103 protein-coding genes and 2 tRNA genes (2 of these 105 only partly in view) are annotated in these 112,560 nt (G+C 69.7%); 44 read left to right on the top strand and 61 right to left on the bottom strand.

The genetic code is table 11. From position 1 onward, the window contains the following. The 3 genes in view from K8625_RS35870 to K8625_RS35860 are tightly spaced (at most 4 nt apart) and all read right to left on the bottom strand, a layout consistent with a single transcriptional unit that may run on beyond the window. On the bottom strand, positions 1–1,068 hold the 5' portion of the coding sequence (locus K8625_RS35870; RefSeq protein ID WP_141324529.1) for a class I SAM-dependent rRNA methyltransferase. 129 nt of this gene lie to the left of the window's left edge; only the first 1,068 of its 1,197 coding nucleotides appear in the window; its start codon is at positions 1,066–1,068; the stop codon falls past the left edge of the window. Between the two features lie 4 nt (positions 1,069–1,072). Further along, positions 1,073–1,897 carry an HAD-IIB family hydrolase gene (locus tag K8625_RS35865; protein ID WP_143097187.1) on the bottom strand — a complete coding sequence of 275 codons (825 nt, stop codon included), beginning with the start codon at positions 1,895–1,897 and terminating at the stop codon, positions 1,073–1,075. Continuing rightward, positions 1,897–3,054 (bottom strand): hypothetical protein, encoded by a 1,158-nt coding sequence (locus K8625_RS35860; RefSeq protein ID WP_141324527.1) that lies wholly within the window; start codon positions 3,052–3,054, stop codon positions 1,897–1,899. Before K8625_RS35860 ends, K8625_RS35865 begins: the two co-directional genes overlap by 1 nt. Positions 3,055–3,134: 80 nt before the next feature. Between K8625_RS35860 and corA the strand changes: the two genes are divergently transcribed. Next, entirely contained in the window at positions 3,135–4,076 is a 942-nt protein-coding gene (corA, locus tag K8625_RS35855; protein WP_223747721.1) for a magnesium/cobalt transporter CorA, read from the top strand. A 20-nt stretch (positions 4,077–4,096) separates the two neighbouring features. Continuing rightward, positions 4,097–4,879: an alpha/beta fold hydrolase gene (locus K8625_RS35850; protein ID WP_223785206.1), complete on the top strand. Its 783-nt coding sequence runs from the start codon at positions 4,097–4,099 to the stop codon at positions 4,877–4,879. A gap of 5 nt (positions 4,880–4,884) precedes the next feature. On the opposite strand, the gene K8625_RS35845 is transcribed toward K8625_RS35850, so the two are convergent. The 9 genes from K8625_RS35845 to K8625_RS35805 all read right to left on the bottom strand — a co-directional run bounded on the left by K8625_RS35845 (position 4,885) and on the right by K8625_RS35805 (position 12,930). After that, positions 4,885–6,060: a hypothetical protein gene (locus tag K8625_RS35845; RefSeq protein ID WP_223785205.1), complete on the bottom strand. Its 1,176-nt coding sequence runs from the start codon at positions 6,058–6,060 to the stop codon at positions 4,885–4,887. Further along, complete coding sequence (locus K8625_RS35840; protein WP_223747718.1) at positions 6,057–7,520, bottom strand: hypothetical protein; 1,464 nt, start codon at positions 7,518–7,520, stop codon at positions 6,057–6,059. Before K8625_RS35840 ends, K8625_RS35845 begins: the two co-directional genes overlap by 4 nt. 173 nt (positions 7,521–7,693) lie before the next feature. Beyond that, entirely contained in the window at positions 7,694–8,077 is a 384-nt protein-coding gene (locus K8625_RS35835; protein ID WP_141324522.1) for a hypothetical protein, read from the bottom strand. A gap of 36 nt (positions 8,078–8,113) precedes the next feature. Then, positions 8,114–9,118 carry a dipeptidase gene (locus K8625_RS35830; RefSeq protein WP_223747717.1) on the bottom strand — a complete coding sequence of 335 codons (1,005 nt, stop codon included), beginning with the start codon at positions 9,116–9,118 and terminating at the stop codon, positions 8,114–8,116. Positions 9,119–9,179: 61 nt separating this feature from the next. Continuing rightward, positions 9,180–10,313 carry a serine/threonine-protein kinase gene (locus K8625_RS35825; RefSeq protein WP_223785204.1) on the bottom strand — a complete coding sequence of 378 codons (1,134 nt, stop codon included), beginning with the start codon at positions 10,311–10,313 and terminating at the stop codon, positions 9,180–9,182. Positions 10,314–10,520: 207 nt separating this feature from the next. Continuing rightward, positions 10,521–11,111: a hypothetical protein gene (locus K8625_RS35820; RefSeq protein ID WP_223747715.1), complete on the bottom strand. Its 591-nt coding sequence runs from the start codon at positions 11,109–11,111 to the stop codon at positions 10,521–10,523. Between the two features lie 254 nt (positions 11,112–11,365). Then, the gene (locus K8625_RS35815; RefSeq protein ID WP_223747714.1) at positions 11,366–11,944 is read right to left on the bottom strand and encodes a hypothetical protein; all 579 of its coding nucleotides are present in this window, start codon (positions 11,942–11,944) and stop codon (positions 11,366–11,368) included. 54 nt (positions 11,945–11,998) lie between these two features. Further along, positions 11,999–12,529, bottom strand: a complete 531-nt coding sequence (locus tag K8625_RS35810; protein ID WP_223785203.1) for a hypothetical protein — start codon at positions 12,527–12,529, stop codon at positions 11,999–12,001. An 11-nt stretch (positions 12,530–12,540) separates the two neighbouring features. Beyond that, the gene (locus K8625_RS35805; RefSeq protein WP_223747712.1) at positions 12,541–12,930 is read right to left on the bottom strand and encodes a hypothetical protein; all 390 of its coding nucleotides are present in this window, start codon (positions 12,928–12,930) and stop codon (positions 12,541–12,543) included. 119 nt (positions 12,931–13,049) lie between these two features. On the opposite strand from K8625_RS35805, the gene thiS reads away from it, so the two are divergent. The 6 genes from thiS to K8625_RS35775 all read left to right on the top strand — a co-directional run bounded on the left by thiS (position 13,050) and on the right by K8625_RS35775 (position 18,065). Further along, a complete protein-coding gene (gene thiS / locus K8625_RS35800; protein WP_141324516.1) occupies positions 13,050–13,250 on the top strand; it encodes a sulfur carrier protein ThiS in 201 nt (66 codons plus the stop codon). 7 nt (positions 13,251–13,257) lie between these two features. Next, positions 13,258–14,046 (top strand): thiazole synthase, encoded by a 789-nt coding sequence (locus K8625_RS35795; protein WP_342742212.1) that lies wholly within the window; start codon positions 13,258–13,260, stop codon positions 14,044–14,046. A 29-nt stretch (positions 14,047–14,075) separates the two neighbouring features. Next, the gene (locus K8625_RS35790; protein ID WP_223747711.1) at positions 14,076–14,711 is read left to right on the top strand and encodes a thiamine phosphate synthase; all 636 of its coding nucleotides are present in this window, start codon (positions 14,076–14,078) and stop codon (positions 14,709–14,711) included. Continuing rightward, entirely contained in the window at positions 14,708–15,742 is a 1,035-nt protein-coding gene (locus K8625_RS35785) for a hypothetical protein (RefSeq protein WP_223747710.1), read from the top strand. The genes K8625_RS35790 and K8625_RS35785 overlap by 4 nt, the downstream gene beginning before the upstream one ends. Positions 15,743–15,754: 12 nt before the next feature. Continuing rightward, positions 15,755–16,660 (top strand): DUF4129 domain-containing protein, encoded by a 906-nt coding sequence (locus tag K8625_RS35780; protein WP_370642013.1) that lies wholly within the window; start codon positions 15,755–15,757, stop codon positions 16,658–16,660. A gap of 220 nt (positions 16,661–16,880) precedes the next feature. Next, entirely contained in the window at positions 16,881–18,065 is a 1,185-nt protein-coding gene (locus K8625_RS35775; RefSeq protein WP_223785202.1) for a DUF4350 domain-containing protein, read from the top strand. 57 nt (positions 18,066–18,122) lie between these two features. On the opposite strand, the gene exoP is transcribed toward K8625_RS35775, so the two are convergent. From exoP to exoL, 5 genes are all read right to left on the bottom strand, one after another. After that, positions 18,123–19,325 (bottom strand): spore coat polysaccharide biosynthesis glycosyltransferase ExoP, encoded by a 1,203-nt coding sequence (exoP, locus tag K8625_RS35770; protein ID WP_141324511.1) that lies wholly within the window; start codon positions 19,323–19,325, stop codon positions 18,123–18,125. A gap of 63 nt (positions 19,326–19,388) precedes the next feature. Then, entirely contained in the window at positions 19,389–20,450 is a 1,062-nt protein-coding gene (locus K8625_RS35765; RefSeq protein WP_223747708.1) for a glycosyltransferase family 4 protein, read from the bottom strand. A gap of 8 nt (positions 20,451–20,458) precedes the next feature. After that, positions 20,459–20,977, bottom strand: a complete 519-nt coding sequence (locus K8625_RS35760; protein ID WP_046714337.1) for a serine O-acetyltransferase — start codon at positions 20,975–20,977, stop codon at positions 20,459–20,461. Positions 20,978–21,071: 94 nt separating this feature from the next. Continuing rightward, positions 21,072–22,592, bottom strand: coding sequence for a spore coat polysaccharide flippase ExoM (gene exoM, locus K8625_RS35755; RefSeq protein ID WP_223747707.1), 1,521 nt, complete (start codon positions 22,590–22,592; stop codon positions 21,072–21,074). After that, positions 22,589–23,689, bottom strand: coding sequence for a spore coat polysaccharide deacetylase ExoL (gene exoL / locus K8625_RS35750; RefSeq protein ID WP_370640349.1), 1,101 nt, complete (start codon positions 23,687–23,689; stop codon positions 22,589–22,591). Before exoL ends, exoM begins: the two co-directional genes overlap by 4 nt. 400 nt (positions 23,690–24,089) lie before the next feature. Here exoL and ccmA point away from each other — a divergent pair, with 400 nt between their 5' ends. From ccmA to K8625_RS35705, 9 genes are all read left to right on the top strand, one after another. Further along, positions 24,090–24,749: a heme ABC exporter ATP-binding protein CcmA gene (gene ccmA / locus K8625_RS35745; RefSeq protein ID WP_223747706.1), complete on the top strand. Its 660-nt coding sequence runs from the start codon at positions 24,090–24,092 to the stop codon at positions 24,747–24,749. A gap of 41 nt (positions 24,750–24,790) precedes the next feature. Continuing rightward, positions 24,791–25,459 (top strand): heme exporter protein CcmB, encoded by a 669-nt coding sequence (locus K8625_RS35740; protein ID WP_141331437.1) that lies wholly within the window; start codon positions 24,791–24,793, stop codon positions 25,457–25,459. Positions 25,460–25,462: 3 nt separating this feature from the next. After that, positions 25,463–26,179 carry a cytochrome c biogenesis protein CcsA gene (gene ccsA / locus K8625_RS35735; protein WP_223785201.1) on the top strand — a complete coding sequence of 239 codons (717 nt, stop codon included), beginning with the start codon at positions 25,463–25,465 and terminating at the stop codon, positions 26,177–26,179. Between the two features lie 2 nt (positions 26,180–26,181). Further along, positions 26,182–26,364 carry a heme exporter protein CcmD gene (locus tag K8625_RS35730; RefSeq protein ID WP_141331425.1) on the top strand — a complete coding sequence of 61 codons (183 nt, stop codon included), beginning with the start codon at positions 26,182–26,184 and terminating at the stop codon, positions 26,362–26,364. Between the two features lie 6 nt (positions 26,365–26,370). After that, positions 26,371–26,868, top strand: a complete 498-nt coding sequence (locus K8625_RS35725; protein ID WP_223747704.1) for a cytochrome c maturation protein CcmE — start codon at positions 26,371–26,373, stop codon at positions 26,866–26,868. Beyond that, the gene (locus tag K8625_RS35720; RefSeq protein ID WP_223785200.1) at positions 26,865–28,880 is read left to right on the top strand and encodes a heme lyase CcmF/NrfE family subunit; all 2,016 of its coding nucleotides are present in this window, start codon (positions 26,865–26,867) and stop codon (positions 28,878–28,880) included. Before K8625_RS35725 ends, K8625_RS35720 begins: the two co-directional genes overlap by 4 nt. Beyond that, positions 28,877–29,431 (top strand): TlpA disulfide reductase family protein, encoded by a 555-nt coding sequence (locus tag K8625_RS35715; protein ID WP_223747702.1) that lies wholly within the window; start codon positions 28,877–28,879, stop codon positions 29,429–29,431. Before K8625_RS35720 ends, K8625_RS35715 begins: the two co-directional genes overlap by 4 nt. A gap of 123 nt (positions 29,432–29,554) precedes the next feature. Next, the gene (locus K8625_RS35710) at positions 29,555–30,865 is read left to right on the top strand and encodes a zinc ribbon domain-containing protein (protein WP_223785199.1); all 1,311 of its coding nucleotides are present in this window, start codon (positions 29,555–29,557) and stop codon (positions 30,863–30,865) included. A 14-nt stretch (positions 30,866–30,879) separates the two neighbouring features. Continuing rightward, positions 30,880–31,788 carry a hypothetical protein gene (locus tag K8625_RS35705; RefSeq protein ID WP_223785198.1) on the top strand — a complete coding sequence of 303 codons (909 nt, stop codon included), beginning with the start codon at positions 30,880–30,882 and terminating at the stop codon, positions 31,786–31,788. Positions 31,789–31,910: 122 nt separating this feature from the next. Here the strand turns inward: K8625_RS35705 and K8625_RS35700 are convergent, their stop codons facing one another. Continuing rightward, positions 31,911–33,392 carry a serine hydrolase gene (locus K8625_RS35700; protein WP_223785197.1) on the bottom strand — a complete coding sequence of 494 codons (1,482 nt, stop codon included), beginning with the start codon at positions 33,390–33,392 and terminating at the stop codon, positions 31,911–31,913. 248 nt (positions 33,393–33,640) lie between these two features. Between K8625_RS35700 and K8625_RS35695 the strand changes: the two genes are divergently transcribed. The 3 genes from K8625_RS35695 (at position 33,641) to K8625_RS35685 (ending at position 35,516) form a co-directional block, all read left to right on the top strand. Further along, positions 33,641–34,153 carry a cytochrome c-type biogenesis protein gene (locus K8625_RS35695; protein ID WP_223747698.1) on the top strand — a complete coding sequence of 171 codons (513 nt, stop codon included), beginning with the start codon at positions 33,641–33,643 and terminating at the stop codon, positions 34,151–34,153. A 3-nt stretch (positions 34,154–34,156) separates the two neighbouring features. After that, positions 34,157–35,134: a tetratricopeptide repeat protein gene (locus K8625_RS35690; RefSeq protein ID WP_223747697.1), complete on the top strand. Its 978-nt coding sequence runs from the start codon at positions 34,157–34,159 to the stop codon at positions 35,132–35,134. A gap of 103 nt (positions 35,135–35,237) precedes the next feature. Next, positions 35,238–35,516: a hypothetical protein gene (locus K8625_RS35685; RefSeq protein WP_223747696.1), complete on the top strand. Its 279-nt coding sequence runs from the start codon at positions 35,238–35,240 to the stop codon at positions 35,514–35,516. Between the two features lie 52 nt (positions 35,517–35,568). On the opposite strand, the gene K8625_RS35680 is transcribed toward K8625_RS35685, so the two are convergent. The 9 genes from K8625_RS35680 to K8625_RS35640 all read right to left on the bottom strand — a co-directional run bounded on the left by K8625_RS35680 (position 35,569) and on the right by K8625_RS35640 (position 45,816). Beyond that, positions 35,569–36,771: a GNAT family N-acetyltransferase gene (locus K8625_RS35680; protein ID WP_223785196.1), complete on the bottom strand. Its 1,203-nt coding sequence runs from the start codon at positions 36,769–36,771 to the stop codon at positions 35,569–35,571. Between the two features lie 52 nt (positions 36,772–36,823). Further along, on the bottom strand, positions 36,824–37,993 hold the full coding sequence (locus K8625_RS35675) for a DegT/DnrJ/EryC1/StrS family aminotransferase (protein ID WP_223747742.1): 1,170 nt from the start codon (positions 37,991–37,993) through the stop codon (positions 36,824–36,826). After that, the gene (locus K8625_RS35670) at positions 37,990–39,108 is read right to left on the bottom strand and encodes a GNAT family N-acetyltransferase (RefSeq protein ID WP_046714354.1); all 1,119 of its coding nucleotides are present in this window, start codon (positions 39,106–39,108) and stop codon (positions 37,990–37,992) included. The genes K8625_RS35675 and K8625_RS35670 overlap by 4 nt, the downstream gene beginning before the upstream one ends. A gap of 35 nt (positions 39,109–39,143) precedes the next feature. Continuing rightward, entirely contained in the window at positions 39,144–40,235 is a 1,092-nt protein-coding gene (gene yvcK / locus K8625_RS35665) for a gluconeogenesis factor YvcK family protein (protein ID WP_141332910.1), read from the bottom strand. A 97-nt stretch (positions 40,236–40,332) separates the two neighbouring features. Next, positions 40,333–41,700, bottom strand: a complete 1,368-nt coding sequence (exoE, locus tag K8625_RS35660) for a polyisoprenyl-phosphate hexose-1-phosphate transferase ExoE (RefSeq protein WP_141333477.1) — start codon at positions 41,698–41,700, stop codon at positions 40,333–40,335. A 106-nt stretch (positions 41,701–41,806) separates the two neighbouring features. Continuing rightward, positions 41,807–42,547 (bottom strand): CpsD/CapB family tyrosine-protein kinase, encoded by a 741-nt coding sequence (locus tag K8625_RS35655; RefSeq protein WP_141326040.1) that lies wholly within the window; start codon positions 42,545–42,547, stop codon positions 41,807–41,809. A gap of 27 nt (positions 42,548–42,574) precedes the next feature. Beyond that, positions 42,575–43,984 (bottom strand): Wzz/FepE/Etk N-terminal domain-containing protein, encoded by a 1,410-nt coding sequence (locus tag K8625_RS35650; RefSeq protein ID WP_223747693.1) that lies wholly within the window; start codon positions 43,982–43,984, stop codon positions 42,575–42,577. Between the two features lie 33 nt (positions 43,985–44,017). Further along, positions 44,018–45,172: a hypothetical protein gene (locus K8625_RS35645; RefSeq protein ID WP_223747692.1), complete on the bottom strand. Its 1,155-nt coding sequence runs from the start codon at positions 45,170–45,172 to the stop codon at positions 44,018–44,020. 71 nt (positions 45,173–45,243) lie between these two features. Then, the gene (locus K8625_RS35640) at positions 45,244–45,816 is read right to left on the bottom strand and encodes a polysaccharide biosynthesis/export family protein (protein ID WP_141326037.1); all 573 of its coding nucleotides are present in this window, start codon (positions 45,814–45,816) and stop codon (positions 45,244–45,246) included. 377 nt (positions 45,817–46,193) lie between these two features. Between K8625_RS35640 and K8625_RS35635 the strand changes: the two genes are divergently transcribed. Then, entirely contained in the window at positions 46,194–46,391 is a 198-nt protein-coding gene (locus K8625_RS35635) for a hypothetical protein (protein ID WP_046714359.1), read from the top strand. 112 nt (positions 46,392–46,503) lie between these two features. Here K8625_RS35635 and K8625_RS35630 read toward each other — a convergent pair whose 3' ends face one another. Then, on the bottom strand, positions 46,504–47,298 hold the full coding sequence (locus K8625_RS35630; protein ID WP_223747691.1) for an SDR family NAD(P)-dependent oxidoreductase: 795 nt from the start codon (positions 47,296–47,298) through the stop codon (positions 46,504–46,506). A gap of 221 nt (positions 47,299–47,519) precedes the next feature. Between K8625_RS35630 and K8625_RS35625 the strand changes: the two genes are divergently transcribed. The 4 genes from K8625_RS35625 (at position 47,520) to K8625_RS35610 (ending at position 50,595) form a co-directional block, all read left to right on the top strand. After that, positions 47,520–48,008, top strand: a complete 489-nt coding sequence (locus K8625_RS35625; RefSeq protein ID WP_223747690.1) for a MarR family winged helix-turn-helix transcriptional regulator — start codon at positions 47,520–47,522, stop codon at positions 48,006–48,008. A 185-nt stretch (positions 48,009–48,193) separates the two neighbouring features. Further along, positions 48,194–49,534, top strand: coding sequence for a POTRA domain-containing protein (locus tag K8625_RS35620; RefSeq protein ID WP_223785195.1), 1,341 nt, complete (start codon positions 48,194–48,196; stop codon positions 49,532–49,534). 31 nt (positions 49,535–49,565) lie between these two features. Beyond that, entirely contained in the window at positions 49,566–50,120 is a 555-nt protein-coding gene (locus tag K8625_RS35615; protein ID WP_223747688.1) for a TetR/AcrR family transcriptional regulator, read from the top strand. A gap of 46 nt (positions 50,121–50,166) precedes the next feature. Further along, the gene (locus K8625_RS35610; protein WP_223747687.1) at positions 50,167–50,595 is read left to right on the top strand and encodes an EVE domain-containing protein; all 429 of its coding nucleotides are present in this window, start codon (positions 50,167–50,169) and stop codon (positions 50,593–50,595) included. Here the strand turns inward: K8625_RS35610 and K8625_RS35605 are convergent. From K8625_RS35605 to K8625_RS35590, 4 genes are all read right to left on the bottom strand, one after another. Continuing rightward, positions 50,558–52,039 carry an amino acid permease gene (locus K8625_RS35605; protein ID WP_223747686.1) on the bottom strand — a complete coding sequence of 494 codons (1,482 nt, stop codon included), beginning with the start codon at positions 52,037–52,039 and terminating at the stop codon, positions 50,558–50,560. The genes K8625_RS35610 and K8625_RS35605 overlap by 38 nt on opposite strands. A 75-nt stretch (positions 52,040–52,114) precedes the next feature. Beyond that, positions 52,115–52,696 (bottom strand): periplasmic heavy metal sensor, encoded by a 582-nt coding sequence (locus tag K8625_RS35600; protein ID WP_223785194.1) that lies wholly within the window; start codon positions 52,694–52,696, stop codon positions 52,115–52,117. Then, positions 52,693–53,292, bottom strand: a complete 600-nt coding sequence (locus K8625_RS35595; protein WP_223785193.1) for a hypothetical protein — start codon at positions 53,290–53,292, stop codon at positions 52,693–52,695. The genes K8625_RS35600 and K8625_RS35595 overlap by 4 nt, the downstream gene beginning before the upstream one ends. Further along, the gene (locus K8625_RS35590; protein WP_223785192.1) at positions 53,289–53,843 is read right to left on the bottom strand and encodes a sigma-70 family RNA polymerase sigma factor; all 555 of its coding nucleotides are present in this window, start codon (positions 53,841–53,843) and stop codon (positions 53,289–53,291) included. Before K8625_RS35590 ends, K8625_RS35595 begins: the two co-directional genes overlap by 4 nt. Before the next feature lie 72 nt (positions 53,844–53,915). Here K8625_RS35590 and K8625_RS35585 point away from each other — a divergent pair, with 72 nt between their 5' ends. Genes K8625_RS35585 through pheA form a run of 3 tightly spaced genes read left to right on the top strand, consistent with a single transcriptional unit; the run spans position 53,916 to position 56,336 of the window. Continuing rightward, entirely contained in the window at positions 53,916–54,377 is a 462-nt protein-coding gene (locus K8625_RS35585) for a GNAT family N-acetyltransferase (RefSeq protein WP_223785191.1), read from the top strand. Beyond that, entirely contained in the window at positions 54,374–55,513 is a 1,140-nt protein-coding gene (locus tag K8625_RS35580; protein WP_223785190.1) for a bifunctional chorismate mutase/prephenate dehydratase, read from the top strand. Before K8625_RS35585 ends, K8625_RS35580 begins: the two co-directional genes overlap by 4 nt. After that, on the top strand, positions 55,506–56,336 hold the full coding sequence (gene pheA, locus K8625_RS35575; protein WP_223785189.1) for a prephenate dehydratase: 831 nt from the start codon (positions 55,506–55,508) through the stop codon (positions 56,334–56,336). Before K8625_RS35580 ends, pheA begins: the two co-directional genes overlap by 8 nt. A gap of 168 nt (positions 56,337–56,504) precedes the next feature. Here the strand turns inward: pheA and K8625_RS35570 are convergent, their stop codons facing one another. The 8 genes from K8625_RS35570 to K8625_RS35535 all read right to left on the bottom strand — a co-directional run bounded on the left by K8625_RS35570 (position 56,505) and on the right by K8625_RS35535 (position 66,172). Beyond that, positions 56,505–57,614, bottom strand: a complete 1,110-nt coding sequence (locus tag K8625_RS35570; protein WP_141326024.1) for a 3-deoxy-7-phosphoheptulonate synthase — start codon at positions 57,612–57,614, stop codon at positions 56,505–56,507. A 168-nt stretch (positions 57,615–57,782) separates the two neighbouring features. After that, a complete protein-coding gene (locus tag K8625_RS35565) occupies positions 57,783–58,349 on the bottom strand; it encodes a tetratricopeptide repeat protein (protein ID WP_223747679.1) in 567 nt (188 codons plus the stop codon). Between the two features lie 184 nt (positions 58,350–58,533). After that, on the bottom strand, positions 58,534–60,780 hold the full coding sequence (locus K8625_RS35560) for a caspase family protein (protein ID WP_223785188.1): 2,247 nt from the start codon (positions 60,778–60,780) through the stop codon (positions 58,534–58,536). Continuing rightward, complete coding sequence (locus K8625_RS35555) at positions 60,780–61,589, bottom strand: ActD protein (RefSeq protein WP_223785217.1); 810 nt, start codon at positions 61,587–61,589, stop codon at positions 60,780–60,782. The genes K8625_RS35560 and K8625_RS35555 overlap by 1 nt, the downstream gene beginning before the upstream one ends. A 168-nt stretch (positions 61,590–61,757) precedes the next feature. Continuing rightward, on the bottom strand, positions 61,758–63,071 hold the full coding sequence (locus K8625_RS35550) for a GNAT family N-acetyltransferase (protein ID WP_223785187.1): 1,314 nt from the start codon (positions 63,069–63,071) through the stop codon (positions 61,758–61,760). 51 nt (positions 63,072–63,122) lie between these two features. Then, positions 63,123–64,775 carry a sigma-54 dependent transcriptional regulator gene (locus K8625_RS35545; protein WP_223747676.1) on the bottom strand — a complete coding sequence of 551 codons (1,653 nt, stop codon included), beginning with the start codon at positions 64,773–64,775 and terminating at the stop codon, positions 63,123–63,125. A 44-nt stretch (positions 64,776–64,819) separates the two neighbouring features. Next, entirely contained in the window at positions 64,820–65,773 is a 954-nt protein-coding gene (locus tag K8625_RS35540; RefSeq protein WP_223747675.1) for a GGDEF domain-containing protein, read from the bottom strand. Between the two features lie 120 nt (positions 65,774–65,893). Next, complete coding sequence (locus K8625_RS35535) at positions 65,894–66,172, bottom strand: glutaredoxin family protein (protein ID WP_141326019.1); 279 nt, start codon at positions 66,170–66,172, stop codon at positions 65,894–65,896. Positions 66,173–66,193: 21 nt separating this feature from the next. Between K8625_RS35535 and K8625_RS35530 the strand changes: the two genes are divergently transcribed. Next, entirely contained in the window at positions 66,194–67,351 is a 1,158-nt protein-coding gene (locus K8625_RS35530) for a DUF4388 domain-containing protein (protein WP_223785186.1), read from the top strand. A gap of 21 nt (positions 67,352–67,372) precedes the next feature. Here the strand turns inward: K8625_RS35530 and K8625_RS35525 are convergent, their stop codons facing one another. After that, entirely contained in the window at positions 67,373–68,845 is a 1,473-nt protein-coding gene (locus K8625_RS35525) for a penicillin-binding transpeptidase domain-containing protein (RefSeq protein ID WP_223785185.1), read from the bottom strand. Between the two features lie 153 nt (positions 68,846–68,998). Here K8625_RS35525 and K8625_RS35520 point away from each other — a divergent pair, with 153 nt between their 5' ends. Together K8625_RS35520 and K8625_RS35515 are read left to right on the top strand one after the other, a co-directional pair. Further along, positions 68,999–69,913, top strand: a complete 915-nt coding sequence (locus tag K8625_RS35520; protein ID WP_223747672.1) for an ABC transporter permease — start codon at positions 68,999–69,001, stop codon at positions 69,911–69,913. Then, positions 69,910–70,818, top strand: coding sequence for an ABC transporter ATP-binding protein (locus tag K8625_RS35515; protein ID WP_223785184.1), 909 nt, complete (start codon positions 69,910–69,912; stop codon positions 70,816–70,818). Before K8625_RS35520 ends, K8625_RS35515 begins: the two co-directional genes overlap by 4 nt. A gap of 10 nt (positions 70,819–70,828) precedes the next feature. Here K8625_RS35515 and K8625_RS35510 read toward each other — a convergent pair whose 3' ends face one another. After that, positions 70,829–71,077: a sulfurtransferase TusA family protein gene (locus K8625_RS35510; RefSeq protein ID WP_223747670.1), complete on the bottom strand. Its 249-nt coding sequence runs from the start codon at positions 71,075–71,077 to the stop codon at positions 70,829–70,831. A gap of 205 nt (positions 71,078–71,282) precedes the next feature. Here K8625_RS35510 and K8625_RS35505 point away from each other — a divergent pair, with 205 nt between their 5' ends. Then, positions 71,283–73,241, top strand: a complete 1,959-nt coding sequence (locus K8625_RS35505) for a DsbA family protein (RefSeq protein WP_223785183.1) — start codon at positions 71,283–71,285, stop codon at positions 73,239–73,241. 88 nt (positions 73,242–73,329) lie between these two features. On the opposite strand, the gene K8625_RS35500 is transcribed toward K8625_RS35505, so the two are convergent. Then, a complete protein-coding gene (locus tag K8625_RS35500; protein WP_255653080.1) occupies positions 73,330–73,716 on the bottom strand; it encodes a RidA family protein in 387 nt (128 codons plus the stop codon). 78 nt (positions 73,717–73,794) lie between these two features. Then, a complete protein-coding gene (locus K8625_RS35495; RefSeq protein WP_223747667.1) occupies positions 73,795–76,008 on the bottom strand; it encodes a bifunctional (p)ppGpp synthetase/guanosine-3',5'-bis(diphosphate) 3'-pyrophosphohydrolase in 2,214 nt (737 codons plus the stop codon). Positions 76,009–76,156: 148 nt separating this feature from the next. Here K8625_RS35495 and K8625_RS35490 point away from each other — a divergent pair, with 148 nt between their 5' ends. After that, the gene (locus K8625_RS35490) at positions 76,157–77,329 is read left to right on the top strand and encodes an FHA domain-containing protein (protein ID WP_223785182.1); all 1,173 of its coding nucleotides are present in this window, start codon (positions 76,157–76,159) and stop codon (positions 77,327–77,329) included. A gap of 391 nt (positions 77,330–77,720) precedes the next feature. On the opposite strand, the gene K8625_RS35485 is transcribed toward K8625_RS35490, so the two are convergent. Next, positions 77,721–79,415, bottom strand: coding sequence for a serine/threonine-protein kinase (locus K8625_RS35485; RefSeq protein ID WP_223785181.1), 1,695 nt, complete (start codon positions 79,413–79,415; stop codon positions 77,721–77,723). Positions 79,416–79,529: 114 nt separating this feature from the next. On the opposite strand from K8625_RS35485, the gene K8625_RS35480 reads away from it, so the two are divergent. Next, positions 79,530–80,297 carry an FHA domain-containing protein gene (locus tag K8625_RS35480; protein ID WP_174816797.1) on the top strand — a complete coding sequence of 256 codons (768 nt, stop codon included), beginning with the start codon at positions 79,530–79,532 and terminating at the stop codon, positions 80,295–80,297. Between the two features lie 77 nt (positions 80,298–80,374). On the opposite strand, the gene K8625_RS35475 is transcribed toward K8625_RS35480, so the two are convergent. Then, complete coding sequence (locus K8625_RS35475) at positions 80,375–80,737, bottom strand: TraR/DksA C4-type zinc finger protein (protein ID WP_141327975.1); 363 nt, start codon at positions 80,735–80,737, stop codon at positions 80,375–80,377. Positions 80,738–80,864: 127 nt separating this feature from the next. Here K8625_RS35475 and K8625_RS35470 point away from each other — a divergent pair, with 127 nt between their 5' ends. After that, complete coding sequence (locus tag K8625_RS35470; protein ID WP_141327973.1) at positions 80,865–81,746, top strand: diadenylate cyclase; 882 nt, start codon at positions 80,865–80,867, stop codon at positions 81,744–81,746. Positions 81,747–81,750: 4 nt separating this feature from the next. On the opposite strand, the gene K8625_RS35465 is transcribed toward K8625_RS35470, so the two are convergent. From K8625_RS35465 to dnaK, 6 genes are all read right to left on the bottom strand, one after another. Next, positions 81,751–82,308: a hypothetical protein gene (locus K8625_RS35465; protein ID WP_223785180.1), complete on the bottom strand. Its 558-nt coding sequence runs from the start codon at positions 82,306–82,308 to the stop codon at positions 81,751–81,753. Between the two features lie 14 nt (positions 82,309–82,322). Then, positions 82,323–84,599, bottom strand: a complete 2,277-nt coding sequence (locus K8625_RS35460; protein ID WP_223785179.1) for a vWA domain-containing protein — start codon at positions 84,597–84,599, stop codon at positions 82,323–82,325. A gap of 40 nt (positions 84,600–84,639) precedes the next feature. After that, the gene (locus tag K8625_RS35455) at positions 84,640–87,171 is read right to left on the bottom strand and encodes an AAA family ATPase (RefSeq protein WP_223785178.1); all 2,532 of its coding nucleotides are present in this window, start codon (positions 87,169–87,171) and stop codon (positions 84,640–84,642) included. A gap of 51 nt (positions 87,172–87,222) precedes the next feature. After that, entirely contained in the window at positions 87,223–87,627 is a 405-nt protein-coding gene (locus K8625_RS35450) for a thiol-disulfide oxidoreductase DCC family protein (RefSeq protein WP_223747662.1), read from the bottom strand. A 27-nt stretch (positions 87,628–87,654) separates the two neighbouring features. Next, positions 87,655–88,524, bottom strand: coding sequence for a hypothetical protein (locus K8625_RS35445; protein WP_223785177.1), 870 nt, complete (start codon positions 88,522–88,524; stop codon positions 87,655–87,657). Positions 88,525–88,753: 229 nt separating this feature from the next. Continuing rightward, positions 88,754–90,652 carry a molecular chaperone DnaK gene (gene dnaK / locus K8625_RS35440; RefSeq protein WP_223747660.1) on the bottom strand — a complete coding sequence of 633 codons (1,899 nt, stop codon included), beginning with the start codon at positions 90,650–90,652 and terminating at the stop codon, positions 88,754–88,756. 398 nt (positions 90,653–91,050) lie between these two features. On the opposite strand from dnaK, the gene K8625_RS35435 reads away from it, so the two are divergent. Continuing rightward, positions 91,051–92,145, top strand: a complete 1,095-nt coding sequence (locus K8625_RS35435) for a diacylglycerol kinase family protein (RefSeq protein WP_223747659.1) — start codon at positions 91,051–91,053, stop codon at positions 92,143–92,145. Between the two features lie 166 nt (positions 92,146–92,311). Here K8625_RS35435 and K8625_RS35430 read toward each other — a convergent pair whose 3' ends face one another. From K8625_RS35430 to greB, 5 genes are all read right to left on the bottom strand, one after another. Next, positions 92,312–93,073 carry a cyclopropane-fatty-acyl-phospholipid synthase family protein gene (locus K8625_RS35430; protein WP_223747658.1) on the bottom strand — a complete coding sequence of 254 codons (762 nt, stop codon included), beginning with the start codon at positions 93,071–93,073 and terminating at the stop codon, positions 92,312–92,314. 75 nt (positions 93,074–93,148) lie between these two features. After that, entirely contained in the window at positions 93,149–93,454 is a 306-nt protein-coding gene (locus K8625_RS35425) for a YbeD family protein (protein ID WP_141327958.1), read from the bottom strand. 33 nt (positions 93,455–93,487) lie between these two features. Then, entirely contained in the window at positions 93,488–94,807 is a 1,320-nt protein-coding gene (locus K8625_RS35420) for a PhoH family protein (RefSeq protein ID WP_046714397.1), read from the bottom strand. Positions 94,808–95,031: 224 nt separating this feature from the next. After that, positions 95,032–95,979: a deacetylase gene (locus K8625_RS35415; protein WP_223747657.1), complete on the bottom strand. Its 948-nt coding sequence runs from the start codon at positions 95,977–95,979 to the stop codon at positions 95,032–95,034. A gap of 14 nt (positions 95,980–95,993) precedes the next feature. Further along, entirely contained in the window at positions 95,994–96,533 is a 540-nt protein-coding gene (greB, locus tag K8625_RS35410) for a transcription elongation factor GreB (protein WP_141327954.1), read from the bottom strand. A 193-nt stretch (positions 96,534–96,726) separates the two neighbouring features. Between greB and K8625_RS35405 the strand changes: the two genes are divergently transcribed. Further along, a tRNA-Lys gene (locus K8625_RS35405) sits at positions 96,727–96,799 on the top strand. Positions 96,800–96,811: 12 nt separating this feature from the next. Beyond that, positions 96,812–96,884: transfer RNA gene (locus K8625_RS35400), tRNA-Glu, on the top strand. A gap of 197 nt (positions 96,885–97,081) precedes the next feature. On the opposite strand, the gene K8625_RS35395 is transcribed toward K8625_RS35400, so the two are convergent. Beyond that, the gene (locus K8625_RS35395) at positions 97,082–97,438 is read right to left on the bottom strand and encodes a DUF2019 domain-containing protein (RefSeq protein ID WP_141332889.1); all 357 of its coding nucleotides are present in this window, start codon (positions 97,436–97,438) and stop codon (positions 97,082–97,084) included. A gap of 378 nt (positions 97,439–97,816) precedes the next feature. Continuing rightward, positions 97,817–99,298 (bottom strand): hypothetical protein, encoded by a 1,482-nt coding sequence (locus K8625_RS35385; protein ID WP_223785176.1) that lies wholly within the window; start codon positions 99,296–99,298, stop codon positions 97,817–97,819. Positions 99,299–99,505: 207 nt separating this feature from the next. Between K8625_RS35385 and hsdR the strand changes: the two genes are divergently transcribed. From hsdR to K8625_RS35360, 5 genes are read left to right on the top strand one after another with little or no spacing between them, the layout of a single operon-like run. Beyond that, a complete protein-coding gene (gene hsdR / locus K8625_RS35380) occupies positions 99,506–102,892 on the top strand; it encodes a type I restriction-modification system endonuclease (protein ID WP_223785175.1) in 3,387 nt (1,128 codons plus the stop codon). Then, positions 102,889–104,337 (top strand): N-6 DNA methylase, encoded by a 1,449-nt coding sequence (locus K8625_RS35375; protein WP_223785174.1) that lies wholly within the window; start codon positions 102,889–102,891, stop codon positions 104,335–104,337. Before hsdR ends, K8625_RS35375 begins: the two co-directional genes overlap by 4 nt. Further along, the gene (locus K8625_RS35370; RefSeq protein WP_223785173.1) at positions 104,334–105,863 is read left to right on the top strand and encodes a restriction endonuclease subunit S; all 1,530 of its coding nucleotides are present in this window, start codon (positions 104,334–104,336) and stop codon (positions 105,861–105,863) included. Before K8625_RS35375 ends, K8625_RS35370 begins: the two co-directional genes overlap by 4 nt. A gap of 2 nt (positions 105,864–105,865) precedes the next feature. Next, positions 105,866–106,783 carry a restriction endonuclease gene (locus K8625_RS35365; RefSeq protein WP_223785172.1) on the top strand — a complete coding sequence of 306 codons (918 nt, stop codon included), beginning with the start codon at positions 105,866–105,868 and terminating at the stop codon, positions 106,781–106,783. Between the two features lie 11 nt (positions 106,784–106,794). Further along, positions 106,795–107,661, top strand: a complete 867-nt coding sequence (locus K8625_RS35360; RefSeq protein WP_223785171.1) for an ATP-grasp domain-containing protein — start codon at positions 106,795–106,797, stop codon at positions 107,659–107,661. Between the two features lie 9 nt (positions 107,662–107,670). Here the strand turns inward: K8625_RS35360 and K8625_RS35355 are convergent, their stop codons facing one another. After that, positions 107,671–108,552: an NAD(P)-dependent oxidoreductase gene (locus K8625_RS35355; RefSeq protein ID WP_223785170.1), complete on the bottom strand. Its 882-nt coding sequence runs from the start codon at positions 108,550–108,552 to the stop codon at positions 107,671–107,673. A gap of 99 nt (positions 108,553–108,651) precedes the next feature. Continuing rightward, on the bottom strand, positions 108,652–109,869 hold the full coding sequence (locus K8625_RS35350) for a glycosyltransferase family 4 protein (protein WP_223785169.1): 1,218 nt from the start codon (positions 109,867–109,869) through the stop codon (positions 108,652–108,654). Positions 109,870–110,253: 384 nt separating this feature from the next. Between K8625_RS35350 and K8625_RS35345 the strand changes: the two genes are divergently transcribed. Then, positions 110,254–112,560 carry the 5' portion of a bifunctional serine/threonine-protein kinase/formylglycine-generating enzyme family protein gene (locus K8625_RS35345; RefSeq protein WP_223785168.1) on the top strand. The gene runs 1,029 nt beyond the window's last position, so the window shows 2,307 of its 3,336 coding nt (coding positions 1–2,307); its start codon is at positions 110,254–110,256; its stop codon lies off the right edge, out of view.

Raw genomic sequence — 112,560 nt, 5'->3', positions numbered from 1 at the left:
GCGCACCGCGCCCATGAACTCATCCGGGCTCACGCGCGCCGAGCACGACGCCGTGGCCAGCAGCCCACCGGGCCGCAGGATTCCCAGCGCCTGACGGTTGAGCGACGCGTACCCGTCGATGGCGGCCTGCACCGCGCGCTGACTCTTGGCGAAGGCGGGCGGATCCAGGATGAGCAAATCAAACGTGCGGCCCTCGTCCTTGAAGGACTGGATGACCTTGAACACGTCCGCCGCGAGGAAGTCGTGCTTCTCCGCGGGCAGCCCGTTGCGCGTGAAGTTCTCGCGCGCCAGGGCGATGGCCTCCGGGTCCAGGTCCACCGAGAACACGCTGTTGGCCCCGCCCAGCGCCGCGTTGACGGAGAAGCCGCCGCTGAAGCTGAAGCAGTTGAGCACGTCGCGGCCCTTGGCCAGTCGACGGATGAGGTGACGGTTCTCCCGCTGGTCCAGGAAGAAGCCCGTCTTCTGTCCTCGCCACACGTCCACCATGAAGGTGACGCCGCGCTCGCGGATGGCGATCTGCTCGGGCGCCTCCGGGCCGTACAGCATGCGCCCGGTGCCTCGGCCCTCGTCCTCCTCCACGTCGTCGCGCGCCACCTCGTCGCGGCCGACGATGCCCTTGAGCCCCGGCACCCCGGCCTTCAAGGCCTCGATGATGAGCGGCCGGTACGGCGTCAGGCCGGCCGAGTACAGCTTCATCACCGCCCAGCCCGCGTAGAGGTCCACCACCACGCCCGGCAGGCCGTCGCCCTCGCCGTGGATCAGGCGGTAGCTGTCCGTGTCCGTCAGGTCGATGAGCGACTGGCGCTCGGCCAGCGCCTGGCGCACGCGCCGGGTGATGAAGCCCGCGTCCACCGTGTCCCGCGAGTCGCGCGTCAGCACCCGCACGGCGATGGCCGAGTGCGGATCGTAATACCCGCGCGCGACGAACTTCCCGTTCTCCGTCAGGTCCACCACGCTGCCGGCGGGGATGCGCGGCACGTGCTCCAGCGCCTTGCGGAACACCCACGGGTGCCCCGCGCGCAGGTGCCGTCCCAGTCCGCGCGCCAGCTCCAACTTCACGACATTCACGGTGTCACTCCTCACGAGCCCTTCGGCTCCGCCGGGCCAGCAGCGTCCGGGCCAGCTCCTCGAAGCCCTTGCCCTCCGCCGCCCGGGTGATGAAGGCCGGCGGCGCGTCGATGCGGTCCAGCACCGCGCGCACGTTGGCCACGCCCACTCCCAGCTCGAAAGCCTGGAACATCGGGGCGTCGTTGAAAGAATCCCCCACGTACACGTAGCGGCCGTCCCGGGGCTCCAACTTCTCCCCCCACGCCACCCGCGCGAATCTCCGCGTCGCGCTCAGCTTGTCGAAGCGGCCGAGCCAGCAATTCACATGCACCGACGAGCGCACCGCCGTCACGCCGCGCGCGTGCAGCAGCGACTCGATGCGAGCAGCACCCTCCTCACCGAGGCGGGCCTCCTCGTTGTAGTCCACGGCCAGGTCCACTTCCGTGTACGCGCTGTCCACCGACAGCCGCGCGCCGGGCACCTGCTTCAACACCCGGGCGACCTCGGCCTGGAGCCTGCGCCGGTTCGCCACGCGCTCGGCGGGCGCCTCCAGGTACACCTTGCGCAGCCCTCGCTTGCCGCGCAGGAAGAACAGGCCGCCGTTCTCCACGATGACGCCGTCCACCGGGAGCTGTCGGGCCCACGCCTCACCCCACCCCGCCGGACGACCGCTCACCAGCACCACGCGCAGCCCGGAGTCGGACAGCCGCTCCAGCGCTCGCACGGTGTCCGAGCGCAGCTTGTGGCCCGTCGTCAGCGTGCCATCCACGTCCGTGAAGACGCCCTCGACACGGGACAGGTCCGCCTCGCGCAGCGGGCGCGGCGTCACGACCTTGCTGGAGGCCGGCATCACATCACGTCCAGTTGGGCGAGCAGTCCCTGGAAGATCTCGATGGTCGCCCCCAGCTCAGGGCCCGTGAGCTGGGCCAGCGGCTGCTTGCGCGCCTTGCGCAGGAACGCGTCCATGTCCGACGCGCGCCCGTAGAGCGCCTGGGCCGCCTGGGCCGCCTCGGCGAGCAGCCGCGCGGACACCGGCGCGTCCTCGTCCACCAGCGACAGGGCCCGCTCCAGCTTCACGCCGCAGGAGGCCCACACCTCGCGGTCGTGGATGATGAGGATCTGCCGCTGGTTCACCGCGGACAGGCCGCGCACGAAGGTGTCCAGCTCGCTGACGACCTTCAGCAGCTCCTCGCGCGAGGGGTTGGCGAGGATGGCCAGCCGCCCCACCTCCGCGCGCATCTCCACGATGTGGCGCTTGTCCTGCGCGCGCAGGTTCCGGTACGCGGCCGTGCGGCCGAACGCGTCCATCTCCGTCTGGAGCTGCTGCGCGTTCCACTGCACGTCCTGCGCCTCCGCCTCGCGCACCTTGTTGAGCCGCGCCGTCAGGATGCGGCCCAGGTCCGCGGAGATGGCGCGCACCGTCACCGCGGCCTTCACCTCCGCCTCGTGGCCGGGCACCACCTGCGCCCGCGTCACCTCGCCCAGCGTGCTCGCCGTCTCGAACACGAGGTTGCTGACGCGCTCACGGAAGCTCGAGCGGAAGCGCTGGATCTCCGCCAGCAGCGTCCACCGGTCGCTCACCACGGACGGGTTGCGCATGGCCTCGCCCAGCTGCGTGATGCCCTGGGCCAGCTGCGTCATCGCGTCATGCATCAGCATGCCCGGGTCCTTGGTGCCGCTCAGGACCAGGTCGGCCAGGTTTCCACCGGGCTGCGCGGGGAACTGCACGCGGATGACGTTGAGGAGCGCGTTGACGTCCATCACCGTGTCACGGATGACGGGCGCCATCTCCTCCCAGAGGGAGAGGTCCGGGCTGGAATCCACCACGGGCGTCTCGTACTTCACCAGGTCCATGTCGCTCAGCCGGGCGATGGCCTGGGCGGCGGCGGCGTACACCTTGCGCAGCCGGCCGGCGAAGGCGCCGTCGGGGTGGGCCTGGAGGATTTCTTCGAGCCTCGGAGTCAGGGAGGCCTGCGGGTTCTCGGCGTCTGCGGACACGGGGGGCACACTCTAGCGCTCGACTTCCGCGCGGGGGAGTTCTAGCACTCGGACCGGGGCCGCGCCGCAAGGCCCGGGAGCGCTACGGGATGATTCAGGTCTGTCTGCTGAAGGACGGAGCCCTCTTCACCGGGGGTGAGGAGCTGCTCGCCGAGGAGGGGCGCAAGTGGATCGACGTCCTCCAGCCCGACGAGGCGCAGATGGCCCGGCTCGCCGAGCGCTTCGGCCTGCACAAGCTGGCCGTCGAGGACTGCCTCCACCTGGACCAGCGCCCCAAGCTGGAGGAGTACCCCAACCACGTCTTCGTCGTGCTCCAGGGCTTCAGCGCGGGCAAGGACGTCTGCCAGCTCACCCTCCATGAGCACCACTTCTTCCTCGCCAAGGAGTGGATCATCAGCGTGCACGAGCTGCCCTTCAACGGGCTGGAGTCCGTGAGACAGCGCGTGCGCGCGGACCCTGCCACCACCCTGGGGCGCGGCACGGACTTCATCCTCTACCTGCTGGCGGACGGGCTGGTGGATGCCCAGTTTCCCATCCTCGACACGTTCAGCGACGAGCTGGAGGACCTGGAGGTGGCCATCTTCGAGCAGGTGGAGAAGGCCCAGTTGCAGCGCATCTTCGAGCTGAAGCGGATGCTGGTGCAGCTGCGCCGGGTGCTCTCCCCCCAGCGCGACGTGGTGGGGCTGATGGCGCGACGAGGCATCCCCCACGTCGACGAGCGCTCCACGCTCTACTTCCGCGACGTGTACGACCACCTGGTGCGGCTGTACGAGCAGATCGACGCGGGCCGCGACATCCTGGGCAACGTGATGGACGGCTACCTGTCGATGGTGGCCAACAAGACGAACGACATCACCAAGCAGCTCACCATCTTCGCCACCATCTTCCTGCCGCTCTCGTTCATCGTCGGATTCTTCGGACAGAACTTCGATGCGCTGTCGGGACGGGGCTCGTACATCGCCATGTGGGTCTCGATTGTCGCCCTGCCCGTGTCCCTCTTCTTCTGGTTCAAACGCAAGCAGTGGCTGTGAGGCCGCTCGCTGGAGGATGCATGCCGACCGTCACCGTGAATGGCCTCTCCCTGCACTACCGCGACGTGGGCCAGGGCCCGGCGGTGGTGCTGCTGCACGCCTTTCCCCTCAACGGGGAGTCCTTCGATGCGCAGGTGAATGCCCTGTCGGGCCGCTACCGCTTCATCCTCCCGGACACGCGGGGCTTCGGCGGGAGCGGGCTCGGCGAGGGCCCCACCCTCATGTCCCTCATCGCCCAGGACACCCTGGCGCTGCTGGATGCGCTCGGCATCGACCGGGCCGTGGTGGGTGGAGTGTCCATGGGTGGCTACGCGGCCATGGCGCTGCTGCGCGAGGACGCGGGGCGGGTTGCGGGCCTCGTGTTGATGGACACGCAGTGCACCGCGGATGACGACGCGGGCAAGGCGCGCCGCGAGGCCTCCGCGAAGGAGGCGCTCGAAAAAGGCGTGGAGCCCGTCATCCAGGCCCTGCTGTCCAAGCTGGTCGGCTCGGGAGCGGATTCACCCGTGGGTCGCGCGGTGGAGGCGCAGATGCGCGCGGCCTCGCCCCAGGCCATCGCCGCCGCCCAGCGTGGCATGGCGCTGCGTCCCGACAGCAAGGACATCCTGGCGCGCTACGCGGGGCCCGCGTTGATGGTGGTGGGAGAGCACGACGCCATCACCCCGCCCGAGAAGGCGAAGCAGATGGCGGACCTGGTGACGGGAGCCCGGCTGGAGGTCATCCCCGGCGCCGCGCACCTGGCCAACCAGGAGCAGCCCGAGCGCGTCAACGCGGTGCTGGACTCATTCCTCGCGTCACTCTGAGGAACTCAGCGCCCACGGGTCGCCAGTCGGCGGGCCTCCTCGAGGACATGTGCCTTGAGGAGATAACCGAAGCCCGCGTTCTGGATGCGGGTGACGAGCTCCTGACGGGTGGAGCCCATGTGCTCGGCGACCTCGTCCAGGTTCCACTGGGATTGGGCGAGCCGTTGCAGCAGGTAGGCGCGACGCGTCTGCGCCGCGGAGAGGCGGTACGTCTTCAGGTATTGAAGCGTGCCGTCCTTGTCCACGATGGCCTCGCCCAGGTGGTTCTCCGCCGACGGGACCAGGCTCGTGTGGAAGCGCTGCAGGAGATACGGGCCGGCCTCGTACACCTTCTGTGACGACACCTCGACGCCGAAGAGGCCTCCGGCCATGAAGCCGTGGAAGGCGCCCCAGTCCTCGCGCATGCGCGTCACCTCCGCGCGCAGGTCACCGAGGCTCGACACCCGCTTCGCGTCCAGTGGCGTCCACAGCTCGACGACCTCCTGGAGATAGCCGTACTGGAGCAGCAGCTCGCCGTAGAAGTCCTCGAGCAGCGTGCGGTGCAGGACGCGGTAGTCGTCGGGATGCGAGACGACGAAGGCGGACAGCAGCTCATCCGCGTTGAAGAGCAGCAGGCCCACCTGCTTCTCGTGGACCTCGAAGGTGCGCAGCGCCCCGTCCAACACCGAGCTGAGCCACCCGGGGACGGAGGACTCCATGCGGGGATTGAGCCCGTAGGTCAGCGCGTCGCGTGAGTACTCCGACCAGGCGATCTCCGGCCCGCCGAAGTGCTGCGCCAGGAAGCCCTCCATCGCCAGATGCAGGGGCAACATGCGCAGCTGGTTCTTGTCCTCGCGGTGCACCATGCGGTGCAACAGGCGCACCGGGACGGGGCCGGCCATCACCTTCTTGCCGTCACGCGCGTTCAGCCGCGTGCCGTAGACGGCGTCCGCCTGGCGCTGGCCCCAGCTCACCACCATGCCGTGCGGGACGTAGGAGATGTACTTGAGGCCGCGGCCCTCGAGCTCACCCTCCAGGGACACCACCGCCGCCCACTCCGAGTACTCGCGGCGCGCGAAGCGCAGGTCGTCCCGCACCTCGTCGCGGAGCACCGGCACCAGCCGCATGCGGTTCCACGCCTGCGCGGGCGCGAAGCGCAGCCCGTGCGCCTCCAGTCGCCGGATGAGTCGCGTGTCGCTCATGCCTCCACCTCGTCCGCGCCTTCATGCACCTGGGGCTTCAGCCACGAATCCACGCGTCCGGACAGGTAGCGCTCCAGCTCCGCCAGCGACGCCGTGCCCTCCGCGAAGCGCGCGAACCCGAGCACCGTCGGGACGTCCTCGGCGTCTCGCACGCCCACCGTGGCCACCGCTCCGCCGAACGAGCGCGGCGCGTACTCCTCCGCGTCGAAGACGGGATTGACGTGCACCAGCGCGGTGCGCCGGTCCCGGTCCAGGCGCTCACGGAACACCCGCGTCAGCTCCGCCACCGCGCCCGGCGGGTCATTGTCGTAGCCATCCGAGACGATGACCACCAGCTCCGCGCCCCACTCCAGCGCATCCAACAGCGGCGTGGCCAGGTCCGTCTGCCCGCGCGCCGACACCGTCAACGGGTCCTCCACGGGCTCGCCCGTCCAGAAGGCCCGGTACTCCCGCGCCGCGGAGGACAGCAGGTAGTGCGTCGCCAGCGCCACGGCCAGCGGACGCCGCCGCTTCTGCAGCGAGCCGGACGTCGAATAGCTCCGGTCCAACACCGCCGCCACCTTCCCCAACGCGGGCTTCGCGCGCGCCAGCACCCGCGCCGCCGAGCCCTCCAGCGCCGTGTGCAACTCCTCGCGGCGAGAGGCCCGCGCCTCCGCCTTCAATGACAACACATACAGCGCGAGCTTCGTCAGCGGCGCGCGGGACAGGTCCACCGCCGGCTCCACGCCCCCCTCGCGCGCGGCGGACTCCTGGAGTCGCAGGCGCTCCGCCTGGGTGAGGCGCGGCTCGATGCGCTGGAGGAACACGTCGCGCGGGACGCCGTGCTTCTGCGCCAGTCCCTCCGCCACCGTGTAGGGCAGCTCGTAGAGCGCTTCTTGCGCGAAGTGCGCCCGACGAAAGGATTCGAACAGCGGCTGGGTGAAGACCCGCTTCTTCCAGCCCTTGAAGAGGAACGGCCCCAGCTCGCCCTCCAGCTTCACGTGCCCGTGCACCACCGCCGCGCGCAGCTTGGAGCGGTACTTCACCGCGTCGAAGGAGAGGTTCGAGCGCCCGGCCAGGTACTCCCGGACGATGGCGCGGCTGCGGCGGTTGTTGACGTGCCGCGAGCGCAGCGACTCCAACACCCGGAACGCGCGCTGCGTGGGCAGCCGGCGCAGCGCCGCGGCGATGAGGGCCCCCTCCTCCGCTCGCCCGGCCGGGTCCACGGGACTGCCGGCGGCGAGCAGGTTGAGGATGATCTGCGCCTGGTTGAAGTGGTTGATGCCCGCCGCGAGCGTGCGGCGGTAGAGGCGCCGGTAGTTGCCCAGGATGTACTGGTGCAGGAACTCGATGGAGACCGACTGCCCGCGCGCGTCACCGTAGAACTCCCGCTGGCCCGTGCAGGAGAAGCACGCGTTGACGAACATCACCAGGTCCTCTCGGGCGACCTGTTCGATACGGACTTCTGCGGGCAAGGCCATCGCGCGCACTGCCTCCGGGAAGACGAGAGGAGCGCCGCTCGGGGAAGAGTGAAACGACCAGCGTGTCAGGCTCCAAAGGCTTGAATCGGAAGTCGCATCGGAGTCCCGCGAGCGGCGCGCCGAGGCTACCACACGTCGCGCGCCGGGGACTCCTGACGTCCGCCTTCACCGCCTCACGGCTGGCACGACACCTCGGTGTCCTCCACCACGCAGGAGGTGCACGAGGCCGTCTCCACCAGGATGCCCTCGCGGCACTCCAGGATGGCCTTCCCGTCCTGACGGCACAGGCCCCGCCCCTCGGCGCTGGCCGCGCACGCATCCCCCGGGCCGTTGCCGGAGGTGTCACAGCGCACCGCCTCGTCAGACTCGCGGCACCCCAGCGGGCCCCGGCACGGCAGCTGCCGCCACTTGCCGGAACGACACTCCAGGGCCAGGACGGCCTCCTGACAGATGAAGCTCCCCGGTTCGTCGCAGTCGTCCCCCGAGCCGGGGCCACCGCAGGCGGTGAGGAGGAGGGAGCCAACAGCGGACACGAGTGCGAGGAAGGAGCGGTTCATGGGCTGAACCCAATATTTCGAGCGTCCCGCTCCCGGTCAACCACCCAGTGTCGACTGGAAGAAACGCCGGAAGTTTCCGCCCATCACACGTTCCACCCAGGACTCCGGATGGCGGCGCAGCAGTGCCGTGGTGAGCAGGCGCAGGTCCGTGACGTCCTTCATGCCCTTGGGCAAGGGCACCATGCCGTCGTAGTCCGAGCCCAGGCCCACGCCCTCCTCGCCCATGACGTCCACCGCGTGCTCGATGTGGCGAACCACGTCGTCCACCGAGTCTCCGCCCAGGTACACGGGGGCGAAGATGATTCCCACCACCCCACCCCGGTCCGCGATGAAGCGCAGCGAGGCGTCGCTCAGGTTGCGCCACCCGCCCCCCGCCGCGCGCACCCCCGTGTGCGAACAGAAGTAGCGCACCGAGGGATGGGAGAAGAGGTTCTCCAGGGTGCGCTCGGAGGCGTGCGCCACGTCCACGCTCAATCCCAGCCGGGCCATCTCCTCCATCACCTCGTGGCCCAGCGTCGTCAGCCCCCGGTTGCCCATCATCGGGAACGAGGAGCCGCCCAGGTCATTGTTCGACAGGTGCGTGAGCCCCATGAAGCGCACGCCCCGGCGGTGCAGCTCCGCCAGCCGCTCCACCTTCCCCTCGATGGCGTGCCCGCCCTCCACGCCCAGCACCGCGGACAGCCGCCCCTGGGCCAGGTTGTCGTCCAACACCTGACGCGAGTCGGCCACGCGCACCGTGTCCCCGGAGCGCTGGCAGAACTCCGCCATGCGCTCGAGCTGCCACAGCGCCCGCGTCCACTCGCTGGCGCGCGCCTCCCGAGGCCAGCCGCGCCACGCGGCGAACACCGGGAAGCCGCCGATGAAGGGGAAGCCCCGGGTGACGATGGTGAAGCACTGCAGCTTCACCCCCGCCTCCCGCAGGCGGGGGAAGTCCACGTGCCCCTCGTCGGAGCGGACACACAAATCCCGGTTCCACATGAGGGAGTCCGCGTGTCCGTCCGCGATGCACCAGCGCTGGTGGAGCTCGTTCACGTCACCCATAGGTGCCTGAGTCTGCCCATCCCACGGCCCCAGACAAGCACCCTCCGACCCACGCCGGGCCTCATGTCCCGGTGGCGATGACGCCACGGGGGAAGGCGAGCCCGGCCAGCGCGTCCTCCGGGGACAGCACGTCCGCGGCCTGCCCCCGGGAGCGCGCCTCCTGGCGCACTTGCAGGGCCTCCCGCGCGGCCTCCGGCGGGCCATACGTGTACCCCCGCCCCGCCAGCACCCCACGCAGCGCGTCCCGCAGCTCCAGCGCCGTCTGGAAGCGCTCCTCCGGCTCCCGGCGCAGCAGCCGCGCCAGGATGGAGCGCAGCGGCGAGCACAGGGACCGCGTCGCATGCTCCACGTGCTCCGGCGCGAAGCAGGCCACGCGCGCCGCCATCAACGGCAGGGGCAGCCAGCTGGGCGACTCCGCCTGGAGCACCTCCGCGTCCGCGTGCGGGCCGGCCGCGAGCGCCGCGCGCTCCACCGGCTCCAGGTCCAGCAGGTGCAACCCGGTGGCGAGCTCCAGCAGCACCACGCCCAGGGAGAACAGGTCCGAGCGCCCGTCGACCGGGCGGCGCAGCAACACCTCCGGAGACGCATACGCCAGGTCTCCGCGGACCACGTGGCCTTCGGTGGCCACGCGCCCCGGCAGCCGCGCCCACGCCAGCGCGAAGTCCGCCAGCTTCACGTGGCCGCGCGCGTCCAGCCGCAGCGTGCGCGGGCTGACGTCCCGGTGCACGAGCCCCAGGGGCCTGCCCCGGTCATCCTCCAGCGAGTGCGCGTGGTGGAGCGCGTCCGCCAGCTGCTCCCCCACGTAGGCGGTGAAGGCCTCCGAGAGCGGCCGGCGCCGCAGCGCCGCGAAGCTGATGAGCGTCTCCAGGCTCTGGCCCTCCACGTACTCCATGACGAGGTGGGGCGAGCCGTCGTGCACGCGCACCAGGAACACCCGCGCGATGGACGGGTGCGACAGCCGCATCAGCAGCTTGACCTCCTCGCGCAGCCGCGCCCGACCGAGTTCGTCCTCCGCGTCCATCAGGCGCTTGATGAGCACCAGGTCGCCGGGCGAGTCCGCGTAGTGCCTGCGGGCGAGCAGCAGCTCCCCCGAGCCACGCGAGCCCAGGTAGCGGATCAACTCATAGGACGTGGCGCCCGCGGAGAAGAGGATGAAGGGTTTGAGGGAAGGCTGGTCCGGGTGGTGGGTGCCCATGCGAAGGACGGCTCCTGGTGCGAAGGACCTCCCCAGGGTTGGGAAGGCGTGAGGAAACCTCACGCATCCTCCCTACCATCCAGGTCCGACACGCACTTCCGACCCTTCAGAATGGATTCAGGGAAAAAAGGAAACGGCCCCCACCGGAGTGGGAGCCGTCCCTGGGCCGCCCGTGAGGAGACGAGCCGCCCGACCGCGCCCCGTGGGTTACTTGGTGGGCGTCACGTTCTGCGTGACGTTCAGCTCGCGGACCACCATGTCCTTGCCATCCATGACGTACGACGCGCGGACCTGGTCACCCTCCTTCAGATCACCCAGCTTCACCTCCTGGTTGTTCTGGAGGATGCGGCTCTGGTCGTTCGTCTTCAGCTTGAGCTGACGGTTGTTGGAGGTGTCCACCACCGTCAGCGAGCTGCCGCTGGTGGAGAGCACGCGACCGGACACGTTGGTGGTCGCCGCCATGGCGCCCGCCGTGCCGGAGCCGCCCTGGGCCAGCTCCTCGTTGCGATCACGCTGCGCCTCGGCGAGGTCCGCCTGCTCATCGCGGACGTCCTCCTGGGCGCTGGCGATCTCCTCGTTCGCCTCACGCTGGGACTCGGCAATGTCCTCCTGCGCGTTGCGCTGGGTGTTCGCGATGTCCTGCTGCTCGTCCTGGCGAATCTCCGCCACCTCCTGGCGGGCTTCGCTCTGCGCCTCGGCGACGTCCTGGCGCTGCTCCGCCACGTTGTCCCGCTTGCTGCAACCGGTCACCATCGCCATCGCCGCGACCGCACCGACCGCCATCATGAGCTTGCGCATGTTCGTCCTGCCCCTTTCGGTAGGCTGTCCGGAGTGAGTGTTCCCCGGTGTTGGACAGAAAGTGAGCGCTCCCCTCGAACTTGCACAGGGGTTGCGCACACGCGCGGGAGGACACAGGGGGCCCTCGGCGTGCGCCCGGGCCTTGCTCGCCCGGCCGCTCTGCGTGGGAACATTCCCCGACACGGCCCATCGGAGAGAAACGGATTGCCTCCTGAGAGGCGCCGGCTTCTCCCCGTGCTCCAGGCGCTGATGGACTACGGCCCCGCGTCGCCGCCAGCGTCCGGAGAACCGCCATCCGGCGCGCCGCCGCCCGCGTCGGCGTCATCGCAGAACGGAGCGCCGCCCTCCACCCAGCGGGCGACGAGGGCACGCTGCTCCGCCGTGGGCAACGGGACGGTGGTCGGCGAGGGCGGCATGTCCTGGAACACCGAAGTGCGCGCGCGGATTCTCTCCGCCTTCGCGAAAGCGCCCGGCAGTCCACCACCGTCCGCGCCGCCATCCGGCGCCACGTAGTAGTCCAGCCGGAACGAGGACTGGCCGCTGCCGCTGGTGTCCGCGCCGTGGCAGGTGCTCACGCAGCTGGCGGCGAGGATGGGCTGCACGTCGTCGCAGTACGTGGGCACCGGCCCCGCGTCGGTGGGGCCCGCGTCGGACCCGGGCAGGCCGAGCACCTCGCACGTGCGCCCCTGCCCCTGCCTCACCGCGACACAGACGTGCGTGTCGGGACAGTCGCCGGCCGTCTCGCACGTCTTGCCGGTGAAGTCCGCCACGTCGATGGTGCAGGCCACGAGGAGGGCGGCCGCGCCGGTGGCGCCCGCGAGGAGTTTCTTCATGTTGGGCTCGGGAGAAACCGGGGACGAAGGAAGCGAGGGGGAACGGCCGCGACGTCAGGGCCCGGCATCGGGGCTGTCACAGAAGGGAGCACCACCGGCCACCCAGCGCGCCACCAGGGCCCGCTCCTCGGCGGTGGGCTGGGTGACGCCGCTGCCCGAGGGAGGCATGTCCTTCAGGTCCGACGTGCGCACCCGGATGCGCAGCGCCTTGGCGCGCGCGCCCGGCGCGCCGTTGCCCGTGGGCTCGTAGTAGTCCAGCCGGAACGAGGACTGGCCGCTGCCGCTGGTGTCCGCGCCGTGGCAGGTGCTCACGCAGCTGGCGGCGAGGATGGGCGCCACGTCCTTGCAGTACGTGGGCACCGGCCCCGCGTCCGTGCCGCCGTCGGCCTCGGCGTAGCTGGGGGGATAGATGACCTCGCACGTGCGCTGGCCGTCGGCGGCCACGGCGGTGCAGGCATACGCGGAGGGGCACTCGGTGTCGTCCGTGCAGGCGCGCCCGGCGAGGTCGTCCACGTTGATGGAGCAGGCCACGGCCACCAGCACGGCACCGCAGGCCAGGAGGGGGACAGGAGAGCGGAGGGCCACGGGGGGCTCGGTCAGAAGTGGTAGGTGAGGCTGGCGGTGTCGGCGGCCTCGTCCGGGAGCAGCTCCAGCACCAGCCCGTACAGCACGGCGGCGCCCGCGGCGGCGTACATCAGGTTGGCCGCGGTGGACGCCGAGCGGGCGCGGTCCAGCGTGCTCCTCGCCTCCCGGGCGGACGACAGGCTCTGCGCGCGCTTGGCCTCTCCCTGCGCGAAGAAGCCCAGGCCCAGCCCCCCCACGGCCAGCACGCCGCCCGCGACGAAGGCATACCGGTGACCGTGCAGCAGGGGCTGGGGCGCGCGGACAGGGGCATCCAGGGTCGCGACGGGGTCCGCGGCGGCGGCGGTGACGGGCAGCCCGAGCGCGACGACGAGCGCGGTGGAGACAAGCCTGCTGGGAGCCATGAGCATGGCGCCGAGTATAGCGGTGACGCTGGCGGACGTACTGCCGGAGTGTGCGTTGACAGCACGAGAGGGCCCCTGTAGTGCGTGCCCGGGTCCCCATCGCAAGGAGCCGTGACGCCGTGCAGGTCTGGGTCAACGGAGAAACGCGCGAGGTGCCGGAGGCCATCACCCTCTCGGCGCTGCTGGAGTCGCTTCGGGTCGGCGGCCCGGGCGTGGCCGTGGAGGTGAACGCCGAGGTGGTGCGCCGCGCCCGCCACCCCGAGCACCGCCTCCAGCCGGGGGACCGCGTGGAGATCGTCACCTTCGTCGGCGGCGGGTAGCGAGGAGATGGCCATGAGCATCCAGGACAAGCCCTTCACCATCGCGGGGGTGACGTTCTCCTCCCGCCTCATCCTGGGGACCGGCAAGTACCCCAGTCACGCCATCATGAAGCAGTGCCACGAGTCCTCGGGCACGGAGATGGTCACGGTGGCCGTGCGCCGGCTGGACCTGAAGGCCACGGGCGAGGCGTCGCTCATGAGCTTCATCGACCGGCAGAAGCTGCGCCTGCTGCCCAACACGGCCCTCTGCTACACGGCCGACGACGCGGTGCGCACCTGCCGGCTCGCCGAGGAGCTGGGCATGAGCAAGTGGGTGAAGCTGGAGGTCCTCGGCGACGAGAAGACGCTCTACCCGGACGTCGAGGAGACGGTGAAGGCGGCGCGCATCCTGGTGAAGGAGGGCTTCACCGTGCTGCCCTACACCAGCGATGACCCCATCACCGCGCGCAAGCTGGAGGACGCGGGCTGCGCGGCGGTGATGCCGCTGGGCGCGCCCATCGGCAGCGGCCTGGGCATCCGCAACCCGCACAACCTGCGCCTCATCCTGGAGACGGTGAAGGTGCCCGTCATCGTCGACGCAGGCGTGGGCACCGCGTCCGACGCGGCCATCGCCATGGAGCTGGGCGTGGACGGCGTGCTGATGAACACCGCCATCGCCGGCGCGCAGGACCCGGTGCGCATGGCCGTGGCCATGAAGAAGGCCGTGGAGGCGGGCCGCGACGCGTACCTCGCCGGCCGCATCCCCCGGAAGGCCTACGGCTCCGCGTCCAGCCCCATCGACGGCATCGTCCAGTAGCCTTCTCCGCGGACGGACAGGACGCTCCCGTGGCGCCCACCCTCCCCCGGCTCGTCGTCATCACCGACTGGCGCCTTCCTCGGGGGCGCCTGCTGGAGGCGTTGTCCCGCGCGCTGGACGCGGGACCGGACGTCGCCGTGCAGCACCGCCATCCGGAGGCCACCTCGCGCGGGTTCCTCGAGGAGGCCCGGGTGCTCGCCGCGCTCTGCCATGCCCGGGGCAATCCGCTGTTCATCAACGGGCGGCTGGACGTGGCGCTGCTGGTGGACGCCCATCTGCACCTGCCCGCCCACGGGCTGCTGCCCGCGCAGGTCCGCCCTCGCCTGCCCGCGGGCCGACTCCTCAGCGTGGCCGTGCACGACGAGGCCGAGGCCCTGGATGCGAGCGGCGCCGACCTGGCCCTGGTGAGCCCCGTCCACGCGCCCGGCTCCAAGCCCGGGGATGCGCGGCGACCGCTCGGTCCCGAGGGGTTCCGTGCCCTGGCGGGCAGGCTCGGGTGCCCGGCGCTCGCGCTCGGGGGCATCACGAGCGAGCGGGCCCTTGCGCTGGAGGGCGCGGCGGGGGTGGCCGTCATCTCGGCGGTGCTGGAGGCGGAGGACCCGGCGCGCGCGGCGCGCACGCTGCTCGCGGCCTGCCCGCCCCGGGCTATGCTGCCGGTCCCGTGACTTCACCTGCCTCCGCATCCGCGCTGCGTCCCCTGGCCCTGGGGGAGCTCATCGACCGCTCCGTCACCTTCTGGCGCGGCCACCTCAAGCCCCTCTTCGTGCTCAGCCTGGGCTACTCGCTGGTCAACTACATCGCGACCAAGGGCGTGCTCCAGCTCACGCGGGTGCTGACGCCCATGCTGTACTCCCCCGACCAGCAGGTGCTGGCCCAGCAGAAGCCGTTCGAGATGCTGGGGCAGTCCGCCCTCGCCATGGTGCTGTGGGGCGGGATGTTCTCGTTCCTCATCTGGAGCTACTGGCTGGCGATGGTCGCCACCTCCCGCTTCGTGGTGTCCACGCAGCTCGGCACGCCGGTGAGCCCCGCGGACAGCCTGCGCCGCAGCCTCTCCATGGTGGGGCCGGTGACGGGGGCGTTCGTGTTGTCTTTGGGCTGGTCGCTGCTGGTGATGCTGGTGGCGTGTGTCCCCGGCATCATCGTGCTCGTCGTGGGCGGAGTCGTGTCGGCGATGGGCTCGCAGGCGCTGGGCGCGGTGGTGCTCATCCTGGGTGCGCTGGTGCTGGGCCTGGGCATGGTGGGTGCCATGCTCTGGTACTTCCTGCGCTTCCTGCTCTTGCCGCCGGTGCTGGCGATGGAGGACCTGGGCGCGTGGGCCGCCTTCCAGCGCTCGGGGACGCTGCTGTCGGGGCGCGTGGAGCCGGGCTTCATGGGGCGCGTGGTGGTGCGGGGGATGATTCTCTTCACCGTCGTCAGCCTCATCCTGTTCTCGGTGCACCTGCTGTTCGGCATCCCCTCCTGGCTGGTGATGCTGCCCTACGGCAACCCGTTCTCCGCGGACACCATCGCCCGCACGCCCCAGTGGCTGCTGGTGCCCGTCGAGCTGCTCCAGGTCATGGCCCAGTCCTTCTTCTCCCCCGTGAACTTCGTCGTCTGCGCGTTCTTCTACCTGGACCTGCGCGTGCGCCGGGAAGCCCTGGACCTGGAGCAGCGGCTGGGCGGTGATACCTCACCGACGTCGCCGCTCGCCGCCTGACCTCGCGCGCCCGTGTCCGTGTCCTTCCTGCCCTTGATGCTCCTGCTGACCGCGCTTCCCTGCGAGGAGCGGGAGGACACGGCGCGCTCGCTCGAGGAGGCGCTGCGCGCGGGCCCCTCCGAGGTGTCCGCGTCACTGGAGCGACTGGAGCGGAGGCTCGGGGGAATCCCGCTGCCTCCTGCACCCGAGGACGCGACGGATGCTCAGCGCGTCGAGCAGGTGACGGCGTTCCTCGAGCGCGCGTGTGGCTTGCGTGAACAGGAGGCCCGCTCCGGCGAGCCGGTGACGGAGTTGCCCGGGAGCGAGCAGCAGCGACTGAAGTCCGTGTTGGACCGGCCGGAGTTCGCTCGCGCGCGGCAGCGGCACGGAGATCTGGTGAAGCAGTGGCTGCGCAAGCTGGAGGCGTGGCTGGAGGGACTGTTCGAGTCGCGCGAGGCCCAGGGCTTCGCGGTGGCGACTCGCACGGTGATGCTGGGACTGGCGATGGCGCTCGTGCTGTGGGGCGTGCTGAAGGTTCGCGCCATGCGTCGGGGGCGCGCTCCGGGGCGAGCACAGGACGGTGTCGGGCCCGCGGCGCCGCTCGTGCTGGACGCGCCACCGGAGCACCTGCGACGCGCGCGCACGGCCCTGGCGAACGATTCACGCGAGGCGATTCGCGAGGCACTGCTGGCCATGCTGTCCGCGCTGGAGGAGCGCCGGCTGGCGCGCCCCGATCGCGTGAAGACGAACCGGGAGCTGGCTTCGGAGCTGCCGTCGCGAGGAGCTCCCGCCTCGCTCACCCAGGAGGTGGAGCGTCTGGTGGAGTGGTACGACCACGCCTTCTACTCCCTGTCCCCCGTCCCCGTGGACGAGGCCACGCGGTTCCTCGAAGCGGTGGAGCGGCTCCTCGGCACGCTCGGCGCGGAGGCGGCGGCATGAGATGGCCGACGACACGCAAGCTCGTTCCGGCGGCTGAAGCCGGACCTCTTTCGTCGCTGCGACCGCGTGACCTCGGCGGGTCGACGACACGCGACAGCCTCGCCGCTGAAGTCGGGAGCCTGTTTCATCCCGCGCGAAGTGCGCGTCCTCATTCCCCCTCTGCACGGCCCGGTGCCCGCTCCATCGCGGGCACCGCGCCTGGGGAGCAGGAGGTCACGCCGTGAAGAACGCACGGACGCTCATCGTCTTCGGGGTCCTCATCGCGATCGCGCTGGCGATGGGCCTGTCCACGCGCGCGGATGCGCCCGACTCGCCCGTTCCCTCCGTGGAGAACACGGGCCCCCAAGGCGCCCGCGCGCTCTACCTGTTCCTCCAAGAAGGAGGACGCGCGGTCAGCACGCACCTCGCCTCCCTGGAGTCACTCGCCGCCGACACCCGGACGCTCGTGCTGGCCTCCCCCATCGGCAGCCCCGTGACGGACGAGGAGGTACGCAAGGTCGAGCACTTCGTCGAGCAGGGCGGCACGCTCGTGTACCTGTCGACGCGCGAGCTCGGCATGCACCAGGCCGCGCTGGAGAAGTGGCTCCGTCTGGAGCCCGGTCCCCTGCTGCCCGCGAGCGAGCGCGGGCTCTCCACGGACCTCGCGGACGCGGGTGGAACCACGGTGGACGTGTGGCTGGGCGCGGGTCCCCTTCGCGGACTCAGCACGCTGCGCGTCTCCCAGGACCGCGGCATCCTCATGGAGCACCCGGACGCGATTCCGCTCGCGGGGCTCGGCGGCGCGGTGACGGTGTGGCGACGTGCGCTCGGACAGGGCGAGATCTACGTGCTCGCCGGAGCGGACCTCCTGGAGAACCGCCGCATCGAGCTGCTCGACAACGCGCGCTTCTGGAACGCGCTCGCGGCCCGGGGCCCGCTCGTCATCGACGAGCACCACCACCAGCTCGCGCCCCCGCCTCCGCTGTCGCGTGGCATCTGGGTCTTCGTCGCGCAGGTCCTGGTCGTCAGCGGCCTCTATGCGTTCTCACGCGGCACGCGCTTCGGCGCGCCGAGGCCGGAGCGGGAGGAGAAACACCGCTCCGCGCTGGAGTACGTGCGCAGCATGGGCTGGCTCATGCGACGCGCGAAGGTGGAGAAGTCCCTGCTCCCCGAGCTGGACACCTCCCTGCGTCAGCAGTTGCAGGAGCGCCTGGGCATCTCCCCCACCCTCGCCGACGCGGAGGCCGCGCGGCTCCTCGAACAGGACGGCGGCATCCCCGCGTCGCACTACCTGGACGCCAAGGCGGAGCTGAACCGACTGCTCGGACAAGCCACCGTCAAGCCCTCGGACTACGCGCGAGTGGCCCGCCTCTATGCGCACCTGGAGCGCACCGTGGCGGGCCGACAATCGCTCAGCCGCTCCTGAGTCCCGTCCTCACGTGGACACCGGGCGCGAGACCACCGCGCCCGGCAGCCCCGACACTCAGAGCGACTTGCCCGCGGCCACCATCGCCGTGCCCACGTGGTGACGAATCTCGTCCACGCGCGCGTCCCAGCTCTCGTTGAAGATCTTCTCCGCGCGCTCGCGGCTGGGGCCCGGGCCCTCCGCGAGGCACTCGTCCACCTTGGCCACGAAGTCCTCGGTGGACTTGGCGATCTTGCACAGGCCCACCTTGCGGACCTCCGGCAGGTCCGTGGACACCACCGGCAGACCCGAGGCCAGGTACTCGCGCACCTTCAGCGGGTTGGCGTTCAGCGTCAGCTCGCTGATCTTGAACGGCATCAGCGCCACGTCGAACGCGCGGCTGTAACCCGGCAGGTCCGCGTACGCCTTGCGGCCGAGCATGTGGATGTTCGGCTCCGCCCTCAGCCGGGAGTCATCGCAGTCCGGCGTCGTCTTGCCGATGATGACCACCGAGCCCTCGGGATGCGCGCGCGCCGTGGCGATGATGGCGTCCTGGTCCACCCAGTCCGCCACCAGCCCGAAGAAGCCGATGACCGGCTTGGGCAGGTTCGCGATGTCCGCGGGGATGACCGTCGTCGGATCACACGCCTTCACGAAGTGGCGGAAGTCCGTGCCGTGACGCACCAGCACCGTGCGCGGGTTGACGCGGGACTTGTTGTCCCTCAGGCGCTCGGCGGACGTGATGCACAGGTCCGCGCGACGCAGGAGCCGGTCCTCCAGCTCCGCGATGTGCCGGCCGTTGGTGTCGCTGAAGGCGGAGAACTCGTCCACGCAGTGGTAGACGACGAACTCCTCCCCCAGCGTGCCCGACACCGGCGCCGACGCGGGCAGGAAGCTCCAGGAGATGGGCCGCTGGAAGTTCAGCTGCTTCATCGCCCGGCGCACCTGCAGCCGGAGCAGCTCGCGGTTCGCCCCGCGCACCATCTCCGAGCCGTAGAACGGGATGGCCAGCGGCGACAGGACGTGGAGGTTGGGCTCCACCTCGCGCAGGCCCTGCGTGAAGCGCTCCAGCTTGGAGAAGATGCGCTTCACGTCGTGCGCGTTCGCCTTCGGCGCGCGGTTGCCGATGCTGTTCACCCAGAGGATGCGGTTGTCCCTGGAGAGGATCCGCATGATGTGGACCTTCGACAGCGGGTCGCCGTCCCAGTCGTTGGAGAACACCACCAGGTCGCGCCCTCGGAGCGCCCGGCGCGTCAAATCCAGGTCATCACTGCGACGCATCTCTCATCTCCCCTGTGTCTGAAGTCCTCGCGGGAGTCCCGCGAATCTCGTGTGAAGAACCGCTCATGCCGCGGGCGCCGCCTGCACGGGCGCGGACCGACGAGGCGCCAGCGCCTCGTACAGCTCCAGCAACACCGGCCCCACGTCGGGCGAGGCCACCTTCGCCGGCCCCGCCGCCACCGCCTCGCCGATGCTCGTCGCGAGCGACGCCGCGTCCCCCGCCCGGAACAGCCGCGTCCCCTCCGGCCGCGCGCAGACGTCGCTCGCCACGCAGGGCACGCCCAGGGCCAGCGACTCGCGCACGGAGATGGAGTCCCCGTCATGCGTCGTGGGCCGCAGGAAGACATCGCCGCGCGCGATGAGCCCCAACGCCGCGGGGTGGTCCAGCTCGCCCAGCACCTCGAGCTGCCCCGCCACGCCCAGCTCGCGCGCGTCGCGGATGAACTCCTCGGAGTCCGTCCCGGGGCCGAACAGCGCCAGCCCCACGTCCGGATGGGACTCCATCAACTTCCGCAGCGCCCGGAAGGCCACCTTGCGCCCGTACACGGGCGAGGGGTGGTGCGCCATCGTCAGCAACGGACGCCGCCGGGCCCGCGCGGCCTCCACCTTCACGGGCACCTCGCCCGCCTGCACCTGCGAGGCGCAGAAGGCGGGCTGCACCAGGACCTTCTCCGCCGGCACGCCGCACGACAGCAGCGCCTCACGCACCGCCAGCGAGACGGCGATGATGCGCGTGTAGCCCGCGAGCGCCACCCGGGCGAACGCGCGCCGCGCCGCGGACGCCGCCAGGTAGTCCGGCAAGAGCCCCGAGTGCAGCGTGATGAAGCGGGGCGCCCGACCCGCGGGCACCCCGGCCACCATGGCCGCGAGCAGCCAGGCCTTGGGGTTGTTCCCGCTGGTGTGGACATGCACCGTCCACCCCGAGGCGAGAAACCCGGTCAGCCTGAGGCCGAAGTGAGCGGGGCTTCGCACCGGGAGCACGTCCGGAACCGGCCGGCCGCCCTTCCCGATGTCCAGCACCTTCGCTTCGACCCCACGGCTGCGCAGGAACCGATGAAGTTGTTGAACGTGAATCGCCACGCCCCCGAACGGAGGCGGATGGTCTCCCACCAGGAGCACGCGCATGGCAGGCCCTAGCTCGGCACCGACGCCGAAGGAGGCACCGCCGACAGCGGCGAGCGACGCGGCAAGAGCCCCATCTCCCGCTGATACGTGGTCAGCGGATCCGGATCCTGCCGGATGACCCGCGCGGGGATGCCCGCCACCACCGAGCCCGGCGCCACGTCCTTGAGCACCACGGCGTTGGCGCCGATGACCGCGAAGTCACCGATGTGGATGTTGCCGAGAATCTTGGCGCCCGCGCCCACCCGCACGTAGTCGCCGATGATGGGCGCGCCCTCGATGCCCGAGCGTCCACCAATCGTCACCTGCTGCGAGATGAGGCAGTGGCGGCCGATCTTCGCCGCCTTGTGGATGACGACGCCGATTCCGCCGTAGCCCAGCTGCGTCCCCTCGCCGATGTCGGCCTCGTCCGGGACGTAGGAGCTGTGCAGGTAGTAGATGGCCTTGCGCAAGAGCGCGGGCAGCAACGGAACCTTCTTCAGCCGCAAACCGCGAGCCATCCGGTACAACGTCATCGCATCGACACCCATCCACGCCTCCCCTGACCCAACCTCGCGACGGGGAGCAACCTAGGTACCGTTCCCCCGAGAGGGAAGTAGGCCCCAGGCGCATCCCGACTTTTCCTCAGGCCGTCCTCCGGGGACGCAGGCCCGCGAGCACCGCCAGCGGCCGCACCCCCGCGACGTACAGCATCACCACGTAGCCCACCGAGAAGAGCACCCCGGCCACCGCCAGCGGCAGCACGCGCCAGAAGAAGCCCTGGGGCAGGTGCCCCCACGCCCCCTGCGCCGCCGCCCGGAGCACGAACACGGCCAGCCCCGCCGCCCCCGCCGCCAGCGACGCGCGCCCCAGCTCCCGCCACGGGATGACGTCCACCAGACGCAAGGAGCGTCGGGGCGTGGACAGCGCCGCCGGAATCCGGGTGAGCAGCAGCACCTTGCCCACCACCTCCGCCACCGCCCACGAGCCGATGCCGCCCAGCATCCCCAGGTGCTTCACGCCGAAGTACACCAGCGGCACCGTCACCGCCGCCTTCACCGCGTACGACACGAAGATGGCCCGCGTCAGCCCGCGCGCCCTGAGCGTCCCGTCCATGGGCAGGATGGAGAGCACCACCCCGAGCACGCTGATGCGGAACACGGGCACGGCCGGCAGGAACTTCTCGCCGAACAGCGCGCCGATGAACTCCGGCGCCGCCGCGAAGAGGAACGCCGCGAAGGGCAGGAACACGTACGCCAGCTTCCCCGCCGCCTCGCGGAACGCGTCCACGCCCTCCTCCAGGCGCCCTTCCCGCTCCAGCTCCCCCAGGCGCACCATCAGCACCTCGCTGGTGGGCGTGTAGAGCAGGTCCACCACCGGCAGCTGGAAGCAGCCCACGCGGTACAGCGCGTACATCGCCGGCGCCACCGCGCCCGCCACCATGTACAGGTGCGCGTTCTGCTGCGGAATCGCCAGGAACATCGCCGCGCCGAACGGCGCCGCGTACGCCAGCTGCGCGCGCAGCAGCGGCCCGCTCACCAGGGGCCCCGTGACACCGCGCAGACAGACGACCCACGTCGCCACGAAGCGCAGCGCCGTGAAGCCGCACACCGCCACCATCAGCCCATGCAACGAGAAGCCCAGCAGCGGCGGCAGCACCATCACCGAGGCCCGCACCGCGTCCGACACCAGGTACACCACGGCCGAGGCCTTGGTGCGCCCCTGCGCCGTGAGCGACACCTCCAGCGGGAAGCTGCCCAGCAGGAACGCCGTGTAGGCCGCCAGCTCCCAGCGGTAGTCGAGCAGCCGCGGGTTGGAGAACCACCCCGCAACCGGGCCCATCAACGCGAAGACGAGCAGCGCGCCCACCACGCCCGCGCCCGACATGAACAGCAGCGTCTGTCCCAGGTACGGCCGCTTCTCGCCGGTGCGCGGCAGGAAGTAGTACAGGCTCTGCACCACGCCGAACGGCAGCACGTAGTAGAGCGTCGTGGCGATGAGGAACAGCTGGTAGTACGTGCCGTACTCGTCCAGGTTCAGCACCCGGGCGAGCACGAGCGGAATGGACAGCGTCAGCCCGGCGGTGAACAGCCGGGCCAACACCAGGGGACCGGCGCGGCCGAGGAACGAGCCCCCCGCCGCCGCCGGTGATGCCGCTCCGCTCACGGAGCCTCCTTCAGGGCCGCTCCGTCGGGCGTCGCCAGCACGTTGCCCATCAGGCTGCCGCGGAAGGAGTGCGTCCTGCGCCCCGGCACCGGGCGGCTCACGCCGAGCAACCCGAAGCAGTCATCCAGCTGGCAGCCGGTGAGCGGCGACGAGTAGTCCCCGAGCATCCCCAGGCTGAAGTTCTCCCACAGCACCTTGCGCTTGAGGGTGAACGGGTCCCCGCCGATGCGGTTGGGCAGGTCCTCCGTCGTCACGCCCGAGCGGAAGCCGTTCGCGGCGAGCACGCGGATGACCTCGTCCGAGTACCACCCGTTGCAGTACGCGAAGTCGCGCACCTGGATGCCCACCTCCGCCTCGATGGTCCGCTTGGACTCGAGGATCTCCTGCTCCACCACCGCCTGCGGCTCCAGCGTCAACACCGTGTGCCCCAGCGTGTGCGCGCCGAACTCGAACCCGTCGCGCGCCATGCGGCGCACCTCGTCCCAGTTCATGACGTCGCCCTGCTCGGGCACCAGGTCCTGGCCACCGCCGAGCTGCTGCTCCAGCGCGTCGATGATGGCCGTCAGCACCCGCGTGGGGTGCTCCCCGATGAAGTCATCCAGCGCCGCGGACACCGTCTTCTGTCCGGAGAGGATGGGGCCCAGCAGCTCCATCGACGCCTCCGGCAGCGCCGCGTACACCGGGTGGTAGTGCCGCTCCTGCGCGCGCCTGAGCAGGTGGAAGAGGCGGTCATGGTTGAACCGCCGCTTCGTGCCGATGAACGCTGTTGGCAGATAGGTGATGGCCGGCACGCCCATCTGCTTCAGGATGGGGTACGCGTACCGGTACACGTCCCGGTACCCGTCGTCGAAGGTGATGACGCACAGGTCCTTCTTCGCCACCCTCCGGCCCGACATCACGTCCACCGCGTCGCCAATCGACGCCAGCTCGAAGCCGGCCGCCGAGGCCTCCTCGAGATGACGCCGGAACGTCTCCTGGCTGATGAGCAACCCCGGGATGGAGCGCTGGAGCTCCCCGGTGAAGTCGCTCACCACGCGGTGATAACTCACGATGAGGATGCGCCTGCCACCCGACTGCACCCTCCGATAGGCCGCCATCGCCCGACGCATGCCGCTGTAGTGCAGCACGCCAGCGGTCGCCGCCTTGACCGCCCTCCGCAAGACCCTCGCCGTTGCCATCACGCCCTCCGCGGAAAAGGAACCCCTGGCCCACGTTCCCCTCAGGGAACTTCCAACTCGCGCGGGAGCCATTGCAGGGGTGATGCCATAGCCGATTCAGGCGCCTGACGTCCGCGCTCGGGGGGACGCCCGGCGGGACGAGAGGGATGACGACGGCTGGACACGTTGCACCAGGGAAACACGGCGGACCACGCGGGCACACCGTGCCCCACCCATTGGAAAAACTTTCCTGTCTTCAGGGTCGCCCCACCCCTGGCCGGCCAGCCGCCCGGGTTTCACTGGATGACAGTTGCGATTCCGGATACGAACGAGCATCCCGATGACTCCCCACTCCGCCGCTGCCGCGCTCGCGTTGCATGACGTCAGCAAGCGCTATGGACGTCGCTGGGCGCTGGCGCGGCTGACGTACGCGCTCCCCGCCGGACGCTCATTGCTGCTCACCGGCCACAACGGCTCCGGAAAGACGACACTGTTGCGCATGCTCGCCACCGCGCTGAGCCCCACCGCGGGCCGCGTGGAGGTGCTGGGCAAGGACGCCGTCGTGCACCGCGACGAGCTGCGCCGCGACGTGGCGCTCCTGTCCCACGCCAGCTTCCTCTACGAGGACCTCACCGCGCACCAGAACCTCACCGTGCTGGCGCGGCTGCTGGGACACCCCTCGCCGAAGGACGCGGCGGAGGGCCTGCTCGCACGGGTGGGCCTGGGCAAGCGCTCGGACAACCCGGTGCGCGGCTTCAGCGCCGGCATGCGAAAGCGCCTGGCCATCGCCCGGCTGCTGATGAAGGCCCCGACGATCGCGCTGCTGGACGAGCCCTTCGGCGAGCTGGACCCGGAGGGCATCCGGGAGATGGAGGGCATCATCGCCCAGCTCAAGTCGGGCGGCGTCACGGTGGTGTTGGCGACGCACCTCATCGACCAGGGGCTGTCCCTGTGCGAGGAGCGCCTGCACCTGCAGGACGGACGGGCGGTGTCGGCGTGAATCTGCCAACAAGCCCCCAGCGCCCCCGGCCCCTCGGACTCATGGGCGCCACGCTGGCCCTCTTGCGCAAGGACCTGCTCATCGAGTGGCGCACCCGCGCGCGCCTCAACGCCATCGTCTTCTTCGCGCTGGCCACCCTGCTGATGTTCTCCTTCGCGCTGGGCCCGGACACGCGCCTGTTGGAGAAGAACGCCGGCGGCTACTTCTGGCTGGCCATCCTCTTCGCCAGCGTGCTCGCCCTGGGCGAGTCCTTCCGCGTCGAGTCCGAGAACGCCTGCATGGACGGCGTGCGGCTGGCCCCCGCGGACCCCCGCGCCATCTACCTGTCCAAGGCCCTGGGCAACGCGCTGCTCCTCGTCGCGCTGGGCATCCTGCTGTTGCCCGTCATGGTCGCCCTGTACGGCGTGCGGGTGGTCATGGGCGCGGTGGACCTGGGCAGTGTCCTGCTGCTCGGCAGCCTGGCCCTCAGCGCACCGGGGACGGTGTACGCCGCGATTTCCAGCAATGCCCGGGCAAGGGATGTGCTCCTGCCTCTGCTATTGTTCCCGCTGGTCATCCCTGCCCTGCTGTCCGCGGCCAAGGCGACCACCCTCGTATTGCAGGGAGACCCCATGAATCAGTTGGGCTCATGGCTGGGGCTTTTGCTCGGTTTCAATCTGATTTACTGGGGCGTGGGCTTCATGCTCTTCCCTCGCATCATCGAGGACTGACGGATGAACAAGCTCATCAAGTGGGGCCTCCCGGTGGTGGGCCTGGGCGTGCTCGCGGCGGGCTGGTGGTTGGGCCTGGCGTGGGCACCTCCGGACCGGGAGATGGGTGACGTGCAGCGCATCATGTACGTGCACGTGCCACTCCAGTGGGTGGCCATGCTGGCCATGTTCCTGAACTTCGTGATGGCGGTGGCGCACCTGCTCAAGTCGAAGCCGGGCTGGAAGCTGGACTCCCTGGCGGAGTCCTCGGCCGAGGTGGGGCTGGTGCTGGGCGCGCTGGGCATGGTGACCGGGGCCATCTGGGGCCGCCCGACGTGGGGCGTCTACTGGTCGTGGGACCCTCGCCTGACGTCGGAGGCCATCATGCTGGTGACGTACACCGGCTATCTGGTGCTGCGGCGCTTCGTGGAGGACCCCGACAAGCGCGCGACGTGGAGCGCGGTGGTGGCGATTCTTGGCGCCATCAACCTGCCCATCGTCTGGTTCTCGGTGCGCTGGTGGCGAAGCCTGCACCAGGTGCAGTCGAGCCCGAAGACGGTGGATCCGCAGATGGTGCTGCCCCTGCGCGTGGCGGCCATCGGCATGCTGATGGTCACCATCGCCCTGCTCATCCAGCGCTACCGCATCGCCCTGGCCGAGCGCCGGGCGGAGGTGGCCCTGCCGGACGCGCTGCCCGGTGCGGGCGCGCCGGATGTCCACAACACCCCGAAGGTGGCCTGACCATGACGACGCTGACGACGCTGGGAGTCCTCGCCCAGGCCGCGGGCCAGGTGGGAAGTGGCCGCATCCAGGGGGGCTGGGGCTATGTCTGGGCCTGCTACGGCATCACCGTGGCAGCGCTCGTGCTTTACTCGCTGTCCCTCTGGCTGCGCCGGCCCCAGGCCTCGCAGGACGCGAAGGAGTAAGTGGTCATGACGCCTGTCGCCCGTAATCGGATCTTCGCCCTGGGAGCGCTGCTGGTGGCCGCCGCTGGCCTGGGCTTCGTCGCCTTCGGCAACATCGGTGAGAACCTCGTCTACTACTGGAGCCCGTCGGAGATGCTGGCCCAGGGGGACAAGGCCTACACGGCCACCATCCGCCTGGGCGGCGTGGTGCAGCCGGGCAGCATCCAGTGGAACGCCGAGCACACCACCCTGCACTTCCGCGTCGCCAACGACGTGACGGAGGGCGCCGCCAGCGTGCTGGTGCGCTCCACGGAGACGCCGCCGCAGATGTTCCGCGACAAGATTGGCGTCGTGGTGGAGGGCACGTACGACGCCTCCGGCGTGTTCAGCTCCAACCGGCTGATGGTGAACCACTCGAACGAGTACCGCGCCCCCAAGGAGGGCGAGGACCCGAACAAGTGGCGTGAGACGCTGTCGGACAGCTCGACGACGGCGAGCGCGACGCCCGGAGCGGAGGCGCGGTGAACGGCTCGCTTGGATACGGACTGGTGCTCGGAGGGCTCGCGTTCGCGACCTTCGGCGCGCTGGTCGGCCTGGTCACGGGGCTGCGCCGCAGCGAGGCGGGCTTCCCGTGGGTGATGCGCGCGGTGTGGGGCTTCGCCGGCTGCATGATCGCCGCGAACCTGGTGATGGTGTACGCGCTCGTCTCGCACGACTTCAGCGTGAAGTACGTGGCGCAGGTGGGCAGCCGGGACACGCCGCTGCTCTACACGGTGGTGTCGCTGTGGAGCGCGCTGGAGGGGTCCATCCTCTTCTGGGGCTTCATCATGGGCGCGTACGTGGCGGCCTTCGCGTGGCTGCACCGCCGCGAGCACGCGCGCTACATGTCGCTGGCGCTGGGCACGATGCTGGCGGTGGGCGTGTTCTTCACGTTCCTCATCGCCGGCCCCGCCAACCCCTGGGGCGCCGTGTCGCCGGTGCCGCCGGACGGCCCGGGGCCCAATCCCCTGCTGCAGAACCACATCCTGATGGTCATCCACCCGCCCTTCCTCTACCTGGGCTACGTGGGCATGACGGTGCCGTTCGGCGTGGCGGTGGCGGGGCTTTTGCGCGGGGAGATTGGCGAGGCGTGGATGGCGCCCCTGCGGCGCTGGACGCTGGTCGCCTGGCTGTTCCTGTCCATCGGCATCATCCTCGGCGCGTGGTGGGCCTACGCGGTGCTCGGCTGGGGCGGCTACTGGGCGTGGGACCCGGTGGAGAACGCCAGCTTCCTGCCGTGGCTGACGGCCACCGCGTTCATGCACTCGACGATGGTGCAGGAGCGCAAGCGGATGCTGAAGCTGTGGACGCTGTCGCTCGCGCTGGCGTCCTTCGTGCTGACGATCCTGGGCACGTTCATGACGCGCTCGGGCATCTTCAACTCGGTGCACTCCTTCACCCAGTCGGACATCGGCCCCACGTTCCTGGTGTTCCTGGGCGTGCTGCTGGTGCTGTGCATCGGCCTGCTGGCGGTGCGCGGGCCGCTGCTGGTGCCGGAGGGCCGGATGAACTCGCTGGTGTCACGCGAGGCGAGCATCCTGGTCAACAACCTGGTGTTCGTGGCCATTACCTTCACCGTGTTGCTGGGCACGCTCTATCCGCTGGTGTCCGAGGCGGTGCGCGGCGTGCGCGTCAGCGTGGGTGAGCCGTACTTCAACAAGATGGCGGTGCCGGGCGGCATCGCGGTGCTGTTCCTGATGGGCGTGGGCCCGGTGCTGCCGTGGGGCACGCCGGACAAGGCCACGCTGCGTCGGCAGTTCATCATCCCCGCCGTGGTGGGGCTCATCGTCACCGCGGTGTGCTTCGCGGTGGGGCTGCGCGGCGTCTACCCGCTGCTCACCTTCGGGCTCGCGGGCTTCGTCACCGTCATCACGGTGCGCGAGCTGGTGGCGCCGGTGCGCGTGCGCATGTCGGAGCGCAAGGAGGGCCTGCTCACCGCGCTCGTCACCAGCGCCACCAAGGCGCAGCGCCGCTTCGGCGGCTACGTGGTGCACCTGGGCATCGTCCTCATCATCGTCGCGGTGGCCGCGTCGTCCGCGTACGTCAAGCACACGTCCGGCACGCTGAAGAAGGGCCAGACGATGCAGCTCGACGGCTACCAGCTGAAGTACCTGGGGCTGATGAGCGGCGAGGAGCCGCACCGCACCTTCGTCGCCGCGCGCGTGGAGGTGACGACGCCGGGTGGCGCCGTCACGGAGATGAAGCCCCGGCTCAACTACTACGAGCGGAGCACGGACCCCATCGGCACGCCCGCGGTGCGCGAGACGGCCGGCGAGGACTTCTACGTCTCGCTGATGGCGTTCTCCGAGCAGGCCGGCAACGCGAGCTTCAACGTCTGGGTCTTCCCGCTCGTGGGGTGGATCTGGTGGAGCATCCCGCTGCTGGTGCTGGGCACGCTCATCGCCATCTGGCCGCGGCGCAAGGCGGCGGTGGCGCTGTCGAGCGCGGAGGTGGGCGCGAGCCTCGCCGGGGGTGACGCGGAACGGGGGGCGGCATGAAGCGCTGGCGCTACACGCTGGGCTTCGTCGTCCTCTCCGTGGCGCTGCTCACGGTGCTCTACAAGGGCTTCGGGCGAAACCCGCACGAGGTGCCCTTCATGCTGACGGGCAAGCCCGCGCCGGACTTCGTGCTGCGCTCGTTGGACACCGGCGAGAAGGTGAGCCTGGCGGACCTGAAGGGCCGCCCGGTGGTCATCAACTTCTGGGCGTCGTGGTGCGGGCCGTGCCAGTACGAGCACCCGGTGCTCGAGTGGGGCCAGCGCGAGTACGGCTCGCAGGCGGTGTTCCTGGGCGTGGTGTTCGAGGACTCCGAGGACAACGCCCGCGCCTTCCTGCGGCGCCAGGGGTACAGCTTCCCGCAGCTCATCGACCCGCGCTCGCGCATGGCGGTGAGCTACGGCGTGGCGGGGGTGCCGGAGACGTACTTCATCGACCCGGCGGGCACCATCCGTGGCAAGCACGTGGGGCCCATCGACCCGGAGTCGCTCACCCGGCGCATCCGCGAGCTGACCACGGCGAGCCCGTCCGCCGCCGAGGCCCAGCGTCCGTAGGAGCTGCAACCGTCACCCGCGCTTCACCTGGGGCCTCTCGCTTCCGGTGAAAACCTCGTGTTATTCCACGACTTGCGTTGACCGTGAGGGCTCCCCCCGCCCTCCGCACAGCAAGGTGGGTTCATGCGGTGCCCGGAGTGCGGTGAGTCCTCGAACGCGCGGCTGAAGTACTGCGAGAACTGCGGCGGCAAGATGCCGGAGAGCCCCCAGGGGCTGACGGGCTCGCGCCCCGCGCTGCGGACGAACTCCACGCGACGGGCCATGGAGGAGCCGTCCTACGCGGCGGAGATCCTCGACGAGGCGGAGGCCCACAGCCAGGGCGCCGCCTACGTGCCCGCGGGCAGCCGCGACACCGCGGAGGACACGGACCCGGGCCAGTCGCGCCCCGGCTACGACGGCCCCAGGTGGCTGGCGAGCGTGCCGGCGCACTCGCAGAGCATCGTGGGGCTCGCGGTGCTGTCGTTCGCGCTGGCGCTCTCCATCCTCCCCTCCTTCGATGGCGTGGGCGTGGTGGGCGCGCTGCTCGCGGTGGTGGGCGCGGTGCTGACGCTGGCGCGGGAGCTGAGGCTCGCGGGCGAGGCCCAGGGCGTCACGAAGCTCCTGCCGGAGGTGCTCTACCGCCCGGAGATTCCCGCGGCCTTCTGCGCGCTGCTGGCGGCGCTGAGCTTCCGCATGCTCGGGATGGGCGTGATGCCCGTGCTGTGGCTGCTGGCCTCCGGGCTCATCATCCATGACCAGTGGCGGAAGGTGATTGCCGGCCCCGACGGCGTGCTCGCGCGCTGGTTCGACCTGCGCCAGTTGCTGGTGATGCCGTCGGTGCTCACGCTCGGCGGCGTGGGACTGGCCTTGCTGACGCTGTTCGCGCCGTGGGCCACGCTGAGCACGCTGCCGGAGGTGCCGGACGCGCCCGTGCCCTCGGGTCCGCCGGAGCTGCGGGTCATCGGCGCGCAGCGGGCCGCGGATGACGTCCTGTACTCCGCGAACGCGGGCACCATCACCCTGACGGGCTGGGATCTGTCCGGCGCGGTGCTGGTGGAGCTCTTGCTCTTGTCGGTGCTGGCGCTGCTCGCGCTGAGGCCCGAGGTGTCCCGCCCCGCGTGGACGCGCTTCGCGCCAGTGGGCGTGCTGGGCGTGGGGCTCTTGTGGGCGCTGTTGCACCTGAAGCTGTCACCCGGGCCGCTCATCTTCGTCGTGGGCCTGGCGGCCATGGGCGTCCAGGTGGTCCGTCAGCTGCGGGAGTCGCGGGATGCGCTGGCCCCCGCGCCCGCGTATGACGACGGCCTCGACGAGACGGAGCGTGTCGAGGACCCGAACCCCGATGACATGTATCCGGATGACGAGGGAAACCCGGACGACATGGGCCCGGACGACGAGGGAAACCCGGATGACATGGGCCCGGACGACGAGGAGGAGCCCAAGCCTCGCGGCCGTTGAGGTAGAGCGGAGGCATGTCGTCCTCTCCTCCCCTCCCCCCTGGCGCGGTCGCCTTCGTGGACCGCTGGCGTGAGCTGTTCGATGCGCGGGACTGGGCCGCCCTGCGGGCCCACGAGCATCCCGACTTCCCGGGGTCAGGCCCGCCCAAGCAGAACGACAGCTTCATCCGCGGGCTCGGCACGAGCGGCTACCGGGTCGCGAGCGCGAAGCTGAAGCCCTTCGTACAGCCGAAGTGGTCCATCTTCCGCACCACGCGCCTGCACCCGCAACCCACGTACTGGTGTGACCTGGTGTTGAAGAGCGACAAGGGCCACCAGACGGAGGCGTTCATCGCGCTGGCGCCGTGGGAGGGCACCGAGGGCGCCTTCCGCGCGTCGTACTACGTCGAGCTTCCGCCGAAGAAGAAGGTCGCCCCGCTGGACCTGGGCAAGGAGCAGGCGCGCGTCTCGAGGTTCCTGGCCAAGGCGGTGAAGGACTTCGCGCGGAGCCACAAGGACCCGCGGCCCGTCCAGCGGCTGGCGCTCCGGTACTCCACCGACAACGGGTCGCTGAACATGGGCTTCGACCTGAACCCGGAGTCCGAGCCGGGCGAAGGCATGACCCATGACGACTTCGCGGAGCTGCTCGTCCCCCGCTGGCCGGACGTGAAGGAGCACAAGCCGGCGCTGGTGGGCCTCGACGGCGTGAAGCTCGCGGCCCGCGAGGATGGGACGTGGGGCACCCCCGAGGCGCATGCGCGACTGGAGGAGCACCTCGGGAAGATGCTCGTCGCGATGCTGCTCGAGCTGCGCGACAGCGGCCAGCTCGAGGCCCTGCGCGCATCGGATACCGCGGAGCTCGGAGTCGAGGAGTCCGAGGGCCACTTCGGCTGGCCCGACTACGAGGAGCGCGGACGCGAGAACCGGCTGGTGGCGAAGCGCTGAGCTTGTCAGCCCCCGCGCGCCACGCGAAGTCCGACCATCCTGGCGTGTCCGCCCTGGAGCCAGACACGTCAAAGGCTCGCGTGACGTGTCATCACGCGAGCCCGATGAAGCTGCCGCGCGACTCAGGGGGCCTTCTTCGCCTCGGGCGCGTCCATCTCCTTGAGCACCTTCTCCGCGTTCGTGTTGGACGGATCCAACTCCAGCGAGCGGCGATAGCTCGCCTTCGCCAGGGCCTTGTTCCCCTGGGCCAGGTACGCCTCGCCCAGGCTGTCGTGGACATTCCCGTCCTCGGGGAACTGCTCCACGTTGGCCTTGAAGACTTCAATCGCCTCCGGCACGCGGCCCCCGCGCAACAGGTCATACCCGACGCGGTTGAGCTCGCCCGCGCCGAAGAAGTACTCGGCGCCCGCCTTGCTGCCCTTGAGCTGCTGGTACGTGGCGAGCGCCTGCTGCGCGGTGCCCGTGGCCAGGATGCGAGAGACCTCGTCGGCGATGGACTTGAGCGGCTGCTTCGGCGCGACGCCGTTCAGGATGCTCAGCACGCCGGCGGACAGCGGCCGGGGGCTGGCGCCGCGTCCCACGTTGGAGAGCGCGACGACGACCTGCTTCTTCTCCGGGACCCGCACGAAGAAGGCGCTGAACCCGTTGATGCCACCCCCATGGTAGACGGCCGTCAGCTTCGTCTTGCCGTCATCCAGCCTGAACGGCTCCAGCGACACCCCGAAGCCGTACTGGTCCAGGCCCGGCGTCGTCATCTTCTTCTTCAGCTCCTCCGACAACAGGGAGGTGCCCTGCAGCGCCTTGTCCCACAGGTACAGGTCCTCCACCGTCGAGTAGATGGAGCCCGCCGCGTACGGCAGCCCCATGTCCAGGTAGTCCGCGTTGACGTACTGACCCGACTTGAAGTCGTACCCCGACGCGCGCTTGGGCAGCACCGTCGCGGACACGTCGTAGCCCGTGTTCTTCATGCCCGCCGGCTTGAAGATGCGCTCCTCCAGCACCTGCGCGTACGTCTTGCCCGTCACCTTCTCGATGATGGCGCCCAGGAGGAAGTAGCCCGAGTTGTTGTACGCGTACTTCGTCCCCGGCTCGAACTGGAGGTCCCCCGAGCAGTGCTCCTTCACGAACGCGTCGACGGTGAAGGGGTCTCTGGCCACGTCGCCGAACTTCGGGTTCGACGTGTAGCTGGGGATGCCGGAGGTGTGGTTCAACAGGTGCGTCACCGTGACGCGTGAGCCCGTGTCCTGACGGTAGTCCGTCAGGTGCTTCGTCACCGGGTCCTCCAGGCCCACCTTGCCCTCACCCACGAGCTGCAGGATGAGCGTGGCGGTGAACTGCTTGGTGATGGAGCCGATGCGGAACTTCGTGTCGGGCCCCGCGGGAATCCCCCACTCCATGTTCGCCTGGCCGTAGCCCTTCTTGAGGACGATGCCCGTCTCGTCCGCGACCAGCAGGCTCCCGTTGAACTGGTTGAGCGCGTGGTACCTCGCCGCCAGCCGCTCCATCGCCTCCTTGTCCTTGCGGCTCGCCGCGTCCGCCGGGGAGACCGCCAACAAGAACCCCAGGCCCACCGCGACACCCGCATCCATCCAAGCCAGCTTCATTCCGCTCTCCAAGGAAGTTGAATCGCCCCGCTCCATCCGAGCCGGCCCGGCGGCGTCCCATGCTCCACCGGGAACGAACCGGGCGACCAACCATTGCGTCGCGGCCGTGCCTCGCCCGGGCCCGCCGCCGGCCCGGCCGTGACGGATGCCCACCTACAGTCCGGGAAGCGGGGCAGGCGCCCGGCGCTCAGGTTTCGCTGTCCAACACCGGGCGGTAGCGCTAGTTAAGACGGCTTCCGGGAGTTCCGATGACCGCCGCCCTGCTGTCCCTGACCCTCGCCTTCGGCCTCGTCACCGGCCAGTTCGCGCCCCAGCAGGCCGCGAGCGAGCCTCTCGCCCCGGCCCTGGAGGAGCGCGTCCAGAAGCTCGGCAAGACGCTGCGTTGCGCGGTGTGCCAGGGCCTCTCCATCTCCGACAGCCCGTCCTCCATGGCCCGCGCGCAGTTGGACATGGTCCGGGAGCTCGTCTCCGAGGGGAAGAGCGACCAGGAGGTGGTCGAGTTCTTCGTGTCGCGCTACGGCGAGTGGGTCCTCCTGGAGCCCAAGGCCGAGGGCTTCAACTGGTTCGTCTGGCTGGGCCCCGTCGCGCTGCTCGTCGTGGGCGGCTTCGTCATCTGGAGACAGCTGCAGCAGGGCCCCGCCCTGGAGCCCACCGCCCAGGCCACCTCGCCTTCCGCCCCCGCCGCGCCGGGCGGCCCCCCTTCCGCGGCGGATGACGCCGACCCCTACCTCCAGGCCGTGCGCCGGGAGCTGGAGCGCTAAGCCATGCAGCCTCAGCCTACGAACTGGTTGCCCGGAATCATCGTCCTCTCCGTGGCCTTCGTCGCCGCCGCCGCGTGGCTGCTCTACATGCGCAGCCGGGGCGCCATCGCCGCCACCCCGCCCGAGCCGTCCAAGGACGGCGTGCTCGACGACTTGAGCCAGCGCGCCCAGTCCCTCATCGACCAGCTCCGCGCGCTGGAGGCCGACAAGCACAACCTGGCCCCCGAGCAGTACGCCACGGAGAAGTCCCGCCTGGAGCGCGAGGCCGCCGGCGCCCTGCGCGCCAAGGACGAGCACCTCAAGCGCAAGGCCACCTCCAGCGGCGACGGCCGCCCCCGCGCCCGCGAGCTGCCCGCGCCCACCGGTTGGTCCGCGCGCAACCCCCAGCTGTCCGGCGCGCTGTGGGGCGCCGGCATCGTCCTGTTCTTCGGCGGCCTGGGCTACCTGCTCGTCTCCGAGCAGCAGACCCGCGTCGACGGCCAGGAGGCCACCGGCCGCATGCCCCCAGGCGCCGCGGCCGGTCAGCAGGCGCAGCAGGGCGGCATGGGAGAGTCACAGGACCCGGAGCTCGCCCAGGCCCGCGCGCGGCTGGAGTCCAACCCCGGCGACCTGGACGCCGCGTCCATGCTCAGCCACGAGCTCATCCGCCGCCAGCAGTTCGAGGAGGCCGCGCAGGTGACGGCCAAGGGGCTCGCGGTGGACCCGTTCCACGTCGAGCTGCGAGTGCACCGCGGCGTGCTGCGCGCCACCCAGGGCGACCTCCAGGGCGCCGAGGCCGAGCTGACCGAGCTGGTCAACACCTGGCCCGACGCGCAGGAGGCCCTCATCTTCCTGGGCAGCCTGGCCCTGCGCCGCGACGACAAGCAGAAGGCCCTGGAGCACTTCGAGCGCTTCTCCGTCGAGGTGCCGCGCAACATGCAGCCGCCCCAGCTGGGGCCCGCCATCGCCCAGCTCCGGGCCGACATCGCCAACGTGCCCTGAGACACGGCTCACGCAACCCAGTCACTACAGTTTATCCGGGTCTGATGTCATCTCCATGGTAGACATGTCTCGCCGTCCCCCCGTCGTTGGTAGGGAGCTCGACATGTTCAAGTACTCCGCGAAGCTGGCCTGTGTCGTCGCGTTGGTCCTGAGTGGTTGTGGTGGCGCCCCGGAGCAGCAGCCGCCGTCCGAGACGGAGACGCTCGAGTCGAGCGAGCAGGGCCTCATCTGGGCCTGCGACGGGCGTCGCTCCTTCAACCGCTACTGGACGGTGAACGGCGTCGAGGTGGGTCGCGAGTACTGTGACTGCGACGGCACGCTGACCGAGTTCGGCACCCTGTCGGGCCGCTACTCGCAGACGCTCAACTTCTACTGCAACTAGTCGCCCCCCTCGGCGCCCCGCTTCACTCCGGGGCGCCGACCCGACGCTGTCTTCAGTGCACCGCCGCGCGGCGCCGACGCAGCCGGCGGACCTTCTCCACACACGTGCCCGGCAGCACCTGCTTGGCGGCGTTGCGCGCCTTGCGCGCCAGCTCCTCCGCGCGCGAGTACCACTGCCCCGCCTTCGTGCCCGAGTGCACGCGCACCGACACCGTGCGCCGCTGCTTCGACACCCAGTCGGACTTGTACGTCTCCGTGCCGCGCAGGAAGTCGTACTCGGTGAGCCCCGCCGCCAGCGCGTCCTTGAAGCTCTCCCCCACCAGCACCAGGCCCACGCTGCGGTTGCGCCACGCGGGGTCGTAGCCCGACTGGAAGTACACGAAGCGGTGGCCGTGGACGATGCCGTACACGGACGCCACGGCCTTGCCGCCCACCTTCATCGTGTAGAGCCACAGCCGGCCGCGCTCCGCCAGCCACTGCGTGGCGTCACGGTGGAAGGCCTCCACGCCCGTGCCCTTGATGCCCTGGGAGCCGCCGTCCTCCGCCCACCGGGCCGAGTGCAGCCGGAAGAAGTCCGTCATCGGCCCGGCCAGCTCGCCCGGCGCCTCCGTGCGCTCGATGCGATAGCCCTCCTGCTTCTCCAGCCACTTGCGCCGGCGCAGGTAGTTGTCGCGCCGGCCCGTGCGCTTGAGGAACGCGTCGAACGGCTCGCGCGGGTCCAACACGTCGTAGGGACACACGTACCGCTCCGACAGCCGCACGTCGTGCCCGCGGAACACCTCGCGCAGCACGTCCACCGTGACGGAGTCCTCTCGCAGGTCCGTCAGGTCCAGCACATCCCACTCCTCGCGCAGCGCCACCAGCATCCGCGCGAAGGACTCCGCCACGTCGCGCTCCAGCCCGCGCCGCGCCACCACGTCCAGGTAGTCGCTGCCCACGTGCGTCTCGCCCAGGAAGCCCAGGCGGCGCACCGGCACGCCCGCCACGCGGCGCGTCTCCAGGCCCAGCGGCAACAGTCCCACCAGCGTGCCCGCCGCGTCGCGCGCGGTGAGCACCAGCGGGCGCCGCTGGGGCGCGATGCGCCGACACCACGGATACAGCCACTCCCACGCATTGAAGGGGCCCGCGTCACTGGCATCCAGCAGCGCGTCCCACTCGGCCCTCATCCCCGCCAGCGCGGACAGACTGCCCACGGCGCTCACGTCCAGCCGCCGCGCGGCCTTGGGCCCCTGCCTCAGCTCGTCCTCGCGAATCACCGCCCCGCCTCCTCGGAGGGGGCTTCACGCCCCTCCCAACCCACCGTCCGGCTCAACCCGCGCGCTTCTTCGACCGATTCTCCGACCGCACCGCGTCGCGCACCACCGACGCCACGTCCGCCATCACCTCCGGCGACAGGTCCTGGTGGCACGGAATCTCCACGATGCTGCGCCGCAGCTGCGCCACCTCCGGGAAGGCCCCCGCGTCACACGCAGGATGGAAGCGCTTCCAGAAGTCGATGGCGTCGATGCCCTTCGCCCTCAGCCGCGCCAGCACCTCCGCCTTCTCCTGCACCACCATCGGGTAGAACAGCGGGCAGGTCCCCGCCGGCAGCTGGTTGAACAGCGGCGTCGATACGTCGCGCAGCCGGCCCAGCAGGTAGAAGTAGTTGCGACGGCGCTTCTCGACGATGGACTCCAGGTCCTGCGCCAATGCAATGCGCTTGGTCAGCGGGCTCATGCCCAGGTCCACGTGCTTGCGGTCGAAGTGCTGCGTGCCCGTGGCCACCCGCTCGATGCTCGCCGCCTTCACCGTGCCGTGCCCCACCGTGCGCACCAGCCCGCGCAGGCCGCGGCCCACCGCGCCGCCGCGCAGCTCCAGGTTCTGCAACAGCGCGGACACCGTGTGGCTGAACGTCGACGCGGACGGCGGCGCCGGAGGCTCCGGCAGGCTGTACGAGCGCGGCCCGTTCACCACCAGCGCGCCCCCGTTGGGCACCGGCAGCGTCTTGTACAGACAGAAGATGCCCACGTCGCCCGTCGTCCCCAGCGGCACCGCGCCGTCGGACGAGAGCAAGGACAGCGCGCAGTCCTCGATGAGCACCAGCCCGTGCTGGTCGGCCAGCTTGCGCATCTCAGCGGCCGGGCCCGGGAAGCCCGCGTAGTGCGTCAGGTACAGCGCCTTCGTCTTCGGGGTGATGCGCCGGGCCACGTCCTCCAGGTCCACGTCCCAGCGGCTGCCCACGCGGTAGAAGCGCGGCGTCGCGCCCGCGTCCACCAGCGCCTCCACCTCCACGCCGTGGTGGTAGGAGGGCATCAGCACCTCGCCGTTGTCCAACCCCAGCATCTTCACCGTCAACCACACCGCGTTGCGGGCGAAGTAGAAGTAGCGGACGTTGGGCGAGGAGAACGGCGGAAGCGAGCCGGGCCTCGGCTTGGACACCAGCATGTGGGGCCACAGCGTGGGCAGCGACGGAACGAACAGCCGGCCCGAGGGAGTCATCGCTTCCATTTCGCCACCACCTCTTTCACCGCGGGGGTCCACCGGAACTTCGCCGCGCACAGCGCCCGGCCGAAGGCGGAGTCATTGAAGATGTAGAGCCACGTGTGGCGCCGGACCTGGTCCGTCCAGTCGCGCTTCCACACCATGTCCGGCCCCAGGAAGTCGAACTCGCCGAGCTTCCGGTCGATGCACGTCCCCACCACCTCCTCCATCAGGAGCTGGCCGGGGCTGCACTCGCGCAATTGCTCGTCGTAGCCGGGCTTGAGCAGGAAGTAGCGCCCGCCGTGCTCCAGGCCGTAGTGGAAGGCCACCGGCCGGCCGTCCAGCCGCAGGAAGTACAGCGCCAGCTTCCCCCGGTACGCCGCGTCGCGCGCCAGCTCCGTGTAGAAGCCCCGCGTCGCGGTGTCCTGCGCCATGGCCGTGCCGCGCTCGCCCTTCCAGCCGCTCTGCTCCAGCAGGAAGCCCTCCTCCAGCGTGCCCTCCAGGCCCGGGCCACCGTCCACCCGCTCGAAGGTGACCTTCCCCTTCTCCTCGAGCTTGCGGCGACGCCGCCTGCAGTTCGCCTTGAACTTGGACTGGAGCGACGCCTGGAACTTCTCGCGCGTGCCCGGCAGCGGGATGTACGGCGACTGGAGCGACTCCCACGCCCCCACCGGCATGCGGGCCGCCTGCGCCGCCGCATGCAGCCGCCACGCCGCGCCGCCATCCGGCACGTCCGTCAACCGCAGCACGTCCCACCCACCCTGCTGACGCAGGTGGGACAGGAACATCGCCGCGGCCGCGTCCGGCTCGCGGGCCAGCAGGTCGAACCGGCAGGAGTGCGTGTTCGCCGCCGCGGAGAGCTGGCGCACCGGCACGCCGTACAGGTTGGTGCGCTCCTCCCACAGGGGCAGCGCGGCGGAGAGCTGGCCTTCGCTGTTTCGCAGCGTCAGCACGCGCAGCCGCGCCCCCGGCGCGAAGTTGTCCAGCCAGATGCGGATGAACTCGTGGCGGTAGAACAGCTCGTCCGTCGTGGCCTCGACGAGCGCGTTCCACTCCGACTCCAGGGCCATGAAGGCCGCGCGGTCATCGACTTCGACGACACGCGGCCCGGGACTGCTCAGGGTTGCTTCCATGTTCGGGCGCCCAAGGTGGTGATGGGGTTGCTCGGCTACAAGCCGCTGCGCGCCATCTTCAGCAGGCAGGCGGCGACCTTGCGGCTGTCGTGTCGGATCCTGGACCCCTCCTTCAGGAGGTCCGCCCGCACCGGCACCACGCCCGCGGCGATGAGCTCGCGCGTGTCCACGTTCACCGTGAACGAGCCGCGCCGCCCGTAGCGCCGCATGGCCTCCGGAGAGGGCTCCGTGCCATTGACGAGCACCGCGTCCAGCACCGGCCCCACGTGCTCGCGCACCGCCTGCACGTGGTCCAGACAGGACATGCCGTCCGTCTCACCCGGCTGCGTCATCAGGTTGGCCACCATGACCTTCAGCGCGCGCGTCTCCTTCAGCGCCTGGGCCACGCCGTCCACCAAGAGGTTGGGCAGCAGGCTCGAGTACAGCGAGCCCGGGCCGATCACCACCAGGTCCGCGGCATAGATGGCCTCCAGGAGGCCGTCCACCGGCGGCGGAGAGCGCGGGCTCAGGGACACCTTGCGCACCCGGCCCTGGGCCCGGCAGATGTTGCGCTCGCCGACCACTTCCGTGTCGTCGTGCATCTGCGCCACCAGCTGCACCGAGGCCAGCGTGCACGGCAGCACGTTGCCCCGCGCGCCGAGCAGCTCCCCGGACATGCGCACCGCCTCCAGGAAGTCGCCCTTCAGCTCCGCGAGCGCGGCGATGAGCAGGTTGCCCACCGCGTGCCCGGCCAGGCCCCGCGCCCCGCCGAAGCGGAACTGGAACACGTCCTTGAGCGCGCTCTTGCCGCCGGCGAGCGCCACCAGGCAGTTGCGGATGTCACCGGGCGGCAGCGCGCCGTGCAGCCGGCGCAGGCGCCCGGAGCTGCCACCGTCGTCGCTCATGGCCACCACCGCGGTGATGTCCACGCCCGGATCTCCCGCCTTCGGCGTCGCGCGCCGCGCCAGGCCCCGGAGCACCATGGGCAGCCCCGTGCCGCCGCCGATGGCGACGATGCGCGTGGGCCGGTCCACCTGGGACTGCAACAGCTCGTTGCGCTCCGTCTCCCGCTCCCGCTCGCGCTCCCGACGGGCACGCGCTTCCTCCCACGACTCCGGGAGCGGCGAATCCATGTCCATCCCCACCATGTCCCAACCCCCATCCACGACGCCCGACCCGCCACCCCTGGCGGGTCCCCTAGGGCCCCCTCCCCTTCACGAGGAGGAGGGCCCGCGGGAGGTGTACCTACCGAGCTCCACGACCGAGAAGAACATGTCTCACGGTGTGGAAGATGATTCCCACATCGAGGAACAAACTGCCGTTCTTCACGTAGTACAGGTCGAACTCCAGCTTGTTGCGCGCGTCCTCCACCGAAGCCCCGTAGGGGTAGCGAATCTGGGCCCAGCCCGTCAGGCCCGGCTTCACCGCCTCGCGCAGCCCGTAGAAGGGAATCTGCTGCTTGAGCTGCTCGACGAACACGGGCCGCTCAGGCCGCGGACCCACGAAGCTCATCTCCCCCATCAGCACGTTGAACACCTGCGGAATCTCGTCGATTCGCGTGCGGCGGATGAACTTGCCCACCCGCGTGACACGGTCATCGTTCGCCCGCGCCCACACCGCGCCGTTCTTCTCCGCGTCCGTCCGCATGCTGCGGAACTTCCACAAGTAGTACGTCGCGCCGCCCAGGCCCGTGCGCTCCTGCCGGTAGAACACCGGGCCCTTCGAGTCCAGCTTGATGGCCACCGCCACCAGAAGCAGGAACGGTGCCGACAGCGTGAGCAGCAGCGACGCCACCGCCAGGTCGAAGGCCCGCTTGAAGGCCCGGCGCAGCGGCGACACGGTGAGCTCGTCCGCGAAGGCGAAGTCGCTCGCCCGGAGGAACTGCACGGGAATCCGCCGCAGCACGCGCTCGCAGAACCCCGTCGCGTCGTACACGCGACGTCCCTGCAGTCGGCAGATGAGCAGTGAGTCCACCCAGTTGGCCCCGCGCATGTCGTCAGCAGCCTGCACGACATATGCCGCGCCCAATCGGGCCGCCATCTGGTCCAGCGGCTCCTGGCTGGAGCGCGGGTCCACCATGCCGATGACGCGGTAGCTGCCCTCGCCGCCCGCCTCGATGGCGCTCGCCACCGCGCGGGCCTTGAGGCCATCACCGACGATGAGGACCGAGTCCGGCGCGCCGACCAGCGCGCGGATGGACACCCGGACCACCAGCGTGCCGGCCAGGGCGCCCATCGCCCCGCCCAGCAGCGCCCCAGGAGGCAGCGCCACGGGGAACAGCAGCGGGGCCACCAGCATCAGCCCGCCCGTCACCATCGCGGTGACCCCCGCGGCCTTCAGGAAGCGGTAGCCGCGCGCCCGGTCCTCCGCGGCGACGCGCAGGTCATACAGGTCCAACAGGTACAGCGTGAACTGGAACGTGACGACGAAGGCCGCGCCCAGCCCCAGCAGCGTGGGCCACAGCGCCGCCATCGGCGGCCGGGTGCCCTCGGGCGCGAAGAGTGCCGCACAAGCCGCCGCGCCCATCACGCAGGCCAATGCGATTGCCGAGCTCTCGGCGAGAAAAAACGTCAGCTTCTTGGCTGAAAAATAGTGGTGAAAGACCCGGAGCACTTGCCCCTCCGACCAACCCGCCCGACTCACGACGACCCGCCCCCCCGACAAAGCCCTCCGCCCCTGCCCCGTCACCGGGAGCCGGGGCGGAGGGTCTTCCGCCTCTCTACTTCTGCTTCTCGTAGTTCTTCAGATACGGCGTCGCGTGCACCTCCGCGCCGTTGAGGACGCAGCCCAGGATGGGCGCGCCGGCCAGCTGCTCCACCGCCTGGTGCACCGTCTTGCCCGGCGTCACGTTGGCGCGGATGACCATCAGCACGCCGTCCACCTGGTGGCCCAGGATCGCCGCGTCGGCGAAGGGCAGCGTGGGCGGCAGGTCGATGTACACCTCGTCGAAGCCCTCACGCACCGCCTTGAGGAACTGCTTCATGCGAGGGCTCGCCAGCACCTGCGACGGCTCCTCCGGCGTGGCGCCGGCGGGGATGAGCGCCAGGCGCGTGGAGTTGAAGCGGCGCACCACGTCGCGCACCTCCACCTCGCCCGTGAGCAGCTCCGCCAGGCCCGTCTTGTTGCGCACCCCCAGCGTGTTCGCCACCCCGCCGCGCCGGAGGTCCGCGTCCACCAGGAGGATGCGCCGGTCCGGGTTCGCCCGGGCGGCCGCCATCGCCAGGTTGACGCTCGTCACCGTCTTGCCCTCGCCCGGCATCGCCGAGGTGAGCGCCACGACCTTCATCGGCCGCAGCTCCCGCATCCGCTCCAACCGGTAGTACAGGCTGCGGTACTGCTCCGCCGCCGCCGAGGCCGGCGCCGTCAGCGTCACCACCCGCCGGTCCACCGCGTTCGGATTCGCCGCGTTGTCATCCACCCGGGGGAGGAAGTTTCCCGCCCGCTCCATCGTCTGATCCATGTCCGTCTTCCGTCCTTTCCGTGGGTGTCAGTTCAACGAGGTGGGGTTCGACACGTTGTTGCGCGACCCCGACGAAGGCATCAGCACCCGCCGCTCCGTCTTGCCTTGCATGTCCGGCACCACCGCCAACACCGGCAGGGTCAGGCGCTGGCGCACCTCCGTCCCGTCGCGCAGGCTGTCATCCCGCATCTCCAGCACCGCTCCCGCCAGCACGCCCAGGCCCAGCGCCACCAGCAGCACCATCACCATCCCCGCGAACTTGTCCGGCCGGGCGGGCGTCACCGGCACCCCCGCCGGGGAGATGACGTTGAACAGGCTCTTGGCGCTCTTGGCCTCCAGCTCCTGGGCAATCTCCGCCTCCACCTTGCGGCTCACCACGCTCTGGTACTTGGTGCGCGCGATTTCGTAGTCGCGGTTCATCACCGCCAGCTCGTGCGCCCACTTCGGGGTGTTGTTCAGCCGCGCCTGGTAGGCCTCCGCCTTGCCCTGCAGGTCGACGATCTCCTTCTGGATGCTGCCGATGAGGCTGGCCACCCGGGTGCGCTCGGCGCGCTCGGCCCACAGCCGGCCCTCGGCCTCCTTGCGGCGCTCCGTCATGCCGGCGAGCTCCGACGACATGCGCTTGATCTCAGGGTGGTCCTCCGTCCACGTGGTGCGGGCGTTGACCAGGGCCCGCGTCAGCCCGCTCTCCGCCGCCTCCAGCCGCCCCGCCTCGCTGTCCACCGCGTTGCGAGCCCGCGCCAGGTCCGAGCGACGCGCCTCCGCCACGCGCAGCTCCTCCGACTTGGTCTGCAGCTCGTGCGACACCCGCTCGAGCCCGCGCATGTTCATCTCCATCTGCTCGGGCAGCTCGCCCAGGTGGGCGACCTTGAACTGGGCAATCTTGTGCTCCCAGTTGGACACCGCCTTGCCCATCTGCACCATCTCCTCGTTGAAGAGGTCCGTGGCGCGCGCCGCCTGCGCCTGGCGCAGCTTCAGGGTCTCCTCGGAGAAGATGGTCGGCAGCCGGTTGGCCACCTGCGACGCCACCTGCGGGTCGCGGTTCGCATAGGTGAGCTCGAACGCCGTCTCACCCTCCACGCGGACCGTCAAATCCTTGCGCATCTGCGCGACGGCCGCCTCCATGCCCTTCTCGGACACGATGTCCGGGTAGAGGTTCATCTCCTCGATGGCCTTCTGGAGCACGGGCCGTGCCAGCAGCTCCTGTCGAACGGTGAGCAACCGCTGCTCGATGAGCTCGCTCACCGTGCGCTGCACCATCTCCTCACCGGGCCGCTGCGGCTCCACGCGGACCACCACCGACGCCTCGTACATGCTCGGCCGGGTCAACACGATGGCCGCGCCCACCGCGAAAACCACTGCCGCGATGGCTCCCACCAACGCCTTGCGGCGCCACAGTGAGGCCAGCAGCTGGTCCGCCGTCATCCCACGCTCCATGACTCGCTCCTCCTCCAACCCACTCACGTGTTGTCACCACGCCGTCACGATGAGACGGACCGCGAATACGTTGCGCGTCAGGTCGCCCGCCACGCCCGCCGAGTCCGCCACGCCCACCTGGGCAATCCGATCCACCGCCCCCTGAGCCGCCACCTGGCGGCTGAAGCGGTACTCCACTCCGCCTCCAACTGCGTACCCCTGCGACACCAGGGGGGTGCTGCTGAACGTCGACCAGTCCCGCCCGGGCGCCCGCCCGTTGCGGAAGAAGCTGGCCGCGCCGAACGCCGACAGCTGGTGGTTGAACCTGCGCGCCAGCGACACCGTCGCGTAGTCCGCCCACAGGGCGTTCGCGAAGCCGCTCGCGCCCACCAGGTCATGTCCCACGGCGACTCCCAGGTCGAACAGCTCGCCCTCGCGCGCCAGCTCCAGGTTGACGCGAGGCACCCAGCCGCCCTCCTGCCCCGTCGGCGCCAGGTAGCGCACCGGGCCCGCCCGGGCGATGAACGTCGTCGGGCGGGTCAGCCGGTAGCGCAGCGTCCCCGCCACGCCGTGCGACTGGGACAATTCATTGTCATACAGGAAGCCCTGGTAGCGGTACTCCATGCCCAGGGTGAGCCGGCGCGTGGTGCGATACATCAGCTCCAGCGACGGCGTATGCGCATAGCCCGCCTTCTGGCCATCCTCGAGGATGCGCACCGCCTCCAGCCCGTAGCCCACGCGCACGTCCATGCGGTCCGTGGCGCGGCCCGTCAGGCCCACGCGGGCCTGGGTGTAGAACGTGGGCGACGTGGAGCGCGCCAGGCCGTCACGCGGCAGGGACATGGGGTCCGTGACGCGGAAGACCCGCACGTTGGAGTCCACCCGCAGCCTGCGAGACAGCAGGTGGCGCAACTCCAGCCCACCCCGGTGGTCCAGCGTCACCTTGCCCGAGCCATGCCGCATCAGCACGTCCGCGGCATAGAAGCTGTTGAGGTCCAGCCGCCCGTCGCGCCCCTGCACGCCCACGCGCGGCGACAGCTTCGTCATCAGCTGGCCGCCCGTCGCATCCGGGCCGCCCAGGCGCAGGTCGTCGTCGTAGCGCTCCTCGGCGGAGATGCGCAGCCGAGGCTCCCACACGGTCGCCGCGGATGCCGCCGGCGCGGTGAGCATCAGGCCTGTCAGCAACCACTTCTTCCAGTCGCCCTTCACCGTCGTCCTCCCTCGCCTACGCCACCCTCGACCCATGGACCCACCGCCACCCGACTGCCCTCGACGCCCCTTCACGGCACGACGATGGTGTCGCCGGGACGCAGGATGACGTCCTGACCGCCGTCCGGAGAGATGAGGTCGCTGTAGCGCACCGGAATCTGCCCGCCGTTGCCGTCGCTGCGGATGACCACGATGCCGTCCGAGTTGGCGAAGTCCGTGAAGCCGCCCGCCAGGGCAATGGCCTGGATGAGCGACACGCGGCCGCGCAGCGGATAGGCACCCGGGTGCGTGACTTCGCCGGTGACGAACACGCGGCTGCTGTTGACCTCGCGGACGATGACCGTCACGCGGGGCTCCTGCACATACGACTGGAAGCTCTGCTTCAGCGACTCGGCCAGCTCCGTGGGCGTCTTGCCCGCCGCCTGCACCTCGCCCACCATCGGCATGGAGATGAAGCCATCCGGACGGACGGGAATGGTGCGGCTCAGCTCCGCGTCCCGCCACACCGCGATGTCCAGCACGTCCTCACGACCGATGCGGTAGGGCTGCTCGGAGTTGTCCACCTTCACCGCCGGCTGGTGCGCGCACCCGCCCAGCAGCATCACCCCCAACACCGTCCAGAACCCCGCGCTCGTCTTGCCCATCGTCTTCTCCCTCGTCTCGCTGCGGATGTCGTCCGAGGTCCCGCACCTCGCGGTGACCGTCGCTCTCGGCGCGGTTGCCATAGCAGCGGGTGTGCCACTGAGCCCTGTGAGGGAAAGCCCATGGATCGCCGTGGGTTACGAAACTGCCCACGTTGTGGCGTCGCGCGGGTCGGGAAGAATTACTGGCATCCGACAGGGTAGGAGTCTGGTCCTTTCGACAGTCCGGGCCCTGTTGATGGAAGACGATTTCCCACCGCGGGGCATGTGGGTTCTCAATCCGCACGGTAGGTGCTCGGCACGCGGTTTGAAGTCTGTTGAGCGGGAGGAGTTTTGTTTCCACAACGGGCCAGTGGGCCCAGCAGACAGGGAGCCAGCGGATGAGGAAGGCAGCGGGGGCGGTGGCGGCGGCGTTCGCGATGGGAACCGGTGTGATGGCGTGGATGGGCGTGGCCTTCATGGCGCAGACGGAGGCCGCGGCGCTGGGTGTCGTGGGCCTGGCCCTGTACGCGAGCAGCGCGCTGTTGAGCGGCAAGCCTGGCGAGGAGACGGCGCGCGGCATGGCCAACCAGGCCTGACGCCCGACGCCGTGACAGTAAAAAGGCCCGGTGTCCCCTGGGACGCCGGGCCTTCTTCTTTTCAGCCTCGCCCAAGACTCGGGGGTGGCTGGATGTCGTCCACGCGACGACCTCAGGGGATGGCGCGCACCACGCCGCCGTCCACGCGCAGCGCGGCGCCGTTGATGGCGGAGGCCTTGGGGCTGCACACGAAGGCCACCAGGGCGGCGACCTCGTCGGTGGTGGCGAAGCGCTGGAGCAGCGACGAGGGCCTGGCGCTCTTGAAGAACCCCTTCTCCACCGTGGCCACGTCCACGCCCTGCTGACGCGACAGCTCGCCCAGGAACACCTCCACGCCTTCGGAGCGCGTGGGGCCCGGGAGGATGGAGTTGGCGGTGATTTGCGTACCGCCCAGGCCCTCGGCGATGCCGCGCGCGAGAGCAATCTGGGCCGTCTTCGTCACCCCGTAGTGAATCATCTCCACCGGAATCTGCACGCCGGACTCGCTGGAGATGAAGACGACGCGGCCCCAGTCCTTCTGGCGCATGCCCTTGAGGTAGTGGCGGCTCAGGCGCACGCCGCTCATCACGTTGACGTCGAAGGTGCGCAGCCACTCCTCGTCGGAGATGTCTTCAAAGGGCTTGGGCTCGAAGATGCCCAGGTTGTTGACCAGGATGTCCACGTGGGGCACCTGCTGGATGAAGCGGCCGGCGCCCTCGGCGGTGCCCAGGTCCACCGCGACGCCGCGCAGGCGCGCCTCCGGCTGCTTGCGGCGCACCTCGGCGATGGCCGCGTCCACGCGCGCCTGGGTGCGGCCGTTGACGATGACCTCCGCTCCCTCGCGCGCGAGCGCCTCAACGATTGCCAGGCCGATGCCCGCCGTGGAGCCGGTCACCAACGCCACCTTGTCCTTCAAGTCCAGGTCCATTCGTTCCCTCGTGAGAATGCGCGGCCACAGGTAACGCGCGCGGTGGGACCCCGCCAGCCCGCTTCACGCCCCGCCACGCCAGGGAAACCCCCATCCCGACGCATCACGGATATTCCACATTGCGGAATATCGGCAACGTGGTGTATCTCTCCGGGGCATGACGCGTGCCGCGCCCGGGGCAGTCCCTCAGGGGAGCGTCCGGCGGGAGTGGGTGCGATTCCATGCGGAAGAAGGCGACGAAGGCGGCCGTCGACAACTCGCGGGGGCTGCGCGAGCAGGGCGCGCGGTTCTTCGGGAAGCTGCTGGACTTCAATCGGGACCGCTCCGTGCTGCGCGACCCCGTCAAGCAGTTCTGCGACGCGCACGAGCTGAGCTCTCCCCAGAGCCACGTCATCATCTGGCTGGGCCACGAAGGGCCCTTGAACACGGGCGCCCTGTCGCGCCTGGCGGACATCCACGACAAGAGCATCACCGGAGTGGTGGACCGGCTCGAGGCCCGCGGGCTCGTCGAGCGCACCCGCCACCCCTCGGACCGCCGCAGCGTGGTCAACGCCCTCACCCCGGAGGGCCGGTCCATCTACGAGGGCATCCGCGAGCGCATCGAGACGGCGCTCGCGGGCTTCTTCGCCACGCTGCCCCCGGATGAGCTGGAGACGCTCTTCCGCCTCCTGGACCGCCTGCACGACACCGTGCGCGTCCCTCACGACTGACTCCGGAGCCGGGCCATGACAGACACCCCCGGCGCCCCTCACCTCTTCTCCGACCCCAGGCGGAGGCTCGGACGACCTCCACCCGCCCGCCTGGCTCCCACCATGAAGCCGCTCCACCGTCCGCCCTCGCCCGCTCGCGCGCGGGCCCGCGCCTCGCGCCTCGACGCGCTCAGGAGACCCCGCGCATGAAGCCCTTCTCCTCCTGCGTGTGCACGTATCCACCGGCGTGGCTGGTGCTCGCGCTGAACACCGCGCTGATGCCCTCGGACGCGCGCGCCCAGGAGCCGCCCCCGGACGCGCCCACCCAGGAGCTGTCCCGCGCCGTCCCCCCGCCCGAGGCACCGCCCGCACCCGAGCCGGAGCTGACGGGGCGCATCGAGCGCATCGACATCGAGGGCAACGAGCGCACCCAGGAGGTCGTCATCCTGCGCGCGCTGCGCACCCAGCCCGGGGAGCTGCTCACCGCCGGCGCGACGGAGGAGCTGAAGCGACGGCTGCTCAACCTGAAGCTCTTCGAGCACGTCGAGGTGCGCACGCGTCAGGAGGGCGACGGCGTGGCGCTGCGAATCAAGGTGGAGGAGCGCTTGACGCTGCTGCCCATCCCCATGTTCACCTCCAGCAATGGCCAGTGGCAGGCGGGGCTGTTCCTGTTGGAGAGCAACGTCTTCGGTCTGCACAAACTCTTCGTGCTCGGGGCGATGGCGGGCAACCGCGGCGGCAACGTCTTCTCGCTGTACAAGGACCCGGGCATCCGCGGCAGCCGGTGGACAGGCACGCTCTTCGGGCAGTACGCCAAGCTGGACCGCGAGCGTCGCGTGCGCGACATCGTCGTCGACGAGTACACGGACCGACGCCTGGACGTGTCCGGCGTGCTCGGCCACCAGCTCACGCCCGAGCTCAACGTGGGCGCGGGACTGTTCGGTATCTTCAACCGGCCGCTCCGCGCGAGCGAGGACGAGCCCGCTCCTGAACGGAGCCACGCGCAGGGCGTCAGCGCCGTGGCGGAGTATCTGGGACAGGACTTCCACTTTTTCTTCAATGAAGGGCTGTTCGCGCGTCTGAACCTGCGTCAGGGGTTCGACCTGGGGAGTGGTTCCCGGGACTACCGACAGGCGACCCTCACGGCCGCCTACACCCATGCGTTGTTCGGGAACCATGCGCTCACCCTGTCGGGCACGCTCGAATACGTGGATGGAGATTCCACCCTGGACGCGGTGCTGCTGGGACAGCGCACGGGCACGCGCGGCTTCACGCTGGCCACGCTCTGGGCGGAGCAGGCCGCCATCGCCACGCTCGAGTACCAGGTCCCCCTCTGGAGTCCCAGCCTGGCGACCTTCACCGCGCATGCCTTCGTCGACGCCGGGCACGTGGAGTGGAGGAATACAGTCACGCGCTACGTCGCCCCCGGCGCCGGGCTCCGCATGTACCTGCGCAGTGTCGCTGTTCCCGCCCTGGGCCTGGATGTGACGCGGGCTCCCCAGACCCGAGAGCTCGTCGTCAGCTTCGCGGCGGGCCTCTCCATGTAGTCGTGTCGTCCCCCAGACCGCGAGGTCCCTCTTGAGCACGCAACAGCGCACCGCCATCCTCACCGCCGCCACGCAGCACTTCGCCCAGCTCGGCTTCACCCGGGTGTCACTGGAGGACATCGCGCGGCGCGCGGGGCTGGAGCACGGCCAGGTCTTCCGCCACTTCTCCACCAAGGAGGCGCTGTTCATCGAGGTGGTGCGGCAGCACGGCGTGCCGGCGATGGAGGCGCTGGAGCGCGCCGTCGCCCGCGCGCCCTCCCCCGAGCAGCAGGTGCGCACCTTCGTGGAGGTCCGCCAGGAGCAGACCGAGCGCATCCTCCGGGAGCTGAACGTCTCCTTCGATGCCCTGCTCGACATCCTCCCGCTCATCGACCTGTACGTCGTGGACCTGCACGCGCGGGAGCTCGCCCTCCTGGAGTCCGTCTTCACCGAGGGCACGCGCCGGGGGGACTTCCACTTCCAGAGTCCACGGAACGTGGCGGCCGCCATGCTCGCGAGCCTGCGGGAGGTGGAGCGGCTGACGTGGGCGGCCCAGTGCCTGACGTCCTCGGGGCCCGGGAGACAGGCCTCGGACCTGCTGCACTGAGGAACACCGCGCGCGGCGACGCGGCCTTGCTCTATGGTGCGCCGCCATGTCGAAGACCCAGTACTGGCTCATCAAGAGCGAGCCGTCGGTATACCCGTACGCGCAGCTCGAGAAGGACACGCAGACGGAGTGGACGGGCATCCGCAGCTTCGAGGCCCGCAACAACCTGCGGGCGATGAAGCCCGGGGACCTGTGCCTCTACTACCACTCCAACGAGGGCAAGGCCGTGGTGGGCGTGGCCCGGGTGCTCACGCTGGCGACGGAGGACTCCACCGCCCCGGGTGAGGACTGGGCCTCCGTGAAGGTGGCCGCCGTCGTCCCCGTCAAGGCGCCCGTGGAGCTGGCCACCGTCAAGGCCACCGCCGCGCTGAAGGACTTCCCGCTCATCACCCGCAGCCGGCTCAGCGTGGCCCCCGTCACCGCCGAGCACTTCAAGCTCATCCTGAAGATGGGGAAGACGGCGCTGCCGAAGTAGCCGCGGCCTCCGGGGGCCGCAGCAGCGTCACCTTCGGCCCCGTGAAGCTGTGCCGCTGCACCAGCGCCCAGTACAGGCCCAACAGCCCCAGCGCGCCGGCGAACGTGTAGCCGGCGAGCTGGTTGGGCGGCAGCACGAACAGCACCATCACCACCCCGCACCACACCAGCGCGACTACGTTGACCCACGACGACGCGCGCCCCAGGTCCCACGGCCCTCGGTGCGACCACGTCCCGGAGCGGCGCGCGCGCAGGCCCACCCAGACGGGCAAGGCATAGGACGCGTAGAGCGCCAGCGTGCTCAGCGCCACCATGGCCGCGTACGCCTCGCTCCACAGCGCGACCAGGCCGCTGCCCGCCACCGACACCCAGACGGCGACGGCGGGACTGCGGAAGCGCGGCGACACGCTCGCGAGCCACTTCGACGCGGGCAGGCCGTTGTCGCGCGCGAAGGCGAACAGCATGCGCGAGTTGGACGTCACCGAGGACAGCCCACAGAACCACATGGCGCCGATGGCCACCCACACCAGCGCGCCGCCCAGCGCGGGGCCCAGGCCCTGCGTGAGCACATGGAGGAACGGGTTGGCGGCGGCGGCCGTGGTGGGCAGGTCCTGGATGGCCAGCGTCACCGCGCCCAGCAGGAGGTATCCCGCGACGGCGCTGACGGCCACGGACAGGAAGATGCCCCAGGGAGCATTGCGCGTGGGGTCCTTCGTCTCCTCGGAGACATGCGCGCTGGCGTCATAGCCGGTGAAGGTCCACTGCGCCTGGAGCAGGCCGATGAGGAAGCCATAGGCATACAGCGGCGTCTCCGAGCTGAAGCGCGTCATCAGGAAGGCCGCGTCCTGCTTGGGCGCGAACAGCGCGAGCGCGCCGATGAGCACCACCACCCCGCCCACGTGGTACCAGGCGGAGAAATCGTTGAGCCACGCGACGACGCGCACGCCCACGTGGTTGAGCACCGCGTGGGACAGCAGGATGCCCGAGTACAGCGGCAGCACGGACATGCGCTCGCGGGGCCAGCCGAGCATGTCCGCGAGGAACTCCGCGAGCCCGTAGTCGATGCCCGCCGTAATCGCGAACTGGCCCAGGGTGTTCAGCCACGCGGTGAAGAAGCCCACGCGGGGACCGCCGAGCATGGCGGCCCAGTGGTACAGCGCGCCCGCGGTGGGGAACGACGACGCGAGCTGCGCCAGGCTCGCCGCCACCGTGAGCGTCATCACCGCCACCAGCGGCCAGCCCACGCCCATCACCATCGGCCCGCCGAAGCGCAGCCCATGGCCATACAGCGTCACGGCGCCGGTGAGGATGGAGATGATGGAGAAGGAGACGGCGAAGTTGGAGAAGCCACCCATGCCGCGCAACAGCTCCTGCGCGTACCCCAGCCGCTGGAGCTGGGCGGCATCCTCCTCGAGCTGACGCTCCGAATCCGGAAGGTGGGCCATGCCTCCCAGGATACGCGGGCCCCCTCGTCCTTCCCTGGAGGGGTCCACCGAAAGAGCCCGCGTCTGTCCGGAACGCTACGGCTTGCGCGGGCCAGGGCCGCCGGGGCCGGGGCCGTCCTCGCCCGGGAAGCCCTTGCGGAACTCGATGCGCTTCTGGATGCGCATCGTGCCCATCTCCGCCTCCACCTTGCGCCACAGCTCGGGACCCAACAGTCGCTTGATGCGGACCATCAACGACAGGCGGTTCTTGCGCACCGCCGTCTCCGCGCGGCCCACCTCCTCCACCTGCTTGAGCACCGCGTTCTCATCGGTGGAGTCCGCGCGCAGCTGGCGCTCGAGCTGGAGCTGCGCGCGCTTGAGGTCCGCCTCCAGCGGGATGACGGCCTCGTTCGCGTCGAACGTCAGGTCTTGAATCTGCTTCGCCACGTCCCGGGGGATGCCCAGCTTCTCCACCACCTGCGGCGGGATGCCGTGCGCGGCGGGAGGCAGCGGGCCCAACGGGAGCGTGCTGTCCGCGGGCCCCATGACGTGCAGCGTTCCCGGGCCGGCGCGGTGGACGACGATGTTCTCGGGCTCGGACTGGGCCTGTGCGGGCGAGGATGCGAGCAGCGGGCTCAACGCCGCCGCGGCCAACAACATGGACGTGCGAAGCTTCATGGCATCGACTCCTGGTAACTGATGGGTTGAATCGCCGTTCGGAACGGCGGTGCTTCCAGCGCGCGGGAATCCGGGGGACGCAGCCACGCGGCCATCGCCCCGAAAGGTCGGTAGAGGTCATCGCGGTACACGGCGTCGCGCCGCGTGTAGCCACGGACCTCGGTGAAGAGGTCGGACAGCGAGGTGCGGCCCCATTGCGCCAGGGCCTCCGGCTCCGGCTCGGCCTCCGTGTCCGCGCGGCGCAGCTCCAGCTCGGACCGGGGCGCGGTGTCGTCGCCCTGGACGTAGGCGGCTTCCGACACGCGGGGCACCGGTGACTCGGGCCGCGTCAGCCACGTCAGGCCGAGCAGACAGAACGACGCCACCACGCCCGCGGCGACACGGCGGCGCACCTTGCGGCGGCGCACCTCGCCGAGCACGGCCTCGCGAGTCACCGGCGTCAGGGGCGGCGTCACGGGCAGGCGCAGCCGCGACGCCGAGGCATGCACGGCCGCGAGCGTCCGGCATTCCTCACAGCCCTCCAGGTGGGCGCGCGCCTCGGGAGGCCACGGGGGCGAGGACTCCAGGAGGATGGGGGCCACGTCGTGGCATCTCATGGCGTTTCTCCTTCGAGGGCCCGCTCGGCCTTGAGCTTCTTGAGCGCGCGATACAGGTGGATGCGAACGGTGCCCCGCTCGATGCCCATCGCCTCCGCGACAGCGTCCAACTCGAGTCCCTCCAGGTAGCGAAGGCTGAAGGCCGTGGCCTGCTGCGATGGGAGCGCCCGCACCGCGCGGCCCAGGGCCCGCCAGCGCTCGGCGCCGACGAAGCGCTCCTCCGGCGACAGCTCCAGGGGCGTTCCCCCATCCAGCGCCTCACGCAGCACGTTCCACACGCGCCGCCTGCGCAGGTGGCTCATCGCGCGGGACACCAGGATGCGCCGCAGCCATGCGGGCCCCGCTTGCAAGTCCTTCAAACCGTGGCGCTTCTCGTAGGCATCAGCCAGGGTTGCCTGCACCACGTCCCTCGCCTCCTCCGCGTCCCACACCAGCCGCCGGGCCAGGCGCAGCAGCCCGGCCTGCTCCGCCTCCAGGAGCGACTCGAACCCGGGCGCGGCGGTGGCGCGCGCTGGAGTTCCAGGCTCCTCCAGGATGGCGGTACCCTTCACGGCGGAAAGACCTCCTCGACGGCTTCCATGGAATGAGGACGCACGAGGTCGGAAAACGGCATACTCGAAAGCGTGAGCTCCTCCGAAATCCGACGGATTCCCGCCGCGGAGACCCGTGGCCTGCGCCGCGCCGTGCTTCGCCCCCACCAGCCTCCCGAGGCCGTCGTCTATCCTGGAGATGACGACCCGGACACCGTGCACCTGGGCCTGTACTCGGAAGGCCGCCTGCTCGGGGTGGCCTCCATCTATCGGGAGCCGCCACCTTACGCCCTGAAGGCCATCACCGCGTGGCGCCTGCGGGGCATGGCCGTGGAGCACGGACGCCAGGGACAGGGGCTGGGCGCGGCCCTGTTGAAGGCGTGCATGGAGCACGCCGTGACGCAGAAGGGCACGCAGGTGTGGTGCAACGCGCGGTCGACCGCCTCGGGCTTCTATCGCTCGCTCGGGTTCATCCAGCACGGAGAGCCGTTCGAGCTGCCCGGCATCGGGCCCCACCACCTGATGTCCCGCGAGCTGAGGGAGCCGGGGCGATGAGCACCTCGCCGGACCTGGACGCGCTGCGCATCGCCATCGAGAACCTGGACGAGGAGATTCTCGACGCGCTCCGCCGCCGCATGGACCTGGCGGACGACGTGGCGCGCTCCAAGCTGGCCACCGCGGCGCCGTTCCGGGACCAGCGTCGCGAGGACCTGCTGCTGCGCCGCATCCGCACGCGCGCGTCCGAGCACGGGTTGGACCCGCACGAGACGGAGCGCATCTGGCGGCTGGTCATCGACATGTCGGTGGCGCGGCAGCAGGCGCTCGTCACGCGGCTGGACACGACGCCGCTGCGCGTGGGCTATCCGGGCGTCGAGGGCTCCTACAGCCACCTGGCCGCGCGCAGGCTCTACACGGGCCGCGCGGGCGGCGTGCTGCTGACGGGCTTCGACGATGCGCGCGAGGTGGTGGAGGCGGTGCGGCGCGGCGAGCAGGACCTGGCGCTGCTGCCCATCGAGAACACCACCGCCGGCAGCATGAACGAGACGTACGACCTGCTCGCCGAGGGTGGCGTGGTCATCACCGCGGAGCTGGTGAGCCAGGTGGACCACCGGCTGCTCGGGCTGCCGGGCGCGAAGCTGGAGGGGCTGCGCGAGGTCATCTCGCATCCGCAGGCGCTGGCGCAGTGTGAGGCGTACCTGCGCGAGAAGCTGCCGTGGGTGCGGGCGGTGCCGGACTCGGACACGGGTGGCGCGGCGCAGAAGGTGCGTGAGCGCAACGACGCCACGGTGGCCGCCATCGCCAGCGAGACGGCCGCGCAGCGCTTCGGCCTGGAGGTCCTGGCGCGCGAGCTCCAGCCGGAGTTCGACTACACGCGCTTCGTGGAGGTGGGCCGCGAGCCCACGCCGCTGGCGCCGGGCGTGCCGTGCAAGACGTCGCTGCTGATGGTGCTGGAGCACAAGCCGGGCACGTTGGGAGAGATGCTCCAGCGGTTGACGCTGCGGGGGGTGAACCTGAGCAAGCTGGAGTCGCGGCCCATCCCGGGGCGGCCGTGGCAGTACCGGTTCTATGTCGACGTGGAGGGACATGCGGCCTCCGCGCCGCTGACGGCCGCGCTGGAGGACATCCGGCCGCTGACGTCCTTCCTGCGCGTGCTGGGCACGTATGCCCGGGCCGAGGGAAGCCATGGATGAGTTGTCGCCCTCGGAGATTCGCGTCGCGTTCCAGGGAGAGCCGGGCGCGTATGGGGAAGAGGCCCTGCGGGTGTTGTATGGGCCGGACGTCGAGGCGGTCCCCTGCCCCACCTTCCGCGCCGTGTTCGAGGCGGTGGCCGAGGGCCTCGTGGACAGCGGCGTGATTCCGGTGGAGAGCTCGCTGGGCGGGCCGGTGGCGGAGAGCGTGGACCTGCTGCTGGAGCATGACCTGCCCATCTCAGGTGAGCTGTCGCTGCGCATCCACCACTGCCTCGTCGCGCCCCCGGGACTCGCGCTGGAGGACGTGGAGCAGGTGCTGTCGCATCCGCAGGCGCTGGCGCAGTGCGCGGGCTATCTGCGGCGGCGCGGCCTCAAGCCCGTGCCCGAGACGAACACCGCCATCGCGGCGCGAAGGGTTTCTCGCGAGGCGCTCCCGCGCACGGCGGCCATCGCCAGCAGCCTGGCGGCGGAGCTGTACGGGCTGGTGGTGCTCGAGGACGGCGTGGAGGACTCGTCGGACAACTACACGCGCTTCGTCACGCTGGGCCAGGAGCCCGAGCACACGTGGAAGCGGCGCAAGACGGCGCTCGCCCTGACTGTGCCCAATGAGCCTGGGGCGCTGTACCGCGTGCTGGGTGCGTTCTCCGCGCGCGGGCTGGACGTGTCCCGACTGGAGTCGCGTCCCCAGCGTCGCGCGTGGGAGTACGTCTGGTGCCTGGATGTGGAGGGCGCGCTGGAGGAGGCGCGCGTGCGCGAGGCGGTGCAGGCGGCGCAGGCGGCGTGCATCACCTTGCGCGTTCTCGGCAGTTACGGCGTGGCCTGAGTCGAGCGCCACGCGGGCGCTCTCCAGAGACTGTGTGGCTTGCGTCGAGCACCTCGCCGCGCGGGCTTCATCAGCCCGTCGCGATGGCTCCCCGCGCATGGGCACGCCTCGCGGATGCGCCGTCGCGACGGCGTGGCCTGAGGCGAGCGCCACGCCGCGCGGGCGTCATCAGGCCGTCAGGCCGTCGCCGTTCTTCACGGCGGACTGGTACGCCTCGCGGATGATCTGCGTGTAGCGCTGGAGCGCGCCGAGCTGCTCCATGCGCAGCGCCTGCGGGCCGTCGCACAGCGCGGCCTCGGGCTGCGGGTGGAAGTCCACCAGCACCATGGACGCGCCCGCGATGAGCCCCTGGCCAATCGCGTGGAAGATGTCCGGCAAGCCGTCCGGCGGCAGGTCCGCGCGGCCGATGGCGTGCGACGGGTCCACGCACACGGGCATGCGCGTGAGCCGCCGCACCACGGGCACGTGCGCGAAGTCCACCATGTTGCGGTGCGGGTCACCCAGGTGCGTCTTCACGCCACGCAGGCAGAAGACGATCTTCGGGTTGCCCTCGCTCGCGATGTACTCGCAGGCGTTGAGGGACTCCTCCAGGGTGATGCCCATGCCGCGCTTGAAGAGCACCGGGAACACGCGCTGCTGACCGATGGACTTGAGCAGCTCGAAGTTCTGCGCGTTGCGCGTGCCCACCTGGAGCATGACCCCCGTGGCGTTGCCCGAGCGCTCCAGCGCGTCGCGAATCTCGTCGATGTGGCGAGGATGCGTCACCTCCATCGCCACGACCTTGATGCCGTGCTTCCCCGCGGACTCGAACACCCACGGCAGGCACGCCGCGCCCAGGCCCTGGAACTCGTACGGGTTGGTGCGAGGCTTGTACGCCCCCATGCGCGTGGTGCGGATGTCGTGGCGCGCGAGCGCCGCCATCATCGTCTCCACGTTCTCCTTCGTGTCCACCGCGCACAGGCCCGCGAACAACTGCACCGAGCGCTCATCGAACGTCACGCCGTTGTACTCGAAGCCCGTCGTCGTGCGCTGGCCCTTGTGCCGGCCGATGACCCGGTACTTCTGCGACACCCGCACCACCTGCCGCACGCCCGGAATCTGCTCGAAGACCTCCGTGGGCACCTGGGCCGTGGAGCCCAGCAGGTACACCTCCGTCACCGTGAACTCCGCGCCCTCGATGACGTGAGGACGCGGCGTCACCCCCTTGTACTGGGCGGCGGCTTGGAGGACTGCGGACACCACGGACTCGGGTGAGTCCGGCTCGAGCATGACGATCATCTTCGGAATCTCCAGACAGCTCTGTCTTGTAGGTCTTTGAGTGGGCGCGGACCGGGTCGCGCGACTTGTAACATCGGGGACGCGCGGATGCGTCCACGCGCGGGCACGCGGCCCGCCCCGAGCGAGCGGACGCCTCGGGGCACGCGGCCCCCTGCCCCGCTGCCTGCTTCAATGGCCCGCGGGCCGCAGCCGCAGGGCCAGCTGCGCGTAGTGGTCCCGCTGGGTCGTGTCGCCCAGGTTCTCCCAGATGTCGGACAAGGCCTTGGCGGCCTCGACGTACGCGGGAGACAGCTCCAGGGCGAGCTCGAAGGTGTACCGGGCCAGCCGATAGCGCGCCTTGTCGGGACGCCGGGAGCCTCGGGTGAGCAGCGCGTTGCCGCGCTCGTAGACCTCGATGGCGGCGGCCTCGCGGTAGCCGGGCTCCGGGTTGAGCTGGGTGGCGCGGCCCATCAGCTGGGCGGCGGCCTCGGGCTCCCCGAGCTCGAGCTGACACAGGGCGGCCTCGCGATGCGGGTCCGCGGCGGACGGGTCCACCTCGATGGCGCGCTCGAAGCAGTGCAGGGCCTCTTCCGCGCGGCCGAGCCGAGCCAGGGACGACCCCCGCGCCGTCAGGGCCGGGAAGTGCTTCGGGTCCACGGCGAGGACCTTGTCGAAGGCGGAGATCGCGGCCTCGTGTTGGCCTGACATCGAGAGGCTGGAGCCCTCGTTGAACGCCGCGAACAGCAACTTGGACATCGTGCCCCCAGGGCAAGGGTTGCCCGGCCATGCCGTTGGCCGTTCATCCAGCCTCGCACCGTGGAGCACCCAGTGGAAAGCCGTTCCAGGTCGTCCCGGCTTCGTCCGACTGATGGGAGCCATCCGCTCCGCTCGGGGCCACCCCGGGGCTCGAACCCCATGAGTGGCTCCCTTGACGCTCCGTTCAGAGGCGCAGACCCGCCTGGACACCAGCCCACATCAGGACGTCGCGGTCCGACGACTTGGAGAACCGGCTGAGCGCCGTCACCGGCTCGCCGTCCGTGGCGTGCAGGATGTTGAAGGTGGGACCCGCGAAGATGGCGAAGCGCGGCGCGAACGCGTAGCCCACCATCAACCGCCCCTGGTGCAGCATCCGGTTGTCCGCGAGCGCCCCGCCCCACTCGTGGATGGTGTTCGACACCACGTCCACGTCGAAGTAGAGCCGCTCGGTCAGCGGCACGTGGCCGCCCAGGCCCACGCCCGTCGTCCAGTGGCTGGGGCCCCGGTGGTCCGGCACCGCGCCCATGCCCACCACCAGCGTCGTGTAGAGGTAGCGGCTGCCCACCTTGAGCGCGACGTTGGCGTAGTTGAAGTCGTTGCCGTAGGCCTCCACGTGGAACTGGCCGTTGCGCACGATGTTGAGCAGGCCCACCGGCACGCCGGACTCCAGGTTGTTGGCCACGTTGACGATGCCCAGCTGCAGGCCGTTCATCTTCCCGGCGACGTTGATCAGGCCCACCTGCGCGCCCGTCACGTCTCCGCCCACGTTGATGAGCGACAGCTGCGCGCCATGGAGGGTGTTCACGCGGCTGACGCCCACCGCCATCTGCACGCCGCGCATCGTCCCGGCCACCCAGCTCATGCCCACCGCGGCCTGGTAGCCGTCCATGTCGCCGTTCACCCAGCTGCTGCCCACCGCCATCTGCACGCCCCTCATGGACGCGCGCGACACGTTGGCGCCCACCGCGAGCTGACCGAGGAAGCCGCCCTGGCTCGCCATGTTGAGGCCCACCGCGGCCTGCAGGCCCTCCGCCCTGCCGCTGACCCAGTTGCCCCCCACGGCGAGCTGCGCGCCCTCCATGATGTCGCGCGCCACGTTGCCGCCAAGGGCCGTCTGCACGCCGTGCGTCTCACCCGAGCCCCAGTTCGCCCCCAGCGCCATCGCGAAGCCATCCAGCCGCCCCATGGTCGCCAGCCCCAGGGAGATGGAGAGCGCGTTGTCCATCTGCTGCCCGCCGCCCCACAGGTCGTTCGTCTGGAGCTTCGGGGCCAGGCCCAGGTTGACGAAGCGGAAGTTGCCGCGCGCGGGAGCCAGGGGCTCGACCATCGGCCCCTGCGCGCCGGCCACCGGAGCGCCACCGCCACGCATCGCCGTCAGCTCGCCCTGCATCGCCACGAACGCCGTGTGGGCCAGCACGGTGCGGCCCGCGTCGCCCACCGTGAGCACCGCCTGGGAGCTGGCGCCGCGCGACTCCCGCGTCACCGTGTAGCGGCCCGGCTGCAGCCCCAGCTCGGTGGAGCGGCCCGCCAGCTTGTTGAGCTCCACCACGAGGCGCCCGGGCTCGTCGCGGATGAACAGGCGCCCCTCCACGTTCTCGTCCATGACGAGCACCGCGGAGGTGGTGCGCAGGTCCGTCATCACCAGCTCGCCCGTGCCGGCCAGCTCGATGTCATAGGCCGGGTGCTGCGCGCCCGCGCGCGTGCGCTCCGTGCGCGCGAGCGTCTCGTGGAAGGCGAACTGGTAGGCCTCGTGCAGCGTGACGCGGCCATCCCCCGTGGCGTCCGCCGCGCCGCGCAGGCCCGACACCAGGTTGTGCGTGAAGAACGAGCCGCCGATGCGGTCCGACTCCTGCGACACCTCGTCCTCCGACGACGAGGTGAGGATGGCGTGGCCCCGCACGGCGGTGGACGTGTCCACCAGGAACGCGGGACGGCGCACGCCGCCCTTCGAGCGCGCCAGCGTGCCGGAGGCGCACGAGTCCAGGATGGCGATGCGCACGTCCGCGGGGAGCTGCTCCAGCGCCTGCCGCAGCTCGCGGTAGCCGAAGCGGTCCTGATGCAGGAGCAGCCCCTCCTCGTCGGAGTGGCCGGAGTAGTAGATGAGCGCCTCGGTGCGTCCGCCCGGCGTCTTGCCCGCGGCGACCATCGCCTTGAAGCGGGCCAGCGCGCTCTCCAGCGCCTTGCGGTCGCCCTCGAGCAGCATCATCCGGTCCTGCCGCTGCACGCCGCCGAGCTCCTCCAGCACCTGGCCGAAGGCGTTCGCGTCGGTGACGGCGTAGCGCAGCTTCGCGCGACCCGCGCCGCCGTCGTTGACGCCCACGAGCAGCGCGAACCGGCGCACGGCGACGGGGTTGGACGAAGGGGTACCGGCTGGGGCCGCCGTGGCCAGGGTGGGAAGCAACAGGGACAGGAACAGGAGTGACCGCGCCATCACGGCACCTTCTCCAACGTGAAGGATGTCTGGGCCAGGGTACCCGGAAGCGGGAGCGGCCGGGTGCTCGCCTCGGTGGGCTGACGTGCGAGCTTCCGCGCGGACTCCAGCACGAGGCCCACATCGATGGGTGAATCCGAGGTGACGAAGAAGAAGCGCTCGAAGGCGGGGGCGTCGTCGAGCTCGTACGCGTGCGCCAGCGATACCGCGTCCCCCTTCTGCAGCCGGGTGCTGCCCACCAGCGTGGTGGGGTGGTGGAGCGTCACCGCCCCCCGGCCATCCACGGACACCACCGTCCCGTAGCGCCGTCCGCCGGCGAGGTAGCTCAGCTGGAGCAAGTCGCCGCGCCGGGCGCGCGTGCGGTCCGCGAGCAGCTCCGTGGAGCCGTCATGCTGCCGGTACACCAGGAGCCGCGCGTCGCCCTTGATGCCGACCGTCTCCTCCATCAGCTCCACCCGCGCGGGCACCAGCGCCGGGGGCTCCGCCAGCCGCTCCGGCTGGGCCGACAGCATGAGCAGCACCAGGGACGCCGCCACGGGCAGCCCCATGGACAGCCCATGCCAGCCCGGGTCGCGCGCCGCGCTCTCGCGCTGGACGTCCGCGGTGCGCGCGCGGCGGGCGACCTCCCGGGCGAAGTCCTCGGGGGGATGACGGGCCAGCGTCTGGGCCGAGTCCGCCTCCAGCCGCGCCAGCCGGGCCCTCCCGTGAGGCTCGCGCTCCAGCCGGACGCGAGCGTCGGCGAGCGCGTCCGGGGACAGCTCGCCCAGGGCAATCCGCTCCAGCAGCCAGTCAGGGGTGCACAGGGCCATGCTCACGAAGCCTCCAGCGCGGTCCACAAGCCCCATCTCCAGGCCTCCGCCGCGCCCTCCGCCCACTGGAACACCACCCTGCCCTGGAACTGTCACCTGCCCGTGAGGACACGCCCCGGCGTCGAGTGGCGCAGGTGCGCGGATGTGGGCCCCGACTCGGGCGGGGGGCTAATAGGTGAGGACCATCAGCTCCTCGTCCACGTAGGCGCCGCCGATCTTCAAGGCCCGGGGCTCCACGCCGTAGGTCTGGAAGCCGACGGAGCGGTACAGCGCGTGCGCGGACGTGTTGCCGGCGACGACGGCGAGCAGGAGCTGCTCGACGCCGGGCAGCTTGCGTCCCTCCGCGATGGCGGCCTGGAGCAGCCGGCGGCCCAGCCCGCGCGACTGCGCCTCCGCCGGGACGTACATGCCCCAGACCACGGCCTTGTGCGCGCTCTTGCGGCGAGGCTCCCGGCGCACGCCCACCATGCCCACCAGCTTCGTCCCGTCATAGGCGCCGAGCACCCGCTGCGAGTCGCTCGACTCCAGCCGCGCGCGCATCTCGTCGAGCGAGCGCAGGGACTCCTCCTCGAACGAGGTGCCGAACGACTCCGGGTGCTCCTTGAGCGCGCGCAGCCGCAGGGCGAAGAAGGCCTCCACCTCCGAGGGGAAGATGGGGCGCAGGGCGATGTCCCCCTCCCCGCTCGAGCGCCCCTCCTCCTTGAGCACCGCGGTGAAGCCCCGGACGAAGTCCGGGTAGCGCGGCGTCCAGCCCAGCTCCTTGAGCCGCGCGTTGGAGATGGCCCGATCTCCCCGGAGCGACTCGTGCAGCGTCTCCAGAGGCACGCGGGGTGGAGGCGACATGCCCAGCCGGTGCGCCAGCCAGGTGACGGTCTCCTCCAGCGGCGCGGCCCGGTCATCCGCCGCGCAGTAGAGCGCGCCCGGCGTGCCGCGCTCGAGCACCGCGAGGATGGCCGCGCCCAGGTCATCGACGTGGATGCGGGAGATGCGCCCGCCTTTGTCCGGGAGCCGGAGGTTGCCGGAGAGCAGCCGCGAGTGCGCGCCGCGCCCCGGGCCGTAGATGCCGGCGATGCGCAGCACCATCGCGCCCAGCGGCAGGTAGCGCGACTCGGCCTCCAGTCGCGGCAGCGACGCGGGCCAGGTGACGTCCACCGGCGTGTCCTCGTCCACCACGCCGCGCGCGCCGCCGTAGACGCCGGTGGAGGACAGGTACATCAGCCGCGCGGGGGGCTGGGCCGAGAGCGCCTGGGCCAGGGCCACGTCGAGTCCGGCCTCGGGCGGAATGGAGACGACCACGTGCGCGCCCTTCGTCTGGAGCAGCGCGTCCTCCAGCGAGGCGACGCGGGCGCCCGCGCGCTGGAGCTCCTCGCGGCGGGCGGTGTCCCTGGTGGTCGCGAGCACCTCTCGCCCCGACTGGGCCTGGCTGACGGCGAGCCTCGTCAGCGTGTATCCGGAGCCCAGCAGGACGAGAGGTGGCGTCATGCCCCCCGCGATAACGGGAGCGGGGGGCGAACGCAAGGCGGGACGTGTCGACTACAGCTCCGCGCTGGCGCGCGGGTCGATGATTCCGCACTCCTTGATTTTGTAGAGCAGCGCCTTGTAGCTGATGCGCAGCTTGCCGGCCGCGCGCCGCTTGTTCCACGCGGTGCGCTGGAGCATCGCGAGGATGGCCTCGCGCTCGGCCAGCATCGCCGCGCGCTTGCCGATGTCCTTCAGCGACAGCTCGCCCGTCGGCGGGGGCGGAGGCGGCGGCTGGGGCACGTCGAACGGGTTGACGTAGCGCGGCGCCGGAATCACCGTGTTGAGCGGCTCGTGCACCACGGGCGTCGGCGCGTGCGGCTGCATGTGGGACAGGGCCGTGGCGCCGGCCACGTTGCGCGAGGGCATCTCCAGCACCTGGACGGACGAGGCCGGCGGCGCGCGCACGGGCTCCTCCATGCCCCGGCCGCCGTAGACGCTGTCGTCGCCGGCGTACGCGGTGGGCAACGACGGGGCGCTCGCGGGAGCGCGGCCCTCGCCGTGGAGCTCGTCGAGCACCAGCGTCGGGTCCTTCAGCACGCACAGCCGGCGCACCATGTTCTCCAGCTCGCGCACGTTGCCCGGCCAGTCGTAGTCCGCGAAGGCCTGGAGCACCTCGGTGGGCAGCTCGTTGACGCCGGAGATGTACTGGCGGCCGTACTTCTTGAGGAAGTGGTCCGTCAGCGGCATCACGTCCTCGCGCCGCTCGCGCAGGGGCGGCAGCCGGATGGCCACCACGTTGAGGCGGTAGTAGAGGTCCTCGCGGAAGTTGCCCAGGGCAATCTCCTTCTCGAGGTCGCGGTTGGTCGCCACCACCACGCGGCTGTCCACGCGCACGCTCTTCTTGCCACCGACGCGGAAGAACTCCTCGTCCTGCAGCACCTGGAGCAGCTTGGCCTGCAGCCGGATGGCCATCTCGCCAATCTCGTCCAGGAAGATGGTGCCCTGGTCGGCCAGCTCGAACTTGCCGGGCTTCTCCGCCGTGGCGCCCGTGAAGGCGCCGCGCTCGTGGCCGAACAGCTCGCTCTCCAGCAGCTCGCCCGGCAGCGCCGCGCAGTTCACCTTGATGAAGGGACGACCGCGGCGCTGGCTGCGCGCGTGGATCTCACGCGCGATGACCTCCTTGCCCGTGCCGGACTCGCCCAACAGCAGCACCGGGACGTTCTCGTTCGCGATGCGCTCCACCAGCGCGCGCGCCCGGCGCATGGACGGCGACGTGGAGATGAGCACGCGCGCGTCCGCGCCCGTGTCCACCACCGGCCGGGGCGCCACGCCCTGGACCACCGGCTGACGCTCCGGGGCACGCGTCCCCAGGGCGCGCGCCAGCGCGTCCTGCAGCTCGTCATTGCCCAACGGCTTGGACAGGTAGTCGCTGGCGCCCATCTTCATCGCCCGGACCGCGTCGTCCGCGCCCGTCAGGCCGCTGAGGACGACGACGGGGGCATTGCCCCCCTGCCCCCGGTAGCGGCGCAACACCTCCAGGCCGCTCATCTCGGGCATGACGACGTCCAGCAACACCGCGTCGAACGAGCCTCCCGCGAGCATCTCCAGCGCCTGCGCGCCACTGGACGCACAGCGCACCTGATAGCCCGCGCTCCCAAGCAACTCGGACAGGAAGGTGCGAACCGACTCCTCGTCATCCACCACCAGCACCGCGATCCGATCCATCCCCTCGCCTCCGCTCGCCCTCTGCATCGAACCTCCGCCCATCCTCACACCGAGAGCCGGGTCATGGACCCGGTCAGTCGACGAAATTCACGCGTGCGCCGCATCTCCTGCTGCGCCGCGCTCAAGAGCTGCATCGGCGTCCCCACGGTGTCCGGGAAGCTCACGGCCCCCAGCTCCAACGTGGTGCGCACCACCCGTCCATCCACCTGGAAGCGGGCCGCCTCGAACCTCGCGGCCACCCGCGACAACAACACCGGCACCGCCTCCGCGGGCGTGCCCGGCAACATCAGCGCGAACTGGCTGTCGCCCACCCGGGCCACCGCGTCCGCCTCGCGGACCGTCTGCCCCAGCACCACCGCGCTGTACACCAGCAGACGCTCCGCCATGCCCCGCCCGTACTCCTTGCGAAGCGCGCTCCAGCCCCCCACCTCCGCCGCCACCACGGAGAACGTCCCGCCGTAGCGCTCGCACCGGCGCACCTCCAACCCCATCAGCGCCAGCAGGAACGGCTTGTTGTAGACGCCCGTCACCGGGTCATGCAGCGCCAGCGCCGTGTCCTCTTCCTCACCCGCCGCGGCCCGCAGGACCGCGGCCTTCAGCCGCAGCTGCGCGTGCAGCTTCACCGCCAGCTCCGCCCCGCTGCCCCCGCGCGGCACCACGTCCACGCACTGCCCCTTCTCCAGGCAGTGCTGGTAGGCCCCCGCGTCCTGGGGGTCCACCATGTACAGCAGGGGCACGGTGCCTCGGCTGAGCTGCCGCAGCCGCCGGGCCACCTGCACGGCGCTGAAGTCGGGCGCCTGCACCGCGAGGATCACCGCCTCCGGCCGGATGACCTCGAACAGCGGCACCGCCGCGTCGAAGCGAGTCACGGGAACCACACGGAAGCCGGCCTCCCCGAGGAGCATCCGGGTCCGCTCCAGGTCGTCCGCCCTCGGCTCGATGAGCAGCACGGTGGGCGGCTGTCCCGCCTTCCCCACCCGCTTGCGTCGAACGCTCACCACATCCGCCTCCCCACCAGAATTTTCTCCACCGCTCCTCCGGCGCGTGCCCGGAATTACAGTCTCCAGCCCTTCCCTGACCTCTTCATCCCCCCGGATTTCCTGGGGAAGGGCATTCGGCTACCCATCCTGGGCAGCGGTTTTAGCAATGGACATGCCACCTTGGACTTCACGCAGCCGGGCCTCCAGCTCGGCCTCCGTGACGCGGTATTTGAAGGCGGGCACCCCGTCGATGACGATCACCGGGATGTCGTAGCGCCACCGCTCGAACAGTTCCGGGGACTCCAGGATGGAGATGAGCCGCAGCTCGAAGGGGATGCGAGCGCGGACGGCCTCCACGACGTCGGCTGCCTTGTCGCAGAGCGAGCATTTGGGTTTCGAGTAGATCTCGACTCTCATGGCGTGCAGGATGGACGGCCGATGCGCGGCCTGACTGGTGACTTCTCGACGATGCCCCTCAAGGACCTCGTCGTCTACCTCGGGAACCGACGGGCCACGGGCTCGCTCAAGGTGGAGCGCGGGGACGTGCGCAAGCAATGGGTCCTGCGTGACGGGCAGGTCGTTTGCGCCAGCTCCAATCAGCCTCGGGAGTTCTTCGGTCAATTCCTCATCAACATGGGGCATCTGACGGAGGCCCAGTTGGAGAAGGCCTTCGCCACGCAAGCCCAGACGCGGGTGTTCCTGGGCAAGGTGCTGGCGACGTCGGGAGTGGTGCCGGAGGCGATGGCGCGCTCGACGTTGAGCCACAAGTTCCGGGAGATGATGTTGGACGCCTTCCACTGGCAGGAGGGGGAGTTCACCTTCGAGGCCTCGGACACGGCGCCGGACATCGCCGGGTTGGATGTGGAAGTGGACCTGGTGGACATCCACCGCGAGGGCGAGTTCCGGGAGACGGCGTGGGAGGCCATCCGCGCGGTGTTCCCCACGGGCGGCACGCGGCTGGCGGTGGACGAGCGCAAGCTGCCCGAGCGCAAGCCCGGCAGCATGGACGAGCGCATCATCCAGCTCATCCATGACGGGCTGAGCATCGACGGGATGGCGCGGGCGCTGCACGCCACGGACTTCTTCCTGTACCAGCGGCTGTACGCGCTCTATCGCCTGGACGCGGTGAAGGTGTCGGACGAGGCGCCCGTCCCCGTCACGGCGGCGGTGGTGGAGGAGGAGAAGCAGGAGGGCGGCGTCATCGGCGCGGAGTCGTCCTCGGACGAGGTGCTGCAGGCAGCGCAGCTCTTCCTGGACGCGGGCAATGTCCGGGATGGCGAGGCGCTCGCGCGGCAGGCACATGAGATGTCCCCGTCGCCCCGCTCCGCGGCGCTGGTGAAGTCGGCGCAGGAGAAGCTGCTGGCCGAGCTGCGGCGGGAGCTGATGGACTCGGCGAAGGTGCCGGCGCTGCTGGTGGCGCCCGCGAACCTCAAGACGCTCCAGCTCACCGCGCCGGAGCGCTACCTGCTGTCGCGCATCGACGGACGGCGGGACATCGCCGCCATCGTCCACGTGTCGCCGCTGCAGGAGCTCGACGCGCTGAAGTTCCTCCACGGCTTCGTGGACATGGGGCTGGTGAAGCTCACCGCGCGGTAGGAGGCCACGCGGGCCTCGCGCTCAGTGCTTGCCAGCCGCCGACGCGGGCGCGGTGACTTCGACGGGCGCGGGCACTCGCTCGAGTCCGAGCCGGATGGCCTCACGTCCGAGCCACGTTCCCCGGATGCGCCACTTCGGGTCATTGACCACGAGCGCGGCCACGGCGACGCGCGGGTTGTCCCGGGGCGCGAAGCCGACGAACCACGAGTAGTCCCGGAAGGGATTGCGGTCCGCGAGCGTGCCCGTCTTGCCCACCGCGTCGTCCACGCGGAAGTGCCGCTCCCGGAAGACGCCGCGCGCGGTGCCGTGCGTGACGGTCGTCTCCAGCATGTCGGTCAGCGCCTTCGCCGCCTCGGACGTCAGCACGCGCTCGGGCTCCTCGGGGGGCAGCAACACGCCGGGCCGAGGCTCGGGCTCCACCAGCACCGGGTCCACCCACAGCCCATCGTTCGCGGCCACGGACGCCACCAGCGCGCCGTGCAGCGGCGAGAGGTAGACATCCCCGAACCCCGCCCCCGTGTTCGCCAGCGCGAAGCCCTCCTCCGGCACCGCCGCGAGCGACACGTCCGTGGGCACCACGAAGTCGATGGCGCGATTGAAGCGGAAGCGCGCGGCCATGTGCCGCAGCACCTCCGCGGAGAGGTGCTTCTGCGTGAGCTTGGCGAAGATGACGTTGGCGCTCTTGCCCATCGCCATCGCCAGGGAATAGCAGGCCCCGTCCCGCTCGCTGTCCTCCAGGTGCCGCTCCGTCAGCCGCCGCTTGCCGCCGTGGAAGCACTCCTCCATCTCCGGCGAGACACCGGCCTCGAGGAGCGCGCTGCCCGTGACGATCTTGAAGATGCTCGCCGCCGGGAACACCGCGCGGAACGGCAGCCCCCGCAGCTCCGGCTGCGCCGCCGAGTGCTCCGCCAGCGCCAGCACCCGCCCCGTCGACGGCTCCAGCACCACGGCCGCGCCGTACGGCACCTCGTAGTCGCGGAGGATCTTCGTCAACTGCGCCTGGAGCACCGGGTCCACGGTGAGCACCTTCTCCTCACCGTTCTTCTCCTTCACCACCAGTCGCTCACCCTGCAGCTTCGCGCGCGCCAGCAGGTCCTGGGACTTCGCCATCGTCCGCAGCGTGGTGATGGGAGGCGCCGTCAGCCGCGAGGGCACCGGCGAGGGCGGCACCAGCCCGGGCACCGTCACCAGCGTGGCCAGCCCACCGTCCGCCCCGCCCTGCACCGCGGCCGCCGCCACCGCCTCCGAGTCCGAGCCGCCGTCCTCTCCCGGAATTCCCTGGGCCTCCAGCGGACCGCCGCCGCCCGCGTGGGCCCCGGGCCCCGCGTCCTCGGGCGCCATCGCCACGCTCCCCGCATCCGGGGAGGACGCCACGACGCCCGCGTCCTCCGGGCCCACGGCCGGAGCGCTCCCGGGCGGGGACGCGTTCGCGCCCAGCAGGAGGGAGAGCGGCAGCAGGGCGGCGGCGAACAGGAGTCGTCGGCGAATCGTCATGTGCGGCGCGAGGGGGGCGAGGAGGGGGGAGGCAGGCGAATCCTAGCGGCTGGCGGCCCGCTGTCCACGGACGCTTCCCTGCCCGCCCGAACGGCGCCCTCGTCAAAAACCAGGCGACGGCGTGTGCACCTCCCCAGTAGGGTCCCCCACACTTTGGACGGACTGAAAGAAACCCTGGTCATCTGGAGCGCGGAGCTGCGCCGGGCCGTGCGCAGCGGGCGCGCGGTGGTGCTGCTCGGGCTCTACAGCATGTTCTCCGCGCTGGTGCTGCTGGTGGTCGGCTGGCTCGCCCGTGAAGTCCGCGCCGCGGTGAACCAGAAGCTCGCCGAGGCCGGCGGCGCGGACGCGGACACGTCCGCTCGCTTCGCCGAGGAGATGCGCAAGGGGGTGCTGGGCTTCCTCACCAGCAACGACACCGCGATGATGGAGGCCCTGGCGCAGGTGCCCATCGAGGTGCTGCTCGTCTTCAAGGTCACCCTCTTCTTCCTGCCCGCCTACGTCGCGCTGATGGGGTTCGATCAGATCAGCGGTGAAGTCGGCCCGCGCTCCATGCGCTACCTCACGGTGCGCGCCCGCCGCTCCTCGGTGCTGTTGGGCAAGTTCCTGTCCCAGGCGGCGCTGCTGGTGGGCCTGGTGCTCGTCATCGACCTGGCCATCTTCATCTACGCACGCATCGCCAACCCGGACTTCGGCTTCGCCGCGCTGAGCCTCAACCTGCTCAAGTTCTGGATGGCCGCCATCGTCTTCTCGCTGTCCTACGTGGCGCTCACCACGCTGTGCTCCAGCCTCTTCCGCAGCCCCGCGGTGAGCCTGGTCTTCAACTTCATCCTGCTGTTCGTCTTCTGGCTGATGGACACCGTGGGCCGGGCCTCCAGCGCGGTGGACGCGGCGTCGGGCCAGCAGGAGGGAGCGCTGCGGTTCCTGCGCTACCTGTCGCCCTCCTATTACGCCGGGGACCTGCTGCACCCGAGCTTCACCGAGTTCGGTGTGAGCGGCGCGGCCTACGCGGGCTTCGCGACCATCTTCCTGCTGGGGGCCTACGGCGCCCTGCGCGCGAGGGACCTGTGAGCGAGCTGGCCATCGAGTTGTTCGGCATCACCAAGCGCTTCGGCCCCAAGGTCGCGGTCAACAACGTCAGCTTCTCCGTGCCCCGGGGCGCGGTGTACGGCCTCATCGGCCCCAACGGCGCTGGCAAGACGACCACCTTCTCCATGATGTGCGGCTACCTCTATCCGTCCGAGGGCACGCTCAAGGTCATGGACGTGGACCCCACCACCCCCGGCGCCCTCAAGGGCCGGCTGGGCGCCCTGCCCCAGGACGCGGTGCTGCCCCCCGGCTGGGAGGTGGGCGCGCTCCTGATGTACTGGGCGAAGCTGTCCGACCTCGACGCCCCCGAGCGCGAGGCCCGCGAGGCGCTGGAGAAGGTCGGGCTGCTGGAGGCCTGGAACGTCCAGACGCAGGCGCTCAGCCACGGCATGGCCAAGCGCACCGCGATGGCGCAGGCGCTCATGGGGCAGCCCCCGCTGGTGCTGCTCGACGAGCCCACCGCCGGACTGGACCCCCGCATCGCCGCGCAGGTGCGCCAGGTCATCAAGGACATGAAGGGCCGCCAGACGGTGGTGGTCTCCAGCCACAACCTCCAGGAGCTGGAGGAGCTGTGCGACGCGGCGGCCATCCTCGACAAGGGCACGCTGGCGCAGGACGGCAGCATGTCCGAGCTCACCGGCCAGGGCGCGGAGTTCCGCGTGCAGATCGCCCGCGGCACCGTCATCCCGCCCGAGATCGCCACCCTCCCCCACGTCACCGACGCGCGCCTGGAGGGCGAGCACGTCCTCGTGGTGCGCTTCGGCGGTCAGGTACCTCCCGAGGAGGTCATCAGCCGCGTCGTGGCCCACCTGCTCCAGAGCGGCGTGCTCATCCTCGGCGTCAGCCGCGGCCGGCGCCTGGAGGATCGCGTCCTCCAGTTGCTGTAGCCACCGGGTTTCAACCCACCTTGCGGACCCAGCCCACGTAGCTCGTCTCCCTGCGCTCCAGGCGGACGAGCTCGTGGCCCGTGGCCTCGCACCAGGCGGGCAGATCCGCCTCCAGGCCCCTGTCGGTGGAGACCAGCTCCACGAGCGTGCCGACGGGCAGCCGCCGCATCGCCTTGGCGATCTCCAGGATGGGCACCGGACAAGGCCTGCCGGAGGTGTCCACTCGCACGCTGTTGTCCATCCGCGAACTGTCTCCCATGGGTGAGATCCGAGCGTGCGGAATTTTTCCGAGAACCGCCCAGTTTTCGGGCCCCTGAGGGGCCTTGGTGGCGAGCCCGGAGGGCTTCCACTCGGCTTGCGTGTCTGGAAATCCCTCTGTTAAGTACCCCGGCCCTCTCGACTTTTCTCGTACATCCACGCTCGGGGCCGGAGTCGGACCTATGGCGAAGGAGCAGAACCCACCCATGAAGCCCAATATCATCGTGGCCCTGCTGGTCGGCCTGGTGCTTGGTTTCGTCGGCGGCCGCGTCTACAGCGGCTCTCCCACGAAGGCCGAAACCAAGCCCGCCGCTCAGGCTGGTCAGGCCAACCCCGCGCGCCGTCCGGTGGACCCCACCGTATTCAAGGTTCCCGTCGAGGGTTCCCCCACCCGGGGCAACCCCGAGGCCCTCGTCACGTTGGTCGAGTTCTCGGACTACGAGTGCCCCTTCTGCAGCCGTGCGAACGTCACGGTGGAGAAGCTGGAGGAGGAGTACGGCAAGAAGCTGCGCGTGGTGATGAAGCAGAACCCGCTCTCCTTCCACGCTCGCGCCAAGCCCGCGTCCCTCGCGGCGCTGGCCGCTGGCGAGCAGGGCAAGTACTGGGAGATGCACGGCAAGCTCTTCGCCAACCAGAAGAAGCTGGATGACGCCTCCCTGGAGCAGTACGCCAAGGAGCTGGGCCTGAACCTGGACAAGTGGAAGGCCGACATGGCCAGCCCCGCGCTGTCCGAGGTCATCCAGAAGGACCAGACGCTGGCCGGCCAGCTCGGCGCGAGCGGCACGCCCGCCTTCTTCATCAACGGCCGCTTCCTCTCCGGCGCGCAGCCCATCGACAACTTCAAGGCGCTCATCGACGAGGAGCTCGGCAAGGCCGAGGCCCTGGTGAAGGGCGGCGTCCGCCCGGCCCAGGTCTACGCGAAGATCATCGAGAAGGGCGCCGAGCGCGCCGCCCCCAAGGCGGCCCAGCAGCAGCAGCAGGCCCCCGCGGTGAAGAAGATCGACGTGCCGGCCGACTCGGCCTCCTTCGGCCCGGCCACCGCCAAGGTGACCATCGTCGAGTGGTCCGACTTCGAGTGCCCGTTCTGCAGCCGCGCCGTCCCCACGCTGACGCAGATCAAGAAGGACTACCCCAAGGACGTGCGCGTGGTGTTCCGTCACCAGCCGCTGTCCTTCCACGCCAACGCCAAGGCGGCCGCCGAGGCCTCCGAGGCCGCGCGTGAGCAGGGCCGCTTCTGGGAGTACCACGACAAGCTCTTCGCCAATCAGAAGGCCCTGGACCGCGCCTCCCTGGAGAAGTACGCGCAGGAGCTGGGTCTGAACGTCGCCAAGTTCAAGGCCGCGCTCGACTCCGGCAAGTTCAAGGCGAAGGTGGAGGCGGACAGCGCCGCTGGCAGCGCCGTGGGCGCCAACGGCACCCCGACGTTCTTCGTCAACGGCCGCGAGCTCGTGGGCGCGCAGCCCTTCGACGCCTTCAAGCGCCTCATCGACGAGGAGATCGCCAAGGCCGACAAGCTGCTGGCCTCCGGCACCAAGCCCGAGGAGCTGTACGCGAAGCTCAACGCGGACAACGTGGCCAACGCCCCGCCCGCCGCCGCCCCCGGCGCCCCCGCCGAGCCGCCCGTCCAGAAGGTCGACGTCGGCAACGCCCCGGTGAAGGGCCCCGCGAACGCGCCCGTCACCATCGTCGCCTTCTCCGACTTCGAGTGCCCGTTCTGCAGCCGCGTGGTCCCCACGCTCAAGCAGATCGAGGACCAGTACCAGGGCAAGGTGAAGGTGGCCTTCCGCAACCAGCCGCTGCCCATGCACGCCAACGCCAAGGCCGCTGCGGCCGCCGCGCTGGCCGCGCACGAGCAGGGCAAGTTCTGGGAGATGCACGACAAGCTCTTCGCCAACCAGCGCGCGCTGGACCGGGCCTCGCTGGACAAGTACGCGCAGGAGCTGGGCCTGAACGTGGAGAAGTTCAAGGCCGCCCTGGACAGCAACAAGTTCGCCCAGCAGATCGAGGCGGACGCGGCGGACGCCGGCCGTCTGGGCGCCACCGGCACCCCGACGTTCTTCATCAACGGCCGCACCCTGGTGGGCGCCCAGCCGTTCGACGCCTTCAAGCGCGTCATCGATGAGGAGCTGAAGAAGGCCGGCGCGGTGGCGGCGGACCGCAAGTAGTCCGCTCCTCGCAGCCCTGAAGCACTCGAGGCCGTCGGACCGCTTGGGTCCGACGGCCTCTTGCTTTCACGTCACGGGGCCTGGGACTTCAGGACACGGCGATGGCGTCGATCTCCACCTTGGAGCCGCGCGGCAGCGCCGCGACCTGGACGGTGGCGCGGGCCGGCGGGGCGCCGGTGAAGTAGCGGCCGTAGACCTCGTTGACGCGGGCGAAGTCACCCAGGTCCGTGAGGTAGATGGTGCTGCGCACCACGTGGCTGAAGTCCAGCCCGGCCGCCTTGAGCACCGCCTGGAGGTTGAGCATCACCCGCTCCGCCTGGGCGACGACGTCCCCCGGCACCATCTCCATGGTGACGGGGTCCAGGGGAATCTGCCCGGAGAGGAAGGTCATCTTCCCCGAGTCCACCTGCACCGCCTGCGAGTACGGACCGATGGCCTTGGGGGCCTGGTCCGAGTGGATGGTCTGTCGAGCCATGGAGCGCACCTCGAGGAGTCGGGCGGCCGGAGGTGGCCGCCGGATTTTCCTGGGCGCTCTACCACGAATGGCGGCCCTTTAGATTCGCTCCACGGAGTACACGCCGCTCAAGCGCTCGATGGTGCGCATCAGGTCCGTGAGCTGCTTCAGGTCGGAGATGATGACCTCGAAGGTGTTCACGGCCCGGTCATCCCCGGTGGCCCGACAGTTGGCCTGGGAGATGTTGACGCCCTTCTTCGAGAAGATGTTGGAGATGTCCGCCAAGAGGCCCGTGCGGTCCGCGGTGAGCACGCGCAGGGTGACGGGGCGCTTGAAGTCACCGCGCACATCCCAGCTCACGTCCACGCGCCGCTCGGGGTCCGTCGCGAGCGCCTTCTCGCACCCCACCGTATGCACCGTGACGCCCCGTCCCCGGGTGATGAAGCCGGCGATGGGGTCGCCGGGGACGGGGTTGCAACACCGCCCGAAGCGCACCAGCACGTCATCCACGCCGCCAATCTGCACGCCGCTGCGGTTGCTGCGGCCCACCAGGCGCTTGGCCAGGTCCGTCACGCGCGACAGGCCGGGCAGCATGGACGAGCCCCCCGAGGGCGCGCCGTTGCCGGAGGACTCCCCTCGCGGCGTGGCCTCCGCCTCGTTGCGCTTCTCCTCGGGCACCAGCCGCTGCACCAGCTGCTGCGGCGTCACCTTGCCGTAGCCCACGGCCACCAGCAGGTCGTCCTCGACGCGGAAGCCCAGCTCCTCGGCGACGCGCTTCACCTCGCCGTTCTTGAGCAGGCGGTTGAAGTTGAGCTGGAAGCGCTTGAGCTCGCGGTCCGTCAGCTCGCGGCCCAACTGGAGGCTCTTCTCGCGCTGCTGCTGCTTGATGAAGCCGCGGATGCGCTGCTGCGCGCGGCTCGTCTTGACGAAGGTGAGCCAGTCCTTGGACGGGTGCTGCTGCGGGCTGGTGAGCACCTCCACCGTGTCGCCGTTCTTCAGCTTGTAGCGCAGGGGAACGATTTTTCCGTTCACCTTGGCGCCCACGCACCGGTTGCCCACGTCCGAGTGGATGGCGTACGCGAAGTCCACCGGCGTCGCGCCGCGAGGCAGCGAGCGCACGTCGCCCTTGGGCGTGAAGACGAAGACCTCGTCGGTGAAGAGGTCCACCTTCACCGTCTCGAGGAACTCCTTGGGGTCCTTCAGGTCCTGCTGCCACTCCATGAGCTGGCGCAGCCAGGCGAACTTCTCGTCATCCTTGGAGATGACCGCCTTGCCCTCCTTGTACTTCCAGTGGGCCGCGATGCCTTCCTCGGCGATCTTGTGCATCTCCGCGGTGCGGATCTGCACCTCCACGCGCTCGCTCAGGGGGCCAATCACCGTGGTGTGCAGTGACTGGTACATGTTCGGCTTGGGGATCGCGATGAAGTCCTTGAAGCGCCCCGGCACCGGCTTCCACATCTCGTGCACCAGGCCCAGCGCCTCGTAGCAGGCGGGCGCGGTGGGCGCGATGATGCGGAACGCGATGATGTCGTGGATCTGATCGAAGTCGATGCCCTGCGCCTTGATCTTCTTGTAGATGCTGTAGACGTGCTTGAAGCGGCCGCTCACGTCGCCCTTCAGGCTCCGCTCGGCCAGCTTGGTGCGCACCAGGTCGCAGGTGTCCTCGATGTACTTCTCGCGCTCCTTCTTGCGCTTGTTGAGCTTCTCCTGCAGCCCGAAGAACTCCTGCGGCTTCACGTAGCGGAAGCTCAGGTCCTCCAGCTCCGTCTTGATCCAGGAGATGCCCAGCCGGTTCGCCAGGGGCGCGTAGATGTCCAGCGTCTCCTGGGCGATGCGCGCCTGCTTCTCCTCGTTCATGTGGTCCAGCGTCCGCATGTTGTGCGTGCGGTCGGCCAGCTTCACGAGGATGACGCGGATGTCCTGCGCCATCGCGATGATCATCTTCCGGAAGTTCTCCGCCTGCTTCTCCTCCTGGGAGAGGCTGGCGGACGCGGAGAACTTGGACAGCTTGGTGACGCCGTCGACCAGCTGGGCCACCTCGGCGCCGAACAGTTCCGTGAGCTCCTCGGCGGTGGCGAGCGTGTCCTCGATGGTGTCGTGGAGCAGCCCGGTGACGATGGACGCCTCGTCCAGCTTGAGGTCGGCGAGGATGCCGGCGACCTCCAGCGGGTGGACGAGATAGGGCTCTCCCGACTTCCTCAGTTGGCCCTGATGCACCTTGGCCGAGTAGACGTAGGCCTTCTTGATGATGTCCAGGTCGGGGTCCGGGTGGTACGAGGAAACCCGTTGGAGGATGTCGTTCAGGCGGATCATCGAAGCAGGGGGAATCGTAACTTCGTGCCGGAGGGGGGGCAACGTTGCCCCACAGTGCCTGTCACATTTCTCTTCCGGGATTGTCCCACCCGTCGCGTTCGCTTTCGTTGACCCGACGTTTTACGCGCTCGTAGATTCGCCTCCGCCCATGTCACAGCTCTTGTTGTCGGCTCTCTCCGTGGTTTGCCCGAACTGTGACGGGTTCAATCCGCCGCGCTCGGCCACCTGTGTGCTGTGCGGCCAGGCCACGGGGGAGGCGCCCACCGCCAAGGCCCCCGCGTCCAAGCCGGCCACCACGGGCCGCCCCCCGCCCGCCGTGACACCCCAGGGAGGCCGCCCGGCGGCCGTCGCCTCCTTCCCCGGGCCTCGGGGCTCCGAACCCGTGGGTCCTCCCACCACCCCGCCCCCGCCCAGCGCCATTCCGCCGGGGATGAGGCCGTCCGCCCGGACGCCGCCCCCCACGGCCGCCGCGGGGTTGATGGTGGAGCGCCCCGCGAACACCCGGCCTCCGGCGGCGCAGCCCGCGGGCAACGCGCCTCCGTCCCTGGCGCCCCGAGCCGCGCCGCAGGGCCCCGCGAACACCCGGCCGCCTCCGCCGGTGCCCGACGCGGCGATGCCCGGACGCACGGGGACCTCCGCCCCGGCCGTGGCGGCGCCCCGCCCTCCACCGGCGGCCTCGCGCTTCGGGCTGGCGGTCATCGCCGGGTCCACGCGGGGGCAGCGCTACAAGCTGCCGGTGACGGGGTGCGTGGTGGGCCGGCAGCGCGGCGCCATCCTCTTCCCGGATGACGGGTTCGTCTCGCCGCTCCATGCGACGTTCCTGGTGAAGGACGGCGCGCTCTTCGTGCGCGACGAGAACAGCGCCTCGGGGGTGTTCGTCACGGTGGCGGGCACCGAGGCCATCACGGCGCGCACGCACTTCAGCGCGGGCCAGCGGCTGTTCCGCTTCACGGGGCGCCTGGAGCCCGTCGCGCCGGTGGCGGGTCGGCCCACGGTGTACGGCGCGCCAGTGCCGCTCGGGCAGGCGGTGTACGGCGTCGAGGAGGTCATCATGGGCGGCCGAGGTGGCCGCGCGGTGGTGACGGCGGCGCCCCTGCTCACGCTGGGACAGGCCCACTGCGACCTGAGCTTCCCGGGCGACGAGGGCCTCGCGGGTCGGCACTGCGAGCTGTCCCCCACACCGACGGGCGCCTTGCTCAGGGACCTGTCCGGAGGACTGGGCACCTACGTGCGAATCCCGCCCGGCGAGGAGCGCCCGCTGCGACCGGGAGACCGCGTCCGCCTGGGCCAGCACGTGCTGCAGGTGGAGACGCTCGCCTGAGCGAGCGGGTGTGCTCCGTTCGGGCGCCCACGGACGTCCCACGAGCAGCACGCATCAGAGCATGCGCGGGAGCGCATGACCGCTTCGGGCGAGACGAGTCATGCCTCGATGAGGCCCGATAGCAAGCCGGGGCCTCGCGAGGCTCGGTGCCGCCACTGAAGATGGCCCCTCCGCGGAGCGGCACCTCTCGGGGACGACGCTTCCGCGGTCTCAGCATGTCCGTGGCAGCACGCCCCCCGCCAGTGAAGACGAGCACCCCGCCCTGCATGGGAACGAGGCAGGGTCGGCGCGGGCAGGCAACCCCCACCCGACGCCACCGCACTGACGCTACGGAGCGGCGGAGTCGCGCGGGCGGGCCCCCCACCCGACACCACCGACCCACGCACCGACGCTACGGAGCCGACGGGCGGGCCACGCTGCCGCCCAGCCGCTGCTCGATGAGCGCGCGGGCCCGCGAGTCCCGCACGTCGCGCAGGTGACGCATCCACCAGTTCCGGGCCTCATCCTGCTGGTCCCGCTGCCAGTAGACCTCGCCGAGCTTCAGCGCCAGCTCCGGGTCCGGGTTCGCCTCGAACGCTTGCCGGTAGCTGGTGGCGGCCATGTCGAGCTTCCCCCTCTCCAGGGACTGATCGCCATCCTGGGCGTGCTTCTTGGACAGCTCCAGGTTGCGATCGGGCGCCGGAATCAGCCGCTCGTACAGCGGCTGGTCCGCATCCGAGGGGATGACGCTCCCCGTCCTGCCGGGAACCGGGGCGTTGGAGGGAATCGCGAAGGGCGAGCCCCCGCCCTTCCCCGCGCCCTGCGTGTAATAGATGTAGGCGTAGAAGAGCCCCGCGCCCAGCACCAGCAGCACGGTGAGCGACTTGAAGAAGAACGCCAGTCCACCCCCACCGACGCCGGGCTGCGTGGGGACGACGGAGTCGGTCTTCTCCCGCGTCGCGGGCATCACGTCGGCGCCCGAGGGCAGCGGCGAGAGCACGTCCGGAAGCGCGCGGACGGTGGCCTCCACCGTCATCTCGCTGCCCCACCCGGGGGCCGTGGCATCCCGGGCATCGTCGGGGCGGCCGCCGGACTTGCGCGGCAGCGGCGCCAGCACGGCCGAGGGCTGGGGACGCCGCGAGCCCGCCGCCTCGCGACGGCGCTCCTTCTCCACCGCCAGCAGCTCCGCGCGGAAGGCCTCCGCGTTCGCCGGGCGATCATCCGGGTCCTTGGAGAGCGTGCGCAGGATGAGCCGCTCCATCGCCGGGGAGATGCGCGCGTCGGGCCGGCGCCGCGTCGGGGGCGGCGGCTCCTCGGTGAGGTGCTTGGTGGCGAAGCCCACCGCCGAGTCGGACTCGAACGGCAGCAGCCCCGTCATCAGCTGGTAGAGGATGACGCCCACCGCGTACAGGTCCGAGCGGTGGTCCAGCTGCGCCCCGCGCGCCTGCTCCGGCGACATGTACTCGGGCGTGCCGCAGACGAAGCCCGCGCGGGTGAGCGCCGGACCGTCGTCCGTGGAGTCGGTGATCTTCGCGATGCCGAAGTCGAGCACCTTGACGAAGTCCGGCTCGTTGCGCCGCTGCTCCACCATGATGTTCTCGGGCTTCAGGTCCCGGTGGATGACGCCCGCGCCGTGCGCGTCCGACAGCGCGCCGAGCACCTGGCTGACGATGCGCACCACGCGCGCCTCGCCCAGCGGCCACTCGCGGCTCAGAATCTGGTGCAGGTCCTGCCCCGCCACGTACTCCATGGCGATGAAGAGCGCGCCGTCCTCGGCCTGGCCGAAGTCCAGCACGCTGATGGAGTTGCGGTGGTTGAGCCGGCTGGCCGCCTTGGCCTCGCGCTGGAAGCGCGCCACGGTGCGCTCGTCCGACAGCAACGTGTGCCGCAGCACCTTGAGCACCACCACCTTGTCGAGGGAGATCTGCCGGGCCCGGAACACCCTGCCCATGCCCCCCTCGCCGATGAGGGCCTCGACCCGGTACTTCTGGGCAATCGTCATGCCGACGTAATCGTCAGCATCCGCCGTGCGCACGAGGGTCGCGCCGCAGGCCGGGCAGAAACGGGAGGATTCTTGGGCGTCAGCGCCGCAGGAGGGGCAGTGCAAGTCAAACGTCCCCGAAGGGTGGGGCTGGAAGTTCACCACGTCGCTCGGGTGATGAGCAAGCCGCGCGCAATGCGAGCAACCGCGCCCCACCCCTGGTAGAACCCGCCCAGCCCCATGGAAGCGATGGAATACTGCCCCCGCTGCGACACCGAGAACCCCCGGGATGCCACCGTCTGCCGAGCCTGCGGCTCGCCGCTGCGCTCCGGCACCATGGTCATGGCCGTGGCCAGCCTGTCCTCGCGGCCCCAGGTCTCCATCCGCGTGGTGCGGGCCGATGGCGGCCCCGAGTCCGTCGTCCGCATGCAGCGCGACACCCTCACCTGCGGTCAGCAGGGTGACATCCCGCTCCCGGACGACCCCTTCATCATGCCCGTGCAGATGCGCTTCTTCTTCTCCGGCGCGCGCCTGGCCGTGGAGGACGTGGGAGGCGCCAACGGCGTCTTCGTCCGCCTGCGCCAGGAGCGGGAGCTGTCCCCCGGAGGCGAGCTGCGTCTGGGGCGGCAACGGCTGGTGCTGGAGCCCATCCCCACCGCGACGCCCGGCCCGGGAGGCACCCAGGTCTGGGGCTCACCGGATCCCGGCTACCGCCTGCGGCTCATCCAGCTGCTGGAGGGGGGCCTGAAGGGCGCGGCCTATCCGCTCCGCGAGGGCGACAACCTGCTGGGCCGCGAGCAAGGCGACCTCACCTTCCCCACCGACGGCTTCGTCTCCGGCCGGCACGCGGTGCTGCAGGTGCGCCAGGACCGGCTGACGGTGCGCGACGTGGGCTCGTCCAACGGCACCTTCATGCGGCTGGCCGGCCCGACCTTCGTCGACAACGGTGACCACTACCTCATCGGTCGGCAGCTCTTGAGGGTGGAGATCCAGGCACCGCTGGCCTGAGGCACCGCCCCGCGCTTTGACTCCCCGGGCCGCACGGGACATCTCCTCCCGCGCGGCCCCAAGGACCCCCACGGCCATCAGCCGTAGGACTTCTCCTTCTTCTCCTGCTCTTCCTTGCAGCGGATGCAGAGCGTCGTCACCGGACGCGCCTCCAACCGCTTGGGGGAGATGTCCTCCTCGCAACGCTCGCAGACGCCGAACGAGCCGTTCTCGATGCGCTCGAGCGCCTTATCAATCTTCTGCAGCAGGAACTTCTCGCGGTCGCGGAGTCTGAACACCATCGACTGCGCATACTCGGAAGAGGCCAGGTCGATCTCGTCGGGGAGATCGTCGGTGTCGAAGCTCGACTCCTCCACCAGGGTCTTCTTGGCGCTCTCGAGCAGGCTCGCCTTGCTGTCCTCGAGCATCTTCTTGTAACGCTTGAGATCTTTCTGGTTCACAGCCTTCGCTCCAGTACGCGAGGGTTTTTGGGCCCTGTCCCCCAAAAAAAGGGCCCGAAAGCTTTATTCAGGGAGCCTTCGGTGTCAAGCTGACGTGGTCACGAACTGCGGGTGAAGGGAGGGGCGTTTGAGCGAGAACACGAAGTTCGATCGGGAGTTCCTGCGCTCGGCCCTCTCCCTGGCCGCGAAGAGTGACGTCGATCACTTCCTCTACATCTGCGACACGCCCATCCCTCCCGAGGAGCTGCGCGGCAGGCCTGCTCGCAAGAAGCTCGTGTACGCGGTGACGCTGGACAAGCTGGCACAGGAGCACCAGCTCAAGAAGGTCCGCGCGCTCGTCATCCCCGCCTACGACTACTCGCGCACCGAGCGGGTGAAGGTGGCGCTCGTCTCCGCGCTCTCCCAGGGGGCCTTCAAGGAAGGTGACCTGGTGCTCTGCATGACGGGGCGAGTGGGCCGCGCTCCCGACACGCTGATGCAGATGCGAATCGGTGGCTCGTTGGATGACCGGCTCGCCATCGAGGGCGTGAAGCTGGGCGAGGAGTTCAACTCCCAGGTGGTGGACGCGCTCATCCAGCTGGCGCTGCAGATCGGTCAGGAGGGCTTCGAGGGTCACCCCATCGGCACCATCATCACCATCGGCGACCACACGACGGTGCTGGAGAAGAGCCGGCAGATGACCATCAATCCGTTCCAGGGCCTCTCCGAGGCGGAGCGGAACGTGCTGGACCCGAAGATTCGCGAGGCCATCAAGAACTTCAGCGTGCTCGACGGCGCCTTCGTCATCCGCGAGGACGGCGTGGTGCTGGCCGCGGGGCGCTACCTGTCCTCCGCGGACGAGGCGGTGAAGATTCCGCTCGGCCTGGGCGCCCGGCACGCCGCCGCCGCGGGCATCACCTCCACCACGCACTGCATCGCGCTGGTGGTGAGCCAGACGTCCGGCGCGGTGCGCCTCTTCAAGGGCGGCAACATCGTCCTCGAGCTCCACCAGACGGCACGCCGGACCTGAAGCCTCAGTCCGCCTTCTCCCGCAGCTCCTCGCGGTAGACCTCCGCCAGCGCGTGCGCGCGCTCCACCTCGTCGCGCGCCGCGTCCACCACCAGCGCCTGTTCGAAGCGCGCCACGCGCTCCTTCAGCGCGTCGGTGACGATGCCGCCCATCACCAGGCGCGCGGAGGCGCTCTCCCGCTCACGGCGCAGCTCCTCCACGCGCTCGCCCAGCTCCGCGGCGGCCTCCAGGAGCAGCGCACCGTCGGCCTCGGCACGCTCCAGCGACTCGCGGGTGGAGGCGAGGAGTGCCTCGGCCTGGACGCGGTCCTTCTTCAGCACGGCCACCGCCTTGGCGTCGGAGCGGGACTCCGCGGTGGCGCGGCGCGCGTCCAGCTCCGTGAGGCGGCGCGTGTAGCGCTCCACGGTGCGGGTGAGCTCTCCCTTGAGGGCGAGCAGCGTGGCCGCGGACTTGCGCAGCTCGGAGGCCTGCCGCTCCAGGTTCTCGAGCAGCTCGTCGAAGGCGGCCAGCGGGTCCACTGGCCGGGAGCGCTCCTTCTTGCGTTTCCAGAGGCCGAAGAACATGGCGTGCGGCAAGCCTAACCGAAGGGGCGGCACAACAGCCGCACTCGTGACAGCGCGTCCTCCACCGAGGGTCCGCCGACGGACAGCGCCGCGAGGTAGCGCGCGGGGGTCAGCCCATACACCGTGAGCAGGTGCTGGAGGAGCACGACGCTCTCGGTGGCGCGCTTGTCCGCGGGAGCCAGGGACGTGGCCTCCACCAGCGCGCCGAGGATGTCCACCACCCGGCCCACCACGTCCGCGCCAGGAACCTGCCCGCCCTCGGGTCTGGGGGGCGATTCAGGGAAGAGCGCCTCGAACGAGGCCTCCACCGCGACAGGCGTGTTCGAGCCGCGTCCGCTCGCCACGGCCTCGAGCGCCTCCAGGTGCGGCGCGAGCAGCTCCAGCGCGTCCGGCGTGGCGGGCACGTCACGCGGCAGCAGCGTGCGCCAGGGTGTGTCGAACTCGGTGCGGGCCCAGAGGATCTCCTCGTCGGAGAGGTGGTGGTAGAAGGCGCGCAGCCCGGAGGCCCGCTGCTCGCGCACCAGCGAGCGCAGGTCCGGGTTCTCCTCACCGAGGGAGATGAAGCTCAGGGCGATGTCCAGCGAGCCCATGGGCGCGCGCGTGCGCCGGATGAGGTCCAGGTCCACGCGGTCCTCACCGTCGGTGACGAGCACCACGGTGGCGCGCGCCAGGTACGGGTCCCTGCCCTGCGCGGCGCGGATGGAGTCGAAGGCGGACATCAGCGCGAGCGAGATGTCCGTCTGTCCCTCCGCGGGAGAGTCGCGGAAGAGGCGCTCTATCTGCCGGGTGGCCTCGACGGCCGTGTCCACCCGGGCCAGCTCCGTGGGCACGTCGTTGAAGAAGCTGAAGTAGAGCGGGTCGAACGACTCGCCCCTGCGGGCCTTGACGCGCAGGTTGTTGAGCTCGGCGATGATGAGGGCGTCACGGAAGCGGGCGCGGGCGCCATGCATGGAGCCGGACGCGTCGCAGACATAGACGCGCACGGCGGTGCGCTTCACCTTCTTCGACTGCGGTGGCGGCGCGTCCTCGACGTACGCCCGCACCAGCTGCCGGTTGGCGGCGAGGTCCCTCAGGAGCATGCGCGGGTCCGTCAGCACGAAGTTGTTCACCTCGTGCAGGGCGCCTGTCGTCTCGAAGGTCATCGTCTGCGTGGGATAGGGCACGCGGCGCGCCACACGCCGGGCGGTCTTCGTCTCCGCCAGGACGATCTCCTCGGAGAGCGCGTCCTCCACGTCGAAGTACCGGGCACAGCCCGCGGCCAGTTCGAAGGTCGCGAGCTGTTCGGGGCGCAACGAGAAGGCCAGGTCGGCCAGCAGCTCGTCCGGGCGGGGCGCGTCGACCTCGGGCCGCGCCGGCTGGGGCGCCTCGCCGAACCAGTCGGCCAGGGCGTCGCGCTCCGCGTTCTCCACCATGACCGTCAGGTGCGTCCGCGTGGGGAGCAAGGGCTCCAGGCTCGAGCGGGCCGCGGCGGCCAGCTCCAGGTCCCCTGCTTCCAGGGCCCGCTCATAGAGGCCACGCAGCGAGCGATAGGCCACCTGGGGCTCGTGGCGCGCGGTGTGCCGCACGTGACGCAGCAGCTCCTCGAGCGAGCGGACCGCGGGCACCGCGCGCGTGCGCTCCCGCGCCTCGGCCACGTCGCGACGCAGCGGCAGCGCCCGCTCCCGGTCATGGTCCGCCCCCAGTCGCAGCAACATCTCATGCGCCAGGTCCAGGTCCCTGCGCTTCTGCACGACGTCGGCGACATTCTCCCGGGCCCGTGTCGCGAAGTACTCGGCCACCGCCATCCGCGCGCTGCTCGGAGGCCGCTGGGGTCGGCTCGCGGACGCTGGACGTTCGTAGACGACGAAGTCCTCGTCCGGGAGGTCCTCCGTGTAGGGCCGCAGGAAGAGGTCGGCCACCTTCACCGCGCGAGCGAGCCGGACGAAGGCTCGCTCGAGGATGGAGAGTGTCCCCGGGGGCAGCACTCCCGCCCGCCATGCCCGCTCCACGCGGCCCAGACGCTCCTCGAACTCCCCGAGCGCCTGTCCCGCGCGGGCCTGCAGGCCCTGGGACAGCGAGCCCGCGCGCCCGCGACGAGCCCCCAGGGCATGGAGCAGCAGGGCATCCGCCGACGTGTGGACTCCCACGCGGTCCAGCTCGCGGTCCAACGCCTCGAGCACTGGCAGCGACAGGTCCCCGGTCCCCGTGACCTTCCGGCCGAAGGGCCACCACCGTGGCCCGCCCGCTGCAGGTGGAGGCTGACGAAGCGCGTCCAGCCGCGCTCGCAACTCGGTGAGCCGCCGCGAGAGCATGCTCAGCCCCGCCTCTCGGCGCTATGCGGCCCGGGTGCGCTCATGCCGCGGCCCGGCGCTCCAGCACCTGCCGGCTGTAGCGCCCGAAGTCCTCTTCGATGCCATGGAGCAACGTCCCCAGACGACGCGCGTTCTCCCCCACCTCTCCCGGCAGCCCCGAGAGCAGTGACAACACGCCCTTGAGCCGCACCAGCTCGCCTTCCTTCAACGCCAGCAACGGGAAGCGGCTGCGGACCAGCCGGTCCACGGTGCGCTCCACCTCGCTGCGCTCCTTCAAGGCCTCCGGCGCCGGCAGCGAGGTGAGCAGCTGGGTCAACCAGCTGCGCAGGAACTTCACCCGCGACTGGAGGAAGGCGAGCTCCGCCTGGGCCACCGCCGCGCGAGCCTCCTCCGAGAAGAACGCCGACGCCCCACCGCCACGGGTGAACGCGAGCTGTCCGTCCAGGCCGAGCAGCGCGGCCAGCTCTCCGTCCGGCGCGCGGGCGGAGAACTCACCGCGATAGAAGACGTACGCATCGCCGTTGATGACCGAGGCCGCCGCAGGAGGGGGGCTCGCCACCTCGCGAGTGAGCGCCTTGGCGTGCTCCCGCAGACGTCCGTCGAGGATGCCCTGACACTCGCACATCACCACGTCCACCGGGAGGCCCTCGCGTCGGAGGTTCTCGACCACCGACTGCACGGCGCGGCCGTACTGCTCGACGCGCTCGAACGGCGTGGAGGACAGGACCTCGCGCGCATACGAGAGTCCCAGCGGCAGCAGCAGCTCCTCCTTGAAGCTGCGCTGGCTGGGGTCCAGCGCGATGAGGGACTGCTCCAGCTGGGACAGCCGACGCGAGTCCGCGGCCAGCGCCTCCAGCGGCTCCTTGCGGCCTCGCGGCGAGGCCCCCTGGAAGGCCACCGTGGCCCGGCGTCGCAGCGCGCCCACCACCCGCTTGCGCGCGTCGACCTCCACCTTGCGCAGCCGCTCCACCGTCGCCGGGGCGCCCTCGGCCAGCAGGCCCATCAGGTCGGCCATCCGCGACAGCTCCTCCTCCAGGTTGTCCGCCAGCCCGACGAGCCCCTCCAGCTTGAGGCCCTCCTCGAAGTCCGCGCTCTCCGCGGTCAGGGCAATCATCTCCAGGGCGCCCTCGAGGAAGCGGGCCGTGGCCTCGCTCAGCGGCGTCAGCCCGGGCTTCAGCTCGGGGAGGACGCGGCAGAGCTCCAGCACGTCCTGGAACGAGGTCAGCAGGGACAGGCCGCCGCGCCCCTCGCCCTGCCCCGCCATGCCTCGCGCCAGCCGCTGGTCCATCGCCGCCACCAGCGCGCGCGCGGCGGCCAGCAGCGGCACCCGGTTCTGCAGGTGGCGCGGACCGGGCATCAGCTTGGACATGAGGCTGCGCGCGGAGGTGGACGCGATGGCCGGCTGCCAGTTGCGCGACAGCGCCTCCACCGTGGTGGCCTCGTCCGCCGCGGCCAGCGCCTGGGCCTCGCGCTCCAGCCCGCCCCCCAGCTCCTGGCGGACCTGGGCGATGACCTCGTCGAACGTGCGCTGCTCCAGCCGGACGATTTCGAGCTGCGCGCGCTCCCTCGGGTCGACCACGGACTTGAGCAGCGCGTCCGTCTCAGCCGAGGGCGGCCCTCCGAGCAGGAAGAACCAGCGCAGCGCGTCCAGGTCCTCCACGGAGGCCTCCAGCGGGCGCTCGGGCCGCCGGTAGATCTGATCCCGGACCACCGCCGCCTTCAGCGCCCACAGCGCCTTCACCGCCGAGCGCTGGGAGAAGTACTTCGTCGGCACGTAGTCGGGCAGCTTGGACACGTGCGACGTCAGCGCGCGCTCCAGCGCGTCCGTCAGGAGCTCCACGCCCTCCATCACCACGCTGGGCACCCGCACGCGCGCGACCGCGTCCTGGAGCAGGTCCACCTGCTGCAGCGACAGCGGCGCGCGCAGGTCCGCTCGCGCGCCGTGCTCGAAGCGCTGGAGCATGGCCGCCCGGCTCTCCTTCCGGGCGAAGGACTTGGGCACGAAGCTGATGAAGCTCAGCCGGTCCGCGAAGGCCAGGAGCAGCTCCGGCGAGCGCGCCAGCACCTCGGAGAGGTACCGGTTGCTCGTCATCACCACGCACTCGGTGCGGCCCGCCGTCACCCGCCGCCCGTGCTTGAGCTCGCGCTCGAACAGCACGTTGAGGATGGAGCGCAGCAGCATGTCCCGGCCGTCGAAGACCTCGTCCAGGAACGCGTGCTGCGAGCCCAGCATGCCCTCGTCGGTGAGGTACTCCGTGCGCCCCGTCTCCGTCAGGACCTTGAAGTCCACCGGCCCCAGCAGGTCCGTCTGCACGGTGGACTCCGCCAGTTGCTTGGAGAACAGCGACGGCAGTCCCGTCTTCTCGTCGATGATGCGCCCCAGCACCGCGCTGGCGATGGCGCTCTTGGCCGTCCCCGGCGGCCCCACCACCAGCACGTGCTCCCGGCTCAGGAGCGCCAGCTCCAGCTGCGTGAAGAGCGTCTCCCGCTCCAGGTAGACATCCCGTAACTCATTGAAGAAGTGGCGAAAGGCCCGGGCGGCCTGGAGGTACGTCGTCGGCTGTGATTGCACGGACTATCCGGAGGCAGCGGGGTTGGCCCCATGCTACCCGCCGCCCTCCGTCTATTTGAAGTGGACCTCGCAACCGCCATCCGTGCAGGTCCGCCCGGCAATCCGGAACCGATAGCGCGCCACGGCCCGGTACACGACATCCACCAGCTGCCGCAGTCCGGGGACGTAATAGACGTACAACAGCTTCCCCAGGGGATGCCGACCCAGCGCCCGGACGATGGCCTCGGCGCCCTCCATCACCCGCCCGTCCGCGCGGACCAGCTGCATGGCCAGCTCACACCGCTCCGCGCTGATGCCCGGAAAGGCCTCCAGCACGCCCTCGTCCCGGAACGAGCGCAGCTCCGTGCCCCGTCCGCCCAGCAGCCGCTGGAACTCGCGGGCCGCGCCGCTGCAGATGCGGCAGTGCCCGTCGTAGAGGATCACATCATGTCCCGGGGGTGTCGTCCTCAGCACCATCCGTGTCACCTCCACCCTGGTTCTATGTCAGCGAGAGGCCAGCGTGTCATGCAGATGCGCATGCACGGAGCGCCAGATGTCATGCTGCCGCTCGATGGGGTCCATCAGCTTCATGCCCACCGACGTGGCGGGCGAGCTGCCCTGGAAGGCCGAGTACTGGCGCAGTCGCGCTCCACCCGCCCCGTCGTCCTCGAAGACGAAGCGGTTCGTCCCCCGCAGGGGATGTCCGTCCAGCGTGGTGATGTACACGGTGTGCTTCTCCGGCTCGAGCCGGAACGTCACGGGCGCCCAGACGGGCGGAGGCCCCTTCTCCTCCAGGAACACCTTCGCCCCGTCCGCCAGCGCGCCCGTGGCAGGTTGGAGCCGGATGCCCGCGGCCTCGAACACCGGACCGGGATTGCGCACGAGGTAGTCCCACGCCACCTCCGGCGCCACGCCGGGCAGGACGCTGGTGTAGTCCGTCAGGGAGGTGGGAGCCCCCTCGAGGGGAGGACTCGGGTCCAGCAGCCGCAGGTGCCCTCGCGCGTAGGCGTCCACCACCGTCCCCTTCCCCAGCAGCAGGCTCGCCGCGGCCGCCTCGGACTGGGCGACCGTCAGGGCTCCCTGCTTCATCTGCTCCCGCACGTTGCCCGTGGGGCGTGGAGGAAAAGCGCCCCCCACCGCGAAGTCGAAGTCGTTCGGTGTCCCCGTCATGGGACCGCATCGGGGCCCCACCCCAGGCGAGACACCGCCACCGCTCGAGGCAGGCCCCCGGAAGACCTCCAGCGTGCTGGCCTCCTGCCTCGCGGACGCGGACTGCGTCTTCCTCGTGGCCGACGAGTCGACAGGGAGCGCTCCGGGCTCGGGCTCGATGTTCAGCGGGAGGACGGACGACTGCTGGGACAGGACTCGGGACATGCGGGCACCTCACGAGACTGCGTGGAGCCGCCCCACGTTGCATCCCCCTCACCCACGCTCGCCCCAGTGTCCTCGGCCGTTTGCGTCAGCGCCGCGTCTCGCTCCACATACGCCCATCCCGACTTCCGGAGGGCCGGCCGCACGCGCCCGCAAAGCGGAAGGGCCGGCCCCCCGCGTGGCGGAGGCACCGGCCCTTCTGACTCAACGCACGGGCCTCACGGCCCCGGCATCATGACTGGCGGAACTCGGCGTCCACCACGTCGTCCTTCTTCGCGCCCGGCTGCGCGCCAGGAGCAGCCCCCGGAGGCGGCTCGCCACCCGGCGCCCCGCCCGTCGCCTTGTACATCTCCTCGGCGGCCTTGTAGCTGGCGGCCTGGAGCTTCTCGAGCGCGGACTTGATGGCGTCCTTGTCCTGGCCCTCGCGGACCTTGTTGAGCTCCGCCACCCCGTCCTCGAGGCCCTTCGCCACATCCGCGGAGAGCTTCTCCTTGTTCTCCTTGATGAGCTTCTCGGCCCCGTAGGCCTGGGCCTCCGCCTGGTTCTTCAGCTCCACCAGCTCCCGCTTGTCCTTGTCGGCCGCCTCGTTCTCGCGGGCCGCGGCGACCATCTTCTCCACCTCGTCCTTCGCCAGGCCCGAGGACTGGGTGATGGTGACCTTCTGCTCCTTGCCCGTGGCCTTGTCCTTCGCGCTCACGTTCAGGATGCCGTTGGCGTCCAGGTCGAACGTCACCTCGATCTGCGGCACGCCACGCGGCGCCGGGGGCAGGCCCGTCAGGTGGAAGCGGCCCAGGCTCCGGTTGTCGTTCGCCATCTCGCGCTCACCCTGGAGCACGTGGATCTCCACCTGCGACTGGCCGTCCGCGGCCGTGGAGAACGTCTCCGACTTGCGCGTGGGGATGGTGGTGTTGCGCTCGATGAGCTTGGTCATCACCCCGCCCAGCGTCTCCACGCCCAGGGACAGCGGCGTCACGTCCAGCAGGAGGATGTCCTTCACCTCGCCGGAGAGAACGCCCGCCTGCACCGCGGCGCCCACCGCCACGACCTCGTCCGGGTTCACCGAGCGGTTCGGCTCCTTGCCGAACAGCCGCTTCACCGCCTCCTGCACCTTCGGGATGCGCGTGGTGCCACCCACGAGCACGACCTCGCTGAGGTCCTTCAGGTCCAGCCCCGAGTCCTTGAGGCACTTGCGGCACGGCTCCAGCGAGCGCTCGATGAGGTCGTCGATCATCGCCTCGAACTTGGCGCGCGTGAGCTTGACGTTCAGGTGCTTGGGACCCGACGCGTCCGCCGTGAGGAACGGCAGGTTGATGTCCGTCTCCGTCGCGCTCGACAGCTCGATCTTCGCCTTCTCCGCCGCCTCCTTCAGGCGCTGGATCACCATCTTGTCCTTGGTGACGTCCAGCCCCGTGTCCTTCTTGAACTCGACGACCAGCCAATCCATGATCCGCTGGTCGATGTTGTCACCGCCCAGGTGCGTGTCACCGTTGGTCGCGAGCACGTCGACGACGCTCTCGCCCACCTCCAGGATGGACACGTCGAACGTGCCGCCGCCGAAGTCGTAGACGGCGATCTTCTCGTCCTTCTTCTTGTCCAGGCCGTACGCCAGCGCCGCCGCGGTCGGCTCGTTCACGATGCGCCGCACCGTCAGGCCGGCGATCTCACCCGCATCCTTGGTCGCCTGGCGCTGGGCGTCGTTGAAGTACGCCGGGACGGTGATGACCGCCTCCGTCACCTTCTCGCCCAGGTAGTTCTCGGCGGCCCGCTTCAGCTTCAGCAGCACCTGCGCGCTGATCTCCGGCGCGCTGGACTGCTTGCCATCCAGGTCCACGCGCGCGTCGCCATTGGGGCCGCGGGAGACCTTGTAGGGCACCAGCTTGGTCTCCTCGGAGACCTCGTCGAACCGGCGACCCATGAAGCGCTTGATGGAATAGATGGTGCGCTCGGGGTTCGTGATGGCCTGGCGCTTCGCCACCTGGCCGACCAGGCGCTCGCCATCCTTCGTGAACGCGACCACCGAGGGCGTGATGCGGCTGCCTTCCTCGTTGACGATGACCTTGGGCTCGCGACCCTCCATGATCGCCACCACGCTGTTCGTGGTGCCCAGGTCGATCCCAATAATCTTGCCCACGGTTCGTATCCTCCGGAAATGACTGCGTTTTCTTCAAAAGCTCCTGATGTACGCCCAACGTAACCACCCACCCCCGGGTGTCAAACCAGGCAGTGGTGTCGGCTCCTCACGCCTCAAGGTGATGCTCCTGGGTGCGTAGCGCAGTGCGCATGAGGCCGCCTGCCGCGTCACGCCATCGCCACCTTCACGCCACGGGTGCGTAACCCGCTCTACACCCCCGTCACCCCGAGGTAGCAACCGGCCGGCCTTTGGCACAGCAACCAACGTTGCAACCCCCTGGAATGACGTGCCTGCCTGCCTGCTGACGCCCCGCGTCACCCGTTGGCAATGAAAGTGCACAGTACGGCCAGCGTCGATGTCGGGTCCCCCCACCCGCACCTACCCTGGAGCATGTCCCCATGCTGGTTCAGCCCCTGCGCTCTCCGGACCTCCGCCGCGCCCCCTCGGCGGATGTCTCCGTCGAACCCAAGGTCGCGGTGCTGCTCAACGCCAACGCCCGGAAGGTGGACGCCCGGGTGGTGAAGTCCCTGTCGCACGTGGTGCCGGAGCAGGACCTGTTCCTGTCGCGCTCGGAGCTGGACGGGCGCCGCATCGCGCAGACGGTGCTCGAGCGGGGCTACCCGATGGTCTTCACGGGCGGCGGTGACGGGACGTTCATGGGCTTCGTGAACGAGGTGCTTCAGCAGGTGGGCCCGCGCGGCCGCTTCGCCGGCCAGCCGGTGCCCCGCTTCGGCATCCTCAAGCTCGGCACGGGCAACGGCATCGCCAACCACGTCAACGCCTCCGGCACCCGGGGCGACGGCATCCTGAACGACGTGCTGCGCGCCCGCACGGGTGAGGTGCCCGGCTTCCGCCCCATGGACCTGCTGATGGTGGACGGGCAGCGCGCGCCGTTCGCCGGCCTGGGCGTGGATGGCAAGGTGCTCAACGACTACATCTGGGTGAAGGAGAACCTGGGCAAGGGGCTCTTCAAGAGCGTGCTCACGGGCAGCGGGGGCTACTTCTCCGCGGTGGCGTGCAAGACGGTGCCGCACTACCTGACGAACTCGACCTGGGTGGAGTGCGAGGTCGTCAACGGCCCGTCGAGCGAGGCCTACCGCCTGGGTCCGGATGGCCAGCCCCAGGGTGCGCCGCTGGCGCCCGGCGACGTGCTCTTCCGCGGGAAGCTGATGATGGCGGCGGCGGGCACCATGCCCTTCTACGGCTATGGCCTGCGCATGTTCCCCTTCTCGTGCGGCCGTCGCGGCTTCATGCAGCTGCGCCTGGGCCAGGTGACGCCCACGCAGGTGCTGGCGAACCTGCCGCGCATGTGGGCCGGCCGCTGGTTCCCGGAGGGTCTGCACGACTTCCACGTCCGCGAGGCCACCATCCGCTTCGCGCGCCCCATGCCCTTCCAGGTCGGCGGCGACGCGGCCGGCTACCGCGACCAGGTCAACCTGTCCGTCGCGCCCGAGTCCATCGAGCTGGTCGACTTCAACGGCGCGCTGAACTAGGCGCCACGTCGGCGGCTGAAGCGCACGCGCTCTCCAGAGGGGCGCGACTCCAACGCACCGCCGCCTGCACGTCGCCCGGGCACCGGGCGATGCAGCCATGCGACGAGGATGCAGCGAGGCGCCCCGGACGGACGGAGGCGCTCCCGGACACGCGGGGTGACGTGAATCAGCCGCGGTCGCGCGAAGCCGGGGGCTTCTCGCCCGGCTCCTTGCGGCGTCCCACCAGGAACGCGTAGCTGACGCTGGCCTTGCCGTTGCTCTCGCGGTGCAGCGCCAGCTCCTCGCGCAGCGACGAGGCCTGGGGGCCCGACGTCGGACGCAGGCTGGCCTCCACCTCGCGGTAATAGTCGTCGAGCTCCGTGTCGTGCAGCGTCTCGGCCGACTCCGGCTCGAACCCGCCCATCTCCAGCGACATGAGCAGCTCACGCGGCAGGAGCAGCGGCGCGCCCAGGCGGCGCTCCCACAGCTCGGCGGCGGCCTTGGGGACCACGCGCCCCACCCTGGCGGGGAAGGTCATCCCCAGCCGCCCGCGCTTGGCGAGCAGCGGCCGCAGGACGGACATCGTCCCCTTCAGCGTGTAGAGCACCCGACCCGGGATGAGGATGGCGTCGAAGGCACCGTCTGGCAGCCCGAGGGAGTCCAGGGCAACGCCCCGGACCTCGATCCGGTCGCCGAGGCCCTGGTTGCGGACCCGCTCCCGGGCGGCGGCGACATGAGACTCGTCCGTGTCGCCGGCCATGACGGTGCAGCCCATCTCCCGGGCCAGGACCAGGGCGGCGCTGGCATCCGGGCCACACCCGAGCACGAGCACCTGCGAGCCCGGCTCCAGCTGGGCCACCTTGGCGAAACGCCGGGTCACGTCGTCCGAGCTGAACGCGCGCCGGGCGTCCGCGGGGTGGTACAGCGGAAAGGGCTCTGCCGGGCTCATGGACTCCTCATATACCCAACCCCGACCGGACTTCCAGAGACGGACGAGAGGGAGCCCCCTCCCGAGCCCCTGGCGTCACAGGTGATAGATGACGCGCGGGTCCTTGTGGAGCAGGTCGTAGATGGCCCGGCGCTGCTCCTCCGACAGCAGGTACACCGACACGCTCAGCGAGACATAGGTGCCCTTGCTGCTGGGCTGCTCGCTGATGGAGTCCGGGGAGATCTCCGTGCCCATGGCCCGGCGGAACAGCTCCCTGACGTGCTCCGCGAAGCCAGGGCCCTGCTTGCCCATCACCTTGAAGGTGTAGACCGAGGGGTACTCGATGAGGGGCTTCTTCTCCCCTTCTTCCGGGGGCGCGTCTCCAGGTCCGTCCTTCTTCATGACACGTCTCTATCGCTTGGGCACCCCAGGTGCCTAGAGCAGGTTGGCGGCGAGCTCGGCCAGGGCGCTGCGCTCACCCTTGGCCATCGAAATGTGCGCGGCGATCTTCTCGCTCTTGAAGCGATTGACCACGTGCACCAGGCCGTTGTTGGTCGAATCCACGTAGGGGTTGTCGATCTGGAACGGGTCCCCCGTGAGGATGATCTTCGTGTTGTCGCCCACGCGGGTGATGATGGTCTTCACCTCGTGGGGCGTGAGGTTCTGCGCCTCGTCCACGATGATGAACTGGTTGGGGATGCTGCGGCCGCGGATGTACGTGAGCGGCTCGATCTCCATCAGCCCCAGGTCCAACAGCTCGTGGTAGCCGCGGCCGGCCTTCTTGTCCGCGCGGCTCAAGTTCATCAGGAACTCCACGTTGTCGAAGATGGGCTGCATCCAGGGGTTGAGCTTCTCCTCGACGCTGCCGGGCAGATAGCCGATGTCGCGCCCCAGCGGGAAGATGGGACGGCTCACCAGGAGCTTCTGGTAGAGGTTCTCCTCCGTCACCTTCTGCAGGCCCGCGGCGATGGCGAGCAGCGTCTTGCCCGTGCCCGCCTTGCCGACGATGGTCACCAGCTTGATGTCGTCGTTGAGCAGCAGGTCCAGGCAGAAGGCCTGCTCCATGTTGCGCGGGCGGATGCCCCAGGTGCCTTCCTTGCTCTGGCGCAGGAGCGGCACCAGCCGGTTCTTGAGCCCGTGCAGCCGGCCCATGGCGGTGTGGGACGGGTTCGTCTCGTCCTTGAGCAGCACGAGCTGGTTGGGGAAGAGCGTGTCCACGTCGGGCAGCTCCACCTCGGCGCCGGGCTTGTACATCTGGTCCACCAGCTCCTTGGGGACCAGCCGCTCGGTGAAGCCGGTGTACAGCTCCGTGATTTCGACCCGCTCGGTGTCGTAGTCCTGGGCGATGAGGCCCAGGGCGTCCGCGCGGATGCGCAGGTTGGTGTCCTTGGTGATGAAGACGGCCTGGGTGTCCGGCTCCTGCTCCATCAGGTCGATGGCCACCGCGAGGATGCGGTTGTCCATCAGGTTGCTGTCCGCCATGGACAGCGGCAGCTCACGGTCCGTGAAGGACACCCGCAGCATGCCACCGCGAGGCAGGGGTACGCCCTCCTTCAGCGAGCCCTCCGCGCGGAAACCATCCAGGTAGCGGGCCACGAGGCGGGCGTTGCGGCCCAGCTCGGAGAGGTCGCGCTTGAACTGGTCGATCTCCTCGATGACGTAGATGGGGATGATGACGTTGTTGTCCTCGAAGCCGTAGATGCTGCGCGGATCATGCAGGAGGACGTTCGTGTCGAGGATGAAGTTCTTTCGCATCGTGGGTTCGCGCGACCTTGATGGGTACGGGTGCGACCGCTGGTGACCGTGCGACGTGGCTGTGCCTGACGCTCACTCCAATATACGCAGCGGCTCCCACGGAAGCAGCCGTGTTCGTGCGTGAACGCGGGCTGTTCGAAACCCCACGCCCCGCACCGGTCCTCCCGTCGAAGCGTTCGCTGAGGGGGTGACGTGGGCTGGCCGACACTCCGGGGGCGCGCGGCTCAGTGGGCCAGCACGGGGGCGAGCGGATCATACCCGAGCAGCTCCGCCAATCGCTCGGGAGGAGGCCCCGGGGGCATGCGTTGCCAGGGGAAGCGCTGCTGGAGCGCCTCCTCGTCGAGCGTGAGGGGCTGTCGTCCGGTCTGCTCGCGTGCCTCGGCCCAGCGCTTCGCGTCGAACGTGCGGATCAACCGGCGGCTCAGGGGCGCGAGCATGGGCATGGGGGTGAAGGGAACGGGCTGCCCTTCCGCGTCGCGCAGGCAGCCCAGCTCCACGGCCCACGCGAGCAGCCAGCGCGGGCGGCCTCTTCCGGCGTCGCGCATGGCGAGGAAGCGGCCCTGGGCGGCGCCGTCCACGAAGAGGAAGCGCCGGTCATAGACGCTGGCGGCGGCGAAGGTGGAGGGCGTGAGGGCCAGCGCCTCCGCGCCGATGCGGCGGGCCATGAGCATGAGCACCTCGAGCAGTTGCGCGGAGAGCGCGAGCCCGGGGTGGCTCTGGCCAGGGAGCGGCGGGCGGTGCCAGTCGAAGGGGCGACCCGGGTTCTGGAGCAGGAGCGCGTCCACGTAGAGCAGGGGCGCGGTGGCGAGCGCGTCGCCCAGGCCGACTTCGGCGCCGGTGGCCATGCGCAGGGAGAGGTCGGCGACGGGGGCGTAGAAGCGGCGGCTCCAGAGGATGACGCGGGGGCGGAAGGGGTCCTCGCCCTGGACGCGCAGCTCCACGGGACCCACGCGCTCCTCGGCGCGCTGGATGAGGCCGTAGGCGCGCAGGACGCGCTCGAGGCCCGGGTGGCTGTAGGTGCCGAAGAGCAGGCCGACGCGGGACTTCTGCGAGTCGCCCAGGCCGAGGTCCTCGAGGGAGAGCTCCTCGAGCTCGGGCGCGGCCAGGTCCGCCCCGCTCAGGTGCTGATAGATGCGGCGGAAGCGGGGGTTGATGGGCAGCGTCCGAGGCATGGGGGCGTCCTCACTCAGTCGTAGCGGATGTCGACGATGGACAGCTCGATTTCACCGCGGGGGCGGCGCACCTCCACGGTGTCGCCCACGCCCTTGCGCAGGAGGGCGCGTCCAATGGGGGACTCCACGCTGATGCGACCTCCGGCGGCGTCGATCTCGTCGGACCCGACAATCTGGTACGTGGTGCGCTGGCCGTCCTCGTCCTCCAGGGTGACGGTGGCGCCGAAGTAGACGTGTGCACGGTCGGTCTGTTCAGCAGGCGTGACGATGGTGGCGGTGTCCAGGCGGCGCTGGAGGAAGCGGATGCGGCGGTCGATTTCGCGCAGGCGCTTCTTGCCGTAGATGTATTCGGCGTTCTCGGAGCGGTCGCCCTGGGCGGCAGCGGCGGAGACCTCGGCGGTGACCTTGGGGCGCTCCTCGTTGAGCAGGCGGATGAGTTCCCGGTGCATCCGCTCGGCGCCCGAGCGGGTGAGGTAGCGACGGAACGGAGCCTTCTCCTCGCCGTCCTCGGCCTCCAGGTCATCGTGCTCATCTGGGGAGAGGTCCTGGGACATGGGACTTGTATACCGCCGATGGCTGACGGAGGTGGGGGCCGAGGGGACGGGTGTGCCCGAAGTGACGAGCACGCCACTGTCAGGATGCCGGACGTGCGCTCGCCAGTGGAAAGCGCGAAGGAGTGCTGGTAGGAAGCGCCTGCCTCCGGGGCCCAGGAGGGTTGCCCGAGGATTTTGGACAAAAGAATAGTGCGAGTCGCTAGCTCAGATGGTAGAGCACCGGCCTTTTAAGCCGAGGGTCGGGGGTTCGATCCCCCCGCGACTCATGCAGTGACGACGTCCCCGTCGTCTAGAGGCCCAGGACGCTGGCCTTTCAAGCCGGTAACACGGGTTCGAATCCCGTCGGGGACATGTAAAAACGCGGGGTTGGACGGTGCGAACTGTCCAACCCCGTTCGTTTTTGACCGCTGAGTGGCGTTACTACGGCGTTACGCCAGTCCGGGTAACGACACGAGCGCTCTTAGGTGAAGTTCGACGAGCGCGAGCCGACACAGGCCAGCAAGTCGGGGGACCTCTTCTCTCCTGGCCAAGCGAGCGCGCTGCTGGCGCTACTCCGGATCGAGGCTCCAGGCGCCTTCTGCCCAGCGCTTCAACGCCTCCTGAGCCTCAAAGGGAATGAGCCCTTCGCCCTTCGCCGCTTCTTCGAGCACGGCCTTGGCTTCTACGGTTCTGTACCGAAGCAGGTAGGTCGCAGCAGCGGTGCGCACGTCCATCCGTGGGTGCGTGAACAACTGGGCCAGCGCGTCCCGCCCTGAATCTCCGTGAGCACGCAGCTTCTTGAACGCGGCGATGCATCGATTCGCATGCTTGTTCCCGGTCTTGGCATCACCGCGCCAAATGGAGTCCGTTTGGGCGGCGACGTTCTCTGCAAACTCCTCGACCAACTGCGAAATCGATAGCGCCATTGCCCCTTCCTCAGTCGAACTTCAAGGAACCGGCCCGCCACTCTTTCAGAACCATCTCCGCATTGAACCGGGCGACCCCGGGGGGGCCATTAGCGAGTTCGCCAAGAACAGCTTCCGCAGCCTCGGGCATTGCCTCTAGGACGTGCGAAGCCGCCCATCCCCTCACGTGTGGATTCTCGCTGACCATCAAACTCGCAAGCACGCCTGTGCCCTCAGCGCCTCGTGCTCGAAGCTCTCTCCAGGCCGCGTCAATCCTGCGAAATTGTGCGTTGGTCGCTCGGTAGTCGCCGGACTCGCTCCCAGCACCATGTGCAGCGGCAGCCTCCGCATAGAGCGCACCAAGGGCTTGAAGCGACAACGACTTTGCGGGCGTCTTCATTAAGGGAGAGCTCCGAAGTCGCGAAGGATGTTCAACCCAAATTCGCGCTGAGCCTCATACGATTGAGCCCTAAGCCACTCACGCACAGTCTTGCCTCCTGAGATGCGCTGGTTCGACGAATAGAACGCGCTGACCTTCATGTGAAGTTCCTTGTCGAGCGCGACGACGTTCTCCGTGTTGTGGATCGCCTTCGGTCCGAACCTCCCCACATTGCCGTCGGTCTGCTCGACGATGTGGTGCCACTCCTTCCCCGGACCTGCGGGGCCCATCGCTCGCTTGAAGGACTTGAACGACGAGTAGGACTTCATGCCGCCAGGGCCAGCGGGTGGCGTCGAACTGGAGCCTCCTCCCTCCCCTGCGCGCTGAAGGACGATGGCGGCGCCTGGCCCACCGCTCAGCACCGCCGCAGCACGCCCCGTCGATGCGGACACGAGTCGCATGGCGACGGTGCCATCGGCGGCCAACACGAGCGCTGGGACCTCTGACGTGGCGAAGCCTGTTCCCCCCAGCGTGCGCGTCGCGGCGGACACGGTCCCCCAGGTGGCCACGAGGTTCGTCACCAGTCTGGAGACGGCCTGCACCTGCTCGCCCCGCGTCATGTACTGGAAGCGCTCCAGGTACTCGGGCGATGACTCCAGTAGTGCCACCACTGCGGCGGGCATCTCCCGGAGCGCCGCGAGGTTGTCCGCTGGTGACGTCGAGAAGAACTTGCCCACCGCGAGGGCGAGCCCGACGAACGCCTCTTCGGCCCCGTCCAGGGTGCGGCTGATGACGTCGGCATCATCGTGGACGTCGGCCAGTGGGAAGCCGTTCTCCTCCCGCAGCTCGTCGTTCAGCAACCGGAAGACGCCAGTCCGCCCATCGTAGAAGCGACCCAGTTCGAAGCCGTGCGCTCGAAAGGCCCCGTCCTTCCACTCCACATCCCCCACCCGTTGCTGTGTCCTTCCGCTATGCACCCATGCGAGGCGCCCGTCAGGCCGAAGCACCGCCAGATGGTTGAAGCGCGCCACCCGGCGCACCAGCTCCCCCCGCGACACCTCACCCGTCGCCAGCACCTCCCGCAACAGGAAGCCCACCGCGACACGCGCAGGAAACTGGCCGAGCGTCACGTCCCTCTTCAACAGCGTTTTGAGGAGTCGCGCCGCGTGAGTCGGTGAGAGAGAACTTCCCGCGACTGGCCGCGTGTCGCGCTCTTCGAGTCCCGCACTCTGAAGCAGGACATCGAACGCATCCTGCTGCCTACGGCCTGCCCCGAGGGACACAGACTCCCGGAACATGTGGCGGCGGTAGAGCGGTTGCCTCGATGAGGTGTCGGCCTCTTCGGCTTCCTGTTCGCGTTCGGGGTCCTCGCCCGAAACGCCCCACCGCTCCCCGGGAAGTCCCGCGCGCTGATGGAACGTGTCCCTGCGAGTCGACGACTCAGCCCCAGCGCAGCCCACGAACAGCAGGGCGACACCCACCACCCAAAGGCCAGCACGCATTCCTCTTCCTCTCGCAGCCTTCCACGGAAAGCCCCCAAATCCTGGCACGCACGACTGACACGCTCGAAGAAGCCAACAGTGGCCGCACGCACTCGCCGCGCAGCGCGGAGGAAGGCGACCAGGACGTCCGGACACCTGCGCGGAGGTCCATTTCCACCCTCCGCGCGAGAACCTCGGAAATCGCTATTCCGGAGGTAGCATCACCGTGTGCCCACCCTTCTACCGCGCTCATCGAATTTCGAGTTCCTGCGGATTCACGACCCGCTCCTGGTCGCATTGGGAGCACAGGCAGAGCGGTACTTCGCGGAAGATCCCACGACCTGCTTGATGAAGCTCCGGCAGTTCGCGGAGGTCCTCGCACAGCGGGCCGCCGCGAGCCTCGGCCTGTTCTCCTCCGCGGACCAGCCCCAGGTGGACCTCATCCGGGCGCTGGATTCGCGCGGCGCGCTCACTGTCGAGGTTCGACAGGTTCTCCATGACCTCCGTCGAGCCGGAAACGTCGCCGCGCACGAAGCCCGAGGGACGCACAGCCAGGCCCTCCACGGGCTGAAGCTCGCCCGGGTGCTCGCCATCTGGTTCCACCGGAGCTTCGGCACGGAGAAGGGCTTCAATCCGGGTCCGTTCATTCCTCCGCCCGATCCGGTTCGGGAGTCGCAAGCGCTCGCCCAGGAGTTGGAGCGACTCAGAAGCGAGCTCGCACAGGCCAGGCTCAGCGCCGAGGCCTCTCGAGCCGCGGCCGACGAGGAAGCCCGGCAACGACTCACCGCGGAAGAGCGAGGCCGGAGGGACGCAGAAGAACGTGAGGTCTGGCAAGCACTCGCCGAGGAGGCCGAGACCAAGCTCAAGGCCAGCCTCGACGCCGTGCAACTCCAAGCCGCGGCGAAGCCCACCCAACAGCTCGACCGCCTCGTCCAGCAGGCACAAGCAGCCGGCGCGGACCTGGACCTGGACGAAGCAGACACGAGGCAGCTCATCGACGAGCAGCTCCGTCAAGCCGGTTGGGAGGCTGACTCACAGAGCCTGACGTTCGCGGCCGGCACGCGTCCGCAGCGTGGACGCAACCTGGCCATCTCGGAGTGGCCCACGGCGAGTGGCCCCGCGGACTACGTCCTCTTCGCGGGCCTCGAGGTCCTGGCCGTGGTCGAGGCCAAGCGTCGCCGCAAGGATGCGGCCGGGGCCATCCAGCAGGCGAAACGGTACAGCGAGGGCTACCAGCGCCAGGGGGAAGAGGTGCTCCCAGGGGGGCCCTGGGACAAGTACCAGGTGCCGTTCCTCTTCGCGACGAATGGCAGACCGTACTTGCGCCAGCTCGAGCTGAAGAGCGGAATCCACTTCCTCGATGCTCGGCGTTCGACCCACCATCCCCGAGCACTCGCTGGCTGGTACTCCCCAGTGGGGCTGCGTGACCTGCTCCAGCAGGACCGCGCCGCGTCGGAAACGGCCCTGCGCGCGGAGCCTACTGAGTACCTCGGCCTTCGTGACTACCAGGTCAAGGCCATCCAGGCTGTCGAGGCGGCGCTGGAGAACGGACGCCGTGAAGGCCTGATCGCCATGGCCACGGGCACCGGAAAGACGCGCACGTTCATCGGGCTCGTCTATCGGCTCGTGAAGACCCGGCGCTTTCGGCGGGTGCTCTTCCTCGTGGACCGGAGCGCCCTGGGAGAACAGGCCATCAACGCCTTCAAGCATGCGCGCCTGGAGAACCTCCAGACCTTCACGGACATCTTCAACGTGAAGGGCATGGAGGATGTTCGACCAGACCCGGAGACGAAGCTCCACTTCGCCACGGTCCAAGGGATGGTGAAGCGCATCCTCTACACGGAGGGTAGTGAGCGCCCCAAGGTGGACGACTACGACTGCATCGTCGTGGACGAGTGCCATCGCGGCTACACGCTCGACCGGGAGATGAGCGACTCGGAGCTGAGCTTCCGGAGTCAGGACGATTACATCAGCACGTACCGCCGCGTCCTGGACCACTTCGACGCCGTGAAGATTGGCCTCACTGCGACGCCGGCGCTGCACACGACCCAGATCTTCGGAGATCCGGTCTACACCTACAGCTACCCGGAGGCCGTCATCGACGGATGGCTCGTGGACCATGAGCCCCCACTCCGCATCACGACGGAGTTGTCCGACGGAGGCATCCGCTGGGCCAGCGGCGAGGAGGTCCCGACCTACAACACCCAGACCCAGCAAATCGACCTCATCCATATGAAGGACGAGCTGTCCTTCGACGTGGAGTCGTTCAACACGCGGGTCGTCACCGAGAACTTCAATCGCGTCGTCTGCGAGGAACTGGCACGGCAGATCGACCCCTCCGCTGACGGGAAGACGCTCATCTTCTGCGCCACGGATTCTCACGCGGACATCGTGGTGGCCGCCTTGAAGAAGGCGTTGGACGCCCAATATGGGGGCGTGGACGACAACGCCGTGATGAAGATCACTGGCAGCTCGGACAAGCCCCTCCAGCTCATCCGTCGGTTCAAGAACGAGAAACGACCGAGCATCGCCGTCACGGTGGACCTGCTCACCACCGGCATCGACGTACCCCCTATCGTGAACCTCGTGTTCCTGCGGAGGGTGAAGAGCCGCATCCTCTACGAGCAGATGCTCGGCCGAGGGACCCGCCGGTGCGACGATATCGGCAAGGAGGTCTTCCGCGTCTTCGATGCCGTGGACCTCTATGCCGCGCTGGAGCCGTTCACGTCGATGAGACCGGTGGTCGTGAACCCCGCCTTCACGTTCTCGCAGCTCATCGAGGAGCTGCGGCGCCTCAAGGACTCGGACGTGCAGCGACAGGTCATCGACCAGTTGGTGGTGAAGCTGCGGCGGAAGCGGCGGGTCCTGGAGAACAAACTGGCCGAGCCCTTCGAGGCCATCGCTGGAATGCCCGTCGCGGACGTGCTGACCTTCCTCCGGACGAAGCCTCCCGTGGAGATAGCTGCCTGGATTTCGAGCCGCCCTCAGCTCGGCGAGCTCCTCGACACCACCACGGGACCCGGGCCGGTCGTCTACGTCAGCGACCACGCGGACCAGCTGAAGTCCGTGGAGCGTGGCTATGGCCCAGGGCGCGTGCGGCCGAAGGACTACCTGGATGAGTTCGAGACCTTCATCCGGAAGAACCAGAACGTGATGCCGGCCCTGATGGTTGTGTGCCAGCGACCGCGGGAACTGACGCGGCAGCAACTCAAGGAGCTGAAGCTGGCGCTCGACCGGGCCGGATACAACGAGGCCTCGCTCCAGACCGCGTGGAGGGACATGACCAACCAGGACATCGCCGCCTCCATCATCGGCTTCATCCGACAGCGGGCCCTGGGTGAAGCACTGGTCCCCTACTCCGAGCGAGTGGATCGCGCCCTACGCGGAGTCTTGGAGGCGAACGCGTGGACGCCACCTCAGCGGAAGTGGCTGGAGCGGATTGCCAGGCAGCTCAAGGTCGAGACCGTCATGGACAAGGACGCTTTCGACCGGGGGCAGTTCGAAGCGAGTGGCGGTTTCACGCACATCAACAAGGTCTTCGAGGGCCGGCTGGAGCAGGTTCTTACTGACCTGAGCGACGCCCTCTGGCAACAAGGTGGCAAGGCGACCGGATGAACACCAACGCGAACGATCTCGTACAGAAGCTCTGGAACCTCTGCTCCCTCCTCCGCGAAGACGGGGTGACCTACCACCAGTACGTCGCAGAGCTGGCCTACTTGTTGTTCTTGAAGATGGCGAAAGAGAGGAGAGAGAACAAAGGTGAGGACCAGCTCCCCAAGGGCTATCGCTGGGACGACCTTGCCAAACGCGAGGGCACTGAACAGCTCCGATTCTATCGGGAGTTGCTTCTCCACCTCGGCACCCACGGCAAACAGCGCGTCCAGGACATCTACACGAACGCCAGCACTTCCCTCCGGCATCCGAAAAATCTGAACGCACTCGTCAGGGCGCTTGATGCGATCGACTGGTACGGAGTGGATCGGGAGAGCCTCGGAGATCTCTATGAAGGGCTCTTGGAGAAAAACGCCACGGAGGTGAAGTCCGGTGCTGGCCAGTACTTCACGCCGCGACCTCTCGTTGACGCGATCATCGCGGTGGTAAAGCCGCAGCCAGGTGAGACCGTGCAGGACCCGGCCGCCGGCACTGGCGGGTTCCTCATTGCCGCCGACCGGTATGTCCGAGCCCAGACCGACAACTACTTCGACCTCACGGAAAAGCAGCAGGAGTTCCAGCGCAAGAAGGCGTTCTATGGCGTGGAACTGGTTCCGGAGACCCGTCGTTTGGCCCTGATGAACATGGCCCTGCACGACTTGGAGGGTGAGCTAATCCTCGGTGACACGCTCTCGCCTGTCGGGCGCGACTTACCGAAGGCGGACATCATCATCACGAACCCGCCGTTCGGGACCAAGAAAGGCGGCGGCAAGCCCGAGCGCGACGACTTCACGTTCCCCACCTCGAACAAGCAGCTCGCGTTCTTGGAGCACGTCTACCGGGGCCTGAAGCCCGGTGGTCGCGCGGCCATCGTCGTTCCGGACAACGTGCTCTTCGAGGAGAACGTCGGTCAGGAGATCCGCGCCGACCTCATGGACAAGTGTGACCTGCACACGGTCCTGCGGCTGCCGACGGGCATCTTCTACGCGCAGGGGGTCAAGACCAACGTACTGTTCTTTACGCGGGGGCACACGGATAAGGGCAACACGAAGGCCGTCTGGTTCTTCGACATGCGGACGAACGCCCCAGCCTTCGGGAAACGGACTCCACTGACGGAGAAGCACTTCAAGGACTTCGGGCAAGCGTTTGGCGACGCCCCCTACGGCAAGAGCAAGCGAAGGGACCAAAGTGACGAGGGGCGATTCCGGAAGTTTAGCCGCGAGGAGATCAAAGCCCGGGGCGACAACCTGGACGTGCTCTGGCTCAAGGACGAGGGACTCGGCAGCACCGACGACCTGCCTGAACCCGAGGTTATCGCCGCCGAGATCCGTGAGCAGCTTCAGACCGCCTTGTCGCAGATCGAGGGACTGGAGTCGCTTCTGGAGACGGAAGAAGTGGAGGCAACATGATGGGTCGCCGACTTCTCCCGCCGGGATGGACGTGGGCCCAATTCGACGAGGTGGCCTCCATCGAGTCCGACCTCGTCGACCCTAAGGCCCTCCCCGATGCCCCGCACATCGCGCCGAACCACATCGAGTCGAAGACAGGAAGGCTCCTGCCCTACTCGACTGTAGCCGCAGACAAGGTGACGAGTCCCAAGCATCAGTTCCGAGCTGGACAGATTTTGTACTCGAAGATTCGGCCTTACCTTGCCAAGGCAGTTCTTGTTGACTTCGAGGGGCTGTGCAGCGCGGACATGTACCCAGTGTCCACGAACCTCGACCCTCGGTTCCTGTTGCGATGGCTGCTCTCAGACGAGTTCACCGCAAGGGTGTCGCTTGATCAGGGTCGAACGGTCTTGCCAAAGGTCAACCAAGCAGCCCTCGGAAAGATCCACGTTCCCGTACCACCGCTCAACGAGCAGCGACGCATCGTCGCCAAGCTAGAAGCCCTCCTGGCCCGCAGCCGCCGCGCAAAAGAAGCCTTGGACGCCATCCCGGCGCTGTTGGAGCGGTTTCGGCAGTCGATTCTCGCAGCCGCGTTCCGAGGCGACCTGACGCGAGACTGGCGCACTGACAACCCGAACGTGGAACCTGCATCGAAGCTGCTGGAGCGCCTCCGCACAGAGCGTCGGCGCCGTTGGGAAGCGACCGAGTTGGAGCGAATGCGGGCCAAGAGCAAGGTACCTAAGGATGAGAAATGGAAGACCGAGTACCAGGAGCCCGAGTGCAACGATGAGGCGGAAGCCTTTGGTCCTGTCTCTGACCATGGGTGGGTCGTGGCGCCTGTCGAGGGCCTGTGCGATCCGAGCCGAGGCGTGCCCTACGGCATCGTTCAGACGGGCGATGAGACGGTAGATGGAGTACCGACGGTTCGCTGTGGTGACCTGAAGGACTTCAGCATCGACCTCGCGTTGCTCAAGCGAGTTGCTCCTTCGATTGAGCAGCAGTACGCACGCACCCGTTTGGTCGGTGGTGAGGTTCTGCTTGCGATTCGTGGCACCGTCGGCGGTGTGGCTGTGGCATCTGAAGAGATGCGCGGGATGAACATCAGTCGCGAAGTCGCGATGCTTCCCGTGTTGCCAAGTGTGGATCCCCGGTTCGTCATGTATCTACTGGCATCGCCAGCCGCAACTGCGCTCCTCGCTGGTCGGACCAAAGGGGTTGCGCAGCAAGGGGTGAACCTCTCTGACTTGAGAAGTTTCCCCGTCCCCCTGCCCTCTCTCGCCGAGCAGGCGCAGATCGTTCGCAGGGTTGATGCGGCCATGTCTCGGGCTCGAGCCATAGCTCGTGCCTGCGCAGAGGCCGTCTCCCGAATGCCATCCTTGGAGGCGTCCGTTGTTTCCAAGGCGTTCCGGGGTGAGCTTGCACCTCAGGACCCCGCAGACGAGCCCGCCTCGGCCCTCCTCCAGCAGATTCGAGCGGAGCAGAAACAGCCCGCAGACAGCGGGCCAGGCCCGAGTACGAAGCGGCGCCGCATGAATAAGGTTGCCTGACCATGCCCATCCCGGACTTTCAGAGCGCGATGCTCCCGCTCCTCCGGCTCGCCCAGGACGGTAGAGATCACACACTCCGCGAGACCGTGGAATCCATCGCCGCCGAGTTCAAGGCCACCGAAGAGGAGCGCAACGAGTTGCTCCCCAGTGGCCGGCAGCGGCGGCTCCACAACCGGGTCGGCTGGGCGAAGACTTATTTACAGAAGGCCGGCCTCTTGGAACCCAACGGGCGCGGGCGGTTCCGCATTACCGCTCGGGGCCAGGAGGTACTCCAACGCAGACCAAGCCGCATCGACATGAAGTTCCTGGAGCAGTTCCCGGAGTACAACGCCTTCGCGGCCCTCCGTCATGAGGCCTCCAACGAGCAAGCCTCCGCTCCGGAAGTTCCATCCAGTACGGAGACACCAGAGGAAATCCTCGAAGACAGCTACCAGGAGCTACGGCGGCGCCTCGCGGACGAAGTCCTCGAGCGCATCAAGGCCTGCGACCCGAAGTTCTTCGAGAAGCTGGTCGTCGATCTCCTCGTGACCATGGGCTACGGCGGCTCACGCAAGGACGCCGGTCAGGCTGTCGGGCAGAGCGGAGATGAAGGCATCGACGGCATCATCAAGGAGGATCGCCTCGGTCTTGATGTTGTCTACATTCAGGCCAAGCGCTGGACCAAACCGGTCGGTCGGCCTGTCGTCCAGGCATTCGCTGGCAGCCTGGAGGGACAAAGAGCCCGCAAGGGTGTGCTCATCACGACCTCCGCATTCAGCCGTGAAGCCCGCGAGTATGTGCGTCAGATCGAGAAGAAGATCGTCCTCATCGATGGAGGAGAGCTTGCCAAACTGATGATCGATCATGGCGTCGGAGTCACCGAGGTTGCTACCTACACCGTCAAGAAGTTGGATCTCGACTACTTCGGTGAAGATGAGTGAGTGCATCCCCGGTGCTCTTCATCTTTCCATCGAACCCGATTGCGCCTCGCCTCGTGGACGACCACTTCGAGCCCGAGGCCATCGCCGCGCGTGCCGCCGGCCACTCCATCGCCGTCGTGGATCACGATGCCCTGTGCAGAAGTGCCGCCGAGGAGGCCGTGCGGTGGATACCTCGACCTGACGAAGGCGCACGGACGAGCACCGCCCTGTATCGCGGATGGATGCTCACGGTACGGCAGTACACCGATTTCGCCGCCGCCGCCGCGCAACGCGGGGTGACGCTGCTGACCTCGCCGTCGAGCTTCGAGAACGCCCACTGGCTCCCTCGATGGTACGACGCGCTGAGCAGGTTCACCCCGCACTCCGTCTGGACCGATGGGCCGGACCTGGACGCATTCGAGGCCTGTTGCTCGCGATTGGGCTCGGGACCCGCGGTGCTGCGCGACTATGTGAAGTCACTCAAGCACTCCTGGGCAGAAGCCTCGTACGTCCCCGACGCCGCGAACCTTCCAGCGGCCCGAGCCGTGGCCCGCAGGTTCCTGGAGCTGCGCGGAGAGGACTTCGCGGGCGGACTGGTCGTCCGGGCCTTCGAGCAGTTCACCACCACGGAGGCGAGGACGTGGTGGGTCCATGGACAGTGCATCCTCGTCACCGCGCATCCCGATACACCTGGTGACCTGCCGACGGGTACCAATCTCCAATCCATTGCATCTACCGTGGCAGCACTTGACCTGCCGTTCGTCACGGTCGACCTCGTGCTGCGCGCGGACGGAGTCTGGCGTGTCGTCGAGTTGGGAGACGGCCAGGTCAGCGATCGCCCGAAGAGCACGTCGCCAGCTACATTCATCGCGGCAATCGCAGGCGCACTCGGGGACTGAATCGGAGGTTCAGTCCTTCTCCAACGTCCGGAACACCGCGGGCAACTCCTGCTCACCCAGTCCCGCACCGAGGGCCCGCCGGTAGTTCTCCAGCAACTCCCGCGGGAAGCGGGTGCTGATGCGCGCATCGCTGCTCAGCCGGACGATGTGTTCGAGGGCCGCGACATGGGTATTCAGACTGCACTGGTCGCCCGTGAAGTCATTGCGCTCGACCATTCCCTGCGCGACGTCGGCGGTGACAGAAATCAATCCAAGGAACGAGTTCTTCTGGGCGAAGAACAGCTTCGGGTCCAATCCTTCTGCCTTACACATGGCCGCGGCGTGGAGCACCGCCAGCGTGCCGCCGTAGTACGCCTCGAGAATCGCGCAGTCGAGCGTCGCCGCCGACCCAATCTTCTCATCGACATACACGGAGTTCTTCGCGACCGCCTGGAGCGTCCCCACGTGTCGCTCGAAGACAGCTCGCGACCCGGCGTAGAAGACGGTGGCGTACTCCGTGGCCACGAACGCGGGATAAGCGAGGATCGCCGCATCCAGGTAGTCCACACCGTGAGCGCTCGCCCACTCCAGGCCACTGCGCGCATCCGCCGGCGACCCACTGGTGAGCTGCACGAGCGTCTTCCCCGCGAGCGCCGCTGAGACGCCCGGCGAGGAGAACAGCTCGGCACAGGCCGCGTAGTTCGACAGCGAGACGACGACAAGCTCGCGGCCCGCGACCGCCTCACTCAGCTTCTCGAACGCCGCCGTTCCACTGCCCACCGCTTGCGCCTTGGCGTGGGTCCTGTTCCAGACCGCGACCTCGTGCCCAGCCGTGGCGAACGCTCGCGCCAGCGCGGTTCCCATGAGGCCACTGCCAATCACCGTCAGCTTCGTCGGACGCGTCGATGTCATCTGTCATCCCCAGGTGTGTCGTTCAATCGCCGCACATGGATGCGGTGCGGCGCGAGTAGACCACAAGCCCGGAGGATTCAGACGCGGACCGACCGCCCGTCACGCGGCCCGGCGCTGCGGCGCACGCGATTGCTGGATGGCATCCAGCAGGCTCCGACTCGTCTCGCGATAATCGAAGGAGCGCACGGCACGCTCACGGGCCGCGCGGGACATCCGCTCACGCAGCGCCGTGTCCTGCCCGAGCCGGAGGAAGGCCTTCGCCAACCCCTCCTCGTCCCCCTGCCCCACCAGCAGCCCATCCGTCCCATCGGAGATCATGTCCGGCGTACCACCAATGATGGAGCAGACCGCGGGGACACCACACGACATCGCCTCCATCACCGCGACGGGCGAAGCCTCTCCAAGCCCCGTGCTGGACAGCACGAAGGCATCCGCGCCGTGCAGCAGCTCGATGACGGCGGCCTCTCCGAGCGGCCCCACCATGTCCACATGCGCCTGCAATCCGAAACGGGCGATGGACTGACGGATCTCCTCCTCGTGAGGCCCTCGCCCACCCAAGGTCAGGTGCGCACGCAGGCCCCGGTCCAACGCCTTGCGCAACCCCGCGAACGTATGCACGTGCCCCTTGCAGAGATTGAGTCGTCCAATCGAAGCCAGGTGCAGTCCCCGAGGAGACTGCGCACGCTTCGCCGGAGGGCGGAAGCGGTCCGTGTCCACGCCCATCCACAGGGTATACGTCCGCTCGGGAGGAAGCCCCACGGACTCGATGAGCTCGCGCTGCATGGGGCGCGCGGCGGCGGCCACGAACGTGGCATCCCAGGCCTTCGCGGCATGGTCCGTCCCATACACAGGCAAATCCCCATGGAGATGGAAGCTGTAGCGCGGCCCTCCCAGGATCCGGCACAGCGCGAGCACATGCGCGGCATCCGCGGCCGAATGCCCATGCACGTGGTCCAGCTTCCGCTCCCGCGCGTGGTGCAGGAAGTCCACCGCGCAGGCCAGCATCCCCAATGCCCGCGCCTTCTGCTTCACACCCACCGAGAGCTTGGAGACGTACGTGAGCGCCTGGGCCATGCCCGGGAAGTCCCTTGGAGAGACCAGCGCCGAAGAGAGCCTGGGCGGAAAGAGATACGTGGTCTCAGCGGCCGCATGCGCAGCCCACTCGTGGGGGCAGTCCTCCACCGGACGCCGCGTCGAGAAGACATGCACCTCCACGCCCATGGCGCGCAGGGCGGTGATCTCCCGCCAGAAGAAGGCATGGGTCTGCGTGGGGAACTCCGGGATGAGCATTCCCAGACGAAAGGGGGCGGCGGTCATGGCCTGTGTTCTATCCAAACGACTGCGGGCGATGGCGCACCCTAGCCCGGCAGGCTGAGAGAGGTAAGAAAGTGAGCACTGCAATCCGCCCCCAGACGGCCCCGCACGCCTCTCTTTGCAAGAGAGAATCGGCAGAGGTCTGGGATGCCCCACCCCGAACCTCCTTCGCGGCTCCAGACAGACTGGCAGGGAATATCGCTCCGCCTCTTCGTCGGGCATTCGAAACCCATGATGGTTTCAACGCCAACCAAGACAGCCCTCCAGTGAGCGACTCAACCCAGCCGCCACGGCCCTTTCATGGCGAGACCCGCCCAGCGCCTCTCCTGGGGAGTCGGGTGGGCCTCCCGGTTGAACCCATCCTCCCGGGTGGCGGACACTCGCGACATGGCGCAAGGCCCCGAGCTCGCCCTCCTGACCGAGAGCGAGGGCATCCTTGAAGTCGACAGCGTGGTGGACGGCTTTCGCATCCTGAAGCCGCTGGGTGAAGGCGCCATGGGGCAGGTATTCCTCGCCCAGGACCTCTCGCTCGGACGCCGGGTCGCGCTGAAGTTCCTCAAGGTCGAGCTGCTGGGCCAGCAGAACGCGGAGCGGCTCCTGGAGGAAGCCCGGACCACGGCGCGTTTCAACCATCCGCACATCATCACGGTGCACGGCGTGGGCAAGCACCACGGCCGCCCCTACCTCGCGCTCGAGTACATCGACGGCGAATCCCTGAGGCATCGACTCACCCACGAGCCGCCGGGTCCCAACGAAGCGCTCCGCATCTGCCGCGCCATCGCCGAGGCAACCGCCGAAGCCCACCGCCATGGCATCATCCACGCGGACCTCAAGCCCGAGAACGTGCTGCTGCCCAGGGACGGACGGGTCCGCGTCGTCGACTTCGGACTGGCCCGCCACGCGGGGACCGAGCAGGGCGCCGCATCGGGAACTCCCGCCTACATGGCTCCCGAGCGCTGGCACGGAGCGCCTCCCTCACCCGCCATCGACGTGTGGTCGCTCGGCATCATCGCCTTCGAATTGCTCGAGGGACGAAGGCCGCTGACCGATGAACAGCTCGCGAGCTTCGTCTTCTCCCCCTGGCCTCTCGAGCACTCACCACGCGAGCTGGCGCTCCCCGTCGGCCAACTCCTGCGAGCATGCCTGGCCATCGCCCCCGCGCATCGGCCCTCCGCGCAGCAGGTCGCCCAGGCGCTCGCGGAAGCCCTCGGCCCGGGGCACAGCCGCGCGGGAGACCTCACGCCCTTCCGGGGCCTGCACCCCTTCACGGAGGGGGACGCCGAGGACTTCTTCGGCAGGGAGCCGGAGCTGGATGCGTTCATCGAACGCCTGCGCCACGAGCCGCTCGTCCCGCTGGTGGGGCCCTCTGGCATCGGAAAGAGCTCCTTCCTCCATGCCGGCGTGATTCCCCGCCTGCGGCAGATGGACCGCTGGTCGGTGCTCGTCACACGCCCTGGCCCGAACCCCTTGGGGAGGCTGGCCGCCATGCTGGTCGCGGGGCTCGAGGACGAGGCTACCGCCGAGGCCACCAGGGAGGTCCTCGCCCGGCGCCCTGGCGAAGGGGTCCGGCTGCTGCGGCGGCGCGGTGAGGTGACGCAGACGCGGGTGCTCCTCGCCTTCGATGCGTTCGAAGAGGTCTTCACGCTCGCCGCGCCCCAGGAGCGGCTCCAGTTCACCACGTGCCTGGCCGCCATCGCCGCCGCGGATGACCGGTGGCGCGTCGTCCTCGTGCTCAGGGATGACTATCTGGGCGCCTACTGTTCGCAGGAGCCGCTGCGGCCCCATCTTGGGGCGGCCTTCATGCTCGCGCGACTGGGCCCGGCGGCGCTCCACGAGGCCATCAGCGGTCCCCTGCGCCGGGTCGGCTATTCGACCGATGACGCCTCACTCGTTCCGCGGCTGGTGGCCGAAGTCCAGGAGCTCGCCGCGGGCCTTCCGCTGCTGCAGTTCGCCTGCATGGCGCTCTGGGAGCAGCGGGATACGAAGCGACGGCTGCTGCTCGCCTCCGTCCACGAGGCGCTGGGCGGCGTGGGTGGCGCGCTGGCCTCGCATGCACAGCGCTTGCTGCGTCAGCTCCCGACCGAGGAGTTCCACAAGGCGCGGGCGCTGCTCCTACGACTGGTGACCGCCGCGGGCACCCGCCGCCCCCGCCCTCAGACGGAGCTGCTGGAGGGGCTGGGCGCGGAGGGGGCGCGGGTCCTCGAGCGGCTCCTCACCAATCGGCTGGTGACCGTCACCCGGGAGCCCCAGACGGATGAGCCCTTCATCGAGCTGGCCCACGAGTCGCTCGTGCTCGCCTGGCCGGACCTGACGCGCTGGCTCGAGGAGACCCACGAGGAGCGCGTCCTCGTTCAGCAGTTGGAGCAGGCATCCCAGCTCTGGGAGCAGCGCGGGCGGCAGGTTGGCGAGACCTGGACGGACGAGGCGCTGAGCCAGGCGCTCTGGCGTGTCACGGAGTGGGACGTCCGACTCCCGACGCGCTCGCGCGAGTTCCTGGAGGCAGGTCGCCAACGCGCGCGCAGCCTGACACGCCGACGCAGGTGGATGTTGGGAGGCTATGTCGCGGCCCTCGCCCTGATAGCCCTGGTCTCCCTCCTGGCCGCCTGGGCGTTCCGGGAGAAGCAGCTCGAGGCCATCCGCCGCCAGGACGACATCCGCCTGGCCGCCGCGAACATGGGGGAGTTCGAGTTGGTG

This window comes from Myxococcus sp. AS-1-15, assembly GCF_020037055.1.
In the GTDB taxonomy this organism is placed as follows: domain Bacteria; phylum Myxococcota; class Myxococcia; order Myxococcales; family Myxococcaceae; genus Myxococcus; species Myxococcus fulvus.
The sequence above is the reverse complement of the archived record's forward strand: the minus strand, read 5'-3'. Positions and strand labels throughout refer to the sequence as shown.

What these genes read in the sequence shown, in the direction of transcription:
- K8625_RS35365 (WP_223785172.1), top strand. Translation starts at nt 105,866, where the DNA reads ATGCCCATCCCGGACTTTCAGAGCGCGATGCTCCCGCTCCTCCGGCTC.
- K8625_RS35805 (WP_223747712.1), bottom strand. Translation starts at nt 12,930, where the DNA reads ATGGCTCCCAGCAGGCTTGTCTCCACCGCGCTCGTCGTCGCGCTCGGG.
- K8625_RS35350 (WP_223785169.1), bottom strand. Translation starts at nt 109,869, where the DNA reads ATGACCGCCGCCCCCTTTCGTCTGGGAATGCTCATCCCGGAGTTCCCC.
- K8625_RS35825 (WP_223785204.1), bottom strand. Translation starts at nt 10,313, where the DNA reads ATGGGCACCCACCACCCGGACCAGCCTTCCCTCAAACCCTTCATCCTC.
- K8625_RS35710 (WP_223785199.1), top strand. Translation starts at nt 29,555, where the DNA reads ATGCGGTGCCCGGAGTGCGGTGAGTCCTCGAACGCGCGGCTGAAGTAC.
- K8625_RS35715 (WP_223747702.1), top strand. Translation starts at nt 28,877, where the DNA reads ATGAAGCGCTGGCGCTACACGCTGGGCTTCGTCGTCCTCTCCGTGGCG.
- K8625_RS35385 (WP_223785176.1), bottom strand. Translation starts at nt 99,298, where the DNA reads ATGCGTGCTGGCCTTTGGGTGGTGGGTGTCGCCCTGCTGTTCGTGGGC.
- K8625_RS35700 (WP_223785197.1), bottom strand. Translation starts at nt 33,392, where the DNA reads ATGAAGCTGGCTTGGATGGATGCGGGTGTCGCGGTGGGCCTGGGGTTC.
- K8625_RS35605 (WP_223747686.1), bottom strand. Translation starts at nt 52,039, where the DNA reads ATGGCCCACCTTCCGGATTCGGAGCGTCAGCTCGAGGAGGATGCCGCC.
- K8625_RS35675 (WP_223747742.1), bottom strand. Translation starts at nt 37,993, where the DNA reads ATGACTCCCTCGGGCCGGCTGTTCGTTCCGTCGCTGCCCACGCTGTGG.
- K8625_RS35850 (WP_223785206.1), top strand. Translation starts at nt 4,097, where the DNA reads ATGCCGACCGTCACCGTGAATGGCCTCTCCCTGCACTACCGCGACGTG.
- K8625_RS35430 (WP_223747658.1), bottom strand. Translation starts at nt 93,073, where the DNA reads ATGAGCCCGGCAGAGCCCTTTCCGCTGTACCACCCCGCGGACGCCCGG.
- K8625_RS35535 (WP_141326019.1), bottom strand. Translation starts at nt 66,172, where the DNA reads ATGAGAGTCGAGATCTACTCGAAACCCAAATGCTCGCTCTGCGACAAG.
- K8625_RS35460 (WP_223785179.1), bottom strand. Translation starts at nt 84,599, where the DNA reads ATGCTCTCGCGGCGGCTCACCGAGTTGCGAGCGCGGCTGGACGCGCTT.
- K8625_RS35690 (WP_223747697.1), top strand. Translation starts at nt 34,157, where the DNA reads ATGCAGCCTCAGCCTACGAACTGGTTGCCCGGAATCATCGTCCTCTCC.
- K8625_RS35375 (WP_223785174.1), top strand. Translation starts at nt 102,889, where the DNA reads ATGAACACCAACGCGAACGATCTCGTACAGAAGCTCTGGAACCTCTGC.
- K8625_RS35740 (WP_141331437.1), top strand. Translation starts at nt 24,791, where the DNA reads ATGGGCGCCACGCTGGCCCTCTTGCGCAAGGACCTGCTCATCGAGTGG.
- K8625_RS35820 (WP_223747715.1), bottom strand. Translation starts at nt 11,111, where the DNA reads ATGCGCAAGCTCATGATGGCGGTCGGTGCGGTCGCGGCGATGGCGATG.
- K8625_RS35845 (WP_223785205.1), bottom strand. Translation starts at nt 6,060, where the DNA reads ATGAGCGACACGCGACTCATCCGGCGACTGGAGGCGCACGGGCTGCGC.
- K8625_RS35495 (WP_223747667.1), bottom strand. Translation starts at nt 76,008, where the DNA reads ATGATCCGCCTGAACGACATCCTCCAACGGGTTTCCTCGTACCACCCG.
- K8625_RS35560 (WP_223785188.1), bottom strand. Translation starts at nt 60,780, where the DNA reads ATGGCGCGGTCACTCCTGTTCCTGTCCCTGTTGCTTCCCACCCTGGCC.
- K8625_RS35480 (WP_174816797.1), top strand. Translation starts at nt 79,530, where the DNA reads ATGGAAGCGATGGAATACTGCCCCCGCTGCGACACCGAGAACCCCCGG.
- K8625_RS35865 (WP_143097187.1), bottom strand. Translation starts at nt 1,897, where the DNA reads ATGCCGGCCTCCAGCAAGGTCGTGACGCCGCGCCCGCTGCGCGAGGCG.
- K8625_RS35550 (WP_223785187.1), bottom strand. Translation starts at nt 63,071, where the DNA reads ATGACGCCACCTCTCGTCCTGCTGGGCTCCGGATACACGCTGACGAGG.
- K8625_RS35695 (WP_223747698.1), top strand. Translation starts at nt 33,641, where the DNA reads ATGACCGCCGCCCTGCTGTCCCTGACCCTCGCCTTCGGCCTCGTCACC.
- K8625_RS35450 (WP_223747662.1), bottom strand. Translation starts at nt 87,627, where the DNA reads ATGGTGCTGAGGACGACACCCCCGGGACATGATGTGATCCTCTACGAC.
- K8625_RS35815 (WP_223747714.1), bottom strand. Translation starts at nt 11,944, where the DNA reads ATGAAGAAACTCCTCGCGGGCGCCACCGGCGCGGCCGCCCTCCTCGTG.
- K8625_RS35435 (WP_223747659.1), top strand. Translation starts at nt 91,051, where the DNA reads ATGCTGGTTCAGCCCCTGCGCTCTCCGGACCTCCGCCGCGCCCCCTCG.
- K8625_RS35530 (WP_223785186.1), top strand. Translation starts at nt 66,194, where the DNA reads ATGCGCGGCCTGACTGGTGACTTCTCGACGATGCCCCTCAAGGACCTC.
- yvcK (WP_141332910.1), bottom strand. Translation starts at nt 40,235, where the DNA reads ATGGTGGGGATGGACATGGATTCGCCGCTCCCGGAGTCGTGGGAGGAA.
- K8625_RS35420 (WP_046714397.1), bottom strand. Translation starts at nt 94,807, where the DNA reads ATGCGAAAGAACTTCATCCTCGACACGAACGTCCTCCTGCATGATCCG.
- K8625_RS35370 (WP_223785173.1), top strand. Translation starts at nt 104,334, where the DNA reads ATGATGGGTCGCCGACTTCTCCCGCCGGGATGGACGTGGGCCCAATTC.
- K8625_RS35545 (WP_223747676.1), bottom strand. Translation starts at nt 64,775, where the DNA reads ATGGATCGGATCGCGGTGCTGGTGGTGGATGACGAGGAGTCGGTTCGC.
- K8625_RS35670 (WP_046714354.1), bottom strand. Translation starts at nt 39,108, where the DNA reads ATGGAAGCAACCCTGAGCAGTCCCGGGCCGCGTGTCGTCGAAGTCGAT.
- K8625_RS35630 (WP_223747691.1), bottom strand. Translation starts at nt 47,298, where the DNA reads ATGGACCTGGACTTGAAGGACAAGGTGGCGTTGGTGACCGGCTCCACG.
- exoL (WP_370640349.1), bottom strand. Translation starts at nt 23,689, where the DNA reads ATGGCGGCCTATCGGAGGGTGCAGTCGGGTGGCAGGCGCATCCTCATC.
- K8625_RS35620 (WP_223785195.1), top strand. Translation starts at nt 48,194, where the DNA reads ATGAAGCCCTTCTCCTCCTGCGTGTGCACGTATCCACCGGCGTGGCTG.
- K8625_RS35840 (WP_223747718.1), bottom strand. Translation starts at nt 7,520, where the DNA reads ATGGCCTTGCCCGCAGAAGTCCGTATCGAACAGGTCGCCCGAGAGGAC.
- K8625_RS35570 (WP_141326024.1), bottom strand. Translation starts at nt 57,614, where the DNA reads ATGATCGTCATGCTCGAGCCGGACTCACCCGAGTCCGTGGTGTCCGCA.
- K8625_RS35525 (WP_223785185.1), bottom strand. Translation starts at nt 68,845, where the DNA reads ATGACGATTCGCCGACGACTCCTGTTCGCCGCCGCCCTGCTGCCGCTC.
- K8625_RS35505 (WP_223785183.1), top strand. Translation starts at nt 71,283, where the DNA reads ATGAAGCCCAATATCATCGTGGCCCTGCTGGTCGGCCTGGTGCTTGGT.
- K8625_RS35625 (WP_223747690.1), top strand. Translation starts at nt 47,520, where the DNA reads ATGCGGAAGAAGGCGACGAAGGCGGCCGTCGACAACTCGCGGGGGCTG.
- K8625_RS35595 (WP_223785193.1), bottom strand. Translation starts at nt 53,292, where the DNA reads ATGAGATGCCACGACGTGGCCCCCATCCTCCTGGAGTCCTCGCCCCCG.
- K8625_RS35555 (WP_223785217.1), bottom strand. Translation starts at nt 61,589, where the DNA reads ATGGCCCTGTGCACCCCTGACTGGCTGCTGGAGCGGATTGCCCTGGGC.
- K8625_RS35490 (WP_223785182.1), top strand. Translation starts at nt 76,157, where the DNA reads ATGTCACAGCTCTTGTTGTCGGCTCTCTCCGTGGTTTGCCCGAACTGT.
- corA (WP_223747721.1), top strand. Translation starts at nt 3,135, where the DNA reads ATGATTCAGGTCTGTCTGCTGAAGGACGGAGCCCTCTTCACCGGGGGT.
- ccmA (WP_223747706.1), top strand. Translation starts at nt 24,090, where the DNA reads ATGACTCCCCACTCCGCCGCTGCCGCGCTCGCGTTGCATGACGTCAGC.
- K8625_RS35465 (WP_223785180.1), bottom strand. Translation starts at nt 82,308, where the DNA reads ATGTTCTTCGGCCTCTGGAAACGCAAGAAGGAGCGCTCCCGGCCAGTG.
- K8625_RS35510 (WP_223747670.1), bottom strand. Translation starts at nt 71,077, where the DNA reads ATGGGAGACAGTTCGCGGATGGACAACAGCGTGCGAGTGGACACCTCC.
- K8625_RS35835 (WP_141324522.1), bottom strand. Translation starts at nt 8,077, where the DNA reads ATGAACCGCTCCTTCCTCGCACTCGTGTCCGCTGTTGGCTCCCTCCTC.
- exoP (WP_141324511.1), bottom strand. Translation starts at nt 19,325, where the DNA reads ATGCGTCGCAGTGATGACCTGGATTTGACGCGCCGGGCGCTCCGAGGG.
- K8625_RS35415 (WP_223747657.1), bottom strand. Translation starts at nt 95,979, where the DNA reads ATGCCTCGGACGCTGCCCATCAACCCCCGCTTCCGCCGCATCTATCAG.
- greB (WP_141327954.1), bottom strand. Translation starts at nt 96,533, where the DNA reads ATGTCCCAGGACCTCTCCCCAGATGAGCACGATGACCTGGAGGCCGAG.
- K8625_RS35635 (WP_046714359.1), top strand. Translation starts at nt 46,194, where the DNA reads ATGAGGAAGGCAGCGGGGGCGGTGGCGGCGGCGTTCGCGATGGGAACC.
- K8625_RS35760 (WP_046714337.1), bottom strand. Translation starts at nt 20,977, where the DNA reads ATGGGTGTCGATGCGATGACGTTGTACCGGATGGCTCGCGGTTTGCGG.
- K8625_RS35640 (WP_141326037.1), bottom strand. Translation starts at nt 45,816, where the DNA reads ATGGGCAAGACGAGCGCGGGGTTCTGGACGGTGTTGGGGGTGATGCTG.
- K8625_RS35355 (WP_223785170.1), bottom strand. Translation starts at nt 108,552, where the DNA reads ATGACATCGACGCGTCCGACGAAGCTGACGGTGATTGGCAGTGGCCTC.
- K8625_RS35730 (WP_141331425.1), top strand. Translation starts at nt 26,182, where the DNA reads ATGACGACGCTGACGACGCTGGGAGTCCTCGCCCAGGCCGCGGGCCAG.
- K8625_RS35725 (WP_223747704.1), top strand. Translation starts at nt 26,371, where the DNA reads ATGACGCCTGTCGCCCGTAATCGGATCTTCGCCCTGGGAGCGCTGCTG.
- K8625_RS35445 (WP_223785177.1), bottom strand. Translation starts at nt 88,524, where the DNA reads ATGTCCCGAGTCCTGTCCCAGCAGTCGTCCGTCCTCCCGCTGAACATC.
- K8625_RS35655 (WP_141326040.1), bottom strand. Translation starts at nt 42,547, where the DNA reads ATGGATCAGACGATGGAGCGGGCGGGAAACTTCCTCCCCCGGGTGGAT.
- K8625_RS35565 (WP_223747679.1), bottom strand. Translation starts at nt 58,349, where the DNA reads ATGTCCAAGTTGCTGTTCGCGGCGTTCAACGAGGGCTCCAGCCTCTCG.
- K8625_RS35610 (WP_223747687.1), top strand. Translation starts at nt 50,167, where the DNA reads ATGTCGAAGACCCAGTACTGGCTCATCAAGAGCGAGCCGTCGGTATAC.
- K8625_RS35395 (WP_141332889.1), bottom strand. Translation starts at nt 97,438, where the DNA reads ATGGCGCTATCGATTTCGCAGTTGGTCGAGGAGTTTGCAGAGAACGTC.
- K8625_RS35830 (WP_223747717.1), bottom strand. Translation starts at nt 9,118, where the DNA reads ATGGGTGACGTGAACGAGCTCCACCAGCGCTGGTGCATCGCGGACGGA.
- K8625_RS35765 (WP_223747708.1), bottom strand. Translation starts at nt 20,450, where the DNA reads ATGCGCGTGCTCCTGGTGGGAGACCATCCGCCTCCGTTCGGGGGCGTG.
- K8625_RS35650 (WP_223747693.1), bottom strand. Translation starts at nt 43,984, where the DNA reads ATGGAGCGTGGGATGACGGCGGACCAGCTGCTGGCCTCACTGTGGCGC.
- pheA (WP_223785189.1), top strand. Translation starts at nt 55,506, where the DNA reads ATGGATGAGTTGTCGCCCTCGGAGATTCGCGTCGCGTTCCAGGGAGAG.
- K8625_RS35580 (WP_223785190.1), top strand. Translation starts at nt 54,374, where the DNA reads ATGAGCACCTCGCCGGACCTGGACGCGCTGCGCATCGCCATCGAGAAC.
- K8625_RS35685 (WP_223747696.1), top strand. Translation starts at nt 35,238, where the DNA reads ATGTTCAAGTACTCCGCGAAGCTGGCCTGTGTCGTCGCGTTGGTCCTG.
- K8625_RS35600 (WP_223785194.1), bottom strand. Translation starts at nt 52,696, where the DNA reads ATGAAGCTTCGCACGTCCATGTTGTTGGCCGCGGCGGCGTTGAGCCCG.
- K8625_RS35795 (WP_342742212.1), top strand. Translation starts at nt 13,258, where the DNA reads ATGGCCATGAGCATCCAGGACAAGCCCTTCACCATCGCGGGGGTGACG.
- K8625_RS35705 (WP_223785198.1), top strand. Translation starts at nt 30,880, where the DNA reads ATGTCGTCCTCTCCTCCCCTCCCCCCTGGCGCGGTCGCCTTCGTGGAC.
- K8625_RS35500 (WP_255653080.1), bottom strand. Translation starts at nt 73,716, where the DNA reads ATGGCTCGACAGACCATCCACTCGGACCAGGCCCCCAAGGCCATCGGT.
- ccsA (WP_223785201.1), top strand. Translation starts at nt 25,463, where the DNA reads ATGAACAAGCTCATCAAGTGGGGCCTCCCGGTGGTGGGCCTGGGCGTG.
- K8625_RS35425 (WP_141327958.1), bottom strand. Translation starts at nt 93,454, where the DNA reads ATGAAGAAGGACGGACCTGGAGACGCGCCCCCGGAAGAAGGGGAGAAG.